Raw genomic sequence first — 114885 nt, forward strand, 5'->3', positions numbered from 1 at the left:
GCCACCGCGTCGGCGGCGGACGGGTTCAGGTCGTTCACCACCACCCGCGCGCCCGCGCTCGCAAGACGCGTGCACAGTGCCGCGCCGATCCCCGAGCCACCGCCCGTGACCACCGCGACCGCGCCGCGCACATCCAGTCCGGCCATGGTCAGTCCAGCTGCGCGCGGAGTTCGCGCTTGAGGATCTTGCCCGCCGCGGAGACGGGGATGGTCGAGACGAACCGGATCTCGCGGAGCCGTTTGTACGCCACCACCTGCCGGTTCACGTCATCCAGCACGTCGGACTCGCGCACCCCCGCCCGCGCGGGCACGACGAAGGCCACCGGCAGCTCGCCCACCGCCGGGTCGGGACGCCCCACCACCGCGCCCGCCGCGACATCCGGGTGCGCGGCCAGCAGCTCCTCCAGCTCCCGCGGATAGACGTTGTACCCCTTGTAGAGCAGCATGTCCTTGAGTCGGTCCACGATGGACAGATAGCCATCCGCGTCGAGGATCCCGATGTCGCCGGTGCGCAGCCAGCCGTCGGTCAGGACATCGGCCGTCGCGTCGGGCCGACCGTGGTAGCCGGTCATCACCTGCGGCCCCCGGATCCACACCTCGCCGCGCTCCCCCGTCGCGACCGGGCCGTCGCCGTCCAAAGACATGATCCGCACCGTCGTGTCGAACAGCGGCAGCCCGACAGCCCCGGGCTTGTGCGTGCCGGACCGGTGGGTCGGCGTCATCGTCGCGCCCATGGTGACCTCGGTGAGCCCGTACCCCTCGGCGATGACCGCCTCGGGGGCCAGCGCGCGCAGCCGTTCGATCATCTCCAGCGGCATCGGCGCCGCGCCCGAGGTGATCAGCCGCACCGACGACAGGTCCGTGCGCACGATGTCCGGACACGCCAGCAGCGCCGCGAACAGCGCGGGCGCGCCGCCCATCGACGTGATGCGCAGCCGTTCGGCGTCGGCGAGGTACGCGGCCGGGTCGAGGCGGTCGTGCAGGACGGTGGTGGTGCCGGTGAGCAGCAGGACGTTGAGCCCGGCGATGGTGCCCATGGCATGGAACCACGGCGTCAGGTTCACCACGACGGCCTCGCCGAGCGGCGTGACCCACTCCTCGGGCGACCCGACCTGGTCGAGGGTGAGCCCGCCGTCGGTGTCGACGTCCGGCAGCGATCCGCTCGCCCAGCAGGCGTACTGCAGCGAGTTCACCACGACGTTGCGGTGCGGCAGGCACACGCCCTTGGAGTCGCCGGTCGTGCCGCCGGTGTAGGCCAGGTGGGCCAGGCCGGTGGCGGGCGGGTCGATCGGGCCGTCGGAGTGCCCGTCGCAGATGCGCGGCACGTCGGCGGCGTGGATGGTGCGCACCGCGTCGGCGTCGGCTATCTGCGCGGCGGCCGCCGCCTCGGGCAACAGCGGGTTGACCGGCACGAACGTCGCTCCGGCCAGCAGCGTGCCGTAATAGGCGACGGGGAACTCCAGGCAGTTCGGCATCCGCAGGGCGACCCGGTCGCCGGGCCGGACCCCGCCCGCGAGCAGGCCGCGGGCGAAGCGGGCGGCGCGGCTGCCCAGCTCGGCGAAGGTGATGGTCTCCCCGGCGCGGATGAACGCGGGCCGGTCACCCCAGCGGTTGGCGGCGCCGAGCGCGATGGCGCCCGCGCCCACCTCCGGGTAGTCCAGCGACCGGGGCAGTCCGGGCGGCCAGTTGCTCGACATCGAGCCTCCCCAATGGACAGTGCGGCGACGGGGGTCGACTCCGATGAAACACCACAGGCGAGTGTTTCACAACCCCCGATCGACCAACCGGCCGATCAGCGTGCCCACCGCGGCCAGGTCGGGGCTGCGGGAGGCCAGCACGTCGGAGTACAGGAACGTCTCGCCGAGCCGGACGATCGCGTAGGCCAGGGTCTTCACGTCCACGACCGGCACGAAGCCGCCCGCGTCGACGTCGCGGTCGAGCAGGTCGACGTACGACTGGATGACCCGGGGCTGCACCCGTCCGGCGGGGTCGGTGAGCACCCGGATGGCGGCGACGGGCTCCTCGTCCAGCAGCATCCGCATGCCCTGGTGCCCGGCGATCGCCTCCCGGTACCAGGCCATGATCCACAGGCAGCGCAGCCCGTCGTCGGGATCGCGCACGGCGTCGCCGTGCATGGCGTGCCAGCGCTTGTCCGCCGCGCGCATCGTCTTGTCCGACAGCAGCCACAGCGCCTCGCCGAGCAGGTCCTCCCGGTTGCCCACGCGCCGGAACAGCGTCGTGCGCGAGATGCCGAGCTCGGCGGCGAGCGCGCTCATGTCCAGCCGCGCGCCCTGGTTCACCAGCCGGGCGGCCATGCGCACGATCTCGGAGGGGTGTGCGTTCACGCCGTGAGCCTATGGCCTGTCACGCAACCGATCCGGTCGAACGCGGTTCTTGACAGCCGATCCGGGCGCACCCATCATTGCCCGGCATACCGGCCAGCCGGTATCGCTCATCTCATATTCTGGGAGCCCGTATGTCGATACTGGAGGCCCGGGGAGTCACGGTGCGGTTCGGCGGCCTCACGGCCCTGTCGGACGTCTCGGTCACCGTCGAACCGGGCACCGTGCACGGGATCATCGGTCCCAACGGCGCGGGCAAGACCACGTTGTTCAACGTCATCTGCGGATTCACCCGCCCCACCGAGGGCTCCCTGCTCGTGCGCGGCGAGCCCCTGCGCAACCACAAGCCGCACCACCTCGCGCGGCTGGGCATCGCGCGCACGTTGCAGGGCCTCGGACTCTTCGAGCACTCGACTGTCCTGGACAACGTCCTCGTCGGCGCCGACCGCCACGCCCGCACAGGTGCCCTCGGCGCCCTGTTCGGCCGGGGCGCCCGCGAGGAGACTGCGCTGCGCGAGCGGGCGGTGGAGGTGCTGACGACGCTCGGCGTGGAGAAATGGGCGAACGCATTGCCCGGCGCGCTGCCGTACGGGCTGCGCAAGCGCGTCGCGCTGGCGAGGGCACTGGTGTCGGAGCCGGACCTGCTGATGCTGGACGAGCCGGCGGCCGGACTGTCCGAATCGGAGCGCACCGAGCTGGTCGACCTGATCGGCGGCCTGCGCGAGTCGATGGCCGTGGTGCTGGTCGAGCACCACATGGACCTGGTGATGACGGTGTGCGACCGGATCACGGTGCTGAACTTCGGCCGCGTCATCGCGTCCGGCCCGCCCGCGGCCGTCCAGGCCGACCCCGACGTAGCCGAGGCCTACCTCGGCGCCGCCCCCTAGGAGCCCCAGTGCTGGACATCGACGACCTGGTCACGACCTACGGCCCGGTGCGGGCCCTGGACGGACTCAGCCTGTGGACCCAGGACGCGAGCATCACCGCCGTCCTCGGCCCCAACGGCGCGGGCAAGACCACCCTGCTCCGCACGATCAGCGGCCTGGCGAAACCGACCTCCGGCCGCGTCCGCTTCGACGACACCGACATCACCGGCTGGTCCCCCGACCGCATCGTCCGCATGGGCCTCGCCCACGTCCCGGAGAACGGCGGCGTGATCACCGAACTGACCGTCGCCGAGAACCTCCGCCTCGGCGGCCTGTGGCGGCGCGACAAGGCCGGGGTCTCGGCGAGCATGACCCAGGTCCTGGAGCTGTTCCCCCCACTGGTGACCCGCCTGAAGTCCCAGGCGAGCACCCTGTCGGGCGGCGAACGCCAGATGCTGGCCATCGGCAGGGCCCTGATGAGCAAACCCCGCATGCTCCTCCTGGACGAGCCGTCACTCGGCCTAGCCCCCGGCGTGACCTTGCAGATCATGCGCGTACTGGAGGAACTGCGCGACTGGGACGAACTCACAGTGCTGTTGGTGGAACAGAACGCCCGAAGCGCTCTGTCCATTGCGGACAGAGGCTATGTCCTGTCACTGGGACGGGTGGTGGCGGTAGAGGAAGCCGAGGGCCTACTAGCCGACGACCGCCTACGCCACGCCTACCTGGGGATGTAGAAGATGACAACACCAACACCAACAGCACGATTCCCTTATGGATCCGTTGAAGCAGCGCAACCACCCACCCGACGCAACACGCCCCACCTGCACTGTCCGATGGGGTGGACCCGCATTCGTGGGGAGCGAAGCGGTGCTACCCTCGCTCGGGCGTGGACGGCTCCGCCGCTCCGCCCTTTGTTCACGCCCGCGCCGCTTCGCTTAGGGGCCCCGCGAATGCGGGTCCACCCCATCGGACCAAAAAAGCAACTCGCGAACCACCCAACCGACCGGCAGCCGCCGACGACAGCCTCGCTCCGACCTGCGGCAGCGCCCCCGCCGTCCGGTGCCGGTCGCGCAGCGCGAGAGCAGCGGACAGCCCATGCGCGACGCGATTTGACACTTGATGTCCGATGGGGTGAATCCGCTTCTGCGGGGCCCCTAAGCGAAGCGGCGCGGCGCGGATTAGGGGCGGAGCGGCGAAGCCGTCCGCGCCGAGAAAGGGTAGCACCGCTTCGCTCCCCACAGAAGCGGATCCACCCCATCGGACAGTCGCGTCAGGCGCGTTGCGTCGGGTGGGTGGTTGCGCTGCGTTCCCCATGGTCAGCGGTTGTGGCTCCTGCGCCTTGTCGCGCTTCCCTCGCCTCCGGTGTTGCCGGAGGTGGGCTGTGGATCTGACTACGCTTCTCCTCAGTGGGCTTGCGCTCGGGGCGATCTACGCCGCTCTCGGGCTGTCCCTCGTCATCATCTTCCGGGCCACCCAGATGGTGAACTTCGCCCAGCCCGCGCTGGCTCTCGTCTGTGCCTACCTCGCCTTCGCCGTCAACCGGGCTACCGGCGGCTACTGGCTCGGGTTCATCGTCGCCATCGTCGCGGGAGGGGTGCTCGGGGCCCTCACCGAGCGGCTGCTTATCCGGCCGCTCAAGGATCGAGGGCCGTTGTCGCCGGTTATCGTGACGCTGGGGTTGTTGCTTGTCCTGCAAGCGGTCGCCGGGATGATCTGGACCGCTGAGCCGCAGTCGTTCCCCTACGCGTTCGACTTCCGGGGGGCCTTCTCGCCCGCCTCGCTCTTCGCCGTGGTCGTTGTGCTGGTGACGGCGGGGGCGATCCTGCTGCTCTTCAAGTTCACCACCATCGGGCTGCGGATGCGGGCCGCCGCCTTCCGGCCGGAGGTTGCCGCCCTTGTCGGGGTGCGGGTGGGGCGGATGCTCACCATCGGGTGGACCTTGGCCGCTGCGGTCGGGGCGCTGGCGGGGTTGTTGGCGGCACCGCCCTTCATCCATCCGACCGTGATGGACACCGTCTTCGTGTACGCGCTCACCGCCGCTGTCATCGGAGGGTTGGACAACGCCATCGGAACCGTCATCGGCGGGTTCCTGCTCGGCATCGTCCTCTCGCTGGTCTCCGGCTACCTCGGCGCCGAGCTGGTCACGTTGGCCGCGCTGGCGATCCTGGTCGTGGTGCTGTCCGTTCGTCCCGACGGCCTGTTCGGCCAGCGCGTCGCCAGGAGGGTCTGATGCTGCGCCACCTGCTCCTCGCGCTGGCCGCGCTCGCGGCGATCGTCGCGCTCACGTTCCTGGTCGACCCGTTCACCAACATCCGCATCGCCACGGTCGGCTACCTGCTGCTGGCCGTCGCGGGCCTGACCGTCCTCACCGGACTCACCGGGCAGATCTCCCTCGGCCACGGCGCGTTCCTGTTCATCGGCGCGTACACCGTCGCCCTGCTGGTCGTCTACGTCCCGTCGCTGCCGTTCTGGGTCGACCTGCTCGCCGCCGCGGCGGCGGCCGGGCTGGCCGGGGTGCTCACCGGCGCGGCCGCGGCCCGGCTGCACGGCCCCTATCTCGCTGGCGCGACGCTCGCCCTGGCCGTCGGGCTGCCCGCCATCACCCAGCGCTTCCCCGACTTCCTCGGCGGCAGCAACGGCCTGGGCTTCACCGTCAACAGCAAACCCGCGGGCATCGACATCCCCAGCACGCAGTGGCAGGCCTGGATCGTCTGGCTGACCGTCCTGGCCGCGCTCGTCCTGCTCGCCAACCTCACCCGGGGACGCGTCGGGCGCAGGCTGCGCGCCGTGCGCGACGACGAGGTGGCCGCGGGCCTCGCGGGCATCCACGTCGGCCGCACGAAGATCACCGCCTTCCTGGTCAGCGCGGTCTGCGGCGGGCTCGCGGGCGGGCTGCAGGCGTTCCTGCTCGGCACCGCGGCCCCCGGCTCGTTCACCCCCGCGCTGTCGCTCGGCCTGCTCGCGGCCATGGTGCTCGGCGGCGTCGGCAGCCTCTGGGGCGCGCTGTGGGGCGCGGTCGCCCTGGTCGCGCTGCAGGCGGGCACCGAGGAACTGGCGCACGCGCTGGAGTTGGGCACCGACGTGGCCAACAACCTCCCCCTAGCGGCCTACGGCGTCGTGCTCATCGCCGTCGTCATGGCCTTCCCGCAAGGGATCCACGGACTGGTGCGGCGGATGCGGCCGGTCAAACCCGAAGGAGCGGCATGAGATCGAAGGCACTTGTCCTGGCCGCCGTGCTCACGCTCAGCGCGTGCGGGGGCGCGGGCGAGACACCGGCGACCGGCGGCGGCGGATCGGGCGACCCCGCGCCCGGCGTCACCGACGACACCGTCCTGATCGGCACCCACCAGCCGCTGACCGGGCCTGCCGCGCCCGGCTACAGCACCATCTCGGCGGGCGCCAAGGCGATGTACAGCCACATCAACGACAACGGCGGCATCCACGGCCGCAAGATCGAGTACCGGGTCGAGGACGACGGCTACAACCCCACCCGCACCGTCGAGGTGGTCAAGAAGCTGGTCCTGCAGGACGAGGTGTTCGCCATCGTCGGCGGCCTCGGCACCCCGACGCACTCCAAGGTCGTCGACTTCCTCAACACCGAGGGCGTGCCCGACCTGCTGGTCGCCTCCGGCGCGCTGATGTGGGACGACCCCGCCAAGAGCCGGATGACCTTCGGCTTCCAGGTCGACTACACCCGCGAGGGCAAGATCCTCGGCGACTACATCGCCAAGACCTTCCCCGATGCCAAGGTCGGCGTGTTCCACCAGAACGACGACGTGGGCCGCGACGGCATGGCGGGCCTGGAGAAGCACGTCACCATCACCTCCGCCCAGGGCTACGACCCGGCCAACACCGACGTGCTCCCGCAGATCACCGCGCTGAAGCAGGCGGGAGCCGACGTCGTGGTGTGCGAGTGCGTGCCCGCGTTCACCGCGCTGGCCATCCTCACCTCGGCCCGCATCGGCTACAAGCCGAAGTTCGTCGTCTCCAGCATCGGCGCCGACCCGCGCACCCTGACCGGGCTGCTGTCGGAGTTCGGCAAGCGCGCGGGCGCGGAGGTCTCCGCCCCGCAGCTGCTGACCGGCCTGATCGGCGCGGGCTACCTGCCCGACGTCAACCTCACCAGCGACCCGTGGACCGCGCTGTTCCGGGAGGTCCACCAGAAGTACATCCCGGACGTCCCGCTGACCAACACCGTCGTCTACGGCATGGCGCAGGCCTACACCTTCGCCCAAGCGCTCAAAGAGGCGGGCCGCGACCTGACCAGGGAGGGCATCATCAAGGTCATGGAGTCCGGTGTGCTCACCGGCCCCGGCCTGACCCCGTTCGCGTTCTCCCCCGAGTCGCACTCCGGCTACACCGGCGCCTACGTGTTCACCATCAACGCCGACGGCAACACGACCGTGGTGCAGGAGCCCGTCGTCACCGACCGCGGCGACGGCCCGATCGAGCCCGCGCCGACCGGGCGCAAGACGCCGAGCGACATCGGCCTCGTCGGCTGACCTTCCCGGCCGGGGCCGCCGGGATAGATTTGACGCGACCGGCGACCCCGGCAGGAAAGGCGGACCGATGCAGGTGGACACCCCCGTCCGGGAACGGGTCATGCGCGCGGCGATCTCGCTGTTCGCCGCGAAGGGCTTCGGCGCGACCTCCATCCGGGAGATCGCCGACGCGGCCGGGGTCACCAAGGGCGGGGTGTACCACTACTTCGAGTCCAAAGACGACCTGCTGTTCGAGGTCTACACCCGGATGCTGCGGATGCAGACCTCCCGCATGCGCACCATGGCCGACGACGACAGCCTGCCGCTGCCGCAGCGCCTGCACGCCATCGTCGCCGACGTCGTGGAGACCAGCATCGCCAACCTGGAGGAGGCGGTCGTGTTCTTCCAGTCGGTGCACCTGCTCGCCGCCGACCGCCAGGACCAGGTGCGCGCCGAGCGCCGCGCCTATCAGGACCGGGTGCGCGACCTGGTCGCCGAGGGACAGGCGACCGGCGTGTTCCGCACGGACGTGCCCGCCGACCTGATCGTCAACTACCACCTCGGCGCGATCCACCGCCTGGGCTCGTGGTACCGGGCGGACGGCCCGCTGACCGCCGAGCAGGTCGGCACCCACTTCGCCGACCTGATGCTGGCCAGCCTGCGGCCCTGACTCAGGCGAACTCGGGAGCGCGCGCCATCTCGCGGTCGGTCCTGGGCTTGCGGTCGCGGACCTTCCACATGGTCACCCCGAGCGCGATCAGCGCCAGCAGCACGTACGAGTCGCCGATGATGTGCTCGTACCACTTCCAGGCGAGCTCGGTGTCGCTGCCGCGCGGCAGGTGCAGGTGCGGGCCGATGAGGAACACCACGAGATAACCCAGCCCCAGCACGACCGACAGGCGCTGGTGCACCGCGTGGAAGGCGAACACCAGCAGCGCCGGGACGATGAACACCCAGTGGTGCGACCACGCCGTCGGCGAGATCAGCAGCGCCAGCGCCGCGTTGACCACCAGCGCGGTCGGCGCGTCGAGCCGGACCATCAGCAGGACCGCCACGAACACCGTCACCCCGACCAGGGCGATCCAGCCGACGGTCTGCGCGGTCTCCGGGATCACCAGCCGCTTCAGCGCGGCCAGGATCGTCTGGTTGGTGCCGTACGGGGTGCCGCTCACACCGTCGGTCGGGCCCGCGCCGGAGAGCCAGTACGCGACCGAGTCCTTCCAGGCGAACAGGAACCCGAGCGCGACGAACACCGCGCCGCTGAGCACCGTCGTCAGCGCCGCCCGGTAGTCGCGGCGCAGCAGGAAGAACAGGATGAACGCGGCCGGGGTCAGCTTCAGCGCGAACGCGATGCCGACCAGCAGACCCCTCGGCCAGCGCGGCCGCCGGGCCAGGCAGTCGACGGCGACCAGCGCCATCAGCCAGAGGTTGATCTGCCCGAAGGTCAGCGTCTCGCGCACCGGCTCCAGGACCAGGGCGACCGGCAGCACCAGCGCGGTGACGCCGACCACCTCCCAGGTGGTCGCCCTCGGCCAGCAGCGGCTGATCACGACGTAGGCCGTGGCCGCGAGCGCCAGCACCGACAGCCCGGTCATCAGCGCCTTCGCCGCGCTGAGCGGCACCAGCGCCAGCGGCGCGATGATCAGCAGCGACGGCGGCGGATACAGGTAGGGCAGGGCCACGCCGACCGAGGTCTTCGGCATCGGGCCGTACGGGTCGGAGCCCGCGCGCCAGGCGTCCACGCCGAACCGGTAGACCTGCAGGTCGATCAGCTCGTGACCGGCCAGGATCCGCCAGAGCACCACGCCGGACACCGCGGCCAGCGCGGCGAGGACGACGAGCCGCACGGTGACCGAGGCGTCCGCCCACCGGTCCCGCGCCGCCCGAGTGCCTGAACGGAACAGTGTCGATACCCCCACCGGGAGACCCATCCTGTCGGGTGGCCTGTAGGCCACGGCCTTGCCCCCACCGCCCCGCGCCGGACCGTCCGTCCCGCCCGCCGCGATCGGGTGAATGCTACCTAGTCCACCGGCACCGATCTGGGCAGGGGCATGACCAGGGAACACACCTGGGACAGCTGCGTCGGGAACTGCGCGGTGACGGCCTTCCACGCCGCCCGCAGCGACACGTCCTCGGCCAGCACGATGAGCGGGCCGCGGCCCCAGTGGGTCGCCACGACCGTGCCCACGCGGTCGGCCTCGCCGGGCGCCGGGGCGCCGCCGGGAAGGAACTCGATGGTCAGCGACGCGTTGGTGCCCGTCACGTCGTCGGCCACACCGACCATCGCCGCGTGGTACGCGCGCTGCGAGTTGCGCACGGTCACGTCCATCGGCAACGCGCACTCCGGGTAGGCCGAGTTGTAGGCGGCGACGGTGGCGAAACGTCGCGGCAGGTCGTCAATGGCCATCAGCTGCTCCCGAGGTGCGTTCGAACACCGCCGAACGATACCGGCAGGCCAGGACGCGGTTGACCGACTCCGTCCACGGTGGTCCGAATGCGCGCGCCGGGTCGGCTCAATGGGTGAGGACCGGCAGCGCGTCCACGCCGTACACGATCGACTTCTGCCGGAACGGCAGGCTGTCGAAGTCGCCAGCCAGGCGCAGCTTCGGAAAGCGGCGGACCAGGGCGGGGTATGCCGCGCGCAGCTCCATGCGGGCCAACTCGGCGCCGATGCAGCGGTGCGCGCCGTGTCCGAAGGCCAGGTGCGAGGTGGGCTTGCGGGTGCGGTCGAAGCCCGGGTCGGACACCAGCGCGGGGTCGCGGTTGGCGGCGTTGAGGCTGACCACGACGACATCGCCCTTGCCGATGGCGGTGTCGGCCACCGTGACGTCCTCCCGGGCGAAGCGCGGGAAGGCGACCTGCACGACGGCCAGGTACCGCAGCAGCTCGTCGACGAACGGCGACACAGCGGCGTCGTCGTCGTGGACCATGGCGAAGGACTCGGGGTCGCGCAGCAGGACGATCGCGCCGAGGGCGAGCATGCTGGCCGTGGTCTCGAAACCGCCGGTCAGGACGCCGTCGGCCAGGCCTGCGAGCTCGTCGTCGGTGAGGTCGTCGCCGTGCTCGCGGATGAGGGAGCCGAGCAGGCCGTCCCCGGGCTCGCGGCGCTGCTTGCGCACGACCTCGGTCAGGTACTCCAGGGACTCCGAGATCGCCCCGAGGGACGCGGTGGCGCCGCTGAACAGGTCGAACCGCGCCACGCTGAGCCGCTGGAAGTCGCCGCGGTCGGCGTAGGGCACGCCCAGCAGCTCGCAGATGGTCAGCGACGGGATGGGCAGCGCGAACTCCGTCACCAGGTCGACGGGGCCGTCGACCTTGGCCATGTTGTCCAGGCACTCGGTGACGATCTCGTCGATGCGCGGGGTGAGCCGCGCCAGCCTGCGCATGGTGAACTCCGGCGTCAGGAGCTTGCGCAGCCGGGTGTGCACGGGCGGGTCGGCGAAGCCGAGGCCGCCGGGGTTGGTCGTCTCCAGGTCGCCGAGGGCGCCCGCGAGGTGCACGAAGTCGTTGCTGAAGGCGCGGGTGTCGGAGAGCACCTGCTTGGCGGCCTCGTACTCGGTGACCAGCCAGAGGTTCACCCCGAACGGCACCGGCAGCTTCGTCACCGGCGCGGCGATCCGCATCGCCTCCGCCTCGGCGACCGGCTCCAGCCCGGTGCGGGCGAGCGGCATCATGGCCGAGTCCGGCAGCAGCCGGGAGAGGTCCAGACCCTTGCCCTTGCGGGTCACGCGCGCCAGATAACGCCGGATCAGCCACGCCTTGAGACGCGTGGCGACCCCGCGAGCCTGCGCGGTCCTCTGAGCGCTGGCCTTGCGCAGTGCCGTGTTCATCGCGACCCCCCGGCCGACCCCCCGCCCGTAGAGCTCGCGCGGGTGCGGGGCGTCCCGACGCGGTGTGGGTTCCAAGATTGCACGGCCAGCCTAGGCGACATCACCCTCGCCGCGCACTGGGGTGGACCCGACTCACAACCCGGGTAACGGACGCGAGTCCAGTTGTCTCTGTGCGTCGCAGAAGGACTCCGGAGAGCAGCGGCCGGGAGGTCCGGGCGGCCACCCGGCGAGAGGTTCGCCGGACGCTGATGGCACCGCCACACCCACGCCTGCCCCGCTGCCCGGCCCGCCACAGCGCCCGGGGTGGCGGGGGCGGGCTTTGAGACAGAGAGGGGCAGGCGGGCGACTCCTAGGGAGGAAATGCGCAGCCTTTCCGCGACGAAGAATGCCTGCCTCCTGCCTCCCGAGCTGCGAGCCTGGCGCCGCTGCCGATGGCACCACTGCTGGCGGCGACGCTGCTGACGGTGGAACTCCGGGCGGCGGCTCCCGGCGGCGGCACTCCTGGCGGCCGGACCTCCGGGCGGCCGAACTCCGGGCGCTGGCACTCCGGGCGGCGGAACTCCTGGCAGCGGCGGTGCTGGCGCTGGCGCTGGCGGCGGAACTCCGGGCGGCGGAACTCCTGGCGGCGGCGCTGCTGGCGGCGGCGCTGCTGGCGGCGCTGGCGGCGGCGCTGGCGGCGGCGCGGCGTTGGTGGCGGTGGCGCTGGTGGCGGCGGCGCTGCTGTTCCGGTTGGCCGGTGCATTCCCTTCTTAAGCGTTCTTGTTCTTCGGGAACCTTCGCCCTCTCCTGCTGGCCGCCCACTCTTTCTCCTGTCTCCAGTTCGCCCATTATCTAGATAAGAAATAGTGAGTAGGATAACATCGGCTCTCCCGTCGTGGCGCGGTGGGGGTGGAGGGGTGATCGGCTAGCGTTTGGGCTTGTGGGTGGGCTGCGGATGATCGATTTGTTCGCCGGGTGCGGCGGGATGACCCGGGGGTTCGTCGAAGCCGGGTTCGAGCCCGTGCTCGCGGTCGAGCACGATCGGGCCGCTGCGGCTACCTACGCGGTCAACTTCGGGGGCGCGCACGTCCTGCCCGTCGATATCGCCCGGCTTGCGGCGGGGGATATCCCGCGGGCCGACGTCATCATCGGGGGGCCGCCGTGCCAGGGGTTCTCCAACCTCGGGTCACGGTCGGTGGATGATCCGCGCAACCAGCTGTGGCGGGAGTACCTGCGGGTCGTGGAGCACGCGCGGCCGAAGGTGTTCGTGATCGAGAACGTCGACCGGTTTCTGAGCGCGCCGGAGTTCGCGCTGTTGCGGGCGCACACCTCCGGCTACGAACTCACCACCGGACACCTGATCGCCGCCGACTTCGGGGTGCCGCAGCGGCGCAAGCGGGCGTTCGTCATCGGATCGCGGATCGGGGCGATACCGCTGCCCTCGCCCACCCACGACCGAGCGGCGTGGCACGGGACCGAGACCGTCCTCAGAGGACTTCCCGAGCAGCCTGCCACCACCCGGCTGCCGGACTCCCGGATCGACTTCGACGGACGTCCCGTGCCGGGGGTCTTCAAGAGCGCCGACCTGCACCTCGGCCGGACGCCGACGCCCCTGTCGCTGGAGCGCTACCGCCACATCCCGCCCGGCGGCGGCCGGTTCGACCTGCCCGACGACCTCCTCCCCCGCTGCTGGCGCGAGAAGCGCACCGGCACCACCGACGTCATGGGCCGCATGCGCTGGGACCACCCGTCGCTGACCATCCGCACCGAGTTCTACAAGCCGGAGAAGGGCCAGTACCTCCATCCCGAGCACCACCGCCCGATCACCCACCAGGAAGCCGCCCGCCTGCAAACCTTCCCCGACGACTTCGGCTGGTGCGGCACCAAGATCGAGATCGCCCGCCAGATCGGCAACGCCGTACCCCCGCTGCTCGCCGCCGCCGTCGCCCACCACCTGCGCGCGCACCTGACCAACACCGCACCACCCACCCCACCCTGCCCCCTCTGCTAGCCGCCCGACCCGACACCGCGCCAGCCTCCCGCCCGCCATCCGCACCCCTGGTGAACCGCCCGGTCGGCCGGTGGAGGAGGCCTGCCTGCCCACCTCCACCGAACGGAAGACGGGCGCGGTGTGGGTTGGGCCGATCCACCAGTGGGTGGGGTTGACCTGGTGCCGGACCGGCCTGCCTTGCGGCTGAGGGCTGACCTGCTACCGGACCGGCCTGCCCGCGCGTGAGCGCTGACCCGCTGCCGGATTGATCTGCCTGCGGCCGGGGCTGACCTGGTGCCTGCCCCGCCCGCCAGTAGGCGTGGTGACGGTCGGTCCGCCAGTGCGGGCGGCCTTCCCGCTGCTACCCCACCGGCCGGTTCACCGGCATGCCGGTTACCGGCTCTCCCCTCGCCATCGACCACGCCGTCGCCAGCGCCGCCGCGGCGGGTGGGTACGCCAGTTCGCCCAGGCCGCCGATGGGGGCGCCCGAGTCGACGGCCAGCACCTCGATGTCCGGGGCCTGGTCGATGCGCGCCCACGCGTAGTCCCGAAACGACGACTCCACCACCGCGCCGTCACGCACCGTGACCTGGGCGCCGAAGACCGTCGACACCGCGTCGAGCACGCAGCCCTCCACCTGGGCGCGCAGGCCGGACGGGTGCAGGGTCGTGCCGACGTCGACCGCGGCGACCACCCGCGTCGGGGTGCCCGTCCGGTCGGCCTCGACGACGATCGCGCACGCCGAGCCGTAGTCCAGGGCGCACGCCGCCGCCCTGACCCGGCCCCGTCGGGGCCGCAGCCGCTCGCCCGCCGCGGCCAGGACCGGCCGGAGCCGGGACTCGCCGAGCAGCCGCAGCCGGAAGTCGACCTGGTCGGCCCGCGCGCGCCGGGCCAGCTCCCCCAGGAAGCACTCCTCCGCGTAGACGAACTGCCCGGCGTACACCGCCCGCCAGAAGCCGGTGCGCAGCGGGGCGGGGAGCAGGGCGATCCGCACGTCGCCGGGGACGGTGTACGGGAACTGGTCGCCGATCAGGCGGACGAGGTCCGGCGGCATGGCCGGGAAGATGCTGAGCGGCCACGTCGCCACGTCGTGCGCGCGCCGGACCGGCAGGCCGCTGCCGTCGACCTCGGCCGAGAGCCGGTGCACCGACATCGGCCGGTACGAGTCGTGGCGCGTGTCGTCATCACGGGTCCACACGACCTGCACGGGCTTGCCGACCGCGCGCGAGCAGACGACGGCCTCCATGACGAAGTCGGTCTCGAAGCGGCGGCCGAACGCCCCGCCCGACAGGGTCGGCTCGACCCGCACGGCGGCGCGGTCCACGCCGAGGAAGGCGGCGACCCGGTCGCGGTGGCCGCCGGGGTCCTGGGTCGGCATCCAGAGCGTCGCGCCGTCCGGGCGCACGTGCGCGGTCGCGTTCATCGGCTCCATCGGCGCGTGCGCGAGCAGCGGCAGGCGGTAGGTCGCGGTGTGGGCAAAAGGCTCAGGGGCGGGGACGGCGGCGGCGAGCTGGTCGAGCCAGGCGCGGCTGTCGGCGTTCGGTGTCCCGCCGGTCCACGTCGCCCGCAGCGCGGCCCGCCCGCGCAGCGCCGCCGCCGTGCTGGTCGCGATGACGGCCACCCCGCCCTGCACGCCGGTCGCCGGGTCCAGCCGCACCACGGCCTCGACGCCGGTCACCGCGCTGTCGTCCACTGTGTCCAGTCGTGCGCCGATCCACGGCGGGCGCAGCACGGCGGCGACGCGGCGGTCGGGCACGCGGACGTCGATGCCGTACCGCGCGCGCCCGGTGACGATGTCCCGCGCGTCGATCCGCCCGCCCCGGCCGCCGAGCACTCGCCAGCGCGGGCGCGGGATCAGGGTGACCTCGATCGTGGCGGGATCGATAGCGGCGGCGTCGTCGACCAGGTCGGCGTAGCGCAGGCGGCCGTGACGACGGTGGTGCACGGCACCGTCACGGGCGTGGCAGGTCTCCACCGGCACACCCCAGCGGCGCGCGGCCGCGGCCACGAGCAGGCAGCGCGCGGTGGCCGCGGCGGTGCGCACGGGCACGGTCATCTGCTGCACCGACCGCGATCCGCCGATCGACTGCGGCCCGTACCGCTGCGTGTCCCCGGGGGCCTGGACGAACCGCAGGTCGGCGACGTCGACGGCCAGTTCCTCCGCGGCCAGCATCGCCGCGACGGTGCGGACGCCCTGGCCGGTCTCCGGGCGCGGGAGCGTCAGCGTGATGCCGCCCGCGGAATCCAGGCGCAGCAGGACGTTCGGCTCCCACTCCCCCGCCGCGAGCGCGGGCAGCGGCACGCTGACGGCCAGCACGCCGACCCCGGCGCCGACGAGGAACCCGCGCCGCCCGATCACGCGACACCGCCCCTGGCGATCCGCGCGGCACGGCGCACGGCGGCGCGGATGCGCGGATAGGTGCCGCAGCGGCAGACGTTGTCGCGCAACGCCCGGTCGATAGCGGCGTCGTCGGGGTCGGGGTCCTCGGCGAGCAGCGCGACCGCGGCCATGATCTGGCCGGGCTGGCAGTATCCGCACTGGGCGACGTCGAGGTCGACCCACGCGCGCTGCACCGGATGGTCGCCGCCCAGTCCCTCGATGGTGGTGACATCGGAGTCGGCGCACTCCTCCACCGTCCGCACGCACGGCCGCGCGGCCTGACCGTCCACAAGGGACGTACACGCGCCGCACGCGCCGACGCCGCAGCCGTATTTGACGCCGGTGAGCCCGAGATCGTCGCGCAGCGCCCAGAGCAGGGGCGTGTCACCCGGCACGTCGAGCGCGCTGTCCCTGCCGTTGACCCGCAACCGGTACATGGGTAGTCCCCCCGTCGCCGTCCGTGATCCCCATAGTGCCCACGGCGACGGCCGAAAGCTAGCTCTCGTCGAACGCGGATCGTCCGTACCAGGCCAGCGCCGCGCGGAGTTCGGCGAGTTCCCGCTCCCGACGGCGCGGCTGCTTCTCGTGCGCGATGGGGTAGACGCGGTATCCGCCGTGGTGGTCGGGCTTGCCGGGCAGCGCCGACGGGTCCCTGGGCCACACGACCAGCCACGGCCGGTTCTTGTCGCCGACGATGCGCACCCGGGCGACCTTCGGCCACTTCACCGTCGTCACGGTCGCGCCCCGCCGCCACGACAGCCCGGCCGCGCCCACCTCGACCCGCCGCCGCGGTCCCACCGCCTGCCCGGCCCGCCGCACGGCCACCAACGCGAGCAACACCGCGACGGCGAGCACGAGCAACCCGACCCCCGGCCGCCCGTTCCGCCCTGCCTCCGCCCCGGCGGCCGCCAACAACCCGGCCCCGCCGAACCCGACAACCGCGGCGACCACCCGCGGCCCGCGGGCGGTGACGAACACGGCCTGCCCCCGGTCACCCCGCCCCCGCGCCTGCTCGACCAACCGCCCCACGCGATCAGCGACCTTCACCTCCGGCTGCGGGGCGCGGATCTTCGACAGCGCCCACCACCGCTTGAAGACCCCTGGCTCCTGAACCCCGACCGCGCCTGCCGGTTGCCCGGCGAACCCGCCCGATAGGGCCGCACCGTGTCGATCCGCCTGCTGCCCTGCGGAGCCGCCTGATAGGGCCGCACCGTGACGATCCGCCCGCTGCCCTGCGAACCCACCCGATGAGGCCTCGACGGGACGATCCGCCTGCTGCCTGCCGGAAACCACACCCATCGGGCCGCGGGTCGACCGGTCCTCGGTCGTTGCCGGGCGGTCGCCCAGCAGCCCGCCGATCACCTGCCACAGCCGTCCGGCGCCGGAGGCGGCAGCCGCCTGCTTCGGCTGGCCTTCCGGGTGTGCGGCCCGCCCAACTCCTGCGGGTCCGTGGGAAGGATGCGGTGCCTGCCAAGCCTGCGAACCTGTTCCAGCACGATCATCCGGCAACCCCGCCTGTGAGTTCGGCTCCGCACCACCCTGTTGCCGGGAGCCGTCGGCGAAAGCGGCCGCCCACGGCTGTCCCACCTGCGGACTCGGACCCGCGCCAACCTGGTGCCGGAAGGCACCAGCGGGAGCGGCCGCCGATGGCTGTCCCGCCTGCGGAGTCGCCTCCGCTTGCCGGGAATTGTCAGGCACCAAGGGCTGGCCCGCCTTCGCCATCAGCCTGCGCAGCAGGCCCGGGCCCGGCGGGGCCTGCGGCAGGCCGCCCGGTGGGGCGGCGGGCTCGCCGCGTTCCAGCCACCAGCGGGCGCGGGGGCTCAGGTCGTCGTGGGGCAGCGTCCTCGTCGGCGGGTGGGCCGCGATGATCGCGGTTCGGCGTTCCTCGACCAGGGTGCGGACGTTCGCGGGCAGCCACTCCCCCGTCACCCGACCGCGCAGGGCTGTGACGAGGTCGGGGGCCGTCGGGCGGTTGCGGGGCTTGCGGTCCAGGCAGCTGCTGATCAACTCCCGCACGTCATGGGGGACGTCCCGCAGGTCCGGGCGGGTGTGCACGGCCCGGTACAGGAGGGCGGCCGTGTCGCCGTCGCCGAAGGGGTGGCGGCCGGACGCGGCGAAGGCGACCACCGCGCCGAAGGCGAAGACGTCCGACGGCGGGCCGACCTCGCGCCCCTCGATCTGCTCCGGCGACAGGTATCCCGGCGTCCCGACGACCATCCCGGTGTGCGTGAGGCCGGAGCCCTCCAGCGCCTTCGAGATCCCGAAGTCGATCACCCGGGGACCGTCGGCGGCCAGCAGGACGTTGGACGGCTTCAGGTCGCGGTGCACCAGGCCCGCGGCGTGGATGGCGCACAGCGCCTCGGCGAGACCGGCCGCCAGGCCGCGCACCGCGTCCGGGGGCAGGGCGCCGGTCGAGCGGACGGCCTCGTGCAGGTCGAGGCCGGGGATGTACTCGGTGGCCAGCCAGGGCCGCGCGGCGTCGGGGTCGGCGTCGACCACGGCCGCGGTCCAGAAGCCGCCCACGGCCCTGGCCATGGCGATCTCCCTGCGGAAACGCTCGCGGAAGCGCGGGTCGTCGGCCAGTTCCGGGCGCACGACCTTGACCGCGACCAGCCGCCCGCCCGGCGACCGCGCGAGGTGCACCGTGCCCATCGCGCCGCCGCCGAGTCGTCCGACGATCCGGTACGCGCCTACCGCGTCGAGTTCCGCCATCCCCCGCGAGGTTACCGAGCCCGCACCCGCTTGCGCTGCAACCACAGCTCGACGGCCAGCAGCGGCACCACCCAGCCCAACCAGTTGGTGATCCCCGCCACCGAGTACAGCAGCGCGATCTCGCTCCCGCCGAACATCGTGTCCAGGTGCGGCGTGAGGACGATCGAGGCCACCGGGCCCCAGATGCGGTTGGTGATGGTGGACAGGGTGAGCGTGTAGCTGCGGATCATCCAGACCCGGTGCTCGGCGAACGAGCGCCGCCGCGCCTTGACGTACCCGGTGATCGTCGAGCCGAACCAGATGCTCGCCAGCAGCACCAGGCTGACCCGCCCAACCGGACCGAAGGGCGACATCGCGCCGACGATCAGCCCCGCCGTCGCCGACGGCAGCACGCCCGCGAACACGTAGACCCGCCCCAGCACGCGGTGCGCGGCGCGGTACCGCTTGCGGAACCACGGCCACACCTGGCAGAAGCCGGACACCATCGCCACCGCGCCGAACCCGATGTGCGCCAGCAGCGCCGGGTAGTAGATCGAGCTGCCCTCCGGCACCGGCACCCGCGACAGCGCCGGGTCGAGCCCGAGGTACGGCGGGATGGAGTACACGAGGAAGGCGATGACCACCGCGCCCATCGGGATGATCCACGGCCTGCGCCACCACGCCCGCCCCGGTCGCACCGGCGGCTGCGTGCGCGGCTCGGCGACTGCTGTCATATGTCCCCCTCAGTCGATCTCGGCTCTCCCGCAGAACGTTAGGAGGCGGGAGAGCCGAGATCGATCAGGAGGACACCAGGGTCGGGGGTAGGGCCAGCCCTACACCACCGCGCCGTCCGTGCGGTCGCCCGCGCGCGGGCGCTCCTTGACGGGCTGCTTGACCGGCGGCGGGAACCTGCGGTCGAGCATGATCGCCGCCGGGCCCGCGGTGACCACCGTGGACGCCGTGCCCGCGATGAGGCCCAGCAGCAGCGCCAGCGCGAAGTCCGACAGCGACCCGTCGCCGAGGAACAGCAGCGCGCCGAGGACGAACAGCACACCGATACCGGTGTTGACGGTGCGCGGCAGCGTCTGCAGGACCGCGCGGCCCACCACGTCGGCGAACGGCGTCTTGCGGTTCTGCCCGCGCAGCTCGCGCACCCGGTCGAAGACGACGACGGAGTCGTTGACCGAGTAGCCGATCACGGTCAGCAGCGCGGCCAGGAACACCCCGTCGAACGGCTTGCCCAGCCAGGCGAACGCGCCCACGACGATCAGCACGTCCTGGGCGAGGGCGATCACGGTGGCCAGGCCGAGCCGCCAGTTGAACCGGATGGCCAGGTAGATCAGCTGGGCGAGCACCGCGAGGCCGAGGGCGATGAGCGCCTTCGTGCGCAGCTCGTCGCCCAGGCTCGGGCCGATCTGCTCGTCGCGCAGCTGCTCCGCCCCGCCCGCCGCCTCGGCGACGGCGGCCTTGACGCGGTCGGCCTCGGCCTGGTCGATCGGCTCGGTGCGCACCGACACGGTGTTGTCGCCGGACTCCTGCACCACCGCGCGCGTGAACCCGGCCTCGGCGACCTCGGCGCGCACGCGGTCGACGTCGACCGGCCCGGGCGTCGTGTACTCCAGGACCCGGCCGCCGGTGAACTCCAGCCCGAGGGTGGGTCCGACGGCGACCAGGCCGACCAGCGCGATCAGCATCGCCGCGCCCGCGCCGAGGAGCCAGCGGGCGGGCTTGCGGAGGAAACCGGCGTCGCGCTGGTCGACCCACTCGCGGACGCGGCCGCGGTGGGCGAGGCCGGTCAGCTTCCCCATGCGCTCGCGCAGGCCGAGCATGAACAGCACGCGGGCCAGGATCAGCGTGGAGAACAGGGCCGCGAGGACACCGATGGTGAGCGTGACGCCGAAGCCGCGGACGGGACCGGACGCCAGGCCGAACAGCAGCGCGGCGGCCAGCAGCGTGGTGACGTTGGAGTCGATGATCGCCGACCACGCGCCGGAGTAGCCGCGATCGATGGCGCGTTGCGGTATGGCCCCGCGTTCCTCGCGCGCTCTCTCGAAGACCAGCACCGTCGCGTCGACCGCCATGCCGATGGCCAGCACGAAACCGGCGAGGCCGGGCAGGGTGAGCGTGGCGCCGATGGCGATCAGCGCGCCGTAGGCGACGGCGGCGTAGCCGATCAGGGCGATGACCGCGAGCAGTCCGGCGAACCGGTAGACGAAGATCAGGAACAGCGCGGTCAGCGCCAGGCCGATGACGGCGGCGCGGGCGCTGGCGTCGATGGCCTCTGCGCCGAGGGTGGGGCCGACGGTCCGCTGCTCGATGATCTCCACCGGCACCGGCAGCGCGCCGCCGTTGATCAGCAGCGACAGGTCCTTGGCCTCGGCGGCGCTGAACTGGCCGGTGATGCGCGTGTTGTTGCCGATCATGCCGATCTCGCACTGCACGCTCGGGTCGACCTGCGGCGAGGAGATGACGTCGCCGTCGAGGACGATCGCGACGCGCCTGCCGGGGTCGCCCGGCGGCGAGCACGCGGCCTTGCCGGTGAGTTCCTCCCACTGGCGCGCCGCCGTCGCCGAGAAGTCGATGTTGACCTGGTAGCCGACGCCCTGCGGGTCGGGGCTGGACGACGCGCTCTCCACGCCCTCGCCGGTGAACGCGGCGGGGGCGAGCGGGATCTGGTTGCCGTCCTCGTCCGGCGTCGGCGTGCCGTCGGGGGTGATCGAGTGGAACGTGAGCTGGGCGGTGCGGCCGATGACCTCGACGGCCTCGCGGGGGTCCTGCAGGCCGGGCAGCTCGATGATGATCCGGTTCTCGCCGGACCGGGCGATCAGCGGCTCGGCGACGCCGAGCGCGTCGACGCGGCGGCGCAGCACCTCCAGCGCGCGGTCGGTCGCCGCGGCGTCGGCGACGGTGGTCGGGGAGTCCTTGGTCTCCAGGGTGATCTGCGTGCCGCCGCGCAGGTCGAGGCCGAGCCGAGGGGCGGTGGTGATGAGCAGGTACACGGAGGCGGCGAGGACGACGAGGGACACCAGCGCCCGCCCGACCAGTCCGCGCCGCGCAGGGTTGCGCGCCACTTCTTTCCTCTCCAGAGGGGGAATCGCCCGCGCACGGCGGGCTTTCGTCGGTTATGGAGTGGAAAGCGGCGGCGGCCCGCGCTGGTCGGGCGGATCGGCGGGGACGGACACGCCGTCCTCCGCGCGGGTGTCGGGGACGGCGACCACGATGACGTCGGCCCGCCGCGGCGGCCCGGAGTCGACCACCGCGGACGGCGGGTCGACCGGGTCGAGCTGCGGCGGCGAGGCGACCGGGTGCCGCACGGGCACGACCCGCGAGGGCGCGACGGCGTCGACGTCGTGGGCCTCGGCGAGGATCGTCCCGGCCGCGCGGCCAGCGCCCGCGCCGACGACGATGGCGAACGCGCCGAACAGCGGCAGCAGCCCGGCGAGCAGGCCCGCCGTCCACCGCCGCGGCCACGCCGCCGCCCATGTCATGGGCGTCACTCTACCGACGCGTCCAGCCGCCACTCCCCCGCACCGGAACCGCCCGGCGGGCACCGTCCTGGCCAGCCGCTTCCGCCGAGCCTTGGCACCATCCGGGCAGCGGCCCGCGGTGGTGAGGGCGGCGCACGGCTCGGCGATGCCAGCCCCAGGGCGCACTCGAAGGCTCCTCGGGATCGCTAGGCGGGTTCGGTTCTGGCCAGGCGGTTCTGGGTCGGGAGGCGGGGGCGTCCGGCCAGCTCGACGCGGTCGCGGCCCGCCCACTTCGCCGCGCGGAGGGCCTGGTCGGCGACGTCCTGCAGGTCGGCGAGGGTGACGCCGTGGTCGGGGGCCACCGCGACGCCGATGGAGATCGTGCACGGGGGTAGCCCGCCGCGGCCCAGGCGGACGGAGCGGCCGCCCGCCGGGGTGCTGATCTCGGTGTCCAGCTCGCGCACGGCGACCCGGATGCGTTCGGCGATGTCGACCGCCTCCCGGGCGGTCGTGCCGGGCAGCACCACGGCCAGTTCCTCCCCGCCCCACCGCGAGACGATGTCGCCGCGGCGGACGCAGGCGCGCAGCCGTTCGGCGACCGCGCGCAGCACCTGGTCGCCGCCGAAGTGGCCCAGCCGGGTGTTCCAGTCCTTGAAGTGGTCGATGTCGAGCATCAGCACCGACGTCGGGTGCCCGCCCGAGCGGTCGACCTCCAGCGCGGTGCCCGCCACCAGCTCGAACCCGCGCCGGTTCGGCAGCGTGGTCAGCGAGTCGGTCAGCGCGTCGACGGTCAGCTGTTCCCGCTCGGCCTCGAGCGCGGCGATCTTCCCGACGTTCAGCGTCTCGCGCACGGCCACCGCCAGCACGCCCACCAGGCACGCCGGGGCGACCACGGCGATCACCGCGGCGGCCGCAGCCAGCAGCAGGGTGTGCACGATCAGCCAGTTGTCGCCCGGGGTGCCGAGCAGGGTCACCAGCCGCCAGTCGCGGAACCGCACGCCCCGGTACACCGCGATCGGCACCGCCTGGGCCATGAAGTACACCGCGATCGCCAGCACCAGGACCAGCGCCGTGCGGATGCCGGTGGCGTCGTCCACCCCGAACAGGTGCCGCACGAGCCCGACCCCGTGCACCGACAGCAGGACCGTCGCCGACGAGGCGATCCACAGCGCGGGCGGGCGGCGGGCGATGCGGTAGCGCACCGCGCGCACCACCACGACCAGCGGGACCACCAGGGTCACCGGCAGCACCAGCGCCGCGCCGCAGAACCAGATGCTCGACTGGTCGACGAACTCGACCGCGCCGCGCTGCAGCCGCCTGCCCCTGCGCCGCTCCTCCGCCAGACGGGTCAACGCGACGTGGACCAGGGCGCAGCCGGTGAAGAGTGCGAACAGCGCCCAGTCGCGCCTGGATGGCCCAGGGGAGAACAACAATCCGGCAACGGTCGCCGCCGCCCCCGCCACGTCGATGGCCAGGATGGCCAGCACGCCGGGCAGGCCGAACGACCAGAGCGCCCAGGTGCGCGGGGACGCCGCCGATTTCGCCGAAGTGATCATCCGTGTCACGCTGGCCGTGGTCGAATCGGGGCCGCGTCCGGCGGGGCGCCCTCGGCGGGAAGGGAGGAACTGCCATGTGCGGCGACCGCGACTTGTGATCCGGTCGGTCATACCGACACCCCCAGGCGTCCGGCCCGGTCGGGCGGGCGCCGATGCCAGGCCGCCGCGCCCACGAGCGCGGCGGCCGTTCCCGCCACGCCGACCGCCCCGATCGCGCCGGCCGGGGTGAGCACGTCGGCCAGCACGCCGCCGACGACGACTCCGAGGCCCTGACCGGCGCGCAGCCCGGTGCGCACCCAGCCCACCGTGCGCCCGGCGGCCTCGTCGGGCACCAGTTCCAGCACCGCGGCGCGCACGGCCGGGATGTGCGCCGCGCCGACGCCGGACAGCACGAGCAGCACGGCCGCGGTCCACGGGCCGGGGTTCACGAGGAACCCCGCGAGCGGGAGCACGCTCAGCACCACGAGCGGTCCGATCAGCGCGCGGCGGGTGGCGTCGTCGCGGCGGTCGAGCACCAGCGAGGCCAGCAGGAAGCCGACGACGTCGGCGGCCAGCAGCGGGCCGACCACCCAGTCCGGGGCGCCCATCGCGACCACCAGCGGCACCATCACCGCGTCGGGCAGGATCGCCAGCGTGCCGACGAGGACCAGGGCGTTGAGCACCCGCAGCCGCCGGTCGTCCCAGAGCAGGCGCAGCCCCGTCCCGCGCACGCGGTCGGGCCCGCGCGCGGGCGCGGGGAGCGCGGGCACGTACGCCAGGACGAGCACCGCCACCAGGGCGAACGACCCGGCGTTGATCAGGAACGCGGCGTTGACGCCGACCAGGCCGACCACGACCGCCGCCAGGCCGAGCCCGGCGAGCTGGCCTGCCTCGCGCACCATCGACATGCGCGCCTGCCCGCGCCCGTGGACCTCGGCGGGCAGCACCGCGCGCACCGTCACCGCCTGCGCGGCCCGGAACGGCGCGCCCGCGGCGGCGATGCCCGCGATCGCGGCGACGATCAGCGCGACCGGCGCGGACGGGATGGCCAGCACGGCCGAGAGCAGGGCCTGGACCAGCGCGGCGACGGCCATCACCCGGCGGCGCGGGTAGCGGTCGGCCAGCGGGACCAGCAGCGGGCCCGCGACCAGGTCGGGCAGCAGGGTGGCGGCGTACGTCAGCGCGGCGGCGGCCGCCGACCCGGTGGCGTCGAAGACCAGCACGGCCACCGCGACGCGGGCGAGCTGGTCGCCGAGGGTGGACACCCCCTCGCCGACGGCCAGCGCCCGGAAGACCGCGCCCGACGTCTGCCCCACCTCCCCCACGAGATGCCCCCAGTCGACCGCCATGACGCTACCGATTAACTGATATGGCGGCTATCTTCCCGGCTGAGGCTATGACAGTTTTGCGGCACGGTCCGGTCGTCGGTGGGGTTCCACCCGATCAGATCAAGACCGACACCGAGGGTGAGCGAGAGAGTGAACCGAGCGTGACTGAGACCGGCGGCGGCCCGACGCTGGCGGCGAAGCTGAACACCCTGTTCGCCTCGATCAGGCCGGACGCGGAACGGCAGTACACGAACAAGGAGGTCGCCTGCGCCGTCGGCTGCACCCCGGTGATGATCGGCTACCTCAGATCGGGCCAGCGCGACAACCCCAGCATCAACCTGCTGCGCAGCCTGGAGGCCTTCTTCGGGGTGCCGCACGGCTACCTCTACCTCGACGACCCGGGGCTGACGCGCCGCGTCGACGACCAGTTGGCCATGCTTGACCGCATGATGGCGACCGGTGTGATGCGGATAGCGCAGCGCGCGTCGATGGTGTCGGCCGAGGGGCTGGCCGCGGTGACCAAGATGCTCGACGCGGTCATCGAGCTCGAGCGCGCCCGCGGGGAGCGCGATGGCTGAGCGTCCGGTCTCGCTGCGCCGCGCGCGGCGCCGGGTCTCCGACGCCGTCGACTCCGTGATCGCGGGCATCCCGGCCGAGCCGGGGGCGCCGTTCGACATCGCCGACTTCTGCGCCCGGCTGGCCGAGCTGCGCGGGCGTCCGATCGAGCTGCTGGCCATGGGCCCGCTGCTGGGCGGGCGTCCGGTCCCGATGACCGGCCTGCTGGTCGCCCTGCCGAACGCCGACTACCTGTTCTACGACGACAGCACGTCCCCGTCGTTCCGCGAGAACGCGATCATGCACGAGCTGGGCCACCTCGTGCTGGGCCACAGCGCGGGCGGCTCCCCGCTCGACGACGACGTCGACCTGATGGCCACCCTGCTGCCCGACCTCGACCCGGGAATGGTGCGCCGCATGCTCTCGACCGCGCTGGGCAGGCGCGGCTACACCGACCGCCAGGAGGTGGAGGCGGAGATGTTCGCGTCACTGCTGTGGCGCCGCCGCGGCGTCGACGGCCACACCCTCATCCGCCCGACGGTCCGCCTGGCCCCCGAGGACGAACGCGTGGTCGACCGGCTGGCCCAGGTCCTCGGCGCCACCGACCCGGAGGACCGATGACCCCCACCGCACCGCCTCTCCCCGCGGCGCACGGTCGCAGGCACCCGGACGCGGCCAGGGAGGCGGCATCCCGCGCTGTCGCGGCCGGAGAGGTGGGCCGATGAGCGCGCTGTCGAACGCGCCCCGCGGCCGTGGCCGGGGAGCCGGGCCGATGAGCGGCGTCCCGCGTCATCGAAGGCGCGCCGCGGCCGTGGTCGGGGAGGTGGGCCGATGAGCACGATCGCCATGGTCCTGCTGGTCATCGGGGTCGGGGTGGCCGTCGGGGTCAGGGCCGAGCGGTCCGGGCCGTTGCGGACCGATCCGGTCCTGGCCGAGCGGACGCCGCCGTCGCCGTTGGGGGTCGACGGGTTCGCGCCCGTGCGTGAGCGGACGGGCGACGAGCCCGGCGACCGGCTCAGCCAGGCGTTCCGGGTGAGCGAGGGCAGATGAGCGCGGCGACGCTGTTGGTCATCGCCGTGGTCGTGGGGATGGCCGCGACCCTGGTCAAGTTCCGGCACTTCCTGCGCGACTCCGGCAACCCCGCCATGCGCGCGCTCACCCTCGGCTGCCTGGCGCTGGCCATCGCGGTCTCGCTGCAGTTGCCGGTGGTGTACCCGGTGGTGAACGCCGCGGCCGGGTTCAACGCCGCCTGGCCGGTGCAGCACGTCCTCGTGGTGATCGCCGCGCACCTGGTCGTCGTGTTCTTCCTGCACTCGACCGAGGACGACGTGCGGGGCAAGGCGGTGGCGCTGGGCGCGATCGCGGTCGCCGCGTCGGTCGTCATGTGCGTGCTGTTCGCCCTCGAACCCGGTGCGCGCGACTTCGTGCACGGGCCGGGCGGGCTCAACGACTCCGGCGGGCAGGCGACGGCGGCGGGCGCGTGGGCGTTCATCACCTTCAGCGTGTACCTCGGCACCGCGATCGTGGTCATCTCCCGGCTGTCGGCGCGCTGGGCGCGCAAGACGCGGCACATCCGCTGGCTCAGCGTCGGGCTCGCGCTGGTGTCGGTGGGGGCGGTCTTCGGCTTCGGGTACTGCCTGCACAAGTTCATCTACCAGCTGGCCCAGGTCAGCGGGCACCCGCCGGGCTGGACGGTGTCGTCGGTCGAGGGCTGGCTGATGCCCGCGGCGACCGGGCTGTCCGCGCTGGGCATCGTGCTCGCCGCGTCCGGGGCGCACCTCGGCAGGCGCCCACGGGGGCCGCTCCGGCTGTGGTGGGAGCACTACCGGGCCCGCCGCGCGCTGTACCCGCTGTGGCACCGCTTCCGCACGGCGATGCCGGAGATCGGGCTGATCCCGCCGAGCCGGGTCATGCCGGACTGGCTGCTGCTGGACAACGCCGCCTTCCGGCTGCACCGCGCCGTCGTCGAGACCTGGGACGGCGCCCGCCACATCCGCTCGCTCGTCCCCCCGGACGACCCCTACGCCGTGCGCGCCCGCGAGCTGGGCGAGCAGGCCGGTCTGCGCGGCGACGACCTCGCCGCCGTCATCACCGCGGCCACCGTCGAGGTCGGCCTGCGCAGGCGGGCCGACCAGCCGGGCGCCGAGCTCGTCGGGGCGGGCCCCGGCTTCGGCGGCGGCGACCTCGCCGACGAGGTCGATTGGTGGCGCCGCGTCGCCCGCGCCCACCGCGACAGCCCGATCCCGACCGCCGTCCTGTCCGAGTACCTGAGGACCGTCCATGCGTGAGCGCCACGTCGCCGAGATCAGCCGCCTCGACCCCGAGGTCGACTACCTGCGGATCTACCAGCTCACGTCGCTGTACGAGTTCCCGTTCGACGTGTTCCTCGCGCTGCAGATGAGCTTCTACCGCACGTACGCGATCCCGTCGATCAGCGCGACGCTGGCCAAGAGCGGCGAGATCACCGCGCGGCCGATCAAGCGCGGCGAGGACACCGGCCTGATGGTGTTCGAGATCGTCGCGCACGGCTTCGAGCACGAGCGCTCGCAGAAGGTGCTGCGCGCCATGAACGCCATGCACAGGAAGTGGGACATCAGCCAGGACGAGTTCCGCTACGTGCTGGGCGTGTTCCTGGTCCCGCCGATGCGCTGGCTGGAGACCTACGGCTACCGCAAGCCGCACCCGCACGAGTACACCGCGGCCCACCGCTTCTACACCGAGCTCGGCACCCGCATGGGCATCACCGGCATCCCGGCGAGCTACGCGGAGTTCGCCGAGTGGTTCGACGCCTACGAGCGCGAGCACCTGGCGCCGACCGTGGACGGCCAGGCCCTGCTGGCGGCCTCGCACCGGCTGTTCGTCAACCGCTTCCCGAAGTGGCTGGGCTTCCTCGGCGTCACGCTGGGCAACTCGCTGCTCGACGACGTCGTCCGCGACGCCCTGGGCGTGACCGGGCCGCCCGCGCCGGTCCGCGCGGCGATCCGCGGCGCGTTCCGGCTGCGCGGTCGGCTGCTGCGCCGCTCCGACGCGCGCCCGGAGTCGGCGTTCACCCCCGGCGGCGTCACCCCCGGCTACCCGGACGGCTACACGCTGGACCGCCTCGGCCCTCCCGCGAAGTGACCGCCGCGAAGTGACGCGCCGTAGAGTGGTTGCGTGAGCAACCTCGACCTGCGTCCCCCGGTCACGGTGTGCGGCGGACGCGGCGACGTCCTAGCCGACCCGGTGTTCGACGTGCTGCCCGCCCGCGAGGTCCTGCTCGGCGGCACGCCCGTGCGGCGGCTGCTGCCCACCCTCGGCAGGCGCATGGTCGGCGCGTGGTGCTTCCTGGACCACTACGGCCCCGACGAGATCGCCGACGCGCCCGGGATGCAGGTGCCGCCGCACCCGCACATCGGCCTGCAGACGGTGAGCTGGCTGCTGGAGGGCGAGGTGTTCCACCGCGACAGCCTGGGCAGCGCCCAGCTCCTGCGGCCCGGCACCCTCGGCCTGATGACGGCGGGCTCGGCGATCGCCCACTCCGAGCAGTCCCCGCCCGTGCACCCGACGATGCTGCACGGCACCCAGCTGTGGGTCGCGCTCCCCGAGGAGGCGCGCCACCGCCAGGCGTCCTGGGAGTTCCATCCCGAACTGCCGGTGCTGACCGCGCCCGGGGTCAGCGCCCGCGTCCTGCTGGGCGACCTCGACGGCGCCCGCTCCCCCGGCACTGTCCACTCGCCGCTGATCGGCGCGGACCTGACCGTCACCGGGTCCGCCCGCCTGCCGCTGGAGCGCGACTTCGAGTACGCGGTGGCCGCGGTCGACGGGCCGCTGGAGGTCGACGGGCGCGAGATCGGCCCGGGCGCGCTGGTCTACCTGGGCTGCGGTCGCACCGAACTGCGCCTGTCGGGCACGGCCCGCGCGCTGCTCCTCGGCGGCGAGCCGTTCGCGGAGAAGATCGTCATGTGGTGGAACTTCGTGGCGCGCACGGGCGAGGAGGTCACGGCCGCAGCGCAGGCGTGGCGGCGCGGCGACTTCGGCCCCGTCCCCGGCTACGAGGGCGACCCGCTGCCCGCGCCGCCGCTGCCCGCGACCCCACTCCTGCCCCGGGGCCGGGAGCGCTAGCGTTCAGCCGATCGTGTCATGGTGTTCCGGTCGCGGGTCCGCTGGACTGGAGGGTCCCCACCCCAACCGAAGAACGGCGGGACCCGATGACCAGCACCGAAGCGCTGGAAGCGCTGAAGTTCCAGGGAGACCCGCAGGCCGACGCGGTGATCGCCGACCTGGTGGCGAGCGGCCGGTCCCGAGCCGTGAACGCCGTGCTCGCCCACTTCCGCGGCAACGACCAGCCCATCCCGGAGGAGCTGCCGGAGTCGGTGCGCGCGTTCCTCATCGCCACCGACAACCCGCCGGCGTGGGCCGACCCTCGGCGGCTGGCCCGGGCGTACGAGTTCTTCGTCGATGACGGAGTGCACGTCGCCTCCGTGCTGACGTTCGGGGCGATGGTGAACTGCTACGCCCAGCCACGGGCGGCACGCGCGCTGACGCTGACCCACGGGCTCAACCAGCCGCACCGAAGGCTGTCGGAGACCTCCCAGTTCGTCCTGTCGATGATGGGCCGCGACGCGTTCGGCACGGGCGGCGGGTTCGTGCCCGCGGTCCAGAAGACCCGCCTGATCCACGCCGCGGTCCGCCACCTGCTGACCACGTCGGGCCGGTGGGACGTCGCCGCCGACGGGGTCCCGGTCTGCCAGCAGGACATGCTCGGCGCGCTGCTGATCTTCTCCGTGCAGGTGATCGAGGGGATGCGCCGCATCGGCATCTCGGTGACGGAGGAGGAGGCCGAGGACTACTACTACGTGTGGCGCGTGGCGGGCGAGATGCTCGGTATCCCCGCCTCCGCCGTCCCCGAGTCGCTCGCGGAGGCGCGCGACCTCAGCGCCACCCTGGTCGAGGCCGCGTACGGCCCGTCGACGGAGGGCGCCGCCCTGACTCGCGACCTGCTGGCGCTGTACGAGCGCCTGTTCCCCGGCAAGGTGTTCGACGGCATCATCGCCGCGATGGTCCGCCAGGTGGTCAACCCGGAGGTCGCCGACTGGATGCGCGTGCCGCGTTCCCGCGCCTGGGGCCGCGTCGTCCGCACCGGCACCCGCCTGGTCCGCCTGGCGGAGGGCGCCGAGGACAGCAGCGAACTGGCCGAGGCCGTCCTCGACCGAGCAGGCGCCCTCCTCCTGGGCGGCAGCGTCCGCACCCTCACCACCGGCCAGTCCACCACCCTCACCATCCCCACCGACCTCCGCGAACGCTGGGCGGCAGCGGGCAAATGCCCAGCGCACTCCCCCGAGCCCACCCTCACCTGACACAACCACCGAGGTCGACCCAACACCCACCACCGACCACAACCACCGCCCCTGCCGCAGACCCCGCACTCCCCAGGCGCGACCACCCTCGATTCAGCGAGCACGTGGCAGACGCCGCGATCACCTGGGCAGGACCACCACCGACCCAGCCGAGCAGCAGGCAGACACCGCACCCACCAGAGCAAGACCACCACCGACCCAGCCGAACACCCGACAGACACCCCACCCACCAGAGCAGAACCACCACCGACCCAGCCGAACACCCGACAGACACCCCACCCACCAGAGCAAGACCACCACCGACCCAGCCGAGCAGCAGGCAGGCGCCGACTACCTGACCGCCCTCGGCCTGCCGGGCTCACCCGGCGCACAGCCCCGCCACACTCGCCCCGCCACACTCGCCCCGCGGCGCTCGCCCAGCGCGCTCACGGTCCGCTGCCTTACCTCCGGCCGGTCATCGCCTCCCTGGTCGTCTCGCGGGCGAGGCCGAGGGCCAGGGCGGCGAAGACCATGTCGTGGGCGGGTTTGCGGAGGTGCCAGTAGAGGCGGCCGGGGAGGCCGTCCGGGGCGAACGCCACGGTCTGTTCGAGTTCGCTCTCCGCCGATGTGCGGCCGGGCAGGGCGGACAGGCGCAGCCATGCCTTGCCCGGCATCCGCACGTCCGACACCAGGGTCAGTTCGTGTTCGGTGCGGCCCGCCACCGTCCACGAGTCGACGGTGTCGCCGACCGTCAGGGTCGTGGGGCGGCCGCGGTGCAGGCCGACGCCGCCGATGAGGTGGTCGATCGCGCCGCGCAGGGCGAAGGCGCCGGGGATGCCCGGCCAGCCGCGTTTCCCGCCGACCTCGGCGATCCGCTCGGCCAGCGCCGCGCGCGGGGCGGCCACGCGCTCGCGGCGGACCTGCCGGATCACGCCTGGCGTCCCCTCGTCGGGCATCGCGGGCGGGTCGCCCACGCCCAGCGCCTCCCGCAGCGCGCGGTCCAGCGACGTCCCGCCGCCCGGTGGCGGGTCCAGGACCTCCGACGGCACCAGGTCGTGTTTCAACGACTCCACCAGCGCGCGCACCAGCGGCACGGGCAGGTCGGTGACGGCCGCCGCCGTCGCGGCCACCGGGATGCCCGCCACCGGGACCGGCACCCGCCGCGGCAGGCCCGCGATCCGGGCGCAGCGCTGCACGAGCTCCAGGTAGGTCACCGTCTCCGGCCCCGCGATGTCGGCCGCCATCGTCACCGGACCGGACGACGCCGCCCGCACCAGGTGGTACAGCACATCGCGCACCGCGATGGGGCGGCTGCGGTTGTCCATCCACGACGGCCGCAGCACGATCGGGGCCGACCGCGCGGCCCTGGCCAGGAGCTCGAAGCTCGTCGAGCCAGCCCCGACCACCATCGCCGCGCGCAGCACCAGCGCGGGCACCGGACCGGCGAGGAACACCTCGCCCACCTCGGTGCGCGATGCCAGGTGCTCCGACATGGGCTGGTCCACAGGGGACGGACCTCCCAGGTAGACGATCTGGCGCACCCCGGCGCGCGCGGCCGCCGCCGCGACCCCGCGGGCGATGTCGGCGTCCACGGCCGCGTAGTCCGCGCGGTCCATCGAGTGCACCAGGTGGTACACGACGTCCACATCGGACATCGCCCGGTCGAGCGCCGCCCCGTCGGCCACGTCGCCGCGCACGGCGTCGGGGCCGGGGGGCTGCGAGCGCGACATCGTCCGGACGGCGTGGCCCGCGGCGCGCAGCGCGGGCGTCAGCAGGGTGCCGACGTAGCCGCGCGCCCCGAGCACCAAGCAGCGACTCATGCCCCCACTCTAGGCGGCCAGCTGACGCGCCAGCCCGTCGTAGCCGATGTCGTGCAGGCGCTTGCCGGACAGCGCGTAGTACGCGGCGTCGGCGGCGATGCCGTGCCCCTCCACCATCCGGTTCATGAAGTTGAACAGCGCGCACACCATCACCGCGTCGTGCAGGGCCTTCTCGTCCCAGCCCGCGGCGAACACCTCGGCGGCGTCCTCGGCGGTGACCCGCGACGGCGTGGCGGTGAGCTTGCCGACGTAGCGCAGGACCGGCTTGAGCCGCTCGTCGACGGGCGCGCTGTCGAGGTCGGCCAGCGCGGCGGCCAGCAGCCCCTCCGGGACGCCGAACCGCTGCGCGGTCTCGGTGTGCACGCCGTGGCAGTAGGCGCAGGCGTTCACCCCGGAGACGTACGCCGCGATCAGCTCGCGCTCGCCCAGGCTGAACGGCGACGGGCCGCGCATCACGGTCTCGTGGTAGGCCAGCAGCGGCAGCGAGGTCTCCGGGTAGCGCTTGAAGACGTCGACCAGGCGCGCGTCATCGGGCAGCGACGGAAGGTGGGGCACGTCGGGCATCCTCTCCACGAATTCAGGCGAGCGCGTCCACGTCGGCGCGGCGCAGCCAGCATGCGGTCAGGTAGACGCGGGTGGCCAGGCCGATCGGGCCCAGCGCGGGCGTGTCGAGTGCCCGGTACGCGCGGTTCCACGACTGGCGCACCGACGCCGACGCCGCCGGCTCGGGATAGGCAGCGGCGATCGACGGCCGGATGGCGCGCCAGTAGCCCGCGCCCGCCCGCACCAGGCCGTCGGCGTCCAGGCCGGGGCGGCCGTGGCGCATCCGGTCGACGGTCACCGCGACCCGGCCGGGGTCGTCGGCCAGCGAGGTCATGCCCAGGCCCGCGAGCAGCCGGTCGGCGTCGAGGCCGAGCAGGATGATCCCCACCTCGGTGTCGACCGGGTCGTCCACCGCGGGCATCGCGAAGCGCAGGTCGGTCTGCTCGGCCACGCGGGTCTCGGTCACGGTGCTCCCACCTTCGCGCGCAGCCCGGCCGCCACCGCGCCCGCGACGCGGGCGGTGGCGACGCGGTGTCCGTCGATGTTGCGGGCCGCCGGGCCCAGTGCCATGGCCGTCGCCGCGCCGACGGCGAGGACGCGCGGCGCGTGCGTGTAGGACAGGGTGCGCGGGTCGAGGTCCGGCCAGCCGTCCACGGCGTTGACCACCGCGTCGGGCAGCAGGCCCGCGCCGATCGACGGCCTGGTGCCCAGGCACAGCGCGACGTGCCCGCCCGCGACGACCCGGCCGTCGGCCAGCCGCACCCGCCCGTCGGCGACGGACTCGACCTCGACGCCGCGGTGCACGGTCAGCCTGCCGTCGGCTTCGGCCGCCTCCAGCAGCGGCCGGAACTCGAACATCACCGAAGCGCGCCGGTGCCGGGACATCAGGTCGAGCCGCCGCTCCCAGGGCGTGTCCTGGAACCGGGCGCGGCCCTCTGGCCGGAAAAACGCGGCGTTGACGTCGGCGCACTGGTACCGCTCCTGGTTCGCGCGCATCACCCAGTGCGCCTCGCGGCCCGCCGCCAGCGCGTCGGCGAGCAGGTGCGCCGCGCTCAGGCCCGCGCCGACGACGACCAGCGGGCCGTCGTCGGGCACGGGCTCGTCCCAGTACCCCGCGTGCCAGCCGTCGGGAGCCGTGCCGCGCTCCTCGCCCAGGCACAGCACGACGTAGCGCGCCCGCACGTCCCCGGTGTCGGTGCGCAGGACGACGTCCTCCGCGCGCGGGACGACCGACCGCACGGTGGCGCGCCACGTGCGCTCCCCCACGGCATGCGCGTCGGCGACGTGCCCGCAGAAGGCCTCGAAGACGTCCAGCGGCACGACCGAGCGGTGCCCGGCCTGCGCCATGCGCACCTCGCGGCGCTCGACCGGGGTCAGCAGGCCCCAGTGCAGGCGGGCGAAGTCGAGCAGCTCGCAGTCGCGGTAGCCCTCGACGCCGGGGTGGTGCTCGTACGGCGAGCGCAGCACCCGCTGGCCCAGCCGGTCGACGCGGTCGAGGAACCGCCCGCACGTGCGCTCGCCAGCGTCGAGCAGCGCCACGTCCTCGATCCCGAGGTGCCACAGCGCCGAGGCCACCGCCAGGCCCGCGGGACCGGCGCCGACGACGGCGACGGCCACCCGCTCCGGCGGGGTGTCGGCGCGGTGGGCGGGCAGCGGGGTCAGGCCGGGCCACGGCCGCCGCCGCGGCGAGTCCAGCAGCTCCGGCGATGGCATGAAGACAGACGGCACCGATCCCCCAGACGCCAGGTGGTGGAACGGCGGCGGGAGACGCGCTCCCGCCGCCGCCGAAATCAGCCGATGACGGTGACCGGGACGATCATCTCGACCATCGGCCGCTGGGCGATGCCGTCGGCCACGACGCGCTCGAGGTTCGCCGCGACCTGCTCGGGGGTCTCGTCGTCGCCCGCGACGTAGCGGGCGTGGGCGTAGGCGGGCTTGCGGCTCGTGGCCTCGATGTCGAAGGCCATCAGCACGGCCTCGCCGGGGCGGACCTCGCCGTCGAAGAAGGTGAGCCTGCTCAGGTCCGGGGTGAGGAAGGTCCTGGTGAACTGCCGGGAGAGGATCAGCGTCTCCTGGCTGTCGACGAAGTGGGTGTTCTCGTCGGTGGTGACCTGCATGGCCAGCCAGGTCTGGTCGGTCAGGTTGGTCTCGGACTTGATGACCTGCCAGCGGCCGGGCTCGGGCAGGTTGATCGACATCGACACGTCGTGGCCGCTGACGTCGACGGCGCCGGAGATCATCAGGACCCGGCGGCGCACGTCGGCGACGGCGGCCATCTGGATGTCACGGGCCCGGACCCGGCTGGACATGTCCAGCCCGGGAACGTCCAAAGACGACACTGGGAACCTCCTCGGGGAACACCTGGCGAGACCCTCGTCGCCAGGCTGGCACAGGGATCGGGCAAAGCTCAACGAAGCGGGGCGGAGTTTGGGCTGATCGGCCCTGGCCCCGCAGCCGAAGGGTCGATCAGGCAGCGTCCGCGTCGCTGAACGGCCCGTCGGCGGGCGAGCCGATGTAGAGCACGCCGAAGGTCCCCGGCCGGGGGAAGGACACCTTGACGACCAGGTCCTCGCGCACCAGCACGAAGAACTCGCCGACCTTCTGCACGTCGTCGAGCACCTTGTAGGTGCGGAACACCGAGCCGTCCGCCACGGCGAACAGCATCTTGTACAGGGCGTTCTTGTCCGCCTGGCCCGCGGTGGCCGCCCACTCCTCGAGCTGGGCCATGCCGAGCGAAAGCCGCAGCCGTCTACGTTCCCGGGTCACGGTCGTGCGCCTCCAGCCTGCCGATCACGTCCCCCACATCGAGGTCCGCCTCGGATTGTGACGGAGCGGCGACGGCCTCGGCATATCCCGGCGTGCGCATCATGCGGGCGGTGAGCACCAGGCTCTCCAGGTAGTGGCGCACGACGGTGGTGTCACCGGTGCGCTGCTGGTTGGCCAGGGCGAGCGCGAGCCTGCGCATCGCGACCCTGCGGCCCTTCGGGGGCAGCGCGGACAGCGCGACGGTGATCACGTCGGCCATCCTGGCGTCGGCCTTGCTGCGGGTTGACCCTGCGCGGGCCGCCATCGCCGTCATCTCGCACTCCCCTCGCCGCGGGCTGGGCGAGTTCCAGTGTGCGACCGACGACGACCGGTCGGCCAGTGCGAGGAGCACCGGCCGACCGGGAAGCTGTCACGCCGAAACCGTTATCCCGTCACGTTTCGCCGAACGGTGCTCTGTGGAGGGACATCGGGCACGTCGCGAGTGGACGGGTCGCCGTAGTGCTGCTTGGTCTTGTTCTCGGTGTCCAGCCGGTCGCGCATCCGCGTCAGCACCTTGATCGTGATGGCGTGCGCCACGGCGATCAGGATCAACACGATACCCAGGCGCAGCGCGATCGCCTGCACCCCGTCGCCCTCGCCGATGTCGGTCGCGGTGATCAGCAGGAGCACGCCGAGGACGGCGATGCTGAACAGGGTGGTCACGAGCCGGGCCATCGACTTCGCCGACGCGGGGTCGGCGTAGGAACGGACCAGGTAGCGCAGGCCGCTGCGGTAGATGATGGCGGCGTCGACCGCGACCAGTACGACGCCGAGCACGAGAATGGCCAGATAGGTGCCGTCATCCACGAGCGGTCTCCCTCCTAGAGCGGCGATCACTGGCCGTGAGGTACCCGGTTCGCCCCGGCGCGAAACGGGTACTGCCCCGGCATGACCAGCGACCGCAGCCAGGCCGAGAGCCTGGACGAGGAATCCCTTGACCTCGACCCCCTGGAGGCGGGCGTCGAACCACCCGAGCGGTGGGCCGAGGCGACCAAGCACGGCACCACCCCGAACGAGGCCCGCGAGGGCGAGAGCCTGGACAGCAAACTGGCCGAGGAGGAGCCGGACATCCCGGTGCCCGACCCCGAGGCCCCCGCCGAGGACGCCGACCGCCTGGAGGGCGGGCCCGAAGAGGCCCCGCCCGTCGACCGCCTGCACCGGCCGCCGACCGAGGCGGCGGGCCGCGGCCAGTCGGCCGACGAGGCGGGCGGGTCCGTGGCGAAGTCCCTGCGTGAGGATCACCCCGAGTGACTAAAGGGAACCGCCGACCGGACGGGCTGGGGGATGACTGTCCGGTCGGCGGTCCAGGTCGCCGGCGCACCGGCTGCGACGTGCGTCCGAGCGGACGGGGGACGTGTCCGCCTGGGAAACGTCGACCGGCCCTGCTGCAGGCGGCGACACCTCTTCAACGCGCGGCCGCCACTAAACGTTCCTCACGGAGCGTGACCCTGCTCACCGACCTGCCGGTCGGCCGCCACGACGGTAGCTTCGGGGGATGATCGGACTGCCCGATTCCACGACCGCCTGCCTTTTCGACCTCGACGGGGTGCTGACCAGCACCGCGACACTGCACGAGGCCGCGTGGCGCAAGACTTTCGACAGCTTCCTCGCCGGGTGGCCCGAGGGCGACCGCGAGCCGTTCACCCACGTCGACTACCTCGCCTCCGTCGACGGCCGCCCGCGCGCCGACGGCGTGCGCACCTTCCTCGCCACCCGGGGCATCACCCTGCCGGAGGGCACGCCCGACGACTCCCCCGAGCTGCCCACCGTGCATGGGGTCGGCAACCGCAAGAACGAACTGCTGTTGGCCACCATCGAGGAGCAGGGCGTGGAGCCGTACGCCGGGTCCGTCGCCTACCTCAAGGCCGCCCGGAACGCGGGCCTGGCCATCGGGGTGGTGACGTCCTCGGCCAACGGCGAGGCCGTGCTCGCCTCCGCGCACCTGGCCGAGTACGTGCAGGCCCGCGTCGACGGCGTCGTCATCGCCAGGGACGGGCTGGCGGGCAAGCCCGCGCCGGACTCCTTCCTCACGGGCGCCCGGGCCCTCGGCGCGTCCCCGGAGCGCACTGCCGTGTTCGAGGACGCCATCTCCGGCGTCGAGGCGGGCAAGGCGGGCGGCTTCGGCTACGTGGTGGGCGTCAACCGCGCGGGCACCGCCGACCACGCCGACGCGCTGCGCGCCCGCGGCGCGGACATCGTCGTCGACGACCTGGCCGACCTGTTGGGGGCGCCGTGATCCCGGGGTTCGAGTGCGCGTCGTGGGAGCTGCGCTGGCGGGGGCTCGCGGTGGACAACCTGCACCGGACAGAGTCGACCTTCGCGTTGAGCAACGGGCACATCGGGCTGCGCGGCTCGCTCGACGAGGGCGAGCCCGTCGGCCTGCCGGGCACCTACCTCAACGGCTTCTACGAGGCCCACGACCTGCCCTACGCCGAGGCGGGCTACGGCTACCCGGAGGCGGGCCAGACGATCGTCAACGTCACCGACGGCAAGATCATCCGGCTGCTGGTCGACGACGAGCCGCTGGACATGCGCTACGGCAAGGCGCACTCCCACCAGCGCACCCTCGACTTCCGCACCGGCGTGCTCACCCGCGAGACGGAGTGGGAGTCCCCGACCGGGGCGCTCGTGCGGCTGCGCTCCCAGCGGCTGGTGTCGTTCACCCAGCGCGCGGTGGCCGCGATCCGCTACGAGGTCGAGCCGGTCGACCGGCCGCTGCAGCTGGTCGTGCAGTCCGACCTGCTGGCCAACGAGCCCATCGTGTCCGAGAGCCGCGACCCCCGGGTGGCCGCCGCGCTGCGCGACCCGCTGGTGGCGGAGTTCCAGCACGGCGAGGGCGAGCGCGCGGTCCTGGTGCACCGCACCCGCAAGTCCGAGCTGCGCATGGCCGCGGGCATGGACCACGAGATCATCTCGCCGGACAACCTGCGCTCGGGGCTCACCGTGGAGACGGACCTGGCCCGGCTCACCGCCGCGGTCGACGTCGGGCTCGGCGAGCGGCTGTGCGTGACGAAGTACCTCGGCTACGGGTGGTCCGGGCAGCGCTCCGCGCCCGCGCTGCGCGCGCAGGTGGAGGCGGCGCTGGCGGGCGCGCGGCAGACCGGCTGGGCCGGGCTGCTGGCCGAGCAGCGCCGGTTCCTCGACGACTTCTGGGACGTCGCCGACGTCGAGATCGACGGCGACCCCGAGCTGCAGCAGGCGCTGCGGTTCGCGCTGTTCCACATCGTGCAGGCGGGCGTGCGCGGGGAGAACCGGGCCATCCCCGGCAAGGGGCTGACCGGGCCCGGCTACGACGGGCACGCGTTCTGGGACACCGAGACGTTCGTGCTGCCGGTGCTGACCTACACCGTGCCCGCCGCCGCCCGCGACGCCCTGCGCTGGCGGCACAGCACGCTGCCGAAGGCCCGCGAGCGCGCCCACGTGCTGGGCAAGAAGGGCGCGGCGTTCCCGTGGCGGTCCATCAACGGCGCGGAGTGCTCGGCGTACTGGCCCGCGGGCACGGCGGCGTTCCACGTCTCCGCCGACATCGCCGACGCGGTCTCCCGCTACGTCGCCGCCACCCAGGACGGGGACTTCGACCGCAACGAGGGCACCGAGCTGCTGGTGGAGACCGCGCGGCTGTGGATGTCGCTGGGCCACTACGACCCGCACGACGGGTTCCGCATCGATGGCGTCACCGGGCCGGACGAGTACACCGCGGTGGTGGACAACAACATCTACACCAACGTCATGGCCCAGAAGAACCTGACCGAGGCGGTGGCCGCGTGCGAGCGCAACCCGGACTCGGCCGAACGGCTCGGGGTCGACGCCGACGAGCTGGCGGCGTGGCGGCACGCGGCCGACGAGATGTGCGTCCCGTTCGACAACCTGCTCGGCGTGCACCCGCAGTCGGAGGGGTTCACCTCGCACGAGCCGTGGGACTTCGCGGGCACTCCCGAGGACAACTACCCGCTGATGCTCAACTACCCGTACTTCGACCTGTACCGCAAGCAGGTCGTCAAGCAGGCCGACCTCGTGCTGGCCCTGCACCTGCGCGGCGACCTGTTCACGCTGGAGCAGAAGGCGGCGGACTTCGCCTACTACGAGGCGCGCACCATCCGCGACTCCTCGCTCTCGGCAGCGACCCAGGCCGTGGTGGCCGCCGAGTGCGGGCACCTGGACCTCGCCTTCGACTACCTGGCCGAGACGGCGCTGATCGATCTGCAGGACCTGCACGAGAACGTGCGCAACGGGCTGCACATGGCGTCGCTGGCCGGGGCGTGGCTGGCGCTCGTCGCCGGGTTCGGCGGCATGCGCGACCACCACGGCGAGCTCACCTTCGCGCCCCGGCTGCCGAGCGCGCTGTCGCGGGCGTCGTTCCGGATGTGCTGGCGGGGCAGCCGGATCTGCGTGGAGATCGAGCGGGACACCGCGTCCTACCGGCTGGTGAGCGGCGACCCGGTGCGGTCGGCCCACCACGGCGAGCCGGTGGAGATCGGCCCGGAACCGGTGTCGATGGCGATCCCGCCGGTCCCGGAGTTCCCCACCCCGTCACCGCCGCCCGGGCGGGAGCCGCGCCGGAAATGACGACGCGACCGCCCCTTGTGGGGACGGCCGCGTGCCGGTCGTCTCAGGGACGTCGGGGACTCAGGGACGGCGGGACAGCAGCGCCAGCGCCTGGGTGAGGGCGGTGTGCGCGGCGTCGGTCCGCTCGGCCCGCAGGTGCCTGCGGGCGAGGCCGACGGCCTCGGCGGCGGGCAGCACGACGCAGGTGTCGCCGATGGCGGCGGTGCGGGCGAGTGCGCCCAGCAGGTCGTCGGCCACCAGGTCATGGCTGGGCGACGGCGAGTCCAGGGCGACCAGGGCGGCCTCGACGGCCCGGCGGAGGTCCAGGCCGGGCGAAGGCGATCCGAGCGCGGGTGGTGCGTCCAACTGACGGGTCATGGCGGCTCCTGGAGGGTCGGCCCGCGCCGATGCGGGTCGGTCATAGGGAGCATGGATCGCGAGCGGCGGTGACGCCGGTCACGCCACCCGGGTGGGTGACCGGCCCGATGGTCCTGAGTGGACGATCTCAGAGGATGGGGAGGTCGGCGCGCGCCGCCTCCAGGGACGCGACCGCGAGCACCGGCTTGCCCGCGCGCAGCGCCGCGATGCCCCGGCGCACGTCGGCCACGGCGCCGGTGAGCAGGCAGGTCTCGCCCAGGGCCGCGGTCCACGCCAGCCCGGCGGTCAGCTCGGCGACCGCCACGTCCGCGGTCGGATCGGCCAGCACCCGGTCGATCGAGGCCGCCAGCCGCAGGCCGGGCCGCGGCCGCACCACATTGGGCCGCGGCGGCGGGGTGAAACGGGCACGCGGGACGGCGGCGGCCTCCGTCGAACCCGGGTGCGCGGTCAGCGTGCGGTCTGTTGTGGACATAAGGGTCATGAGGAGCGGCCTCGATTCGTCTGGGGGGTGGCGGCGGGGCCCACCGAATACCCTACTGCGATTGTGCGGAAACTCACCGGGCGAGTTGGGGACGGCTCCGTTAAATAATCGATTCACCGCACAGGTGTTCGACACAGGAGTTACACTGGAGGCATGTCCTTGCCACTGCAACAGTCGCTGCTCGACGGGCCCGGTGATCCGGAACTGGCTCCACTGACCGGAATCCGCCGCGCCCCGCTGTCGGCGACGGCATGGATCGACCTGCTCCCCGGCTGGCTTTCCGGCGCGGACGAGGTCTTCGCCCACCTTTCCGAATCGGTTCCGTGGCGCGCGGAGAGGCGTAGAATGTACGACGGCGTCGTCGCCGTTCCCCGGCTGCTCTCGTACTACCGGGAGGGCGCCCCACTCCCCCACCCGATCCTCACCGAGGCCCGGGCCGCCCTGACCGCCCACTACGGCGTCGAGTTCACCACCGCGGGCCTCTGCTACTACCGAGACGGCCGCGACAGCGTCGCCTGGCACGGCGACCGCATCGGCCGGGGCGCCACCGAGGACACCCACGTCGCCATCCTCTCGGTCGGCGCCCCACGGTCCCTCCACCTCCGTCCCCGAGGCGGCGGCGAGACCCTCCGCCACCCCCTCGGCCACGGCGACCTCCTGGTGATGGGCGGGGACTGCCAACGCACCTGGGACCACGCCATCCCGAAGACAGCCAAGCCGGTCGGCCCCCGCATCAGCATCCAATTCCGCCCCAGCGGAGTCCGCTGAGGCGGGAGGGCTCGGCCAGCGGCGCGACGAAGAAGGCCGACACGACGGCGGCACGGGCAGCGCCGGCGAGCCATCGCAGCCCCGGTGACGGCGCACCATCGACCTGCCACCGGATGGGCAGCGCGGTCGGGCGGTTGACGGTCCGGCCGACCCAGGCCTAGCGGGCTGCGGTGATGACGCATGACCGCAGGCGGCATGGAGGCTTGGTGGCCGCAGGTGGGTGCGGCGATGGCGTGGGCAGAGGTCGGCTAGGCACCCAGCTGGTGCTTTGGCCGGTCTAGCTGCACCGAGGGGTCTGGCGTGCGGGACGCGGTCATCGGCTGTGGGATGGACGGCTCCGGCCTGCCCTTCCCCGGCGGGCGTCACCTCCTCTCCTCGATGCTGCTTTGCACTCGCACGGGATAGCTGTGCTGCCCCCGCCGACCCACACTGCGGCGCTCTTCCCCTACGCGCATTATCTTGATAGTTGTATTCCCATACCGTCCTCCACGCTCCCCATTGCCCACCCAGCACCTCGGCCGCTATCTTGAAACTGGATAGGGACTTGCGAGCTCAGGAGAGGCATGGACGCCGGTGACGTGGGCAGGCTCTTGTTCGGCAGGCCGAGCAGGCTGCGGCTGGCGTTGTGGATCTATCAGCACGCCGGGCCGCGGTTCTTCCAGTCCGAGCCGCCCAAGACCGTGATCGCGCAGTCGGCCACCGGGGTCGAGTTGGGGCGGTTGGTGGATCTGGGCATGCTCACCGAGTACCGCGAGCCCGCTAACCGGCGGGTGTACTACGAGCGGACGCGGAGCCCCTTGTGGTCGATCATCGCGGCGGCCGCGAAGGTGGTCGACCCGGTCGACAAGTGACCGTCGTGGGCCGAAGTGACCGTCACGGACCGTCCGGGGCGTCGGGGCCCGCTGGGCCGCCGCCTCGGTGGACGCCGCCGGGCGGCTTCATCTCGGCGACGTCCACGACCGACTCCGCCGTGGCGGTGTCGCCCTCCAGCACCGCCACGATCATCGCCTTGTCCCCCACCTCCGCTGACTGCACGATCGTGTCGCCCGTGATGACATACGTGCGGGTGAAGCCGTCCTCACTGCGGGCTGTCACCGCGTCGTCCGTGATTTCCAGGATTTCACCGGTTTGAGTGAGCTGGGTGTAGTACTCCCCGTCATCGTTCTTCATCACCGTCTCGCCATGAAGGGCGGCAACGTCGCCCATCGGGCCTGCCATGCGGATCATCGGGCCGCCGCCGCGGCCGTCGTGTTCGCCCGCGGCCGTGCTGGCGGCCCAGACGGCGGCGCCACCGGCGGCCGCGATGCCGACGGCGACCGCGGCGGCGACGGCGGTCTTGCGCCAGTTCCAGCGGCGCGGCTCCTCGGGGGCCGCGCCCCAGGTGGGTTCCACGGGCTGCGGGTCAGCGGGGGTCTCGGTCAACGCGTCCTCCTCAGACGGAACTGTCGACACCCACCGTCGCCGCGGACCCTGTGCGCCGCCTGTGCAAGCGGTGGGCGGACTCTGTGCGCACAGGTGTTCCACAGGATCGCCCCCGACCATGGACGCCATGAGACGCCCCGAGCTGCGCAGGCCCGACGGGGCGCCCGTGCGGGTGCTCGTCGTCGACGACGAGCCGACGCTGGCCGAACTCGTCACGATCGCGCTGCGGTACGAGGGCTGGGAGGTGCGCAGCGCCGGTGACGGCGGCAGCGCCGTGCGGGCCGCCCGCGAGTTCCGGCCGGACGTGGTCGTCCTGGACGTGATGCTGCCCGACCTCGACGGCACGGAGGTGCTGCGCCGCGTGCGCGCCGAGGCCGCCGAGATGCCGGTGCTGTTCCTCACCGCCAAGGACGCCGTAGAGGACCGCATCACCGGCCTGGCCGCGGGCGGCGACGACTACGTGACCAAGCCGTTCAGCGTCGAGGAGCTGGTCCTGCGGCTGCGCGCCCTGCTGCGCCGCTCCGGCATCGCCGAGGCGGGCGGGCGCAGGCTGCTGGCCGTCGGCGACCTCACCCTGGACGAGGACACCCGCGAGGTCCGCCGCGGCGACGTCGAGATCACGCTCACCGCGACCGAGTTCGAGCTGCTGCGCTACCTCATGCGCAACCCGCGCCGCGTGCTGAGCAAGGCGCAGATCCTCGACCGGGTGTGGCACTACGACTTCGGCGGCCAGGCCAACATCGTCGAGCTCTACATCTCCTACCTGCGCAAGAAGATCGACGCGGGCCGGTCGCCCATGATCCACACGATGCGCGGGGCCGGGTATGTCCTCAAGCCCGCGGGTTAGCTCGCTGCGCGCCCGGCTCATCGCCGAGCAGACGGTCCTGCTGGCGATGGTGTGCCTGGTCATCGGCGTGACGGTCATGGTCGCCCTGCAGGCGTTCCTGCTCAACCGCCTCGACGACGACCTCATGGCGGCCAGCGCCCGCGCCGTGGCGCAGCCCGGCCCGCCCCGGCCCGCGCCGCCCGGCCAGGAGACCGGCACGATCGACGCGGTCATCGTCGACGGCGACCGGCTGCTCGCCCAGGTCCAGACGCCCTCCGGCGAGCGCCGCGCGCTCACCGACCTCGCGCCGCTGCACACGCTGCCCGCCGACGGCGTGATCCGCGAGCGCGACCTCGGCGGCCTGGGCACCTACCGGGTGGTGGCAGTGCGGATCGATCCCCGCACGGTGGTCGTCACCGGCCTGCCGCTGACCGACGTGCACGACACCCTGTGGACGGTCGGGCTCGTGCTCGGCGGCGTGTCGCTCATCGGCCTGACGGTCGCGGGCGTGGCGGGCGCGCTGCTCGTCCGCCGCGCCCTCACCCCGCTCGACCGGATGGCCGCGACCGCCCGGCGCGTCGCCGAGCTGCCGCTGCACGAGGGCGAGGTGGCCCTGCCCGACCGCGTCCCGGCCGGGGACACCGACCCGCGCACCGAGGTCGGCCAGGTCGGCGCGGCCCTCAACCGCATGCTCGACCACGTCGGCGACGCCCTCGCTGCCCGGCACGAGAGCGAGACGCGGGTGCGCCAGTTCGTCGCCGACGCCAGCCACGAGCTGCGCACGCCGCTCGCGGCCATCCGCGGCTACACCGAGCTGGCCCGCCGCGACGACGGCCTCCCCGGCGACGTCGCGCACGCGCTGGCCCGCGTCGACTCCGAGTCCGGGCGGATGACCGCGCTGGTGGAGGACCTGCTGCTGCTGGCCAGGCTGGACTCCGGCCGTCCGCTGCTGCGCGAGCCCGTCGACCTGTCCGCGCTGGTGGTCACCGCGGTCGGCGACGCCCAGGTCTCCGGTCCTGACCACCGCTGGCGCCTCGACCTGCCCGCCGAGCCGGTCACCGCGACCGGCGACGCCGCGCGCCTGCACCAGGTCGTGGCCAACCTGCTGGTGAACGGCAGCACCCACACCCCGCCGGGCACCACCGTCACGACCGCGCTGTCCACTCGCGGCGGGACCGTCACGCTCACGGTCACCGACGACGGCCCCGGCATCCCCGCCGACCTGCTGCCGACCGTCTTCGAGCGGTTCGCGCGCGGCGACACGTCGCGGTCCCGCGCGGCGGGCAGCACCGGCCTGGGGCTGGCGATCGTGGCCGCGGTCGTCGCCGCGCACGGCGGCGGCGTGAGCGTGGAGAGCAGGCCGGGGCGGACGCGGTTCGCCATCCGGCTCCACAGGTAGCGCACAGCCAGCGCACAAGATCGACCCAGCGCCCGGCCCGACGGTGGCCGTATGACGCTGGTCGCCGCACGCACGAGGCCGCACTGGCCCCTCATCGGACTCCTCGCGGCGACGGCCGCGCTGTACCTGGTCGGCCTGGACGAGTCGGGCTGGGCGAACGCCTACTACTCGGCCGCCGCCCAGGCGGGCGCCGAGAGCTGGTGGGCGCTGTTCTTCGGCGCGACGGACGCCGCGGGCGGGATCACGGTGGACAAGACGCCCGCCGCCGTCTGGGTCATGGGCCTGTCGGTGCGGCTGTTCGGGCTGAGCGGCTGGAGCGTCCTGCTGCCGCAGGCGCTGGCCGGGGTCGCGTCGGTCTGGCTGCTGTACGCGACCGTCCGGCGCTGGTCCGGCCCCGCAGCGGGGCTCATCGCGGGCGCCGCGCTGGCCGTCACCCCGGTGGCGGCGCTGATGTTCCGGTTCAACAACCCGGACGCGCTGCTCGTCCTGCTGCTCATCGCCGCCGCCTACGCCACGGTCCGGGCGGTTGAGGGCGGGAGCGCGCGGTGGCTCGCGCTGGCGGGTGTCGCCGTGGGCCTCGGGTTCCTCACGAAGATGCTGCAGGCGTTCCTGGTCCTGCCCGGTCTCGGCCTCGCCTACCTGGTCGCCGCGCCGGTGCGCCTGCGGCGGCGCGTCCGGGACCTGGCGATCGCCCTCGGCGCGGTGGTCGCGGCGGGCGGCTGGTGGGTCGCGGTGGTGGAGCTGATCCCCTCGGGCAGCAGGCCCCACATCGGCGGGTCGCAGACCGACAGCGTCCTCGAACTCACCCTCGGCTACAACGGGATCGGGCGGCTCAACGGCGACGAGGTCGGCAGTGTCGGCGGCGGCGCTGGCTGGGGCAGCCCGGGCTGGGCGCGGCTGCTGGGCTGGGAGATGGGCCAGGACATCGCGTGGCTGCTGCCCGCCGCGCTCATCGCCCTCGGCGCGGGCCTGTGGTTCACCCGCTCCGCGCCGCGCACGGACCGCACGCGGGCGGCGCTGCTGATCTGGGGCGGCTGGCTCGTCGTCACCGGCCTGGTCTTCACCTACATGCAGGGCATCGTCCATAGTTACTACGCGGTCGCGCTCGCGCCCGCCATCGGCGCGCTGATCGGGATCGCGGCGACGGCGGCGTGGCGCGGCCGCAACGCCCCGCTGCTCGCCACCGGCGTGGTCGTCTGCGCGGTCCAGGCGTGGGTCCTGCTCGACGGCGAGTGGCTGCCGTGGCTGCGTCCCGCCGTCGCGGTCCTGGCGGCGGCGGCCGTCGTGCTGATCGCCGTCGGGGCCAGGACGACCGCGGCCGCGGGACTCGCGCTCACCGCCGCGTTCCTCGCCCCTGCGCTGTATTCCGTCGCCACGGCCGCGGTGCCGCACCAGGGCGCGATCCCCACCGTGGGGCCGCGCTCGGGCGGGATGATGGTCGGCGGCGGGCTCCTGAGCGCGCCGACGCCGGAGCCCGAGCTGGCCGCGGTGCTGGCCGCCGACGCCGACCGCTACACCTGGGCAGCCGCCGCGCTCGGCTCCAACAACGCCGCCGGGTACCAGCTGGCCGCGGGAGCACCCGTGCTCGCCCTGGGCGGGTTCAACGGCACCGATCCCGCACCGACCCTCGCCGAGTTCCAGGACCTGGTGCGGCGCAAGGAGATCCACTACTACATCGAGAGCACCATGATGCGCGGCGACACCGGCAGCGACGAGGCGCACCGCATCGCCGAGTGGGTGGAGGCCACCTTCACCCCCACCATCATCGGCGGGGTCGCCGTCTACGACCTCACGGCCCGATGAGCCGCACAGGATCCGCACAGGCCGGGCACACCGGAGGCCCAGCCGAGCGCCCGATCGTCGGGGACATGACCGCCACGATGCCCGCGCGCCCGCCCGTCCGCACGACCGGCCCCGCCCCGGTGCTCGACGTCGTCGTCCCCGTGCACAACGAGGAAGCGGACCTGGAACGGTGCGTCCGCGGGCTGCACGACCACCTGCGCGACCACTTCCCCTACACCTTCCGCGTCACCATCGCCGACAACGCCAGCACCGACGGCACCGCCGCCATCGCGCGGGCACTGGCCGACGAACTCCCCGGCGTCACCGCCGTCCGCCTCGACGAGAAGGGCCGGGGGCGCGCGCTGCACACCGCCTGGCTGGCCTCGGACGCGGCGGTGCTGGCCTACATGGACGTCGACCTGTCCACCGACCTCGCCGCGCTCTCCCCGCTCGTCGCGCCGCTGATCTCCGGGCACTCCGACATCGCCATCGGCAGCAGGCTCGCGCGCGGCGCGCGGGTGGTGCGGGGTCCCAAGCGGGAGCTCATCTCCCGGGCGTACAACCTGATCCTGCGCGGCACGCTCGCCGCGCGGTTCAGCGACGCGCAGTGCGGGTTCAAGGCGATCCGCGCCGACGTGGCCGCCGCGCTGCTGCCGCACGTCGCCGACCCGGGCTGGTTCTTCGACACCGAGTTGCTGGTGCTCGCCCAGCGCTCCGGGCTGCGCATCCACGAGGTGCCGGTGGACTGGATCGATGACCCGGACAGCCGGGTCGACATCCTGGCCACCGCGCTGGCCGACCTGCGCGGCATCGCCCGGCTCGGCCGCGGCCTGCTCACCGGCAGGCTCCCGGTCGCCCGCCTGCGGGCCCAGTGGGCGCGCGGCGCGATCGGCGGCGACCCGCCCGGCGTGCCGAGGGGACTGCTCCGGCAGGTCGTCCGGTTCGCCACGGTCGGAACGCTCAGCACCCTGGCCTACCTCCTGCTGTACGTGCTGCTGCGCGGCGGGCTCGGGGCGCAGGCTGCCAACCTCGTGGCGCTGCTGATCACGGCGGTGGGCAACACCGCGGCCAACCGGCGGCTCACCTTCGGCGTGCGCGGTGCGGAAGGCGCGCTGCGCCACCAGTTCCACGGCCTGATCGTCTTCGCCATCGGCCTCGGCCTGACCAGCGGCTCCCTGGCCGTCCTGCACGCCTTCGGCGAGCCGGGCCGGGCCGCGGAGCTGACCGTGCTCGTGGCCGCGAACCTCGTCGCCACCCTGCTGCGCTTCCTGCTGTTGCGCGGTTGGGTCTTCCGCCAGTCCACTGTGGAGGACAAATGACCCGCGCGCCGATCATCGCGCTGCTCGCCGCGACCGCGCTGCTCTACCTCTGGGACCTCGGCGCGAACGGCTGGGGCAACGAGTTCTACGCCGCCGCCGTCCAGGCGGGCACCCAGGACTGGACCGCGCTGTTCTTCGGCTCGCTGGACCCGGGCAACACCGTCACCGTCGACAAGCCGCCCGCCGCGCTCTGGCTGATGGCGCTGTCCGGCCGCGTCTTCGGGTTCTCGCCGTGGAGCATGCTCGTCCCGCAGGCGCTCGCGGGCGTGGCTTCGGTGTGGCTGCTCTACGCCGCCGTGCGGCGCTGGTCAGGCCAGACCGCAGGCCTGCTGGCGGGCGCCGCGCTGGCCGCGACCCCGGTGGCCGCGCTGATGTTCCGCTTCAACAACCCCGACGCGCTGCTCACGCTGCTGCTCGTCGCCGCGGGCTACTGCACCGTGCGCGCCACGGAGAAGGGCAGCGGGCGGTGGCTCGCGCTCGCGGGCGTCGCCGTCGGCTTCGGGTTCCTGACGAAGATGCTGCAGGCCATGGTGGTGCTGCCCGCGCTCGCCCTGGTCTACCTGATCGCGGCGCCGATCGGCCTGGGCAGGCGCGTCCTGCACGTGGCGGGGGCGGGCGCTGCGGTGGCGGTCGCCGCGGGCTGGTACATCGCCGTGGCCGACCTGTGGCCCGCGGACTCGCGCCCGTACATCGGCGGGTCCACCGACGACTCCGTCCTCGACCTGGCCCTGGGGTACAACGGGCTGGGCCGGGTGTTCGGCGGCGGCGGCAACCCGAGCGGGTCGGGGCCGGGCACGGCGTTCGGCGGCGAGACCGGCTGGGGCCGCATGCTCGGTCTCGCCTTCGGCTCCGAGGTGGCCTGGCTGCTCCCGGCCGCGCTCATCGGGCTGGTCGCGGGCCTGTGGTTCACCCGCTGGGCGCCGCGCACCGACCGTACCCGGGCCGCGCTGCTGCTCTGGGGCGGCTGGACGCTGGTCACCGCCGCGGTGTTCAGCTTCATGCAGGGCATCACCCACCCCTATTACGCCGTCGCGCTCGCGCCCGGCATCGCGGGCGTGGCGGGCGTGGCCGGGTGGGAGCTGTGGCGGGGCCGAGACCACACCGGGGCGCGGATCACCCTCGCCGGCATCGTCGTGGTGACCGCCGGGTGGTCGTTCGTGCTGCTCCTGCGCGATCCCGACTGGCAGCCGTGGCTGCGGTGGGCGGTCGGCGCGGTCGGGCTGGCGGCGGGCACCGCGATCGCGGTGGGCGCGCACCGCACGTGGCGGGTCGGGGCGCTGGCGATCGTCGCCTGCCTCGGCGCCACCACGGCCTACACGGTGGCCACAGCCGTCACCCCGCACGGCGGCTCCATCCCGATGTCCGGTCCCGCCCGCGCCTCGGACGCGATGCCCATGCGGCCGGACGCCGACCCCGAACTGGTCGCCGCGCTGCGCGCCACCGACACGCGGTGGGCGGCGGCGACGACCGGCGCAGGCCAGGCGGGCGCGCTGCAGTTGGCCAGCGGCAGGCCGGTCATCGGCATCGGCGGGTTCTCCGGGGCCGACCCGGCGCCCACCCTGGCCGAGTTCCAGCGCCACGTCGCCGACGGCGCGATCCGCTACTACGTCGGCGAGGGCGGCGGCCGGTCGTTCGCGGGTCCGGGCGGCGGCGCCATCGCCGACTGGGTGGCGGCCACCTTCACCCCGGCCACAATCGGCGACCACACCGTGTACGACCTGGCCCGGCCCCGGTCCGGGTGAGGTCTTTCGACCCGATCCGCACCCGGTCCCGACGCGTAGGCTTCCGGCCACTCTGTTGACAGCACCACGCCGGAGGGGCACGCCGTGGCCGCATCCACACCCGTCCGGACGGGCGCGCGGCCGTGACCCACGCCGACCCCCCTCGCCTGCAGGGCGACGCCGACCTGCGCAACCGTCCCGACTTCGCCGAACTGCTGCGCGCGCTGTGCCGCCAGGCCGTCGGCGACGTCCACCTGGACCTGTCCGAGATGGACTTCGTCGACGTCTGGGGCGCGGTCGCCCTGGTCGAGGCCGCGGGCGCGCTGTCGGGCGGGGACCTGGTCCTGCACAACCCGCCAGCCGCTCTGCGGCGGCTGCTCGACCTGCTCGGCGCGCATCCCGGGCTGCGGCTAGAGCCCTAGCGCCGCGCGCACCTCCGCGTCGGTGACCTCGCCGAAGTCGGCGTACCACTGCCCGACGGCGGAGAAGCGGCGCGGCGTGTGGGCGCAGACGAAGGCGTCGGCCCCGAGCCGGGCGGCGGTGTCGCGGGGCGCGACCGGCGCGGCGACCACGACCCCGGACGCGCCCCGATCGCGGACGACCAGCACGGCGGCGGCCATCGTCGCCCCGGTGGCGATGCCGTCGTCGACCAGGATCACGACCCGGTCGGCGAGGTCGGGCGGCTCGGCGTCGCCGCGCAGGTCGGTCGCCCTGCGCGCCACGGCGGCGCGCTCGCGCTCGGCCGTGGCCGCCACGTCGGCCCAGGTGATGCCGAGGTCGGCGAGGACGCCATCCAGCCGGACCGTGACGCCCCGCTCCCCCACCGCGCCCACGGCCAGCTCGGCGTGCCCGGGCGCGCCCACCTTGCGCACGACGACGACGTCGAGGTCGGCGTGCAGGGCGGCGGCCACCTCGGCCGCCACGGGCACCCCGCCGCGGGGCAGCCCCAGCACGATCGGCCCGCACCGGCGCAGCGGGGCCAGCGACCGGGCCAGGACCCGGCCCGCCTCCGCCCGGTCGGCGAACCGCACCGCCCCAGTCTGCACCACCTCGGCCGCACGGGCTTTACCCCGGAGGTAATGGCCCGTCCGCATCCGGCTCCGTACCGTCGGAAGGCATGACAACAGCACAGGTTCCGGTGGGCACCCTGCTGCGGCAGTGGCGGGAGCACCGCAGGCTCAGCCAGGCCGATCTGTCGTTGCAGGCGGACATCTCCACCCGGCACCTCAGCTTCGTGGAGACCGGGCGGGCGCTGCCCAGCCGGGACATGGTGCTGCTCCTGGCCGAGAGCCTGGACCTGCCCCTGCGCGACCGCAACCGGATGCTGCTGGCGGCGGGCTTCGCCCCGCTGTTCACCCAGTCCTCTCTGGACGCGCCGAGGATGGACGCGGTCGGGCGGGCCATCCGGCGCGCCCTGCACGACCACAACCCGTACCCGGCGACGGTGGTGGACGGCTCATGGCGGATGGTCGACGCCAACGCCGCCCTGCACACCCTGTTGACGGGCATCGCGCCCCGGCTGCTCACGCCGCCGGTCAACATCCTGCGCGCCAGCCTGCACCCCGACGGGCTGGCGCCGCGCATCGTCAACCTCGCGCAGTGGCGCGAGCACGTGCTGTGCAGGCTGCGCCGCAAGATCGCGTTCACCGCGGACGAGTCGCTGGGCGAGCTGTACGACGAGCTGTGCTCCTATCCCGGCGACCTGCCGCGTCCGTCCCCGACGGCCGGGGAGGACGTGGTGGTGCCCCTGCGGCTGCGCGGCGACGACGGCGAACTGGCCTTCGTCGGCACGATCACCACGTTCGGCGGGGCGGTGGACGTCACCGTGTCGGAGCTGTCCATCGAGGCGCTGTACCCGGCGGACGAGCACACGGCCTCGGTGATGCGCTCACGCGCCTAGCCAGTCCGCGATGAGGAACGCCTCGATGGAGTCCGGCCTGCTCCTCATGGCGCGGACCTCGGCGCGGGTGAACCAGCGCGCCTCGGCGATCTCCTCGCCGTCCACCTCGATGTGGTCGCTGGCGGCGCGGGCGCGGAAGCCGACCATGAGGCCCGCCGGGAACGGCCACGCCTGGGAGGCGAGGTAGCCGACGTCGGCGACGGCCACCCCGGTCTCCTCGGCGACCTCCCGGCGCACGGCGTCCTCCAGGCTCTCCCCGATCTCGACGAACCCGGCGACGGCGGCGAACCCGGCGCCGCCGCGGTGGCGGGCGAGCAGGCAGCGGTCGCCGTGCTCGACCAGCGCGATCACCGCGGGCTCGATGCGCGGGTAGAGCTCGCGGGCGCACCCGGCGCAGACGCGCAGGTGCCCGCCGCGGCGCGGCTCGGCCTCCTGCCCGCAGGCGCCGCAGAAGCGGTGGGTGCGGTGCCAGTGCAGCAGGCCTCTGGCGTAGGCGAGCCGAGTGGAGTCCTCAGTGGACAAGCGGAGGTAGAGCGCCCGGATGTCGGTGGTCTCCTCCGGTTCGTCGGCGACGTCGACGGCGAACAGGGGCGCGTGGTCCACGCCGAGGAACACGGCGTCCGGGGTCACCGGCACGGTCAAGGGGAGCCCGTCGGCGACGGCGCAGCGGTCGCGCCAGAAGACCAGCGCGCGGGCGGCCGGGTCCTCGCGCGCCGCGGCCAGCCAGCCGTCATCCGCGCGCCGATTGCCCGCGCGGTCCAGGGCGAGACCCGTGTAGGGCACTGCGTGAGCGTCATTGATCACCCGCCCACCCTACGTCCGGCGGATGCCCCGGACCGCCAGCGCGACCGGCCCGTCCTGTGCCGTCGCCCACGTCCGACGGCAACGGGTTGCCCCCTGCGAAATGGGTTCGACGGTCTCGCGGCGGCCTGACACAGTGGCCCACCATGACCGTCGACCTGGTGACCGTCGCGGCCGTGCGGCGCATGCAGCGGCTGGCGCAGCGGATCACCGCCGCCCGGCCGGAACTGGTGAACAGCGACGCGTCGTTCGGCGAGCTGGCCTGGAACTGGGGCAGGGGGCACGCGGCCGACGGCGCGACGTGGCCGTGCCAGCTGTGGTCCCACGGCGGGGATCTGGTCGCCTGGGCTTGGGCGCACCTTCCGCGCCGGGTGCGGCTGAGCGACGGGTCCGTGAAGGACGTGACCGCCGCGTACCTGGCCTACCAGGTCCATCCCGAGCACGCCGAGCTGGTCGACGAGGTGATCGGCTGGTACGACGCCACGGCGGCGGGCATCGAGCGCACGGTGCTGCCCAGCGCCGCCGACGCGTTCGCCCTGGAGCGGTGGGCCGCGCACGGTTTCACGGCGGACCCGGCCGCGCTCGGCGACGCGGGCCGCTGGACCCAGCTCACCGAGCGGGACCTCGCCGACCTCGACCAGCCGGTGCTGCCCGCCGGGTTCCGGTTCCGCACGGCCGACGATGCCGGTCCGGAGGCCGCGGTCCAGGCCCACATCGACGCCTGGTCCCCCTCCTCCTACACCGCCGAGAGCTACGCGGGCGTCCGGCAGGCCCCGGGGTACCGCGGCGACCTGCACGTCCTGGTGGAGGCGCCGGACGGGACGATGGCGGCCTCGACGATCCTGTGGCTCGACGAGGCGAACCGGTCCGCCCAGTTCGAGCCGGTCGGGACGCATCCGGGGTATCGGCGGCTGGGGCTGGGCCGGGCGATGATCCTGCACGGGATGCGGCTGGCCAGGGCGGCGGGCGCCACCCACGCGACCGTCGTCTGCCTGGGCGCGCCCGCGCACGTCGCGGCGCGCGGCCTGTACTACGGCGTCGGGTTCCGGGAGTTGTCACGGGACGCGCCGCTCATCAAGGCGGGCTGAACGGCCTCGGACCGAACAGTGGACACCGATCGAACCGGCGAGTAGCTTGCTAAGCGCTTGCTTAGGTCGTCGATCGGAGGAGAGCCGTGTCCGAGTCCCGCACCGCCATCGTCACCGGGGCCGCCCGGGGGATCGGGGCCGCCGTGGCCCGCAGGCTGGCCGAGGACGGGATGGCCGTGGCCGTCGTCGACCTCGACGAGGCCGCCTGCGCGGGGACCGTCGAGGCGATCACCGCCGACGGCGGTACCGCGCTGGCCGTCGGGGCCGATGTCGGGGACACCGAGCAGGTGCGGGCCGCCGTCGCCCGGGTCGCCGAGGAGCTGGGCGCGCCCACCGTCCTGGTCAACAACGCGGGCGTGCTGCGGGACAACCTGCTGTTCAAGATGTCCGACGACGACTGGGACACCGTGATGACCGTGCACCTGCGCGGCTCGTTCCTCATGGCGCGGGAGGTGCAGAAGCACCAGGTCGAGCAGAAGTACGGCCGCGTCGTGAACCTCTCCAGCACCTCCGCGCTCGGCAACCGCGGCCAGGCCAACTACGCCACCGCGAAGGCGGGCCTGCAGGGCCTCACCAAGACGCTGGCGATCGAGCTGGGCAAGTTCGGCGTCACCGCCAACGCCATCGCCCCCGGGTTCATCGCCACCGAGATGACCGCCGCGACCGCGGCGCGGGTCGGCGTGTCGTTCGAGGACTTCAAGGCCGCGGCCGCCGCGGCGATCCCGGTCGGGCGGGTCGGCACGCCCGAGGACATCGCCGCGCTGGCGTCCTTCCTCTGCGGCCCGGAGTCCGGCTTCGTCTCCGGCCAGGTCATCTACGTCGCGGGCGGGCCGAGGAACTGATGCGGACATTCCACGGTCTCGACGACCTCAAGGCCGCCGTCGGCGAGCACCTCGGCCACGGCGAGTGGCTGGAGATCACCCAGGAGCGGGTCCGGGAGTTCGCCGACGCCACCGGCGACCACCAGTGGATCCACCTCGACGTCGAGCGCGCGGCCAGGGGCCCGTTCGGCGGCACGATCGCCCACGGCTACCTGACCCTCTCCCTGGTCCCGCTGCTCGGCCGCGGCATCTACCGCTTCGAGGGCTTCCAGGCGGGCGTCAACTACGGCCTCAACAAGGTCCGCTTCCCCACCGCGGTCAAGGTGGGCGCGCGGGTGCGGATGGGCTCGGAACTGCTGGAAGTGACCGAGGCGAAGTTCGGCGTGCAGGCGGTCTTCCGCCAGACGATCGAGATCCAGGGCGAGGCGAAGCCCGGCTGCGTCGCCGACGCCGTCGTCCTGCTGGTGCCGTGAAGGAGGCGACGATGACCGAGGAGGACCTGCTCCGGCGGGTGGCCGCGCTGCTGGCCGAGCACGACACCGGCGACCGGACGGCGTTCCTGCGCGCGCGGTTCGACGCCGGGCTGGCGTGGGTGCACTTCCCCGAGGGCCTCGGCGGCCTCGGCGCGCCGATCGCGCTGCAGCCCGTCGTGGAGCGCGCGCTGGCCGCCGCGGGCGCGCCGGACAACAACCCGCGCCGCATCGGGATCGGGCTCGGCATGGCCGCGCCGACGATCCTGCGGCACGGCACCGACGCGCAGCGGGCCCGCTTCCTGCGTCCACTGTGGACCGGCGAGGAGGTGTGGTGCCAGCTGTTCTCCGAGCCCGGCGCGGGCTCCGACCTCGCGGGCCTGGCCACCCGCGCCCGCCGCGACGGCGACGACTGGGTGGTCACCGGGCAGAAGGTGTGGACATCGTCCGCGCACACCGCGCGGTGGGCCATCCTCATCGCCCGCACCGACCCGGACGTGCCCAAGCACGCGGGCATGACGTACTTCATCTGCGACATGACCGCTCCGGGCGTCGACGTGCGGCCGCTGCGCCAGATCACCGGCGAGGCCGAGTTCAACGAGGTCTTCCTCACCGACGTGCGCATCCCCGACGCGCACCGCCTCGGGGACGTCGGCGACGGCTGGCGGGTCGCGCAGACCACGCTGATGAACGAGCGGGTCGCCATCGGCGGGCGGCCCATGCCGCGCGAGGGCGGCATGGCGGGCGTCGTGGCCGAGACCTGGCGCCAGAACCCCGAGCTGCGCACGCCCGAGCTGCACGACCGGCTGGTGCGGCTGTGGGTGGAGAGCGAGGCGCTGCGCCTGGCCGGGCAGCGGCTGCGCGAGAGCCTGGCCGCCGGGCACCCGGGCCCGGAGGGCTCGGCGATGAAGCTGGCCTTCGCCCGGCTGTCGCAGCGGCTGTCGGGCCTGGAGGTCGAGTTCCTGGCCGCCGACGGGCTGCGCTACGGCGACTGGACGATGCGCCGCCCCGACGTCGTCGACTTCACCGGCAACGACGCCGGGTACCGGTACCTGCGGGCCAAGGGCAACTCCATCGAGGGCGGCACCTCGGAGATCCTGCGCGGCATCATCGCCGAGCGGATACTCGGACTGCCCGCCGAGGCCAGGGTGGACAAGGACGTGCCGTGGAAGGACCTGCCGCGATGAGCCAGTCCCTGGTGGACACCGATGTCGAGACCCAGCTGCGCACTGCCGTCGCCGAGGTGCTGGAGGACAACCCGACCAAGGTCGACGACCTCGACGGCGCGACGGTGTGGTCGGCGCTGCGGGCGATGGGCGCGACCACGCTCCCCGTGCCCGAGGAGCTGGGCGGGCAGGGCGCGGGCTGGCGGGAAGTCGCCGTCGTCGCCGAGGAGCTGGGCCGGGCCGTCGCCCCGGTGCCGTTCCTGGGCTCGGTGCTGGCCACCGCCGCGCTGCTGCGCGCCACGGACGACCCGCACGCGGCCGAGGCCCTGCGCGGGGACGCGACCCTGGTGGTGCCGCTGTCGGCGTGGCCGGGCGGCCCGCTGCCGCACATCACCGTCGACGGCGACCGGCTGACCGGCACGGTCCGCAGCGTCGCCGACGTGCGAGGAACGCTCGTCGTCCCCGCCGACGGCGCGCTGTGGCTGACCGAGCAGGCGGACATCACGCCCGTGACGTCGCTCGACCGGACCCGGCCGGTCGCGGATGTGGAGTTCTCCGGCGCGAAGGCCGTCCGGGTCGCTGCCGACGGCGCGGTCGAGCACGCCCTGCGCGTCGGCGCCGCGATCCTGGCCGCCGAGCAGGTCGGCATCGCCGAGTGGTGCCTGGACACGACGGTCGCCTACCTCAAGCAGCGCTACCAGTTCGGCAGGCCGGTGGGGTCCTACCAGGCGCTCAAGCACCGGCTCGCGGACCTGTGGCAGGAGATCGTCCTGGCCAGGGCGGCGGCCAAGGCCGCCGCGGACGCGCTGGACACCGGCGAGGACGCCGCCCTGCTCGCCTACGCGGCCCAGTCGCTGTGCGCGGAGGTCGCGGTGCACGCGGCCGAGGAGTGCGTCCAGCTGCACGGCGGCATCGGCATGACCTGGGAGCACCCCGCGCACCTGTACCTCAAGCGCGCCAAGGCCGACGAGATCGCGCTGGGCACCCCCGGCCGCCTCCGGGTCCTCCTGGCCCCGCTCGCGGACCTGCCCGCATGACCGACCTCTGGCCGGACGTCCGCCCGGACGCGGCGCGGCGGCTCATGGCCGCCGCCGTCGCCGCGTTCGGCGAGCGCGGCTACCACGCCACCACCACCCGCGACATCGCCACCGCGGCCGGGATGAGCCCCGCCGCGCTCTACGTGCACTTTCCGTCCAAGGCGGCGGTGCTGTCGGCCATCAGCCGCAGCGGCCACGAGAAGGCGCTGGCCATGGTCACCGCCGCGGCGGCGGGCCCGGGCGACGCCGCAGCGCGGATGCGGGTCCTGGTGACGGAGTTCGTCGCCTGGCACGCCCGCAGGCACCGGGTGGCCCGGATCGTCCAGTACGAACTGACTGCGCTCCCCGAACCGGATTACGAGGCGGTCGTCGCACTCCGACGGCAAACGGACGCCGTGGTGCGCTCGCTGATCGAGGACGGGGTCTCGTCGGGGGTGTTCCGGGTGTCCGACATCCGCTCGGCAGCGCGCGCCGTGCTGTCGCTGGGCATCGACGTGGCGCGGTGGTACACCGCCGAGTCCAAGCCGGACCCGGAGACCCTCGGCGCGGACTACGCTGGCCTGGTGCTGGCCATGCTCGGCGCGGCCGGAGCGTAGGCCCATCGCCAGCGGGGGGCGGGCGGGCCCGCCCCCCACCCGGCTACGGCGCGCAGGTCAGCTTGGCTGACGCCCAGTCGCCGTGGTCGCTGCCGATGCCGTCGCCGCCGTCGGTGACCTGCAGGTCCAGGGTGCGGACGCCGGTGACGTCCACCTCGACCGGCAGGGCGGCCGACGTGCCGCGCAGGACCGGGGACACGTACCGCTCCGTGCCGTCGCCGACGACCTTGAACACCACCGAGCCGCGATCGGCCATCTCGTCGTCCACGCCGACGACGGCGGTGAAGCGGGAGCAGCGGCCGTCGAGGTTGACCAGCACCGACGACGGCGCGTGGACGCCGAGGCCCTTGGCGTGGACCACGCCGTCGACGGTCAGCGGGTTGCCGTCGCCGCCCGCGCTCTCGTTGTTGCTGCGGTCGCGTTCGACCGGGCCCCAGCCGTTGGTGGCGGTCATCCACTCCAGGTCGCTGACCCAGGCGTCGCCCTGGGGCGCGGGCGGACGCGGGCGGTCGTGGACCGTGGCGGCGAAGAAGCCGATCGTCGAGTTGGCGGGAAGCCGGACCGCGACCGGGGTCTTGCCGGGGCGCAGCTCGACCGTGGCGTAGAAGACGCGGTAGTCGACGTCGGTGTTGGCCAGCCCGGTCGGGGTGTGCCTGCCCTTGACCGACACCGCGAGCTTCGCCCCGCCCGTCCCGGCGTCCTGGAACGACCAGTTGGGGACCTGGAGGGCGTGGCTGGACTCGGTGCCGTCCTGGTAGCGGACGACGACCGTGCCCGTGGCGTTGGTGCTCGCGCCGGAGGCCAGGAACGCCAGGTGCGTGCCCGTGCCGGACACCCGGATCGGCGCGGTGACGCCGCGCACCGTGTTCGGCGTGCCCGGAGCACCGGTGGGCCAGGTGAAGGTCGCGCCGTTGGCGGTGACGGTGGCGCCCGGCGTGTAGCCCTTCTCGGCCAGCAGTTCGGCCGGGAAGCTGTTGCCGTCGCCGTCGAAGCCGCCGCGCGACACCGTCGCCTTGTCGGTCACGCCGACGACGTTCGCGGCCGCCGACATCGACCCGTACGGCAGCAGCGCGTTCGTCGCCGTGCTCACGGTGCGCTGGTGGCGTGCCCTGCCCACATAGCTCGCGTCGAGGTGCAGGGTCACGTCACCGGGCTTCACGGACCCGCCCGGCGTGATCGTGAACCGCGCGCTCACCCGCTGCCCGGGCTTGACCTCCGCGAACCGCGGGTTCCCGGTCGACGTCCAGCCCTCGGGCAGGCGCGGGGTCAGGCGCACGTCCCGCAGGACCGCGTCGCCCTCGTTGGTGAACGACGCCTCGACCTCGGTCGCCTCGCCCGGCGCGTTCCACAGCCCCGGGCCGGTCAGGCCCACGGCCGCGAACCCGTCGGCGACGTGCGGTCCGCCGCCGACGGAGCTGGCCCCGACCAGGGTCACCGTCGCGGTGCCGTCCGTGGGGACGGCGGCGGTCTTGACGCGCACCACTCCCCCGTCGTGGAACCAGCCCGTGTCCGCCGCGTCGTAGGCGGCCTTGGTCTGATGCCGGGTGAGCTTGCCGCCCATGACGACATGGCGCGGCGCGGTTCCGGTGTGGACGGTCAGCTCGTACGGGCGGGAGGCCGCCTTGCCCGCGAACGCGCCGACGCTCGCTCCGATGCGCACGGTCACGTCCCCGCGGTCGGCGACCGGCGCGGTGACGTCGAACCGCTGCGTCGCCGACGCGCCCTCGCGGTGCGCCCGGGTCACGCGGTCGTCCTCGTACAGGGTGAACGACGACTCGCCGTGCGGGTAGACGTCAAGGGTGAGCCGGTCGCCGGGCGCCTGCTGGGCGTGGCCGGTGATGCCCGCCTTCCACATCGGCACGACGGCGCCCGCCTTGACGAACAGCGGCAGCCGCTCCAGCGGCGCGTGGTAGCCGTCCAGCGTGGTCGGACCCCGGTGGACCCGGCCGCTCCAGTAGTCGACCCACAGGCCCTCGGGCAGGTAGATGCCGTTCTTGACCTCGCCGGCGTCCCACATCGGCGCGACCAGGAACTCCCGGCCCGCGAGGAACTGGTGCTTGGTGGTGTCGTCCCAGGTCTTGGGGTCATCGGGGTACTCGAGGATCAGCGAGCGGTTGATCGGCGCGCCGGTGCGGTGCGCCTCGGCCGCGTAGGAGTACAGGTACGGCAGCAGCCGCTCGCGCAGCTGCAGGTACTCGCGGTTGATCGCGGTGTAGGGCTCGCCGTAGGCCCACGGCTGCTTGAACTTCGGCGTCGACCAGCCGCTCATCGTCATCAGCGCCGGGGTGAAGGCCTTCCACTGCAGGTCGCGCACGTAGCTGACCGCCGACCCGCCGAAGATGCCGTCGATGTCGCCCGCGGCGTAGGCGATGCCGGAGTTGCCGGAGCCGTGGATCGCCGGGATCTGCCAGGGGATGTTGGCCAGCGTGCCGCTGTGGTCGCCGGTCCACTGCACCGCGCAGCGCTGCGCGCCCGCCCAGCCCTCGACCATCCAGGAGTAGCCGCGCGCGTCGCTGTGCTGCTCGATGCCGCCGTGCGCGGTGTCGCACGCGCTGAGCGCGTGCCGGTAGCCGGCACCGACCCAGGCGACGTCGAGCTTGCGCACCCGCACGCCCGCCTGGCCGACCTCCTCGGGCTGGCGGTCCAGGCTGGACTCGGTCCACAGGCCCATCTGGATGCCGCGCTCGCGCAGGCCGTCGCCGGTCTCGACCAGGGCGTCGATGTCGCGGACGCCCACGTAGCCCTCGACGCCGCCCGGGTTCTCGACGAAGGCGTCCCGGTCCTTGGAGTAGCCGCAGCCGTAGTCGTCGTTGACGAGCATCCAGCCCGCGGGCATCCGCTCGTCCTTGAACCGCTGCGCGATGGCGACGGCGTCGGTGGTGATCTCCTTGTCCGGGTGGTACTTCCAGTCGTTGGCCGGGTCGGGGTCGACGCCCGCGCGGTAGTGGCCGCGGTTGTAGCAGTCGGAGTCGCCGTACTCCATGCCGTAGATGGGCGGGAGGAACGGGCGCCCGGTCAGCTCGGTGTAGCGGTCCAGGGAGGTCTTGAGGTCGCCGACGAAGAAGTAGGCGTCGAACCGGCGCTCGTCGTGCGTGGTCCGCACGGGCTCGGTGAAGGCGTAGCGGCCGGGGGCGAAGGTGTTGCGCAGGACGCCGTAGCCCGCGGTGCTCATGTAGTACGGGGACGCGTTCGGGTTGCCGCCGTCGTCCCAGTCGAAGTCCCGGGTGATGCGGATGGTCTGCCCTCGGTGGGAGAACCGCCCGTTCTGCATCCCGCCGCCGACGAACTGCTCGGTCGCGCCCCTGGTGAGGGTCTGCGTGGCCGACTTGTCCGTCCAGGACAGCGGCGCGGTCTCGGCCCAGATCCGCCGCCCGCCCTGGTGCAGCGCGAACCTCAGCGGGTCCTTGTACGCGCGCACCTCGGCCTTGCCGGTGCGCAGCGAGTAGTAGTCGCCCTTGTCCTCGGTCGTGACCTCCGGCGTCGGGTAGTCCCGCTTGACCACGATGGTCGACGCGGGCGCGTCCGGGTCCTCGGGCGCGGTGCTCGCCGGGTCGCTGAACTCGCCGTCGGGGGCCAGCCACAACCGGAACACGTCGTCCTTGAGGAACACGACCCGCACGGCCGCGTCCCCCGCCCTCAGCGTGACCGTCCCACCGTCCACGGCGAACCCGGTCACCGCCCCGAGCCGATCATCACCTTCCGCACTCGCGGGCGTCCCGACCAGCGGAACAGCGAGCGCAAGGGCGGCCAAACCAGCCACCCACCGCGTTCTCTGACTAAAGATGCTCACAGCGGCCCCTCATTGAGCATTTGTGGACATAGTGCGCCCTTCTTAGCGCATGAGAGTGGCCGCTGTCACTACCCCGGACAACACTGAGCCGGGACCACCGTCACGGCGGTCCCGGCTCAGCGGGTGGATCGGGTCAGACCACGGGCTCCCCGTACATCACGCCCAGGGGGTCGGAGATGAGTTCGATGCGGGCGCCGTCCGGGTCCTTGAAGTAGATGGACGTGCCGCTCTCCTCGACGTACTCCACGCCTGCCGCGTCCAGTCGGGACTTGGCGGCGGTCCACTCCTCGGGGGTGGTCGAGATCGCGATGTGGTGCAGGCCGCCCAGGACCTCGGCGTACGGGCCCAGGTCGAGGCCGGGGAGGTCGAAGAACGCCAGCGCGTTGCCGTTGCCGACGTCGAAGAAGAAGTGGGTCGAGCCCGGATAGTCGCGGTTCTCCACCACCTCGGTCAGCGGGAACCCGAGCACGCCCTGGTAGAAGTCCACGGTTCGGCGGACGTCGCCGGAGATCAGGGCGGTGTGGTGGATTCCCCGGGCGGTGGTGCGCGCCGCGCCGCGGAGCAGTTCGGCGCGCACGGTGTCGCGGGTCTGGGCGTACTCGGCGATCTGCGCCTCGGTCAGTGCCATGGCGGCCTCCTTCGCGACCGCCACGCTACGCCGAGATAGTTGACGCGTCAACTCACACCGTGTGCACCTCGACGCCCTCGGCGGTGAAGGCGGCCAGTGCCTCCGGGGACGCCCCGGCGTCGGTGATGAGCAGGTGCATTGCCGCCGTCGGGCAGATCTGGGCGAAGGCGTGCATGCCGATCTTGGAGCTGTCCGCGATCACCGCGACCCGCCGGGCCCGCTCGGCCATCAGCCGGTTGATGCTCGCCTCGCCCTCGTTGTGCGCGTAGGCCCCGTCGGCCGGGTCCACGGCGTCCACCCCGAGGAACACCAGGTCGAGGGTGATCTCGTCGAGGATGCGGGTCGCCAGCGGGCCGATCAGCTCGAAGGACTGCGGCCGGGCGACGCCGCCGGTCACGACGATCTTGACGTGCGGGCGCACCGCGAGCTCGTTGGCGATGTTGAGCGCGTTGGTGACCACGGTCAGCGCGGGCTCCTCCGACGCGCTCAGGTCCGGCCGGATGGCCAGCGCCCTGGCGATCTCGGTGGTCGTCGTCCCGCCGTTGAGCCCCACCACGGACCCGCGCGCGACCAGCGCGGCGGCCGCCTTGCCGATGCGCTCCTTCTCCGAGGCGTGCCGGGCCGTCTTGTAGCGCAGCGGCAGGTCGTAGGCGACGTTGTTGGCCACCGCGCCGCCGCGGGTGCGGGTGAGCAGCTGCTGCTCGGCCAGGTGGTCGAGGTCCCGGCGGATTGTGGCGGCCGACACACTCAGCTCCTCGGCCAGGTCGTCGACGTCGACCTTGCCCCGCTGCCCCAGGATGTCGAGCAGCGTGCTCAGACGCTCGTACCGGTCCACCGGCCACCTCCGTGTTCCGCGCATGACTGCCGCGCGATCATGCGCGTTGCTGCAAAGTATCGTCCAAGGGCCCCAAGGACAAACGCCCGGAACGCTTGGCAAGCCGTGTTTGATCGCGCAAGATTCTGCACGCGCGCGAGCGCTCGCGCGCACGGGCTGGGAGAGGACGGTCATGACGCACGTGGTGGCGGTGGACGTGGGCGGCACGTCGGTCAAGGCGGCCCTGGTCGGGCGCGACCTGGCCCCGGTGGCGACCCTCCGCGAACCGACCAGGCGCGTCGCGGGCGCGGTCGACATCGACCACATCGCCTCGATGATCACCCGCCTTGCCGACGGCGCGGCCGTGGCGGGCGTCGGGGTCGCGGTGCCCGGGGTCGTCGACGACACCACCGGGCACGTGGTCACTGCCGTCAACCTCGGCTGGCACAATCTGCCCCTGCAGACCGCGCTGTCCTCCCTCACCGGGATGCCGCTGAAGGTCCGCCACGACGTGCGGACCGGCGGGCTGGCGGAGTTCACCGTGGGCGCGGCCGCTGGCGTGGCCAACGCGGTGTTCCTGCCCATCGGGACGGGCATCGCCGCCGCCTTCCAGGTGGACGGGCGCCCGCTCGTGGCGGGCGGGTACGCGGGCGAGATCGGGCACCTGGTGGTGGACCCGGGCGGCGCGCCGTGCAACTGCGGGGCCCTGGGCTGCCTGGAGACGCTGGCCGCCGCGCCCGCGGTGTCGCGGCGCTACGCCGAGCGGACCGGCCGGACGGCCACCGCCGCCGAGGTCGCCGCCCGGCTGGAAGAGGGCGACGCCGACGCGGCCGCGGTCTGGGCGGACGCGGTCGCGGCCCTGGGCGCCGCGCTGGCGGCCGCGGTGGCGATGGTCGGACCCGAGGTGATCGTCCTCGGCGGCGGCCTGGCCGAGGCGGGCGACGCGCTGGTCGGCCCGGTCCGCGACGACCTGCACGCGCGCCTGACGTTCCAGCGCAAGCCCGCCGTGGTCCGGGCGGCGCTGGGCCAGGACGCCGGGCGCGCGGGGGCCGCGCTGCTGGGCTGGGAGGCCGCGGACGGGGCATAGGCCGTCACCCACCTGGTCCACGCGCGGTGTCAGCCGGTCCCGGGCTCCGTACCGTGGAAGGTGACCTTTGACGGTCTACTGAGGGGATCGGACATGAAGCGCATCCTGGCCAAGATCGGTGTGACCGCGGCCGTGGTCGCGGGGACGACCGTCGTGCTCGCCTCGCCCGCCTCCGCGGCGCAGTCGTGCACGTCGCTGTCGGGCCCGGCGGGCGGCAGCCTGCCGCTGTGCAAGACGTGGAACTGGGACGGCAACGACTACGACGGCAAGTGGTGGACCAACGGGCCCTCCTCGCTCCCGTCGAAGAGCTACCTGCAGCGGTACGAGGACGGCAACGTCTACAACTCGTCGTACTCCGGCAGCTACAACGACCGGAGCAAGGTGCACTTCCGCATCTGCGACAGCCTCGCCAACCGCTGCACCGGCTGGTGGTGACCTGACGGGCGCGCGGGCCCAGGCCCGCGCGCCCACCGGTCAGTCGGCGATCAGCGGCAGCAGCCGCTGGTTCCACACCCCGTCGTGGGCGCGGGCGGTGTCCAGGCGCTCGTCGTCGACGATCCCGTAGGTCGTCGTGCGCTGGCGTGACGGCCTGCCCGCGGCGGTGGCCAGCGACTCCAGGTCGGCGATCGTCTTGTAGCTGCCGTTGTCGCTGCCCGCCATGCGGCTGATGGTCTCCTCCATCAGCGTGCCGCCCAGGTCGTTGACGCCGCCGCGCAGGACCTCCACCACGCCGTCGTCGCCGAGTTTCACCCAGCTGGTCTGGATGTTGGCGATGTGGCCGTGCAGCAGGATGCGGGACAGCGCGTGCACCGCGCGGTTCTCCCTGCGGGTCGGGCCCGGCCGGGCGATGCCCGCGAGGTACAGCGGGGCGTTGGTGTGCACGAAGGGCAGCAGGACGAACTCGGTGAAGCCGCCGGTCCGCGACTGGATGTCGGCGATCAGCTTGAGGTGGGCCACCCAGTGCGACGGGTTGTCCACGTGCCCGTACATCATCGTCGAGGTCGTGGGGATCCCCAGCGCGTGCGCGGTGGTGACCACCTCGATCCACGTCGCCGCGGGCAGCTTGCCCTTCGTCAGCACCCAGCGGACCTCGTCGTCGAGGATCTCCGCCGCCGTGCCCGGAAGCGAGTCCACACCGGACTCGCGCGCCCGGACCAGCCAGTCCGAGATGGACAGATCGGTGCGCGCGGCCCCGTTCACCACCTCCATCGGCGAGAAGGCGTGGATGTGCAGGCCGGGGGCCCGCTTGCGGACCTCGGCGGCGATGTCGAAGTACGCCGTCCCGGGCAGGTCGGGGTGGATGCCGCCCTGCATGCACACCTCGGTCGCGCCGACCGACCACGCCTGCTCGGCCCGCTGCCCGACCTGCTCCAGCGACAGCGTGTACGCGTCGGCGTCCGTGCGCCGCTGGGCGAACGCGCAGAACCGGCAGCCGGTGTAGCAGACGTTGGTGAAGTTGATGTTGCGGGTGACCACGTAGGTCACCTCCTCGCCCACCGCCTCGCGGCGCAGGTCGTCGGCCAGGGCGGCCAGGGCCTCCAGCTCCGCGCCCTCGGCGGCCGACAGCAGCGTCAGCGCGTCCGCGTCGGACAGTCGCGACAGGTCGCGCTCGGCGTGGCGCAGCGCCGTGGTGAACTCCGGCCGGACCACGCCCGCGATGCCGGACGACCCGGCCGAGGCGTCCACGGACGAACGCAGTTCGGCCCAGTCGCCGTACACCGAATCGAAGTCGTCGCGGCGGTCGCCGGTGCGGCCGTCGGTGTCGATCTCGGTGTGCAGCTCGGTGCGCCCGGAGCCGTCCATGGCGACCTCCGGCTCCTGCCACGCGCGGCCGACCGGGCGCGCCCCCTCGATCGCGAGGCCGGACGCGTCGGCCAGGGCCGCGACGTGGCCCGCGACGCGGGGGTCCAGCCACGGCTCGCGGATGTACTCCGGGTACACCGTCAGCCGCTCGGCGAGCCGGAAGCCCGCCGCCGCGGTCTGCGCCGCCAGTTCGTCGATCTGCGGCCAGGGGCGCTCGGGGTTGACGTGGTCGGGCGTCAGCGGGGACACACCGCCCCAGTCGTCGATGCCCGCACGCAGCAGCAGGCCGTACTCGCCGCCGATGAGGTTCGGCGGGGCCTGGATGCGCGCCTTCGGGCCCAGCACCACCCGGGCGACGGCGACGGTGGCGGCCAGCTCGGCGGCCTCGGCGTCGGGCATCCCGCGCATCGCCGTGTCCGGCTTGGCGCGGAAGTTCTGGATGATGACCTCCTGCACGCCGCCGTACTTGCGGGCGACGGACCGGATGGCGAACAGCGACTCCACGCGCTCGGCGAGCGTCTCGCCGATCCCGATCAGGATCCCGGTGGTGAACGGGACCGAGCTGCGGCCCGCGTCCTCCAGCACGCGCAGCCGGACGGCGGGCTCCTTGTCGGGCGAGCCGTAGTGCGGCCCGCCCGGCTCCGACCACAGCCGGGTGGCGGTGGTCTCCAGCATCATCCCCATGGACGGGGCGACCGGCTTGAGCCGCTGGAAGTCGGTCCAGGTCAGCACGCCGGGGTTGAGGTGCGGCAACAGGCCGGTCTCCTCCAGCACCCGGATGGCCATGGCGCGCACATAGGACAGCGTGTCGGGGTAGCCCGCGGCGTCCAGCCACTCGCGCGCCGCGCCCCACCGCTCCTCGGGCCGGTCACCGAGGGTGAAGAGGGCTTCCTTGCAGCCCAGCTCCGCGCCCTTCCTGGCGATGTCGAGCACCTCGTCGGGGCTCAGGAACGGCGCGGGCAGCCGGTGCGGGACCGTCGCGAAGGTGCAGTAGTGGCACCGGTCGCGGCAGAGCCGGGTCAGCGGGATGAACACCTTGCGCGAATAGGTGATGACGCCCGCGCGGTCCACCGCGGCCAGGCCAGCGTCACGGACCCGGCTCGCGGTGGTGAAGAGGTCCTCCAGGTGCTCGCCGCGGGCGTGCAGCAGCACCTCGGCCTCCACCTGGTCGAGCGCGACCCCGTCCCGGGCTCGGCGCAGCGCGCGGCGGATGGCGGACTCGGACGGGGTCACGGCACCTCCCGGGAAGCGGACTCATCCTCAACCTATAGCGTCCGCTCCCCGGAATGGGTGACCCGAGGGTCAGGGCAGCACGTCCGCGAGTGCTTTGCGCGCGCGGCGCGGCGCGGCGGCCACCGCGCCGCCGACGGCGCCGCCGGTGTCGTGCGCCCACTCGCCGAGGTCGTGCATGTGGTTCTGCACCGTCCGACCCGCGCGGCGGGCCCGCCAGCCCAGCGACGGCCTGCCCTCGGTGTCGGCGACGGCCAGCATCAGCCCGCCGAGCAGCCCCGCGTTCTTCAGGAAGTGCTGCAGCTGCTGGTTGCGCTGGCCGGGGTCCTTCTCCGCCCAGAACTGGTGGGCGGCCAGCGTCGTGGGCAGCAGGCTGCCGGACAGCAGCAGGGCCGCCAGCCTCGGCATCCGGTTGGTGGCCAGCATGATCCCCGCCACCACCTTGACCGCGCCGTCGATCTTCACCAGCGTCACCGGGTCGGTGGCCAGCTGCTGGGGCACCCGGTCGCCCGCCTTCGCCGCGGCCTGGTCGAGCAGGGGCTTGGCCGCCTCCGCGTGCGCCTCGGGCGCGCGCAGCGCCTGCACCCCGCCCCAGACGAAGATGCCCGCCAGCATGGGTCGCGCGATCCTGCGCAGGATCATTGCCTCTGTCCTTCCCTAGTCCACTCGATCCTTGGTCCGCTCGACGAGTTCCCTGACGTACTCGACCGTCCCACAGCCCGCGTCGACGCGCCGCTCGCGCTCGGCGGCGAACTGCTCGCCCAGCTCGGCGCGGCGCTCGTCGGAGACGGTCTCGCGGGCGTCGTTGAGGATCGTGCGCTCTTCCTCGTCGAGGTGGTGGTTGATGGCGGTGACGAGCTCCTCGAGCTTGCCCTCCCACTCATCGGACTCGGTGTCCTCGACCTCCATGAGCGCGAGCAGCGCCATGTTGCCCTCGGTGTGCTCCTCGGCGCCGTGGTCGATCTCGTCGTCGTCGACCTGCTTGTAGCGGCGCAGCGCCGGGTAGACCTTGGCCTCCTCGGCCTCGGCGTGCGCGACCAGCAGGTAGGCCAGCTCGTCGAGCGCCTTGGCCCGGTCCGCGCCGCGGTCGCGCAGGGTGCGGAACAGCTCCTCCATGCGCCGGTGGTCGGCAAGGATCAGTTCCACGACGTCAGTGGTCATCGTCGGTTCTCCCAGGGTTAGCCGGTCCTGTGCGGGGCATACCCCCGGCGGGCGCTACCCAATCCCTGCTCACCGACGGTGATCGCCGATCAACCCGATCGGCCGCTGTCCACATCGGGCGGACCGCCGCACAATGCGCGGGAACCGACCAGCCCCAGGGGGAGTGCCCGTGACCCGCTCCGCGGCCGACTTCGACCACCTCGACCCGGCCGTGGCCGCCAGGGCGCACGACGTGCTGCGCGAGCTGCGCGCCGAGTGCCCGGTCGCGCGCAGCACCCGCTACGGCGGCTTCCACGTCGTGACGCGGCATGAGGACATCGCCACGGTGGGCCGCGACCACGCCCGCTTCTCCGCCCGTGCGGAGTCCATCGGCGCGGCGACGCTGCTGCCCGGCCTGGAGACCGCGGTGGCGCCGCTGTTCGAGCAGGACCCGCCCGAGCACACCGAGGTCCGGCGCAGGCTGGCGCCGTACTTCAGCCGGGCCGCGGTCGCCCGGCTGGCCCCGGCGATCCGGGAGACCGCCCGGTCGGAGCTGGCCGGGCTGGCCCCGCGCGGCGGCGGCGACCTCGTCGTCGAGGTGGCGCGCCGGATCCCGCCGATGGTCATCGCCGGGGTGCTCGGCGTCGCGCCGCCGCGCCGCGCGCTGCTGCGCGACCTGCTGATCGGCGCGGTGACCGAGGGCCGCGTGGTGGAGTACCTGGACTTCCTGACCGAGGAGGTGCGGCTGCGCCGGGCCGCCCCGGGCGACGACCCGCTCAGCGCGGTGGTGGCCGACCGGTCGGTCGCCGAGCCGGACGCGGTCAAGTACCTCCTGCTGATGGTCGCCGCGGGCGCGCTGACCACGATCGACGCGACGAGCAGCCTGCTGTGGCTGCTCAGCCGCGACCCGTCCCTGGCCGACCACCCGCGCGAGGCCCTGGTCGACGAGGTGGTCCGGCTGGAGGCGCCGGTCGCCACGACCGCCCGCACGGTGCGCTGCCCGACGACGCTCAACGGCGTCGAGCTGGCCGAGGGCGACCGGCTGCTGGTCGCCTGGGGCTCGGGCAGCCGCGACACCGAGGTCTACCCCGACGCCGACGCGGTCCGCCCGGACCGCGCGCAGGGCGCGGGCCTGGCGTGGGGCGCGGGCGCGCACCGCTGCCTCGGCCAGCACCTCGCCCGGCTGGAGCTGGGCGTCATCCTCGACGAGGTGCTGGCCGCGATCCCCGGCTACCGCCTCCCGGACGGCTTCGAGCCGGAGTGGACCTACGGCGTGCTGCGCGGGATCAGGGCGCTCCCGGCGACCTGGTCCTACTCCGACCCGGCCTCGATGTCGCCCTCCACCTCCAGGTAGAGGGTGCGCAGCGCGGCGAGGGTGTCGGCGTCGGGCTCGGCCCACAGGCCGCGGTCGGCCGCCTCCAGCAGGCGCTCGGCGATGCCGTGCAGGGCCCACGGGTTGGACTCGGCGAAGAACTTGCGGTTGACCTCGTCGAGCGCGTAGGTCTGCGCCAGCGTGTCGTACATCCAGTCGGGGACGACGTTGGTGGTGGCGTCGTAGCCGAAGAGGTAGTCCACGGTGGCGGCCAGCTCGAACGCGCCCTTGTAGCCGTGCCTGCGCATGGCCTCGATCCAGCGCGGGTTGGCCACCCGCGAGCGGAAGACCCGGTTGGTCTCCTCCACCAGCGACCGCGTGCGCACCGACTCCGGGCGGGTGCTGTCGCCGATGTAGGCGGCGGGCGCCTTGCCGGTGAGCGCGCGGACGGTGGCGATCATGCCGCCGTGGTACTGGAAGTAGTCGTCGGAGTCGATGATGTCGTGCTCGCGGGTGTCGACGTTCTTGGCCGCGACCGCGATGCGCCGGTAGGCGGATTCCATGTCCTCCCGGGCCGGGCAGCCGTCGAGGCCGCGGCCGTAGGCAAAGCCGCCCCAGACGGCGTAGACCTCGGCGAGGTCGCGGTCGTCGCGCCAGTTGTGGCTGTCGATCAGCGGCAGCAGGCCCGCGCCGTACGCGCCGGGCTTGGAGCCGAAGATGCGGGTGGTCGCCCGCCGCTCGTCGACGCCGTCGGCCAGGACGTGCGCCCTGACGTAGTTGTCCTCATCGGACTCCTCCAGCGCGGCGACCATGCGGACGGCGTCGTCGAGCAGGTACACCACGTGCGGGAACGCGTCGCGGAAGAACCCGGAGATGCGGACGGTGACGTCGATGCGCGGGCGGCCCAGCTCCTCGAGCGGCACGACCTCCAGCCCGCTCACCCGCCGCGACGCCGGGTCCCACACCGGGCGCACGCCCAGCAGTGCCAGCACCTCGGCGATGTCGTCGCCCGCGGTGCGCATGGCCGACGTCCCCCACACCGACAGGCCCACCGACCGGGGCCACTCGCCGGTGTCGGCGCGGTAGCGCTCCAGCAGCGAGTCGGCCATCGCCGAGCCGGTCTCCCACGCCAGCCTGCTGGGGACCGCCTTCGGGTCGACGGAGTAGAAGTTGCGGCCGGTCGGGAGCACGTTGATCAGGCCGCGCAGGGGCGATCCGCTCGGCCCGGCGGGGACGTAGCCGCCGTCCAGGGCGTGCAGGACGTTGCCGATCTCGTCGGTCGTGCGGTCCAGCCGGGGCACGACCTCGGCCGCGCCGAAGGCCAGCACGCGGGCCACGTCGGGGTTGGGGGCGATCTCCTCGGCGGCCTCGACCGCCCAGCCGCGGTCGTCCATCGCCCGCACCAGGGCCCTGGCCTGCTCGTCGATGGCGTCGGTCGTCGTGCGGTCCGCGCCGTCGACCAGGCCGAGCGCCTCGCGCAGGCCGGGCAGCGCGGCGACCTGGCCAGCCCACATCTGCCGCGCGGACAGCATCGCGGTCACCAGGTTGACCCGCCCCTCCCCCGACGGCGGCACGCCCAGCACGTGCAGGCCGTCGCGGATCTGCACGTCCTTGATCTCGCACAGCCAGCCGTCGACGTGCAGGAGGAAGTCGTCGAACTCCGCGTCGTGCGGGCGGTCGGCGAGTCCGAGGTCGTGGTCGAGCTTGGCGGCCTGGATCAGCGTCCAGATCTGGGCGCGGATGGCGGGCAGCTTGGCCGGGTCCATCGCCGAGATCGACGAGTACTCGTCCAGCAGCTGTTCGAGGCGGGCGATGTCGCCGTAGGACTCCGCGCGCGCCATCGGCGGCACCAGGTGGTCGACCAGGGTGGCGTGGGCGCGCCGCTTGGCCTGGGTGCCCTCGCCGGGGTCGTTGACCAGGAACGGGTAGATCAGCGGCAGGTCCCCGATGGCCGCGTCCGGGCCGCAGGCGGCGGACATGCCCAGGTTCTTGCCGGGCAGCCACTCCAGGTTGCCGTGCTTGCCCAGGTGGATGACCGCGTGCGCGCCGAAGTCGTCGGCGATCCAGCGGTAGGCGGCCAGGTAGTGGTGGCTCGGCGGCAGGTCCGGGTCGTGGTAGATCGCCACCGGGTTCTCGCCGAAGCCGCGCGGGGGCTGCACGATCACCACGACGTTGCCCGCGCGCAGCGCGGCTAGCACGATGGCGTCCCCGTCGACGAACAGCTCGCCCGGAGCGTCGCCCCAGTGCTCGGTCATGCTGTCGCGCAGCTCGTCGGGCAGGGTGTCGAAGTACGCGCGGTAGCTCGCCGTGGGGATGCGGACGGGGTTGCCGGACAGCTGCTCGGCGGTCAGCCAGTCCGGGTCGAGTCCGCCCGCGGCGATCAGCGCGTGGATGAGCGCGTCGCCGTCCTGCTCGGCGACGCCCGGCAGGTCGCCGATGTCATATCCGGCCTCGCCCAAGGCCTTGAGCAGGCGCACCGCGCTGGCGGGCGAGTCGAGGCCGACGGCGTTGCCGAGCCGGGAGTGCTTGGTCGGGTACGCCGACAGCACGATGGCGATCTTCTTCTCGGCGTTGGGCACGTGCTTGAGCCGGGCGTGCGCGACGGCGATCCCGGCGACGCGGCGGGCGCGCTCGGGGTCGGCGACGTAGACGGAGAGCCCGTCGGCGTCCTGCTCCTTGAAGGAGAACGGGACGGTGATGATGCGGCCGTCGAACTCCGGGACGGCGACCTGCGTCGCGGTGTCCAGAGGGGACAGACCGTCGTCGCTGTCCGCCCAGGTGGCGCGGTCGCTGGTCAGGCACAGCGCCTGCAGGATCGGGATGTCGAGGGCGGCGAGCGCGCCCACGTCCCACGCGTCGTCGTCCCCGCCTGCCGAGGCGTCGGCCGGGCGGGTGCCGCCCGCGGCCAGGACGGTCACCACCAGGGCGTCGACGGTGCCGAGGAGGTCGAGCAGGTCGGCGGGCGCGGTCCGCAGGGACGCGCAGAAGACCGGGACGGGCTGCCCGCCGCGCTCCTCGACGGCGTCGCACAGGGCCTCGACGAACGCGGTGTTCCCCGCGATGTGGTGGGCGCGGTAGTAGAGGACGCCCACCCGGGGGCCGTCGGCGGCCGGGCGCTCCAGGCGTCCCCACACGGGCAGCTCGACCGGCGGCGCGAAGCCCGTGCCGGTGAGCAGGAGCGTGTCGGACAGGAAGTGGTACAGCTCACGCAGGTTGTCCCTGCCGCCGTGGGCGAGGTACTTGTGCGCCTCGGCGACCACGCCGCCGGGCACGGTCGAGCACTGCATCAGCTCGGCGTCGGGGGCCTGCTCGCCGCCGAGCACCACGACGGGCCGGGGTCCGGCGAGCAGGGCGTCCAGCCCCTCCTCCCAGGCCCGGCGCCCGCCGAGCAGCCGGACGACGACGATGTCGACGCCGTCGAGCAGGGCGGGCAGGTCGGCGGCGGCGACGCGGGCGGGGTTGCCCAGCCGGTAGTCCGCGCCGGATGCGCGCGCGGAGAGCAGATCGGTGTCCGAGGTGGACAGCAGCAGGATCATGGCGCCCTTCCTGGGGTCCTCGCCCCGGGTCGTGAGGGACGCGACGGCGGAGTGTCCTGGCTCCCGGATCGTCGTTCCCCCTGGCCTTCCCTCTCGGTGGCCGCTAGCAGGGTTCGCTCCCCGGTGACAGTGGCGGGACCGCGCCGGACTCGCACCGGCTTCCTCCGTTGCCGTCGCCTCGTCGGGCTCACCTTATATTCGGGGCGTGTCCCACCAGAACCGCCGCTCGGGCGCCGACGCCTGCCCCGGCGCGCTCGATGTGCACCAGGCAGCCGACGGGGGTCTGGCCAGGGTGCGGCTGCCGGGCGGCCGGATCACGTCCGCGCAGCTCAGCGTGCTCGCCGCGGCCGCGCGGGAGCTGGGCTCCGGCGGGCTGGAGCTGACCTCGCGGGCCAACGTCCAGATCCGCGGGCTGGGACCGCGGGGTCCGGCGGAGTTGGGGGCGCGGCTGGCGGCGGCCGGGCTGCTGCCGTCGATCTCCCACGAGAAAGTGCGCAACATCATGTCCTCGCCGCCGGGCGACCACGGCGCGGCCGCGCTGGACGCCGCGCTGTGCGCCGATCCGGCGCTGGCAGCGCTCCCGGGGCGGTTCCTCTTCGCGCTGGACTCCGGCGCGGGCGACGTGGCCTGGCTCGGCGCGGACGTCGCCGCGCTGCCGGTCGGCGCGCGGTTCGCGATCCTGCTGGGCGGGGAGGACCACGGCGTCCGCGTCTGCGACCCTGTCGAGGCCATGCTGGCCGCGGCGCGCGCGTTCCTGGAGATCCGCGACGGGCAGTGGCGGATGGCCGAGCTGGGACCGGATGTGGCGAAGATCGCCGACCGGCTCGGGACCTCGCCCGAGCGCGTTCCGCGCGGACGGCCGCCGACGGGTGGGCCGCTGGGTCGGATCGGCGACGCCGTCGGCGCGGCCGTTCCGCTCGGGCGGCTGGACGACCGGCAGCTCGCGGTGTTGATCAAGGCGGAGCACGTGGTGATCACGCCGTGGCGCGGGGTCGTGGTCCCGCGTGGTTCGGTGGCGGAGCTGACCGCGGTGGGCCTGGTGGTCGACCCGGCGGCGGCGGGCATCGGGGTGACGGCGTGCACGGGCGCGCCCGGGTGCGCGAAGTCGCTGGCCGACGTGCGGGCGGACGCCTTGCGGATCACCCGTTCGGGGCGTCCGGTGCACTTCGCGGGCTGCGCGCGCCGCTGCGGGCGGCCCGCGGGCGACGTGGTGGACGTGGTGGCGGTCGACGGCGGGTACGAGGTCGACGGCCGATGGGTTTCCGGTGGTGCGGTGGCCGGTGCGGCCGCCGAGGCGAGGCAGGAGCAGAGGTGACCGACTACATCAGGGACGGCGCGGAGATCTACCGCCGCTCGTTCGCCACGATCCGCGCGGAGGCCGACCTGGCCGGGCTGCCGGAGGACGTGGCCCGCGTCGTGGTCCGCATGATCCACGCGTGCGGCATGGTGGACCTGGTGCGCGACGTCGCGTACTCGCCGGGGGTCGTCGCCGCGGCCCGCGCCGCCCTCGACGCGGGCGCCCCGATCCTGTGCGACGCGCAGATGGTCGCCTCCGGCGTCACCAGGGCGCGGCTGCACGCCGACAACGAGGTCGTGTGCACGCTGTCCGACCCGGCCGTCCCCGGCTTGGCGGCGGAGCTGCGCACGACCAGGAGCGCGGCGGCGATGGAGTTGTGGCGGCCACGCCTGGCGGGTGCGGTCGTGGCCGTCGGGAACGCCCCGACGGCGCTGTTCCGGCTGCTGGAGATGGTGGCGGCGGGGGCGGGAACGCCTGCCGCCGTCCTGGGCGTCCCCGTCGGGTTCATCGGGGCGGCGGAGTCGAAGGAGGCGCTGATGGAGTCCGGCCTGCCACACCTGGTGGTCCGAGGACGGCGCGGCGGCAGCGCCATGGCCGCCGCGGCCGTCAACGCGATCGCGAGCGACGCCGAATGACCGGCACCCTCTACGGCGTCGGCCTGGGCCCCGGCGACCCGGAACTGGTGACGGTCAAGGCCGCACGCCTGATCTCCGCGGCCCAGGTCATCGCCTACCACAGCGCCCGCCACGGCCGCTCCATCGCGCGCGGGGTGGCCGAGCCGTACCTGCGCGAGGGGCAGATCGAGGAGCAGCTGGTCTACCCGCTGACCGTCGAGACCACCGACCACCCCGGCGGCTACGCGGGCGCGATGGCCGACTTCTACACCGAGAGCGCCGCCCGCCTGGCGTCCCATTTGGACGCAGGCCGGGACGTGGTGGTCCTCGCCGAGGGCGACCCCATGTTCTACGGGTCGTACATGCACATGCACAAGCGCCTGTGCGACCGCTACCCGACCGTGGTGGTCCCAGGCGTGACGTCGGTGAGCGCGGCGTCCGCGGTATTGCGCCGCCCGTTGGTGGAGGGCGAGGAAGTCCTCACCATCCTCCCCGGCACCCTCCCCGCCGAATCCCTGACATCCCACCTGGCGACCACGGACTCCGCAGCGGTCCTCAAACTGGGCCGCACCTTCCCCAAGGTCCGCGCCGCCTTCGAGGCAGCAGGCAAACTGGACCGCGCCCTCTACGTCGAACGCGCCACCTGGGACACCGGCCGCGTCCTCTCCCTGTCCGAAGTGGACCCCGCCACCGTCCCCTACTTCTCCCTTGCGGTACTCCCCAGCCCCATCAATTCCACACCCCCCACACCCCACATGGAAAGTCCCCGCCCCAACCGGGGGCAGTCCGCCCTTTCTTTCCACGATACGCCTGCGGGAACTTGTCAAGAGGGTGAATCCTCGGGCCTGTGGATAACTTCGGGCGAGGGCAACGGACGCGCCGCAGGCGAGACGGCCACGAACGGCGACACGGGAATGCAGGCCGCACAGGGCGAGGCGGCGGCAGCCGGGCAGAGCGGGACGGCCGCGCCGTTCGAGCGCGGTGAACCGGCCGGGCAAGGCGGAGCGGCAACAACGGTCGAGCAAGACGGGACGATCACGCACGTCGGGCACGGCGAATCGGCGGCAGAGCGAAGCGGGACGGCAGCGCGCACCTGGCAAAGCGGAGCCGCAACAGCCGAGCCACGCGGGACCACAGCGCCCATCGGGGAAAGGGAAGCACCGACCCCCACCGGACAAACCAAGACAGGGGCCGAGCAAAGCGAAGCCGCGCCCCACAAGGCCGGACAGGGCAACGAAGCCTCCCAACCGGCCGCCTCCCCGGCCCCGCACCACCCCCGAGGTGAGGTAGTCGTCGTCGGCCTCGGTCCCGCTGGTCGCCCCTGGCTTACCCCGGAAGCGCAAGAAGCGCTGGGGACCGCGGACGACCTCGTCGGCTACACCACCTACCTCAACCGCGTCCCCCACAACCCCCGCCAGCGCCGTCACCTCTCCGACAACCAGGTCGAGGCCGAGCGGGCCGCGTTCGCGCTTGATCTGGCCAAGCGGGGGCGCAGGGTGGCCGTGGTCTCCTCCGGGGATCCCGGTGTCTTCGCGATGGCGACCGCCGTCCTGGAGGTCGCCGACGACCCCCTGTGGCGGGAGGTGCCCGTGCGGGTGCTGCCCGGGGTCACCGCCGCCCATGCGGTGGCCGCGAAGGCGGGGGCGCCGCTCGGGCACGACTACTGCACGATCTCGCTGTCCGACCGCCTCAAGCCGTGGGAGGTGATCGTGCGGAGGTTGACCGCGGCGGCGCAGGCGGACTTCGCCATCGCGATCTACAACCCCGCGTCCAAGGCGCGGCGGTGGCAGCTCGGGCAGGCGCGGGATCTGCTGCTGGAGCACCGGTCCCCGGACACGCCGGTCGTGATCGGGCGGGACGTGGGGGGACCCGAGGAGAGCCTGCGGATCACCCGGTTGGCGGACCTCGACCCGGCGACCGTCGACATGCGGTGTCTGCTGCTCGTCGGGAGTTCGCGCACCCGCACCATCCGGCGACCCGACGGGACGCTCGCCGTCTTCACTCCGCGCACATATGGCGGAAGTTAAACGTTACGGCTGTCCTAAATACTCGTGAACAAAGATCCTACTGACACGGTCGCCCCCGGAAAGCGGCCACCCTGCCTGCGGCGACGGAGATCAAGACCGGGTAGGTTCACAGGGCATGGCGGGTATTGAGGAGTCCAAGGCGGGAGTCGCCGCGGCCACCGAGAAAGTGCAGGCGGGCATCCAGGCGCTCACCCAGGCGGCGATGCAGTGGGACGAGGCGCGCACCCTCCTGGCGAACGCCTCCCAGGGCACCTCGCGCCCGGAGGCCCCGCAGGCGCTCGGCATGCTCGCCCAGGCCCTGCAGGGCCTGACGGACATCCAGGGCAGCGCGCAGGCGTCGATCACCGCGATGGAGACCTGGAACGCGCAGATCTGACCACTTAGGACCGCACCGTCCACTGTGGCGCGCGTTCGCCCTGATGGAGCAGCCCTCTCGCCCGATCGTGACCTCGGCGCTATCTTGCGATGGACGAGGAGGTGGGCGTGAGCATCAGGGAGTACGCGGCCACGCTGGGCCAGGTCATGACCACCCTGGCCGCGGCCGCGGCCAGCGCCGACACCGCCCTGCGCGAGCTGACCTCCGCGCGGGCCATCCTGACCAGGATCTCCCCCGACGGCTGGTGCCCTGCCGAGCTCGACCTGGCGATCGCCGAGCTGACCAGGGTGGTCGCGCTGGCCGCCGCGGCCAGGGAGACCATCGCCGACTACGTGACGAGGCTGTAGATGGGCAAGGCCGAGCGCAGGCGGCGGGCGAACGCCGCGCTGGCCACCCTGCGCACCGTGCTCGGCCGCGCGCTGGGCGCGGCCGCCGCTGCCCGGACGGCCGCCGAGGCCGACCGGGCGCGCGCCGAGTTCGAGCACTCGGTGCACTCGATGGGGTTCGGCGCGGCCGCGCGGTCGAAGGACATCAGGGCCAGGGTCGACGCCGACCCGGTGCTGCGCGAGGTGTGGCAGCGGCTGGAGGCCGAGCGCGACCGCAGCTACACCGAGTGGAACACCGCCGTCCTCCCGCAGGTGCGCGCCCTGGTCGCCGACGCGGCCCCCGGCGCGGCGGGCGCGGAGGGCCACGACTGGCTGCGCGTCCCCGGCACGGGCGGGGAGCCGCCCCGGCTGTGGCGGGTGGGCCGGGCTGCGGTCGAGCACGCCGCCGACGAGTTCCCGCTGGCCGTCCCGCTGCTGGGGCACGGCCACCTGCGGATCAACTCGACGCACGGCGCCAGGGCCGCCGTGGACGCGATCGTCGAGACGCTGCTGGCCCGGATGCTGGCCACCCTCGCCCCCGGCCAGCTGCGCATCCACATCTGGGACATCGGCCACCTCACCGGCCCGCTGCCCAACCTGCACCCGCTCAGCGCCGAGCGGCTGCTGACCGTGCACGACCCCACGCTGCTCGGCGACCTGCTGGCGACCCTCGCCGGGCACATCCGGCGCGCCCACGACAGCGCGCTGCGCGACGGCCGCCGCACCGCGCACGGGCCGGGCGACCCGTGGCGGGTAACGGTGCTGTTCGGCAACGGTGAGCGGCTGCCCGACGAGCTGACCCACGAGCTGAGCCGGGTCGCCCGCACCGGCCCGGACGCGGGCGTGCACCTGGTGCTGGTCGACGTGCCGGTGTCGGTGAACAGTCCACTGGAGACCATCACGTTCACCGGCCCGGACGTGGCCACCTCCAGCATGACCGGGCGCGGCGTCGTGGTCCGGCCGGACCCGCCGCTGCCCGCCGCCGAGGTCGCCGCGCTGGCGAGCGGGGTGCACGAGCGGGTGCGCGCGTTCCGCGGCGGTCCGCGCTCCTTCGCCGACCTGCTGGCCCCCGCGCCCCGGCACTTCGCGCGCGATGAGCTGCGCACCCCGATCGGGTTCGCCGAGGGGGAGCCGGTGGAGGTCGTGCTGGGCGACGCCACCCCGCACGCGCTGATCGCAGGCCCGAGCGGGTCGGGCAAGACGAACTTCCTCTACGCCCTCATCGGCGGCCTGGCGTCGCGGTACTCGCCGATGGAGCTGGAGCTGTACCTGCTGGACTTCAAGGAGGGCGTGTCCTTCGCCGGGCTGACCCCCGGCAGCAAGGACCCGAGCTTCCTGCCGCAGGCCCGGCTGGTCGGGGTGAACGTCAACACCGACCGCGAGTTCGGGCTGGCGCTGCTGCGGTTCCTCACCGCCGAGCTGGCCCGCCGCGCCGAGGCGGCCAAGCGGCACGAGGTGACCAAGCTGGCCGAGCTGCGCGAGGCCGACCCGGACGGGCACTGGCCGAGGATCGTCGCGGTGATCGACGAGTTCCAGGCGCTGTTCAGCGGCCGCGACCGGATCACCCAGCAGGCGGCCGCGCTGCTGGAGGACGTGGCGCGGCGGGGCCGCTCGCAGGGCATCCACCTGGTGCTGGCCAGCCAGGACATCGCCGGGATCGAGGCGTTCTGGGGCAAGCCCGCGGTGTTCGAGCAGTGCACGCTGCGCATCGCGATGCCCAAGGCGAAGCGGGTGCTGGCCGAGCAGAACCTGGCCGCGATGTCGCTGCCGCGCTGGCACGTCGTGGTCAACCACGACTCCGGTGTCGGGCACGGCAACGAGGTCGCGCACGTGCCCGACGCGTCGAGCCGAGGCACGTTCGATCTGCTGCAGCGGGACCTGCACGCGGCCCTGCCGACGGCGCCGCCCCGGCTGTTCGACGGCGCGCACCAGCCGGACCTGGTCCACGCCGCCGACTTCGCCACGCCGTCCGGGCCGCTGCTCGGCCAGATCATCGACGTCAACGACCGGGCGGCGATCCTGCGGCTGGAGGCCGCGCCGGGGCGCAACCTGGCGGTCCTGGGCACCGCGGTCGCCGACGCGTTCGCAGTGCTGGAGAGCGCGGCGCTGTCGCTGGCCAGGATGCACGTCCCGGGCGACTGCGACTTCAGCGTCTGGTGCCCGGTGCCCGCGCTGGCCCGGCGCGCCGAGGGGCTGGCCGAGCGGCTGCGGACGATGGGCCACGACGTGGACCTGCGCCTCGACGACAGCATCGCACGGCTGACCCCGGCGACCGCGGAGCGGCCGCGCTATGTGATCTTCCCGTGCGTGGACGGCGCGCACCGCTGGCTGGAGGCCAAGGAGCCGCCGAGCATGACCAGCGGCCTCGACCGGCTGCGCGCGCTGCTGCGCGACGGTCCCGCGCACCGCGTGCACGTGCTGGGCTGGTGGCGCGGCGTCGCCCGGTTGAAGGACACGATGGGGTTCGGCGGGTTCGACGACATCGGGGCGTGGGTGGCGCTGGACGTGCAGGGCAGCGAGCTGACGACGCTGGCGGCGGGCCAGGTGGTCGACTGGTCGCCGCGCCCGCAGCGGGCGATCTTCTTCGACCGCACCACGCACACCCACCCGGACGTGCTGATCCCGTTCGACACCTCGTCGGCGCTGGACATCCCGAAGGTGGTGGACACGGCGTGAACGACCCTGTGGCCGAGTACAAGCGCCTGTTGGACACCGCGCACCAGGCCGCGGACACCCACCGCAAGCACGAGCAGCGCCGCGCCCTGGAGCTGACCGAGCACATCCGCGACGCGAGCAAGGCCATCACCACCGCGTCGGCGCGCGAGGCGGACGTGACCAGGGAGATCACCGGCTGGTGGTCGAACGTGACCAGGAACCTGACCTCGCTGGTGTGGCTCGACCTGACCCCGCCAGCGCCGGACCCGGGCGCCGATCCCCGCAGGCTGAACGCGCACCTGGCCGAGGTCGAGCCCGCGACCTCGGCGTTCCGCGTCGCCCTGCGCCGCGCCCTGTGGCCGCGCAAGCTCCCCTGATCTTTGGCACGATCGGCGGTATGCAGACGCGACAGCTGGGCGACGTCCGGGTCGGCGCGATCGGGCTCGGCGGCATGCCCATGTCCATCGCGGGCAGGCCGGACCGCGACCGCGCGATCGCCACGATCCGCGCCGCGGTCGACGCGGGCGTGACCCTCATCGACACCGCGGACGCCTACTCGCTGGACGAGACCGACTTCGGCCACAACGAGGAGCTGATCGCCGAGGCGACCAGGGGCGCGGACGTGCTGATCGCCACCAAGGGCGGCCACACCCGCACCCCGGGCGGCGGCTGGGGCCTCGACGGCCGCCCCGAGTACCTGCGCCGGGCGTGCGACGCGTCGCTGCGCAGGCTGGGGGTCGAGCGGATCGACCTGTACCAGTTCCACCGGCCGGACCCGGCGGTCCCGGTGGCCGAGTCGGTCGGCGCCCTGGCTGAGCTGCTCGACGAGGGCAAGATCCGCATGGCCGGCGTGTCGAACTTCGACCCGGACGAGATCAGGATGGCCCACAAGATCCTGGGCGGACGGCTGGCGGCGGTGCAGAACCAGTACTCCCCCACGTTCCAGTCGAGCGCGCCCGAGCTGGAGCTGTGCGACGAACTGGGCGTCGCGTTCCTGCCGTGGAGCCCGCTGGGCGGCATCAGCTCGGCGGGCGCCCTCGGCGGCGCCTTCGCCGCGGTGGGCGCTGAGCTGGGCGTGAGCCCGCAGCGGGTGTGCCTGGCGTGGATGCTGGCCAAGTCCCCGGTGGTGATCCCCATCCCCGGCGCCTCCCGCCCGGAGAGCATCACCGACTCGGCGGCCGCGGCCACCGTCGAGCTGACCCCGGCCCACATCGCCACCCTGAACGCCGCTGTGGCCTGACCCCGCCACGGCAACCTTTTCCCACCCCCGGAGGTCTCGGGGGTATGGCAGCGCAGCGCGGACGACGGACCTGGGCCGACACGACCACCAGACTGAGCGTCCGCAGACTCGGATACGCACTGGTGGTCACCGCCGCAGGCGAACTGACCCCGGCCGACGAGTCCGCCTGGGCCGACCTGGTCACCGCCGTCTGCCTGGCGTCGACCAGGGCGGGCATGGTGGTCATCGACCTGACCGGAGTAGCCACAGTCACCGAGAAGTGCCTAACAGTCCTGACAGAAGCCAACGACCACTGCACAACCCACCACCGCGACCTCCGAGTCCTAGTCCGCAACGCGGATGAGGAACGCCTACGCAAGGCAGCCCTACACCACCTGGTCACAGCAGCCGGAATGCTCCACCGCGCCGTATCAGGCCCCCGCAGCGGCTGACACAACAACACCACCACCCAAAGCAGGGCTTGCCTGCCATCCCGTCGACCTGGCGAAGCCTTACCACAGCCAGGGTGGGGGTGCGGCCCTCAACGAAACCGCAGCTTGCCAGGCCAGGGCCCCCAGGGCCCTGGCCAGCGACAACGCAAGCTCCGCGCCCCCACCCTGGGTGTGGTAACCCTCCGGGAGGTCGACGGGATGGCAGGCAAGCCCGGCCCCCATCCCGGAGATCTGCCCGTCCGGCGAGGACGCTCTTAATCCCTAAAACAGAGCAGCACTGCGGAAAGCACCCCGCGGGCAGGACCAAGCGCCGCACGGCACCGGTAGGCAGTGAGAACCGAGCACGTCTAGCGGGGCCGGGTGCGTGAGGTTCACCCGGCCCCGCCCTCCAACGTCGCGTCCGTCGGGTGCTCGCCCACCCGGCGTACGCGCAGGTGGCGGCCGCCCCTGTCATCGGTCCGCCACTCGGCGGGCCGTGACGGGCGCGCCGGTGCCGTGGGCGGGCGCCATGCCAGCGGCACCGGCGGCGCACGGCGCCACCGGAACCCGGGCGACGGCCGCCTCCTGAGCCACTCCTGCTCGCAACCGCGGCGCAGACCTGCGCGTCTGCCGGCGTCCAGCCGCGTCACCGATCGGGTCGGTTCGTAGATTCCCGCACGGCGGGTGGAGCGCGCTCATCCCAGTTGGCCATAGCCACGCGGTATGGCCCCGTCCGGCGCACGATCATTGACGTACATTGGTTTAGACCAATACGCTCCCCCCAACCCTGCAACGTTGGAGGTGCAGCGTGGCCAGAAAGAGCCTCCCCCTGGCGTTTCTGCTCGCAGTGCTAACCGGAATAGGCGTGATCCTGCCCGCGACGTCCCACGCGGCCGACCACGCGGCGTGCCGCCCGGACGGGCTCGCGCGGACGGGGACGCTGAACGTCCCATATTGCCTGGCCTATGACACCGAGGGCCGCGAGAGCATGGGCGCGGACCACCCGCGCCGCGTGATCGGGTACTTCACCAGCTGGCGCACCGGCAAGAACGGCCAGCCCGCGTACCTGCCCAAGGACATCCCCTGGACCAAGGTCACCCACATCAACTACGCCTTCGGGCACATCGACTCGGCGGGCAAGCTGAGCGTCGGGCCCGACGGGCCCAACAACCCCGCCACCGGCATGGAGTGGCCCGGCGTCCCCGGCGCGGAGATGGACCCGTCGCTGCCGTACAAGGGCCACTTCAACCAGCTGACCAAGTACAAGAAGCAGCACCCGCAGGTCAAGACGCTGATCTCGGTCGGCGGCTGGGCCGAGACCGGCGGCCACTTCGCCGCCGACGGCTCCCGCGTCGCCGACGGCGGTTTCTACACCCTCACCGACTCCACCGCGAAGATCTCCGCCTTCGCCGACTCCGCGGTCGAGTTCATCCGCAAGTACGGCTTCAACGGCGTCGACATCGACTACGAGTACGCCACGTCGATGAACAACTCCGGCAACCCGGACGACTTCTCCTTCTCCAACCCGCGCCGCGCCCGCCTGATGGCCGGGTACGTGACGCTGATGAAGACGCTGCGCGAGAAGCTCGACGCCGCCAGCGTCGCGGACAACAAGTACTACATGCTGACCGTAGCCGCGCCATCGTCCGGCTACATGCTGCGCGGCATGGAGAACTACCAGGTCACCCAGTACCTGGACTACGTCAACGTCATGTCGTACGACCTGCACGGCGCCTGGAACCACTTCGTCGGCCCCAACGCCGCGCTGTACGACGACGGCCGCGACGCCGAGCTGGTGCACTGGAACTACTACAACACCAGCCAGTACGGCGGTCTCGGCTACCTGAACACCGACTGGGCGTACCACTACTTCCGCGGCCACATGCCCGCGGGCCGCATCAACATCGGCGTCCCGTACTACACCCGCGGCTGGCGTGGCGTCACCGGCGGCACGAACGGCCTCTGGGGCCGCGCGGCGCTGCCCGACCAGACCAAGTGCCCGCCGGGCACCGGCGGCACCGTCGGCTCGACCGTGCCGTGCGGCAACGGCGCCGTGGGCATCGACAACCTCTGGCACGACCTCGACAAGCTCGGCGGCGAGGTGCCCGCGGGCAGCAACCCGATGTGGCACGCCAAGAACCTGCAGGACGGCCGCACCCCGAGCTACCTCGACGAGTACGGCCTCGACCCGGCGACCAACCCCGAGGACCGCGTCACCGGCACCTACACCCGCCACTACGACTCGACGCTCGTCGCGCCGTGGCTGTGGAACAACGACAAGAAGGTGTTCCTGTCCACCGAGGACGAGACCTCGATCGCGGCCAAGGCGCGGTACGTGGCGGACCAGGGCATCGGCGGCATCATGATGTGGGAGCTCGCGGGCGACTACGACTTCGACGCCACCCGCGGCGAGTACTTCATGGGCGACACCCTCACCACGCTGATGTACGACACGTTCCGCGACGCCGCGCCGTACGGCAACAAGAAGGCCAAGCGGACCATGCCGACCGAGGCGCTGGACGTGAAGCTGGAGCTGCACGGCTTCCCCGTGGGCGACTCGAACTACCCGATCAGCCCGAAGCTGCGCGTCACCAACAACTCCAGCAGCCCGCTGCCGGGCGGCACGGAGATCCAGTTCGACTACGGCACGTCGGCGCCGCCGACCATGGGCCAGCAGTCCGGCTGGAGCCTGTCGGTGGTGTCCAGCGAGCACACCGGGCCGAACGTGGGAGGCATCCGCGGCGACCTGCACCGCATGTCGCTGAAGACCCCGTCCTGGCAGACGCTGGCGCCGGGGGCGAGCGCCGAGGTGCAGTTGGTCTACTACCTGCCGATCACGCAGCTGGCCAACATCACGGTGACCTTCGGCGGCAAGTCCTACGCGGTGACGCAGGACCACGCCCGGGGCTCCACCGACACCCCGCCGACCACGACGACGACCACCGGCACGACCGACCCGACGACGACCACGACGACGACCCCGCCCGCCTGCTCGGCCCCGGCCTGGGAGGCGACGAAGGTCTACACGGGCGGCAACACGGTCTCCTACCAAGGCAAGCTCTACCGCGCCAAGTGGTGGACCCAGGGCGACCGCCCGGACCTCTCCGGCCAATGGGGAGTGTGGCAGGACATGGGCCCCTGCTGACCCACTGACCGCGGTGCGGCGGACGGACGCCCATCCCGCCCGCCGCACCGCACACCACGACCCGGCCGTCCCCGCTGTTCCAGGGGGACGGCCGGCGCCTGTGGATAACTCGCGGCACGGTCCCACCGTTTTGGACAGGATGGAGCCATGACGACATCCACCACACGGGACACCGTGACCGAACTCCTCCGCCGCATCGGCGAAGGCGACCCGACCCGCGTCGCGGAGCTGTACGCCGACGACATCGACTGGCGGCTCAACTGGCCCGCCGACGAACACGGCCGCGCGGAGACGCCCTGGATCCGCCCCCGGTCGACCAGGGCGGACGCGGCCGACCACTACCGCGAGTTGGTCGAACACCACGTCCCCGAGCAGGTCGACACCCAGGTCGAACGCGTCATCGTCGACGGCGGCGACGCCGTCGTCCTCGGCGAGATCCGACAGACCGCCCGCCCCACCGGCCGCGCCTACCGCGCCCGCTTCGCGTTACACCTCACGGTGGAGGACGGACTGATCACCCGCCACCACGTCTACGAGGACAGCCTGGCGGTGGCGCGGGCTTTCACCCCGGCAGGCTAGCCCCCGGCGGCGAACCAGCCGACCCAGGCAGACGACGCGGCACGCGGAGCCAGCCTGGCGGCGGGAGCTGGCCGGGCAACGAGGCGGCCCGCCGAGCCGACCTGGCGGTGGCGCGGGCTTTCGCTCCGGCGGACTAGCCCCCTGGGCGGCGAGTCAGCCGGTCCAGGCAGACGATGCGGCGCGCGGAGCCGACCTGGCGGCCGGAGCTGGCCAGGCAAACGATGCGGCCCCGAGCCGACCTGCCGGTGGCAAGGGCTTTCACCCCCGCCTGGCTAGCCCCCGGCGGCAAACCAGCCGACCCAGGCAGGCGACGCCGCGCGCGAAGCCGACTCGGCGACGGGAGGCTGGCCGGACAGACGTTGCGGCGCGCGAAGCCGACCTGGCGGCCGGAGCTGGCCAGGCAAACGATGCGGCCCCGAGCCGACCTGCCGGTGGCGCAAGCTTTCACCCCGGCTGGCTAGCCCCTGCGGCGAACCAGCCGACCCAGGCAGGCGACGCGGCGCGCGAAGCCGACCTGGCGGCGGGAGCTGGCCGGGCGGTCGATCGTCAACATCGGCCGTCGTGCTGCTGGCGGCTCCCCCGCACCCTCGCCGCCCCGCCTACGGCTAGGGCGGCGGTCGCGGCGGGCAGCGGGGTGGCCCGGGCAGGCTGCCTACTCGAGGCCAGCCATGCCTCGTCGCCCACGACGCTGCGCGCCCCGGTCGGCCGCGACGTCTGCAGCGCCGGAACCATCGCGCCGTGACCGGGGATTCGGCCACGGTTGGTCCGCGGCGAGGGTTGGTGGCGGCTAGTGGCCGGTGGCGCCGTCGATGCGCTCGCGGAGCAGGTCGGCGTGGCCGTTGTGGCGGGCGTATTCGGCGAGCATGTGCACCAGGACTCGGCGGAGGGAGACGGGTTTCTCGTAGCGCCAGGAGCGGCCGACGTCCTCGAGGTCGGCGGCGGCGACGATCTCGCGGGAGCGGGCGCACTCGGCCTCCCACACCGCCATCGCCTCGAACGGGTCGTCGTCGAGGCGGTCGAAGTCCATGTCGGGGTCGTCGTCGGCGTAGTAGAGGTGGTCGACGTCCTCGCCCGCGAACTGCATGCGGAACCACCAGCGTTCGGTGCCCGCCAGGTGGCGGATCAGGCCGTGGAGGGAGAGCGACGACGGTTCCACCGAACGGGTGGACAGCTGCTCGGCGGTCAGGCCCGCGCACTTCAGTCGGAAGGTCTCCCGGTGCCAGTCCAGGAAGGACGTGAGCATCGTGCGCTCGTCCCCGACGAGCGGGCGCTCGGTGCGCTCGCCCTCCAGGTCCGGAGAGAAGAACTGCGGTGTGTCGGCCATGCGGTTCATCCTGCCGCATCCCACCGACACGTAATGTCTATCGACATGCGCAGGCGGGACGCGGAGGCGACCAAGGCGGCACTGCTGAAGGCCGCCGCCGAACTGTTCACCGAGCGCGGCTTCGACCGCACCTCCGTGCGCGAGGTCGCGGCCGTGGTCGGCGTCGACCAGGCGCTGGTCTTCCGCTACTTCGGCACCAAGGAGGACCTGCTCGCCGCGGTCCTCACCGCGCCGGGGCGGGCGTTGAGCACCGACGCCGACGACCTGCTCGACACCGTCATCCGCGCGGTCTTCGCCAACAGCGACACGACGGCCAACCTGCTGCTGCTCGCCCTCACCGGCCCGCAGCGCGGCAAGGTCGCCGACGCGCTGGAGACCCAGGTCGCCCAGCCCTACCGGCTGGCGCTGGCAGGCCAGGACGCCGACGAGGACGCCCTGCTGCGCGCCGACCTCGTGCTCGCCTGGCTTCTCGGCATCGCGCTGGTGCAGCAGATCTGCCCGGACGGCCCGGTGGGGTCGGCCGACCGGGAGCGGGCGCGGGAACTGGTCGGCAGGGCGGCGCGCAACCTCCTGGGTGACGCTGCGCGTACGGCCGTTGACGCTCAGCGGGGCCCTCAGTAGCGTTCAGTCAGCGAGTGCTGACAATGAGGGGGCGTCATGACCGAACCGCAGGCCTATCCCTTCAACCGGGACGAGGGCCTCGACCTCGACCCCGCCTACCGCAAGCTCCGCGAGACCCCCGGCATGATCCGCGTCCGGCTCCCCTACGGCGAGCCCGCCTGGCTGGCCACCCGCTACGAGGACGTCCGACTGGTCCTCGGCGACCGCCGCTTCAGCCGCGCCATGGCCGCCACCAAGGACGAGCCGCGCCCGCACGAGGCGCAGCGGCCCAGCGGCATCCTCGGCATGGACCCGCCCGACCACACCCGGCTGCGCAAGCTGGTCGCGACGGCGTTCACCGTGCGCCGGGTCGAGGCGCTGCGCCCGCGCGTCCGGGAGATCACCAAGGACCTGCTGGACGCCATGGTCGAGACCGGCCCGCCGGTCGACCTCGTCGACGCGTTCGCCCTGCCGCTGCCCGTGCAGGTCATCTGCGAGATGCTCGGCGTGCCCGTCGAGGACCGCGACCGGTTCCGGGTGTGGAGCGACGCGGCGCTGTCGACCAGCTCGCTCACCGCCGAGGAGTTCGTCGACAACTACGTGCAGATGGCCGAGTACATGGCGGGCCTGGTCGCCGAGCGCACGGCCGAGCCCAGGGACGACCTGATGAGCGCCCTCATCGCCGCGCGCGAGGAGGACGTCGAGCGGCTCAGCGCCGACGAGCTGGTGCAGCTGTGCAACGGCATCCTCATCGCGGGCCACGAGACGACCGCGACCCAGATCCCGAACTTCGTGCACGTCCTGCTGGCCAACGACCGCTGGACCGAGCTCGGCGAGCACCCCGACCGCATCCCCGGCGCGGTCGAGGAGCTGTTGCGCTACATCCCGCTCGGCGTCGGCGGCGCGTTCCCCCGGTACGCCACCGAGGACATCGAGGTCGGCGGCCAGCTGGTCCGCGCGGGCGAGCCGGTCCTGGTCGCCGTGGGCTCGGCCAACCGCGACGAGGCCCGCTTCACCGACCCGGAGACGCTGCACTTCGACCGGCCGCAGAACTCGCACATGGGCTTCGGCCACGGCGCCCACCACTGCCTCGGCGCGCCGCTGGCCCGGCTGGAGCTGCAGGAGGCGCTGCGCGAGCTGACCGCGCGGCTGCCCGGGCTGCAGTTGGCCGACGAGCCGGAGTGGAAGACGGCCATGCTCGTCCGCGGGCCCCGCAAGATGCCCGTGACCTGGTAAAACGACTCGCCCCCTCGCCGGTGCGGGAGTAGTCTCGCACTCGGTGCGGGGGTGCCAGATCGGATCTAGCGGCCCGTCTCGCGCCTTCCTGGTGAGCAAGGACGACAGGGAGGACCGAGGTGACGACTGCGATCGAGACTTCGGGTCTGGTGAAGGTGTTCGGGGAGAAACGAGCACTCGACGGACTGGACCTGACGGTGCCCGCGGGCACTGTGTACGGGGTGCTTGGCCCCAATGGCGCGGGCAAGACGACCGCGGTGAAGGTGCTGGCCACGCTGCTGCGGCCGGACGCGGGCGAGGCCAGGGTCTTCGGCCGTGACGTCATCCGCGACGCCGACGCCGTGCGCGGGCGGGTCAGCCTGACCGGCCAGTACGCCTCGGTCGACGAGGACCTGACCGGCGCGGAGAACCTGGTGCTGCTGGGCAGGCTGCTCGGCCACCGCAAGCAGCAGGCGCGGGAGCGCGGGGCCGCGCTGCTGGCCGCGTTCGGCCTGACCGAGGCGGGCGAGCGCCAGGTCAAGACCTACTCCGGGGGCATGCGCAGGCGGCTCGATATTGCCGCGAGCATCCTCAACACCCCGGACCTGCTGTTCCTCGACGAGCCGACGACGGGCCTCGACCCGCGCAGCCGCAACCAGGTGTGGGACATCGTGCGGGCGATCGTCAACCAGGGCACGACCGTGCTGCTGACGACGCAGTACCTCGACGAGGCCGACCAGCTGGCGTCCCGGATCGCGGTCATCGACCACGGCCGGGTCATCGCCGAGGGCACGAAGGGCGAGCTGAAGGCGTCGGTGGGCGCGGGCGCGGTGCACCTGCGGCTGCGCGACGCCGCCCAGCGGCCGGAGGCGCAGCGGGTGCTGTCCCGGGTGCTGGCCGCGCCGGTCACCCTGGAGGCCGACCCGGTCGCGCTGTCGGCGCGGCTGTCCGCCGAGGTGTCCGAGGAGGGCGCTGCCGACCGCGCGGGGGCGCTGCTCGGCGAACTGGCCCGCGCGGGCGTGCACGTCGACACGTTCTCCCTCGGCCAGCCCACCCTCGACGAGGTCTTCCTCGCCCTTACCGACCGCCCGGCCAACCAGGAGGTCCCGGCATGACGGCCTCCGGCCACCGGGCGCCGAGACGCGACCCGGCCACCCGCGGAAAGTCCCAGCCCACTTTGTCCACCATGGTTAATCCCGGGGAGGCGGATCAGTCATGACCACCACCGAGGCTCCCGAGGTCGTCGCCGCGCCGCGGACCGAGGACCTGGCAGCACTGCTGATCACCGACGCCGAGCGGCCGCCGCGGCCGTCGGCGTGGGCGGCGTCGTCCGCGTTCGGCTGGCGGGCGGTGCGCAAGATCAAGCACGTGCCCGAGCAGCTGTTCGACGTGACCGCCTTCCCGATCATCATGACGCTGATGTTCACCTACCTGTTCGGCGGCGCGCTGGCCGGATCGGTGACGGAGTACCTGCAGTTCCTGCTGCCGGGCATCCTGGTGATGAGCGTCGTGATGATCACGATGTACACCGGGGTCGCGGTGAACACCGACATCGCGAAGGGCGTGTTCGACCGCTTCCGCACGCTCCCGATCTGGCGCCCGGCGCCGATGGTCGGCTACCTGCTCGGCGACCTGCTGCGGTACGTGATCGCCTCGGTGGTCATCATCGCGGTCGGCCTGATCCTGGGCTTCCGACCGGGCGGCGGCGTCCTGGGGGTCGCCGCCGGGGTCGGGCTGCTGATCGTGTTCTCGTTCGCGTTCTCGTGGGTGTGGACGATGTTCGGGCTGATCATGCGCACGGAGAAGGCGGTGATGGGGATCAGCATGCTGGTTCTGTTCCCGCTGACGTTCCTGTCCAATGTGTTCGTCTCGCCGACGACGATGCCGGGATGGCTGGAGGCGGCGGTCGAGGTCAACCCGGTGACGAAACTCGTGGCCGCCGTCCGCTCGATGATGGCGGGCGACTGGGACATGGGCGCGATCACCTGGGTCCTCATCGCCTCCGCCGTACTCACCGTGGTGTTCGGCTGGCTGACGATGCGCAAGTACAACCGCCTCTGACCACCCCCGCGCCCGGCGGTCCCACCCGGACCCCGGGCGCGGCCCCGCATGACGAGATCATCCGGATGATCAGATCATCCAGATGACGCGATCATCCAGCCACCGCTCCCGGATGTTCACATCATCCGAACGGCCGCCGGATGGTCCAACCCCTGAACAGCCAGCCCGATCAGCAGCACCAGCCGGGTCAGGATCAGATCATTCCGGATGACGTGACCATCCGAACGAGACGGCCATCCACATGGCGCGATCATTCAGATGATGTCGCCATCCGCGATCGGCCGACCGTCCACATGATGCGACCATCCGGATGGTGACATCATCCCAATGGTCACGCCATCCGCAGAGGCACGTCATCCAGATGGTCAAGTCATCTGGATAGTCAGATCATCCCGATGGTCAGATCATCTGGGTGGTTTCGTCATCGCGATGACGAAACCATCGGGATGGTCGCATCATCTGAACCTTTGGTCAGATGATCTCGTCATGTGATCGGATCATCTGAGTTGCCAGGGGAGGCGGCCGTCGTAGCGGCAGGTGGTGCCTGTGGTCACGGCGGCCCGGAGGTGGGCGGCGAGGGGTGGGTGGCGCTCGTCCAGTTTGCGGAGGGTGTCGCGGATTCGGGCGGTCACCGCCTTGCGGGCGCGTTCGGCCTCGTCGCCCAGGCGGCGGGTGCGGCCGGAGAGGCCTGCGGCCAGGCGCAGGTGGTCCAGGAGGGCGGCGCGCTCGCGGTCCAGGGCTGCGGCGCGGGCGTCGTCGCCCAGGGCGGTGTGGTGGTCGATCTCGGCGTCCAGGCGGTCGAGCCTGCGGCGGTACTCGGCCTTGGCGCGCTCGTCGAGCATGTCGTCGGCGCCCACCGTCCGGACAGCGGCGGTGGCCTGCGGGTCGAGCAGGTGGGCGGCGGGGATGTCGGTGCCGGGGTTGGCGAGCAACGCGTGCAGGTCGCGCAGGCCCTTCGTGTCGGGCATGTGGACGTGGGTGCCGCCGAAGGCCAGCGACCACACCGGACCCTCGCGGCGGAACTGGGGGACGTCCGGTTCGGCGGCGCTGTGCTGGGTCATGCCCAGCCGCTCGGCGTCGGCGGCAATCTGGGCGGACAGCGCGGTGGTGTCCTCACCGCGGCCCGCGTAGGCCTTGACCAGCCACGCACGGGCGTCGACGGCCCAGGGCCGGGCGTCCATCGCCTCGGCGGAGTCGGCGGCGGCGGTCAGGTGGGCGATGGCGTCGTCCCACCGGCGTTCGGCCAGGTCGAGGACGCCGAGCCAGAGGTCGACCGGGCCGGAGACGTCGAACCCGTAGAGCGCGACCAGCCACGATCCGGAGTGGTCGGCCAACTCCTTGCGGGCGAGTTTGATCAGCTCGGTGTCGCGGGCCAGCGCGGCGGTCTGGGCGAGTGCGCGCAGCCAGAGCGGGCGCAGGTGGCCGCCGAAGAGGGTGTCGGCGCGGGGGACGGTGGCGCGGACGTACCGCAGGGCGGCCTCGGTGCGGCCCTGCTCGGCGGCGGTGATGGCGGCGAGCAGGTCGGGATGCTCGAACCCGGCCATCGGCTCGCCCAGCACCGCGCCCGCCTCGCCGTGGCGGCCCTGGCGCAGCAGCCAGACCCAGCGCATGTAGGCGATCATGTTGTGGCAGTCGGGCAGGTCGTCCTCGGTGAACCCGTCGAGCAGCTCACCCGCCCTGGCGAAGCGGCCCGCCAGGGTGTCGATGATGGTGTGGTCGATGCGGCTGGAGAGCTGGTTCCTCGGCGAGTGGTCGGTGAGCGCGGCGGTGTCGCGGAACTGGTCGAGGTAGGCGGGGTCGCCGAGTTCGAGCAGCGCGACCCAGCGCATGGACGCCGCGAACCACTCCATGTCCCGGTCCCCCGCTGCGCGGGCCAGGTCGGTGAGCTCGCCGGTCAGCCGGACCCGCTCGGCCGCCGAGCCCAGCCCGAGCACCATGTCGTGCTGCGCCCACAGCCCGACCGACAGCGACTCCTCGTCCGCGCCGCTGCGGGCGATCGCGGTGGCCTGGAAGACGAGTTCGCGGAACACCGTCTCCAGTGGACTGGTCGTGTCCGTCTCCTCGCGGCCGTAGATGCGGCGGTGGGCCTCCCGGACGACCTCGTCAGTCAGCCGGGACTCCCGCGGCGGCCCGTGCCGGTGCAGGGTGACCGCGACCCGGGCCAGCGGCCGGGCGCTGTCGAGGCCGCGGGCGATCTCGGCGGCCTCGCGCAGGTGCGCCCAGGCGCGCTCCACCTCGTTGCCGTGGATGTAGGACTCGCCGAGCTGCACCAGCAGCGCGACGCGGCGCTCGGGTGCAGCCAGCGGGATCGCCCGGCGCAGGTGCGCGGCGGACTCCTCCGTGGACAGCCTGCTCATGGCGTCCCTGGCCGCGGCGGCCAGCAGGTCGACGGCGCGCTCGGCCGGGTAGTCGGGGACGCCACCGTGCGCGTGGCGGGCCCGGTCGGCGGGGAAGACGGTCGCGGCGAGCACCGGGTCGTCGTCGAGGGCGCGGGCGACGGCGGCGTGCGCGGCGCGGCGGTCCTGGTCGTCCTCCAGCGTCTCGCGGACGAGGTCGTGCACGAAGCCGTACCGGCCGGGGCCGACCGGGGCGATCAGGCGGGCGGCGATGGCCCGGTTGAGCCTGCGTTCGACGTCGGCGCGCCCGGTGGCGGCGGCGAGCAGGGCGGCGTCGAACTCGCGGCCGAGCACGGCGGCCCAGGCGAGCAGGCGGTGGGTGTCGTCGGACAGCGCCTCCAGTCGGCGGCGGACGGCGTCACGCACCCCCGGCGGCACGGCCCCGGTCTGGGTGCCATGCCAGAGGCGGGCGGTCTGCTCGACGAAGAACGGGTTGCCGCCGGTGCGCCGGTGCACTTCGGCGACGAGCTCGGGGGCGGGCCGGTCGACGCCGGTGAGCGTGATGAGGTCGCCGACCTCGTCGACGGTGAGCCCGGTGAGGGTGAGCGTGGTCGCCTTGGACACGAGCGAGAGCAGCAGCGGCTCCAGCGGGTGGCCGGTGCCCTCGATGTCGACGTCGCGGTAGGTGCCGACCAGCAGCAGCCGCTCGAACCAGGCGTGCTGCGCGGCGAAGGCGAGGAGCCGGACGGACGCGGCGTCGGCCCAGTGCAGGTCGTCCAGCACGACCATGACCGGCCGCGACTGCGACACGGCGACGAGCGCGCTGGTCACGGCGTCGAACAGCGGGAACTCGCCGCTGGTCTCCCCCGGGCGCTCCCCCAACAGCACCGGGAGGGCATCGCCCGCGGCCTCCTCGGCGCGCGCCCACTCGTCCTCGGTGGCCGCTCGGCGCAGGGCGCGGACGACCTGCACCCAGGGCCAGAGGCCGGGGACGCTGTCGGAGTCCCAGCAGGACCCGGACAGCACGAGCGTGCCCTGTCTGCGCGCCTCGTCGGCGGCGGTGGTGACCAGCGTGGTCTTGCCGATGCCCGCCTCACCGGTGACGAGCACCAACCCGCCATGGCTGTCGCGGACACGGTCCACCTCGCCACGGAGTACACCTGCCGGGTGGTCGCGCCCGATAAACGCGGAGTTCACCCCGCCGAGGGTAGAGCGATCGACCGACAAGACGCACATGAGTGCTCCGTCAACCCTAGGTTGCCATGAACTCGAGTCGGCAAGGCAACGGACTGACCGCCCCTGGTGGTCTGTCTGTTCGCACGCGCCTGGGACCGTCTGGTGGACAGTCGCTAGAGGCTTCGTGGTGTTTGAACACATTCCATCGACTGGCCGGGCACCAACGTAGCCGTTCGGGGAAGAACACTCTTGACCATGCCAATTTTCACCAGGTCACGACATCCGCTGCTTCCACGATTGCCATCCCGTAAAGGCCGTACCTCTCGAGGTCATCGTAATACCCAGGAAAACCTCCCCGCCTAGTACAAAACTTTACCGTCGCCCCATCCTCTGGAATCCCAGACTCGACTTCGACGGAAATCACTGCCACCAAAAGTTCAGCTGCCAGCATTCCCTCAGCGGAGCGAAGGACTTCTACCGCAAACCTCCGAGCCCGCGCAGCCATTTGCGTCAACAGAAGCTCTTCAGGGCCATCGAGGCCGTCAGGCGGAATCCAGACATCGTTCACCTCAAGTTCATGGCTGGCCACATTCTGAGGCGACCAATCATCCCGCCATCCAGACCCGTACATTTCCCGCAGCAACAACGCGTCGGCAGGACCCGTGGTCCAGCCACCTTCAACAAGGTAGACAAGACTCGCCGGAACGGTCGCACCCACATACGCACCCTCGTCCCATATTCGTTCCATTCGAGAGTTTAGAATCATGACGTCGGCAACCCTAGATATCTAAAGGCCTTATCGATCACGTTTGATGGGGTTTCTTGGCGAGTTTCGGCGACAACATGATACCACTCTCAGCTCCAGACCTTATCCACTGGATTGTGGCGACACTTCATCGGGCCTGCCCCGCGGCCCATAAGCTGGAGATGAATACCCGCACCAGGACCGCCCAGAGATTGGCTTCCAGTATCAATTCGGAACGAATTATCCTTCGCCGTATAAACCGACTTGCTGTTAATTGCCGCCAGACGACGCCTCCGCTCCTGAGGAGATGGGTGCTACCCGGATCCGACACACGTGCCTCATCTAGAGTGCCCTCAGGTGGAGTAGCTGGTCACGCATCACCTCACCTCCGCCCACCGGTGTGCGCAAGGCGTGCTCATGGATGAAGAACTGCAGACGGGGACGATCCAACTTCCCGAACAGCCCTTGTCGCTTCAGTCGAGCACGGACACGTGGCTCGACCCGGTCGGCGACCGTGCTCGCGGAAGAGGGCACGTATATAGGGCTCGGTCTGCGCGAGTCCAGGGATCAGGTGGGGTTGGTAGGAGTCGATCTGGGTCGCCGTGGTCTCCAGGAGGATCAGCGCGCGTAGTTCGTCCGGCATGGATTCGCCGTTGGCTTGGACCCAGTAGCCGTCCCAGGGCGGGAGCCTAGGTGCATGAGGCGCTTCAGCTCTGAGCCGGGCTTCGCGCAGTTCCGCGCCCAGCACCCGCGACCACGACGTGCGCTCGGGAAGATTCACAGGCATGGACGCGAACCTAGAGCCGACGGTCCCTTTCCTCCACCACCGCGCCTTTCTACACCCCAAAGGATGCATCGGCTTTCCGGCTCGGGAAGGCAATTCGCCGTTCGCGGCACGGCAAACCTAGACAACAGCGTCGTCTGCTATGTCAGCAACCTCGTACCTGAGGCCAAACTACACAGTGTCGGTCTTACGCCCTCCGCAACCCCGACAGTCAGGTGCGGCATTTCGCTTCTCACTCGTCGGCTGGCCCGAGTCTCCTTGCCCACCCGGCAGCGAACAGACCGTGACAGTGCTGTGCTGGGCCTTCAAGGAGAAGGCCCAGCACAGCGGGGTTCCACCGGAGTGGAAGGCGGTCCGCCCGGGTAGGTCCCTGTCGCCGGGCGGGCCGCCGGTCTTTAGGGGCGCCAGGTGTCGTTCAGGGCTATTCGGCCCGTGGACGGCACGGTGGCTACCCGGTTGGGGCCGGATTCCCAGGTGGCGGAGCCGTTCGAGGTCTTGCGGAGGTACTTGTACTCGAAGCGGGTTCCGGCGGGGAGGGTCACGGAGGCGCGCCAGATCGGGTACGTCGTGGAGGACAGGGGGATCGCCGCGCTTGGGGACCAGTTGCCCAGGGAGGGGTGGTTGCCCACTACGAAAATGTTCTGGCCCCACGTCGTGGTGGCATTGACGGCGAAGTCCGCGCCGGAGGTGGACGCCGCGCTCGTTGCGTGCAAGGCGATCGCGTCACCTGCGCCCACCGTGGCGGTGAAGCGGCCGTCCGCGCCTACCGTATACATGTGGCCTGAGCAGGCCGAAGGCTCGGCGTGCTGGACATCGCAGTATGTGCCCGCGGGAAGAGACGTCTGGAACGTGCGGTTCAGTGACGACGGCTCGCGGTTGATGACCACGTACCCCTTCGCCCCCCGGCCGAACGCGATGGCGTTGTTGCCGTTGCTCCACCAGTTGGTGACGCCCGTGCCCGACACCGCGTTGCGGAAGCCGACCATGTTGGCGATCTGGCGCCAGGCGTGCTGGCACGTCCAGCCGTCCTGGTAGCACGACCGCACGTCACCGCCGAGCGGCGGGCCGTCGTCGTGGCCGCTGAACTCGTATCCGGAGTAGACGTTGGGCGAGCCGTACGGCCAGGCCAGCATGAACACGTTGGCCAGCGTGTACGTCGACCCGTAGGTGCGGTTCAGCGTCGAGCCGTTGCGCTCGGTGTCCCAGTTGTCCACAAAGGAGCGTGCCTGCGCCGACGGCACGAAACCCCACGCCTCGCCGAACTGGCTCAGGTCCGCCAGCCGCCCTCCGGCGAAGACCGACTTGAGGCCGGTGGCGTAGCGGAACTCGTCGACGTCGCCGTTGTTCAGGTACTCCTCCGGCTGCACGGCCTCGCCCGCGCCGTGAATGACTTCCTGGACCCAGTAGCCCGGGTTCGCCTGACGGGACTTGATGGCGGCGAGATCGCCCGCGGACATGTGCTTGGCCGCATCGATGCGGAAGCCGTCCACGCCCAGCGAGCGCAGGTCCGCCAGGTACTCGGCGATCTCCGAGCGCACGTACTCGCTGCCGGTGTCGAGGTCCGACAGGTGGACCAGCTCGCAGTTCTGGACGTTGTCGCGGTTGCGGTAGTCGGTGATCGGCTGGCGGCAGGAGTGGAAGTCCCAGTCCTGGTAGTGGCCGGGGTAGTTGTACTTGCTGTACGACGTGCCGCCCGTGCCCACGCCCGACCCGGCGGACATGTGGTTGACGACGGCGTCGGCGATGACCTTCACACCGGCGTCGTGGCAGGTCGCGACCATGTTCGCGAACGCGGCGCGGTCGCCGAGGCGGCCCGCGATCCGGTAGCTGACGGGCTGGTAGACGGTCCACCATTGCGGGCCCTGGATGTGCTCGGAGGCGGGCGAGACCTCGACGAACCCGTAGCCCTCGGGGCCGAGGACGTCGGTGCAGGCCCGGGCGACGTCGTCGAAGCGCCACTGGAACAGCGTGGCGGTGACGTCCTTGGTCCCGGGCGGGGTGGCGGTGACGGCGGGGGCGGCGAGCACTGGCAGGGTGACGGCAGCGAGCAGGGCGGGCAGCGCGCGGGCGGCCCAGCGGTGGGATGACGAGACCACGGTGTCTCCTCAAGTGCTTTCGCAAGTTTGCCGTAAGTAGTTGCAAGCGGTGCGGTGAGGATGCTCGTGGTGAGCAAGCCTCGTCAAGCGGCCGAACGGCCTAGCCGGATCGGGGAACGCCGCGCCACGCGTGCAAGATGTTTCCGCAAGAAGGCACCGGCTTGCTACCGTCGCGCCGGGACCGACTACCGGAAGGACGCCGATGGACCAGCGCTGGTGGCGCAACGCCGTCATCTACCAGGTGTACGTGCGCAGCTTCGCCGACTCCGACGGCGACGGCGTGGGCGACCTGCCGGGCATCCGCTCGCGGCTGCCCTACCTGGCCGGGCTGGGCGTGGACGCCCTGTGGATCACCCCGTGCTACCCCTCCCCCATGAACGACGGCGGCTACGACGTCGCCGACTACCGCGACATCGACCCGCTGTTCGGCACGCTGGACGACGCGCGCGCCCTGCTCGACGACGCGCACCGGCTCGGGCTGAAGGTCATCCTCGACATCGTCCCCAACCACACCTCCAGCGCGCACCGCTGGTTCCCCGAGGCGCTGGCCGCCGCGCCGGGCACGCCGGAGCGCAACCGCTACATCTTCCGGCCGGGCCGGGGCGCCCACGGCGAGCTGCCGCCCAACGACTGGGAGTCCATCTTCGGCGGGGCGGCCTGGACCCGGGCGGCGGACGGCGAGTGGTACCTGCACATCTTCGACTCCAGCCAGCCCGACCTGAACTGGGAGAACGAGGAGGTCCGCGAGGAGTTCCGGGAGATCCTGCGGTTCTGGCTCGACCTCGGCGTCGACGGGTTCCGGGTCGACGTCGCGCACGGCATGGTCAAGGCCGACGGGCTGCCCGACGTGGGCGTCACCGGGCAGCGCGCGCTGCTGGACACCCGGCCGCTGCCGTACTTCGACCAGGACGGCGTGCACGAGATCTACCGCGAGTGGCGCAAGATCCTCGACTCCTACTCCCCCGCGCGCATCGCCGTGGCCGAGGCGTGGACCTCCAGCGCCGAGCGCACCGCCCGCTACCTGCGGCCGGACGAGCTGCACCAGGCGTTCAACTTCCACTACCTGCAGGCGGGGTGGGACGCCGCCGAGCTGCGCGCGGTCATCGACGACACCCTGGCCGCGGTGGCCCCGGTGGACGCGCCCGCGACCTGGGTGCTGTCCAACCACGACGTGCACCGGCACGTGACCCGCTACGGCGGCGGCGAGGTCGGCCTGCGGCGGGCCCGCGCGGCGATCCTGCTCATGCTGGCGCTGCCCGGCTCGGTCTACCTCTACCAGGGCGAGGAGCTGGGCCTGCCCGAGGTGCTCGACCTGCCGGACGAGGTGCTGCAGGACCCCATGTGGGAGCGGTCGGGGCACACCGACCGGGGCCGCGACGGCTGCCGGGTGCCGCTACCCTGGTCGGTTGAGGGGACCGCGCTCGGCTTCGGTCCGGACGGGTCGCGGCCGTGGCTGCCGCAGCCCGCCGACTGGGCGGCGCTGTCGGTGGCGGCACAGGAGGGCGATCCGCGGTCGATGCTGGAGCTGTACCGCAGCGCGCTGCGCGCGCGACCGGCGGGCGACTTCACCTGGGTCGACGCCGGTCCGGACCTGCTCGTGTTCGACCGGGACGCGGTGCGCTGCACGGTCAACCTCGGCGCGCCCGCCCGGGTGCGCGCGAGCGAGGTCCTGGTGGCGTCCGGACCGTGCGAAGTGGAGGGTGACCACATGCTGATCCCGACGGACACCGCCGTGTGGCAGGTGCTCTGATGGCCGGGGGCCCGGCGCGCCTGGCCGACATCGCCGCGCAGGCGGGGGTCAGCGAGGCCACGGTGAGCCGGGTCCTCAACGGCAAGTCGGGGGTGTCGACCACCACCCGGCAGGCTGTCCTCGCCGCGCTCGACCTGCTCGGCTACGAGCGCCCGGCCCGCTTACAGGCCCGCAGCGCCGGGCTGATCGGGCTGATCACCCCGGAGCTGAGCAACCCGATCTTTCCCGCGTTCGCGCAGGTCATGGTGCAGGGCCTGACCCGGGAGGGCTACACCCCGGTGCTGTGCACGCAGAACCCGGGCGGGGCGACCGAGGACGAGCTGACCGAGACGCTGGTCGACCGGGGGGTCAGCGGGATCATCTACGTCTCGGGCCTGCACGCGGACTCCACCGCCGACATGGACCGGTACGTGAAGCTGGCCGGCCGCGGCGTGCCGTTCGTGATGGTCAACGGCTACACCGAGCGGGTGTCCGCGCCGTTCGTCTCCACCGACGACCGCGCCGCGATGCGGCTGGCGGTGAACCACCTGGCGGAGCTGGGGCACGAGCGCATCGGCCTCGCGGTCGGGCCGCGCCGGTTCGTGCCGGTGCTGCGCAAGATCGAGAGCTTCGTGACCCACATGCGCTCGACGCTGTCGGTGTCCGCCGACGACGCCGAGGACCTGGTGCAGCACTCGCTGTTCACCGTGGAGGGCGGCCAGGCCGCGGCGAACGCGTTGATGGACAAGGGCTGCACGGCCATCGTCTGCGGCAGCGACCTGATGGCCTTCGGCGCGATCCGCGCGGTCCGGCAGCGCGGGCTGTCGGTGCCGAGGGACATCTCGGTGGTGGGCTTCGACGACTCCCCGCTGATCGTCTTCGCCGATCCGCCGCTGACGACGCTGCGCCAGCCGGTCGAGGCGATGGGCCAGGCGGCGGTGCGCGCGCTGCTGGAGGAGATCACCGGCAACCCGACGCCGCACGCGGAGTACGTCTTCCTGCCGGAACTGGTGGTCCGCGGATCGACGGGCGCGGCGCCCAGGGCCTGAGTCACCCACAGGTGGGGCGCGGGCATGCGGCCCTCGTGGGCGTGGCATCCAGCGGCGCGCGGAGAGTCCGCCGCTGGAAGGGAGTGTCATATCCGGTCGTATTGGCAAGGTCGCCAGCATCTCGGCGTTGGTGATGGCCGCCGCCGTCCCGATGGCGGGTTCCGCGGAGGCCGACCAGGAGGCGTGCGTGGCTTTTCTCGCCCCGCACGGACACGTCGGCGACGTGTTCGAGCAGGGGTGCGCCGAAGGCGAGACCGGGGACCTGGAAGGGTGCTGGATCACGCTGTTCGAGGCCGGGGTGGAGGAAGCGGTGGCCGTGGAGGCCTGTGTCCTGGCCGCGGCGGGCGGCCCTAGTTCAGCCTGATCGTCGGCAGCGGTTCCAGCCGGGGGCGGTCGGAGTCGCCTCGGGCGCGTTCGAGGTCCACGGCCACGTGGTCGCCGTCGATGCGCAGCGTGGCGATGGTGTTGCCGAAGTCCGGCCCGTGCAGTTTGGTCCACTCGACCGGGAGCGGCTCGATCTCCGGTGAGCGCAGCATCAGCCAGCGGAACACGCGGGCCAGCGGACGCCACCACGCCATGACGAACAGCGGGCGCAGGAAGCGTTCGGCGGCGTTGTGCATCGGCGAGCAGGTCAGCTGGAAGACGCGGGCGGCGGTCGGCTGGTCGAAGTGGGCCTCGGCGACGTAGACGTGGTGCACGTCGCCGGAGAGCACGCACACCGTCATGCCCGAGTCCGCGGCCCGGTTGATGAGCCGCGCGAGGCGGTCCGACGAGCGGCGGAACGCGGGCCAGTGCTCCAGGTCGGCCTTGCGGCGCACCCACTCGGCCACGCGCCCGCGCAGACCGGGACGGCGGCAGGCGACCTCGTTCATCGATTGCAGGTGGCTGATCACCGGGGGCATGAGCCACGGCAGCGACGAGCCGATCAGCAGGTGCCGGTGGTCGCCTTCGGCGTTGGCCTCGATCCAGTCGAACTCGGCGTCGCTGAGCATCCCGCGCGGCTCCTGCAGGACGCGGCCGCAGCGGGTGTCGACGGCGAGGAAGCGCGCGGGGCCGAAGTCGCGGCGGTAGCTCCAGCGGGTGTTCTTCCTGCCCTCGATCTCCTCCACCGCCGAGTCGGCGAAGGCGCGCAGGATGGGGGCGGTGTCGCCGTCGGCGGTGACGACCGCGCGGTAGGTGTCGTCGGCGGCGAGTTCGTCCGGCGACAGGTTCCCGATGTGCTGGTAGATCCAGTACGCCATCAGGCCGCCGCGCTCGCGCTCGGCCCACCACGACGTGCGGGCCGCGTCGGCGCGCCAGGACGCCGAGGTGTTCCAGTCGTCGTGCATGTCGTGGTCGTCGAAGATCATGGACGTGGGCACGGTGGACAGCAGCCACCGCACGGCCGGGCTGCTCCACGCCTCGCGGTAGAGGTGCGCGTACTCCTGGAAGTCGGCCACCTGTCGGCCCGGCGGCTCGCCGATGTCGCGCCGCTGGGCGATCCACTCGGCCATGGCGTCGCTGGTCTCGTCGGCGTAGACCTGGTCGCCCAGCAGGAGCAGAGCGTCTGGCCATTCGCCTGCCTCGGCCAGGCGCAGGGCGTAGGCGGCGAGGGCGTCCGGCCCCCACTCGCGCCCGTCGGGTTTGCGGCAGGAGCCGAAGACCAGGCGCAGGGTGTCGCCGGTCAGCGGGGTGATGCGGCTCGGCGGGAACGGCGAGTCCGGCTCCGGCCACACGACGTCGCCATCGATGCGCACGTCGTACTCGGTCGGGCCGTCGACGCCCTCGATGACGACCAGGGCGTAGTGGCGGCCATCGACCTCGAACGTGTCCGCCTTGGCTCCCGCCACCTCGACGGCGCAGGGCGCGTCGGTCTCCACCCACACGGTGGCGCACGACGCGTCGACATAACGCAGTAACGGTCCTAACAGCAGTTCAGCCACGTGCGGGAGATACCACCGCTGCGGCGCGGTGACGCGTGCGTGTGGCCAGCAGGAATGCCAACCCCGCCACACTCAGTCCGAGACCGATCGCGTACGCGCTGCGATAGCCGAGGTGCTGCGCCAGGCCGAGCAGACCGCCCGCCAGCATCGAGCTGACCTTGGCCGTGTTGGTGAAGAGGGTGGTCGCCGCGCCCGGGCGATCCGGGGCCAGGTCCTGGAAGTACGAGATGCCCACGCCCATGACCGCGGAGATGACCACGGCGTTGAGCACCTGCGCCACCGCGACCTGCCAGACCTCGGTGGTCAGCGTGACGACGGCGTAGTAGCCGATGGCGGTGACCGCGCCGATGACGACCAGCTTGCGGTGGTCGGAGCGGATGGCCAGCCAGCCGAACCAGATCATCAGCGGGATCTCGATGGCCGCGCAGAGGCTGAGGATGAGCCCGGCGTCCCCGGTCGAGCCGCCGAGGTTCTCGGTGACGTAGAGCGGCATGGCCAGCACGCCGAGTGCGGTCGCGGCCTGCATCAGTCCGAACGCGACGGCGGCGAGGGCGATGTGACCTCGCGGTGACGTGCTGTCGTGGGACCGGGGCGCGGGCGCGCGGCCGAGCGAGGGCAGCCAGACCGCGGCGGCCAGCGCCGCGACGACGTAGATCCCCGCGCTGACGGCGAACAGCAGCGTGAACCCGGACTCGGCGATGAGGAACGCCGCCAGCGGGGTGCCCGCGACCCACGCGACGGACAGCAGGGTGCGGATCCCGCTGATGGCCAGCGGGGCTTTCGGGCTGTCGCCGAGCGATTCCCGCGCGTAGGCGAACATCTGCGGCATCTGCGACGACGCCACCGCGGAGAGGGTGATCGAGACGGCGAGGAGGACCCAGTAGGACCGGCTGACGGCGAAGACGCCGTAGCCGAGGGCGCCGGTCGCCCCGCCGATGACGAGGAGCTGCCTGCGGACCGAGCGGGTGTCGGAGAAGCGGCCGATGAGCGTGCTGGCGACGACGGCGGCGACCTGGCTGGTGACGAGGAAGGCGCCGACGGCCACCGGGCCCGCGTGCAGCTCGGTGACGAGGAAGAGGGAGAGGAACGGGCCGACGAGGGCGTAGGCGACGCCGGTGAGGAGGCTGACGGAGCCGAGGGGGACCAAGCGAGCGCGCTCGGGAGCGGGGACCACCCGCCCATCGTCGTCTGATTTGATTCAGCGGCCAAACGGATTTGGTGTGGGTGTGCTCACGGGCTCAGCAGCCGGGTCGTCCGCGCGTGCGCGGCGTCGTCGGCGCCGATGTGGTCCAGACCAAGCCGGGCCGCGCCCACGATCGGCGGCACGTCGAGCACGACCAGGGTGGCCCTCGGGTGCGTGGCGGCGTACCGGGCGCGGATCGCGGCGGTCAGCGCGCGGTGGCCCGCGGCGAGGATTCCCCCGCCCAGCACCACCTCCGCCTCCACCAGGCCGAGCCGGTCGAGGATCACCGAGCCGAGGGCGTGAATCTCCTCGGTCAGCCGCTCGACGATCGCCGCGGCCACGGCGTCGTACTCCGCGGTGGCGAGCAGGACCGGGACGAGGCCGTGCAGCTCCAGCCGGGGAATCCGTCCACAGTGGATCGCGATGGCGACGTCGGTGGCGCGGTCGCGGCCGAAGTGCGCCGCGGCGGCCGCGGCCAGGTCGGTGCCGGGGCCGCGCCCGTCCTCGGCGCGCACCGCGTGCCAGAGCACCTCCTCGCCCAGGTGCTCGCCGCCGCCCCAGTCGCCGGTGAGGCGGCCCAGCGACGGGAACCGCGCGGTCCGGCCGTCCGGGGCGATGCCCGCGGCGTTGACGCCCGCCCCGCACACCACGGCCACGCCCCACGGGCGGCTCGCGCCCGCGCGCAGCACGGCGAAGGTGTCGTTGACGACCTTGACCGTCGCGCCGACGCCGCGGCGGAGCAGTTCCGAGGTCAGGGTCAGCTCGTCGGCGGCGAGGTCGGCGCCCGCGAGGCAGGCTGCGGTGTGCGTGCCCGGCGGCAGCGGGACGCCCAGGTCGGCGACGGCGCGGGCGAGTGTGTCGACCGCCGCGCGCGGGCCGATCGAGTGCGGGGTGAAGCCCGGGCCCCGGCCGCGGGCCAGCACGGTGCCGTCGGCGGACACCAGGGCGATGTCGGTCTTGCTGTTGCCGCCGTCGACCGCGAGGACGGCCCGCTGCGCCGACGGCTCGCCCGCGAGCGCGCTCACGCCCACCTCAGGTGCTCGCGGTTGGCCGCCACCAGGCGCGCCGCCAGGTCCTCGGCGACGGAGGCCTGCCCGATCAGCGGGTGGGCGAGCAGCGCGTCGGCCACCCGGTCGATCCCGCCGTGGACGGCGGCCCGGCACGCCAGGGACTCGTACGCCGCCACGTGCGAGATCAGCCCGGAGTACAGCGGCGGCACCGAGCGGACCGGCCAGCTCTGCGCCCCGGAGGGGCTGATCGTGGCGGGCACCTCGACCACGGCGTGGTCGGGCAGGAACGGGAGCGCGCCGTTGTTGCGCATGTTGACCACGTGCACGGCGGGCGCGTCGCCCAGCAGCGACGCGAGCAGGGCGACGGCGGCCTCGGAGTAGAACGCTCCCCCGCGCCTGCCCAGCAGCTCCGGCTTCGTGTCCACGGACGGGTCGGCGTACAGGCGCAGCAGCTCGGACTCGATCTCGGCGACCGCGCTCGCCCGCGACTCCCCCGCCACCTGCTCCTTCACGACCGCGTCGTGCTCGTAGTAGTAGCGCAGGTAGTACGACGGGACGACGCCCAGCCGCCGCAGCAGCGACACCGGGAGGCCGACCTGGGCGGCGATCTCCTCGCCGTGCTTGTCCAGCAGCGCGGGCAGCACGTCCTCCCCGCCGACGTACACCGCGCGCTCCCAGGTCAGGTGGTTCAGACCGACGTGGTCGAGCGCCACCCGCTCGGGCGCGACGCCCAGCAGCTTCGCGAAGCGGCGCTGGAAGCCGATCGCCACGTTGCACAGGCCGAGCGCCCGGTGGCCCGCGTCGAGCAGCGCGCGGGTCACGATGCCGACGGGGTTGGTGAAGTCGACGATCCACGCCGACGGCGCGACCGCCGCGACGCGCGCGGCCAGCTCCAGCACGACGGGGACGGTGCGCAGCGCCATCGCCAGCCCGCCCGCGCCGACGGTCTCCTGGCCGACGCAGCCGCACTCCAGCGGCAGCGTCTCGTCCACGTGCCTGGCGGCCTGCCCGCCCACGCGGAGCTGGAACAGCACGGCCGACGCGTCGGCAGCGGCATCGTCGATCGTGTCCGGAGTGGACACCACGGCCGGGTGGCCCGCCCTGCGCAGGATGCGCGCGGACATCCCGGCGACCAGGGCCAGCCGCTCCTTGTCGGGGTCGAGCAGGGCCAGCTCGGTCACCGGGAGGTCGTCGCGCAGGCGGGCCAGGCCGTCGACCAGCTCCGGCGTGTAGGTCGACGCGCCTCCGACGACGGCGAGTTTCACTTCAGTGCTCCCGTGGTGAGTCCGGCTTGGATCTGGCGCTGGAAGACGAGGTAGACCGCCAGCGCGGGCAGGATGGTCAGGCTCAGCGCGGCGAACAGGGCGGGCCAGTCCGCCTGGTACCCAGCGCTGGTGGAGATGTTCGCGATGCCCTGGGTGAGCACCCACTTGTCCTCGACGGCCCCGGACAGCAGCACGATCGGCAGCAGGTACTGGTTCCACTGCCCGATGACGTTGAAGATCGTGATGCTGACCAGGCCCGGTTTGGCCATCGGCAGCATGACGCTGAAGAAGATGCGGGTGTGCGACGCGCCGTCGAGCAGTGCGGACTCGGCGATCTGGTCGGGCAGCGTGCGGAAGAACGCGGCCAGGAAGAACACCGTGAACGGCAGCGAGTACGCGATGTAGACCAGCACGAGGCCGGTGTGGGTGTCGAGCAGACCGAGGTTGCGCACGACGAAGAACAGCGGGACCAAGGCGAGGAACACCGGGAACACCAGGCCGGAGACGAACAGGTAGTAGAGGAACCGGTTCCCGCGGAAGGAGTAGCGGGCCAGCACGTAGGCGGCCATCGAGCCGAGCAGCATCGTGCCCGCGGTGGCCGCGGTGACGACCACGACGCTGTTGATCAGGTACCGGCCGACGTGCGCGGTCTCCCACGCCCGGCCCCACGAGTCGAACGACGGGGTGGCGGGCAGGCCGAGCGGGTCGGTGAAGATCTCGGTGTTGGTCTTGAACGAGGCCAGGAACGTCCAGACGATCGGCAGGATGACCGTGACCGCCCAGACGGCGAGCGCGACGTGGGAGAGCCCGTTGAGGGCGCGTTGGGACGCCTTCATGCCAGATCGATCCGTTCCCGCCTGGTGACGCGCAGGGCGAGCAGGGCGAAGGTCAGCGTGAGGAAGAACAGGGCGACGCCCATCGCCGCGGCGTAGCCGAACTTGGAGAAGCTGAACGCGGTGCGCCAGATCTCCAGGGGCAGCACCGTGGTCGCGCCGTCCGGGCCGCCCCGGTTCACCGAGAGCACGGCGACCAGGGCGAACCCGTCGAACGCCGCGATGCCCAGGTACACCCACGCGGCCTGCAGGCTGTCCCACAGCAGCGGCAGGGTCACGCTGAAGAACATGCGCCCCCGCCCGGCGCCGTCCAGCGCGGCGGCCTCGTGGATCTCCTTGGGGATCGCCGCCATGCCCGCGGAGAACAGCACGACGTAGAACCCGACGGCCTGCCACACCAGCACGGCGATGATCGACCACAGCGCGAGGTCGGGATCGGTGAGCCAGCCGACGTTGTCCAGCCCGACCGCGTTGAGCAGCCCGTTGAGGATGCCGCCGGAGTCGGGCCGGTACACCGCCTGGAACAGCACGCCGACCGCGGCCACGGCCAGCACCTGCGGGAAGAAGAACACCGCCTGGTAGAACCGCGATCCCCACACGCCCCGGGTGCCCGACCGGGCGCCAGCGTTGATGAGGAAGGCGAAGAACAGCGCGATGCCCAGCGTGGCCAGCGGCAGCACGACCAGCAGGATCGCGTGGTGGGACACCGCTTTCCAGAAGGTCGCGTCGCCCAGCAGGCGCTCGAAGTTGCCGAGGCCGATGAACTCCGGCGACCCCGACACGCCGCGCCAGTCGGTCAGCGCGAGGTAGAACGCCTGCAGGTACGGGCCGATGACGAAGACCAGGTACACCAGCACCGGCAGGGCCAGGAACCCGGCGACGAACTTGCCGCTGCCACGCCGCATCGCTCAGCCGTTCCGCTGCTGCTTCGGGATGGACGAGTCGGCCTTCACCGCGTCGGCCTTGGCCTGCATCTCCGCGCAGAACTGGTCGGCGGTGATGCGGCCGAACATCAGCGCGTTGGTCTTGGCGCGCAGCTCGGTCTCCAGCTCCTTGTACCAGTTCTCGAAGGCGTTGTAGGTGACGATGTTGTCGCCCGCGGCGCTCTGGGCGGCGGCGACGCTCTTGTTGCCGGGCGAGAGCGGCAGGCCGTCCGCCGCGCCCTTGACGATGGTGATGCTGCCGGTCCGCTCGGTGAAGCCGCGCGCGCCCTCGTGGGAGAGCATGATCCGCAGGTACTCCAGGCCGCCCGCGGAGTTCTTCGCCTGCGACGGCACGATGTAGCCCTCGCCCGCGGCGGTGCGGATCGCGGCGTAGGGCATGGCGTCGCCGCCGGTGACGCTCGGCAGCGGGCACATCGCGTACTCGAAGCTGTCGGGGGTCTGGTCCTTCTGCTCGTTCTCCAGCCAGGAGCCGCAGGGGAAGAAGCCGATGCGGCCCTGGTTCTGCGCGGTCTGCACCTCGGTGTGGGTCAGGCCCTCGTAGGACTTGTCGAGGTACTTCGCGCCGATCTCGGCCCACGCCGCGGCCGACTGCTTCACCGGGTCGGCGGTCCACGCGCCGTCGACGAGGTTGTCGATGTCGACCAGGACCTTGTTGCCGCCGATCTTGGCCGCGGAGACCAGGATCGACCAGTACTGGTAGTAGGCGGCGTTCTTGCCGGGGTAGGCGAACGGGTGCAGGCCCTTGGCCTTGATCTTGGCGCAGAGCGCGTCGAAGTCGGCCCAGGTCTGGGCGGGCTGCCAGCCGTTGGCCTCGAACAGCTTGGCGTCGTACCACAGGCCGTACGCGGTGTAGACGTACATGAGGGCGTGCGGCTTGCCGCCGACGAGACCGGCCTCGATCGAGCCGTTGACGACGCGGTCGCGCACCTTGACCTTGGGGTCGTCGATGGCGGGGGCGTCGAACAGCGGGGTGAGGTCGAGCAGCTGGTTCGCGTCGACCAGCGCGCCGAGGTCCATCAGGTCGGTGCCGGAGTTGGCGATCACGTCCGGGACGTCGCCGCCTGCGAAGCGCGGCTGCAGGGTCTGGGCGATCTGCTGGGTGGCGACGTGCTCGACCTTGGCGCCCGGGAACCGCTGGGCGTACATCGGCTCGTGGACCTCGGTGGCGTAGGCGTCGCCGAGGCCGCCCTTGAAGATGACCACCTCCAGCGCGGCGTCCTCGGCCACGCCGAAGGGGTTCTCCGGCCCGGCGTCGCCGGTCGGGCCGGTGGGGGTCTCGGCTTCGTTCCCGCCGAACGCGCACGCGGGGACGGCGGTGAGGACGGCGAGGCCGCCTAAGCCGTGCAGCATCCGACGGCGGTTGAAGGTCATGGCGGATCTCCTTGGGGTGTGCGGGGTCAGCCGACCCGGGTCAGCAGGGTGTCCCGGGTCTTGGCCCGGGCGAGGACGGCCGCGCCCGCGAGCACCGGGTCGTCGCGGACCGCGGTGCGGCGGACGGGCGGCTGCGGCAGCGTCAGGGTGTGCAGCGCGCGCTCGACCCGGGCGCGCAGCCGCTCGCCGCCCGCGAGCACGACGTGGCCGCTGAGCACGACCACGCCCGGGTCGACGACGGCGACGACCGCGGCGATGCCCAGCGCGACCCGGTGGGCGATCTCGTCGAGCGTGCTGTCGTCGGCCGTCGCCATCGCGGCGGCGGGGTTGCGGGTGTGCAGGAGCCTGCCGAGCGCGGCCCCGCCCGCGATGGACTGCAGGCCGTGCACCGAGGTGCGCCCGGTGTCCCGCGCGGTGGGGGCGCCGGGGACGGGGAGGTAGCCGATCTCGCCAGCGCCGCCGCCCGCGCCCCGGTGCAGGCGGCCGTCCAGGACCAGGGCGGTGCCGATGCCCTCGGCGCCCCAGTAGAGGGCGAAGTCGGTCTCCCCGGTCGCCGAGCGCTCGGCCTCGGCGGCGAGGTTGACGTCGTTCTCCACGGCGATGTCGGTCCGCAGCCCGTCGGCGAGCCAGTCGAGCAGGTGCGGCCGGTGCCAGCCGGGGAGGTGCGCGGCGAAGGCGAGCCTGCCGGTGCGGGGGTCGACCGCGCCGGGGACGCCGATGACGATGTGGTCGAGGGACTCCGGCGGCGCGCCCGCGTTCGTGATGGCGGTGCGGAGGCGCTCGAGGACGTCCCCGCCCGAACGGCCGGGCGTGGGCAGCCGGTGCTCGCCGACCGTCTCGCCGGTCACCGCGACAATGCGGGCGGCTATGCGCTTGGGGGTGACGTCGACCGCGGCCGCCTTGTGGGGGCCGACGCGGTAGACCTCGGCCGTCCGCCCGGGGAGCCCGGTGCGGGGGCCGTCGGCGGTGATGATGCCGCTCAGGCGGGTGAGCACTTGCGACACCGTGGGTTTGGAGAGCCCGCTCGCGGCGGCGATCTCCGGACGGGTGAGCGGGCCTCGGTCGATCAGCAGCGACAACACTGCCTGGTCGTTGAGCGTGCGGAGGGTGCCAGGGACCGCCATGGCGCACCTCCGTGGGGGGTAGGAAACTTTCCTAACTATCGGGGTGGCCTAGACCACTCACAAGCGAACGTCCGGCCGCAGTGGTTGGCCCGATCGGCGGCATAGGTCTAGACCATGGATGCTGGCGTTATGGACGGCGGACGGAGGCCGTTCGCTTGGGAGAGAGGGCGAGGACGGAGGGAATGGACGCGCGGCGGCGGCTCCCCGGGCGGCGCTCGCACGGCGACGGCTCCTCCGGTGGAGGCTGCCCCGTGGGAGTTCCTTCCCCAGGGGCCTGGCCACGTGGCCCTGGTTCGACGCGGCCTGGCTCGATGCCGCCTGCCTCGACGCCGCCCGGCTCCACGCCGCCTGTCTCCACGCCGCCCAGCTCTACGCCGCCTGCCTCGACGCCGCCCGGCTCGACACGGCTTGGCTCGACGCGGCTTGGCTCGACGCCGCCTGCCTCGACGCGGCCCGGCTCGATGCCGCCTGTTCCGTGGGACCGCTTCCTGAGTTCTGTTCCCCGGTCCTGTTTCCTGAGCTGTTCCCAGTCTCGGTCAGAGTCTGCGGTAGAAGTAGACGGTCGGGCGGAGGGTGCCGGTGGGGTCGGCGGCGTAGTCGGGGATGCGGCCGGACTCGGTCCAGCCCGCTGAGCGGTAGAGGGGTTCGGCGGGGCTGTCCTCTTCGGTGTCGAGGATGAGGAGGCGCAGGCCCTCCGCGCGAGCTGCGTCCTCCGCCGTCTGCAGCAGCTTCCTGCCCAGGCCCTGGCCTCGGGCGGAGGTGTGGACCATGAGCTTGGCCAATTCGGCCCGGTGGGTTCCGTTGGGCATCCGCGACGGGCGGAGTTGGACCGTGCCGACCACGCGGCCCTCGTGCCTGGCCGCCCACAGCAGGACGCTGCCGTCGGACACGCCCGGGCGCAGGTCCAGCCACCACGCCTTGGCCTCGGCCTCGGCCAGGGGCGCCAGGAAACCGACGGACGAGCCGGTGTCGGTCACGTCGCGGAGGAGGGCGGCGAGGTCGTCGGCCGCCGAGGTGAGGCCGTCGGCGTCGAGTCGTTCGATCACGCTGCCATCCAAGCAGCGCAGGGCCGGTCAGCGGGCGAAAGCGTAACCCATGCCACGGACCGTCGTGATGTGTTCCGCGCCGAGTTTGCGGCGCAGCGCGCGCACGTACACGTCCACGATGTTCGATCCCGGGTCGAAGTCGTAGCCCCAGACGTGGGAGAGGATCTGCTCGCGGGAGAGGACCTGGCCGGGGTGGCGCAGGAACAGTTCCAGCAGGACGAACTCGCGCGCCGTCAGCTCCACCGTCCTGGCCCCCACCTGGGCGCGCCGGGTGCGCAGGTCGAGCGACAGGTCGCCGCCGCGCAGGACGGTGACCTCCGGGGCGCGGTCGGCGCGCAGGCGCAGGCGGACGCGGGCCAGCAGCTCCTCGAAGCGGAACGGCTTCGTCATGTAGTCGTCCGCGCCGCCCTCCAGGCCCGCGACGGTGTCGTGCACCGAGTCGCGGGCCGTCAGGATGATGACCGGGGTGGTCACCTTCGCCTCCCGGACGGCGCGCAGGACGCTGAAGCCGTCGCGGCCGGGCAGGCCGATGTCGAGGACCATGAGGTCGAAGCCGCCGGTCAGCAGGAAGTCCACGGCCGTCGGACCGTCGCCGACGACGGTCGTGGCGAAGCCGTTGGCGGTCAGGCCCTTCTTGACGAACGCGGCGATGCGCTCCTCGTCCTCGGCCACTAGGATGCGGTTCAGCGGTTCCCTCCTCGGTCGGCGGGCAGGTCGATGCCGAAGGACGCGCCCTGGCCGGGCACGGACACCAGCCGGACCCCGCCGCCGTGCGCCTCGGCGATCGCGCGGACGATGGCCAGGCCGAGCCCGGCGCCGGAGCGGTGCGCCGAGGCCCCGCCGGTGGCGCCCCGGCTGAACCGGTCGAAGATCTTCGACTGGTCCCCCGGCGGCACGCCCGGCCCGCGGTCGGTGACCCAGAACGCCACCCTGCCGTCCAGCATGGACGAGCCGATCAGCACGTCGTCGCCGTCGCCGGTGTGCTGGACGGCGTTCTGCGCCAGCTGCACCATCGCCTGCGTGACCCGCTGCGGGTCGACGTGCGCCACGCCCTCGCCGATGGCCTCCACCAGCCACCTGCGGTCGGCGATGGCCCGGACCTTGGCGTAGATGTCGCTGGTCAGCTCCGCCACCTCGACCGGCTCCACCCGCACGAAGTCGGGCCGCTCCGCCTTGGCCAGCACCAGCAGGTCGGCCACGATGCGGTTCATCCGGTCCAGCTCGTCGGTGCACAGCCGCACGACGGCGGCGCGGTCGGCCGGGTCGTCGCCCATCAGCTCCAGGTGTCCGCGCACGATCGTGATCGGGGTGCGCAGCTCGTGGCTGGCGTCGTCGACGAACTGCCGCTGCGCGGCGAACGCCTGCTCCAGCCGGTCCAGCATCGCGTTGAACTGCTCGGCCAGCGCGGCGATGTCGTCGTTGCCGTTGACCGGGATGCGCTGGGTCAGGTCGTGCTCGCCGATCTCGGCGGCGGCCTGGCGCACGAGCCGCACCGGGGCCAGGATCTGGCCTGCCACCACCCAGGCCGCGACCCCGGCGAACAGCAGGCCGAGCACGCTGACCAGCACCAGCGTCTGGATCGTCTCGCTGACCTCGGCCCGGTCCCGGTCGACGAGGTACCCGACGACGAACGCGCCGCTGTCCCCCGGGTTCGCCGAGTGCACGACCGGGGCCTTCACCCAGCGCATCTCCCCGGCGTCGGTGGGCGCCGACCCGCTGGTGTCGGCCGAGCCCAGGATCGGCATGAGCACGTCGGGCCGGTCGGCGAGCGGGAACGGCTCGGCCCGGTTCTGCCGCAGCGCCTCGCCGGTCTCGACCGGGCCGATCCAGCCGACGAGCACCTCGTCGTCGTCGGGGAACTGACGCTGCAGATGGTTGTAGAGCAGTTCGTAGACGTCGCGGAACGGCTGCTGGGTCGCCCGGTCGACGCCGCTCTCGGCGACCTCCTGCAGCTCCTGGACCTCCTGTTGCAGCGCGGCGCTGACCTGGGCGTCCACCCGCTGCATGAGCAGGTTGCGGGTCACCACCGTCACGGTCAGCGAGACCACCGCCATCAGCAGCAGCATCCAGGCCATGATCCGCGCGCGGGCGGGCACCACTCGCCTGCGCCGGGCGACCGGGAGCGGACCGGACAGCGGCGAGCGGTCGGGGTCCGTCGACGGCGCGGCGGCTCCCCGCGGCGGCCCGACCGCGGGGCTGCCGTCAGTCGCCGTCATGGTCAGTCGCCGTCGTCGCGATCGTCGTCGGCATAGTCGGATTCGTCGCCGTCTTCGGATTCGTCGCTGTCGTCAGATTCGTCGTCGCCATCATCGTCACCACCGTCCACGGGGGGCGCGGGCGAGACCACGCGGGGCCGCGTCGTGCCGATCGCCGAACTCGGCGGCGTCGACGTCGTGCGCGGGCCGGTGACCTCGCCGATCCGGACTTCGGTGGGGACCTGCGGCACGGGATCGTCGGCGAGGGCGTAGCTGGCGGCCGCGGCGCACAGCGGCAGCGCGACGACCGCGAGCAGCACGGCCGTGCGGGGGCTGGGCGACGCCATGCCAGTCATCCTCTCCTCGATCCCGGGGTCCTG

Annotated in this window: 104 protein-coding genes, 1 pseudogene and 1 riboswitch (1 of these 106 cut by a window edge); of the genes and pseudogenes, 54 read left to right on the top strand and 51 right to left on the bottom strand. The window is 72.8% G+C overall.

Features of this window, described 5'->3' with window-relative positions; genetic code table 11:
* The 3 genes from IEY98_RS13200 to IEY98_RS13210 form a co-directional block, all read right to left on the bottom strand.
* On the bottom strand, positions 1–146 hold the beginning of the coding sequence (locus tag IEY98_RS13200) for an SDR family oxidoreductase (RefSeq protein WP_189210715.1). Its footprint begins 598 nt before the window's first position; the window shows 146 of its 744 coding nt (coding positions 1–146); the start codon lies at positions 144–146; its stop codon lies off the left edge, out of view.
* 2 nt (positions 147–148) lie between these two features.
* Complete coding sequence (locus IEY98_RS13205) at positions 149–1696, bottom strand: class I adenylate-forming enzyme family protein (RefSeq protein ID WP_189210716.1); 1548 nt, start codon at positions 1694–1696, stop codon at positions 149–151.
* Between the two features lie 66 nt (positions 1697–1762).
* Positions 1763–2344 carry a TetR/AcrR family transcriptional regulator gene (locus IEY98_RS13210; RefSeq protein ID WP_229786878.1) on the bottom strand — a complete coding sequence of 194 codons (582 nt, stop codon included), beginning with the start codon at positions 2342–2344 and terminating at the stop codon, positions 1763–1765.
* A 131-nt stretch (positions 2345–2475) separates the two neighbouring features.
* Between IEY98_RS13210 and IEY98_RS13215 the strand changes: the two genes are divergently transcribed.
* From IEY98_RS13215 to IEY98_RS13240, 6 genes are all read left to right on the top strand, one after another.
* Complete coding sequence (locus IEY98_RS13215; protein ID WP_189210717.1) at positions 2476–3228, top strand: ABC transporter ATP-binding protein; 753 nt, start codon at positions 2476–2478, stop codon at positions 3226–3228.
* A gap of 8 nt (positions 3229–3236) precedes the next feature.
* A complete protein-coding gene (locus tag IEY98_RS13220) occupies positions 3237–3944 on the top strand; it encodes an ABC transporter ATP-binding protein (RefSeq protein WP_189210718.1) in 708 nt (235 codons plus the stop codon).
* A 647-nt stretch (positions 3945–4591) separates the two neighbouring features.
* Positions 4592–5440, top strand: coding sequence for a branched-chain amino acid ABC transporter permease (locus IEY98_RS13225; protein WP_229786879.1), 849 nt, complete (start codon positions 4592–4594; stop codon positions 5438–5440).
* Positions 5440–6417, top strand: coding sequence for a branched-chain amino acid ABC transporter permease (locus tag IEY98_RS13230; protein WP_189210720.1), 978 nt, complete (start codon positions 5440–5442; stop codon positions 6415–6417). The genes IEY98_RS13225 and IEY98_RS13230 overlap by 1 nt, the downstream gene beginning before the upstream one ends.
* On the top strand, positions 6414–7712 hold the full coding sequence (locus tag IEY98_RS13235) for an ABC transporter substrate-binding protein (protein WP_189210721.1): 1299 nt from the start codon (positions 6414–6416) through the stop codon (positions 7710–7712). Before IEY98_RS13230 ends, IEY98_RS13235 begins: the two co-directional genes overlap by 4 nt.
* A gap of 67 nt (positions 7713–7779) precedes the next feature.
* Positions 7780–8361 carry a TetR/AcrR family transcriptional regulator gene (locus tag IEY98_RS13240; RefSeq protein ID WP_189210722.1) on the top strand — a complete coding sequence of 194 codons (582 nt, stop codon included), beginning with the start codon at positions 7780–7782 and terminating at the stop codon, positions 8359–8361.
* 1 nt (position 8362) lies between these two features.
* On the opposite strand, the gene IEY98_RS13245 is transcribed toward IEY98_RS13240, so the two are convergent.
* The 3 genes from IEY98_RS13245 to IEY98_RS13255 all read right to left on the bottom strand — a co-directional run bounded on the left by IEY98_RS13245 (position 8363) and on the right by IEY98_RS13255 (position 11521).
* Positions 8363–9610 (bottom strand): glycosyltransferase family 87 protein, encoded by a 1248-nt coding sequence (locus IEY98_RS13245; RefSeq protein ID WP_189210723.1) that lies wholly within the window; start codon positions 9608–9610, stop codon positions 8363–8365.
* A gap of 101 nt (positions 9611–9711) precedes the next feature.
* Entirely contained in the window at positions 9712–10098 is a 387-nt protein-coding gene (locus IEY98_RS13250) for a hypothetical protein (protein WP_189210724.1), read from the bottom strand.
* A 106-nt stretch (positions 10099–10204) separates the two neighbouring features.
* The gene (locus tag IEY98_RS13255; protein ID WP_189210725.1) at positions 10205–11521 is read right to left on the bottom strand and encodes a cytochrome P450; all 1317 of its coding nucleotides are present in this window, start codon (positions 11519–11521) and stop codon (positions 10205–10207) included.
* Positions 11522–12095: 574 nt separating this feature from the next.
* On the opposite strand from IEY98_RS13255, the gene IEY98_RS13260 reads away from it, so the two are divergent.
* Both IEY98_RS13260 and IEY98_RS13265 read left to right on the top strand, forming a co-directional pair.
* Complete coding sequence (locus IEY98_RS13260; RefSeq protein ID WP_189210726.1) at positions 12096–12356, top strand: hypothetical protein; 261 nt, start codon at positions 12096–12098, stop codon at positions 12354–12356.
* Positions 12357–12455: 99 nt separating this feature from the next.
* Positions 12456–13511 (top strand): DNA cytosine methyltransferase, encoded by a 1056-nt coding sequence (locus IEY98_RS13265; RefSeq protein WP_189210727.1) that lies wholly within the window; start codon positions 12456–12458, stop codon positions 13509–13511.
* Between the two features lie 340 nt (positions 13512–13851).
* Here IEY98_RS13265 and IEY98_RS13270 read toward each other — a convergent pair whose 3' ends face one another.
* From IEY98_RS13270 to IEY98_RS13305, 8 genes are all read right to left on the bottom strand, one after another.
* Complete coding sequence (locus IEY98_RS13270) at positions 13852–15849, bottom strand: molybdopterin cofactor-binding domain-containing protein (RefSeq protein ID WP_189210728.1); 1998 nt, start codon at positions 15847–15849, stop codon at positions 13852–13854.
* A complete protein-coding gene (locus IEY98_RS13275) occupies positions 15846–16307 on the bottom strand; it encodes a (2Fe-2S)-binding protein (protein WP_189210729.1) in 462 nt (153 codons plus the stop codon). The genes IEY98_RS13270 and IEY98_RS13275 overlap by 4 nt, the downstream gene beginning before the upstream one ends.
* A gap of 58 nt (positions 16308–16365) precedes the next feature.
* Complete coding sequence (locus tag IEY98_RS32560; protein ID WP_229786880.1) at positions 16366–18582, bottom strand: serine/threonine-protein kinase; 2217 nt, start codon at positions 18580–18582, stop codon at positions 16366–16368.
* 11 nt (positions 18583–18593) lie between these two features.
* Positions 18594–19295 (bottom strand): DUF2306 domain-containing protein, encoded by a 702-nt coding sequence (locus tag IEY98_RS13285; protein ID WP_189210730.1) that lies wholly within the window; start codon positions 19293–19295, stop codon positions 18594–18596.
* Between the two features lie 99 nt (positions 19296–19394).
* Positions 19395–21632 (bottom strand): protein translocase subunit SecD, encoded by a 2238-nt coding sequence (gene secD, locus IEY98_RS13290; RefSeq protein ID WP_189210731.1) that lies wholly within the window; start codon positions 21630–21632, stop codon positions 19395–19397.
* Positions 21633–21683: 51 nt separating this feature from the next.
* Positions 21684–22049: a hypothetical protein gene (locus tag IEY98_RS13295; protein ID WP_189210732.1), complete on the bottom strand. Its 366-nt coding sequence runs from the start codon at positions 22047–22049 to the stop codon at positions 21684–21686.
* Positions 22050–22234: 185 nt separating this feature from the next.
* Positions 22235–23584, bottom strand: coding sequence for a GGDEF domain-containing protein (locus IEY98_RS13300; RefSeq protein WP_189210733.1), 1350 nt, complete (start codon positions 23582–23584; stop codon positions 22235–22237).
* Between the two features lie 107 nt (positions 23585–23691).
* Entirely contained in the window at positions 23692–24912 is a 1221-nt protein-coding gene (locus IEY98_RS13305; RefSeq protein WP_189210734.1) for an MFS transporter, read from the bottom strand.
* Positions 24913–25052: 140 nt separating this feature from the next.
* On the opposite strand from IEY98_RS13305, the gene IEY98_RS13310 reads away from it, so the two are divergent.
* From IEY98_RS13310 to IEY98_RS13340, 7 genes are all read left to right on the top strand, one after another.
* Positions 25053–25469: a helix-turn-helix domain-containing protein gene (locus tag IEY98_RS13310; RefSeq protein ID WP_189210735.1), complete on the top strand. Its 417-nt coding sequence runs from the start codon at positions 25053–25055 to the stop codon at positions 25467–25469.
* Positions 25462–26067: an ImmA/IrrE family metallo-endopeptidase gene (locus IEY98_RS13315; RefSeq protein WP_189210736.1), complete on the top strand. Its 606-nt coding sequence runs from the start codon at positions 25462–25464 to the stop codon at positions 26065–26067. The genes IEY98_RS13310 and IEY98_RS13315 overlap by 8 nt, the downstream gene beginning before the upstream one ends.
* Before the next feature lie 210 nt (positions 26068–26277).
* Positions 26278–26496, top strand: a complete 219-nt coding sequence (locus IEY98_RS13320; protein ID WP_189210737.1) for a hypothetical protein — start codon at positions 26278–26280, stop codon at positions 26494–26496.
* Complete coding sequence (locus IEY98_RS13325) at positions 26493–27734, top strand: MAB_1171c family putative transporter (RefSeq protein WP_189210738.1); 1242 nt, start codon at positions 26493–26495, stop codon at positions 27732–27734. The genes IEY98_RS13320 and IEY98_RS13325 overlap by 4 nt, the downstream gene beginning before the upstream one ends.
* The gene (locus tag IEY98_RS13330) at positions 27727–28566 is read left to right on the top strand and encodes an oxygenase MpaB family protein (protein ID WP_189210739.1); all 840 of its coding nucleotides are present in this window, start codon (positions 27727–27729) and stop codon (positions 28564–28566) included. The genes IEY98_RS13325 and IEY98_RS13330 overlap by 8 nt, the downstream gene beginning before the upstream one ends.
* 33 nt (positions 28567–28599) lie before the next feature.
* Positions 28600–29547: a pirin family protein gene (locus IEY98_RS13335; RefSeq protein WP_189210740.1), complete on the top strand. Its 948-nt coding sequence runs from the start codon at positions 28600–28602 to the stop codon at positions 29545–29547.
* An 86-nt stretch (positions 29548–29633) separates the two neighbouring features.
* Positions 29634–30782, top strand: a complete 1149-nt coding sequence (locus IEY98_RS13340) for an oxygenase MpaB family protein (protein WP_189210741.1) — start codon at positions 29634–29636, stop codon at positions 30780–30782.
* 440 nt (positions 30783–31222) lie between these two features.
* On the opposite strand, the gene IEY98_RS13345 is transcribed toward IEY98_RS13340, so the two are convergent.
* From IEY98_RS13345 to IEY98_RS13380, 8 genes are all read right to left on the bottom strand, one after another.
* On the bottom strand, positions 31223–32581 hold the full coding sequence (locus tag IEY98_RS13345) for a DUF2867 domain-containing protein (protein ID WP_189210742.1): 1359 nt from the start codon (positions 32579–32581) through the stop codon (positions 31223–31225).
* Positions 32582–32590: 9 nt separating this feature from the next.
* Entirely contained in the window at positions 32591–33145 is a 555-nt protein-coding gene (locus IEY98_RS13350) for a carboxymuconolactone decarboxylase family protein (RefSeq protein ID WP_229786881.1), read from the bottom strand.
* A gap of 13 nt (positions 33146–33158) precedes the next feature.
* A complete protein-coding gene (locus IEY98_RS13355) occupies positions 33159–33590 on the bottom strand; it encodes a DUF6187 family protein (RefSeq protein WP_229786882.1) in 432 nt (143 codons plus the stop codon).
* The gene (locus IEY98_RS13360) at positions 33587–34837 is read right to left on the bottom strand and encodes an NAD(P)-binding protein (RefSeq protein ID WP_189210743.1); all 1251 of its coding nucleotides are present in this window, start codon (positions 34835–34837) and stop codon (positions 33587–33589) included. Before IEY98_RS13360 ends, IEY98_RS13355 begins: the two co-directional genes overlap by 4 nt.
* A 77-nt stretch (positions 34838–34914) precedes the next feature.
* On the bottom strand, positions 34915–35463 hold the full coding sequence (locus IEY98_RS13365; RefSeq protein WP_229786883.1) for a DUF6423 family protein: 549 nt from the start codon (positions 35461–35463) through the stop codon (positions 34915–34917).
* 127 nt (positions 35464–35590) lie between these two features.
* Positions 35591–35890, bottom strand: coding sequence for a DUF6235 family protein (locus IEY98_RS13370; protein ID WP_189210744.1), 300 nt, complete (start codon positions 35888–35890; stop codon positions 35591–35593).
* Entirely contained in the window at positions 35874–36203 is a 330-nt protein-coding gene (locus tag IEY98_RS13375; RefSeq protein WP_189210745.1) for a hypothetical protein, read from the bottom strand. The genes IEY98_RS13370 and IEY98_RS13375 overlap by 17 nt, the downstream gene beginning before the upstream one ends.
* A gap of 110 nt (positions 36204–36313) precedes the next feature.
* Positions 36314–36736, bottom strand: coding sequence for a hypothetical protein (locus IEY98_RS13380; RefSeq protein WP_189210746.1), 423 nt, complete (start codon positions 36734–36736; stop codon positions 36314–36316).
* Positions 36737–36817: 81 nt separating this feature from the next.
* Between IEY98_RS13380 and IEY98_RS13385 the strand changes: the two genes are divergently transcribed.
* The 3 genes from IEY98_RS13385 (at position 36818) to IEY98_RS13395 (ending at position 40495) form a co-directional block, all read left to right on the top strand.
* Positions 36818–37180, top strand: coding sequence for a hypothetical protein (locus IEY98_RS13385; RefSeq protein WP_189210747.1), 363 nt, complete (start codon positions 36818–36820; stop codon positions 37178–37180).
* Between the two features lie 244 nt (positions 37181–37424).
* Positions 37425–38165 (top strand): HAD family hydrolase, encoded by a 741-nt coding sequence (locus IEY98_RS13390; protein WP_189210748.1) that lies wholly within the window; start codon positions 37425–37427, stop codon positions 38163–38165.
* On the top strand, positions 38162–40495 hold the full coding sequence (locus IEY98_RS13395) for a glycoside hydrolase family 65 protein (protein ID WP_189210749.1): 2334 nt from the start codon (positions 38162–38164) through the stop codon (positions 40493–40495). The genes IEY98_RS13390 and IEY98_RS13395 overlap by 4 nt, the downstream gene beginning before the upstream one ends.
* A 60-nt stretch (positions 40496–40555) precedes the next feature.
* On the opposite strand, the gene IEY98_RS13400 is transcribed toward IEY98_RS13395, so the two are convergent.
* Positions 40556–40852: a hypothetical protein gene (locus IEY98_RS13400; RefSeq protein WP_189210750.1), complete on the bottom strand. Its 297-nt coding sequence runs from the start codon at positions 40850–40852 to the stop codon at positions 40556–40558.
* Positions 40853–40979: 127 nt separating this feature from the next.
* On the bottom strand, positions 40980–41324 hold the full coding sequence (locus tag IEY98_RS13405; protein WP_189210751.1) for a hypothetical protein: 345 nt from the start codon (positions 41322–41324) through the stop codon (positions 40980–40982).
* A gap of 162 nt (positions 41325–41486) precedes the next feature.
* Between IEY98_RS13405 and IEY98_RS13410 the strand changes: the two genes are divergently transcribed.
* Both IEY98_RS13410 and IEY98_RS13415 read left to right on the top strand, forming a co-directional pair.
* Positions 41487–42101 (top strand): alpha-ketoglutarate-dependent dioxygenase AlkB, encoded by a 615-nt coding sequence (locus IEY98_RS13410; protein WP_189210752.1) that lies wholly within the window; start codon positions 41487–41489, stop codon positions 42099–42101.
* A gap of 563 nt (positions 42102–42664) precedes the next feature.
* Entirely contained in the window at positions 42665–42952 is a 288-nt protein-coding gene (locus IEY98_RS13415) for a hypothetical protein (RefSeq protein ID WP_189210753.1), read from the top strand.
* Positions 42953–42974: 22 nt separating this feature from the next.
* Here IEY98_RS13415 and IEY98_RS13420 read toward each other — a convergent pair whose 3' ends face one another.
* The gene (locus IEY98_RS13420; protein ID WP_189210754.1) at positions 42975–43523 is read right to left on the bottom strand and encodes a hypothetical protein; all 549 of its coding nucleotides are present in this window, start codon (positions 43521–43523) and stop codon (positions 42975–42977) included.
* Positions 43524–43650: 127 nt separating this feature from the next.
* Between IEY98_RS13420 and IEY98_RS13425 the strand changes: the two genes are divergently transcribed.
* From IEY98_RS13425 to IEY98_RS13450, 6 genes are all read left to right on the top strand, one after another.
* Positions 43651–44370 carry a response regulator transcription factor gene (locus IEY98_RS13425; RefSeq protein ID WP_373292381.1) on the top strand — a complete coding sequence of 240 codons (720 nt, stop codon included), beginning with the start codon at positions 43651–43653 and terminating at the stop codon, positions 44368–44370.
* A complete protein-coding gene (locus IEY98_RS13430; protein WP_229786884.1) occupies positions 44348–45748 on the top strand; it encodes a sensor histidine kinase in 1401 nt (466 codons plus the stop codon). Before IEY98_RS13425 ends, IEY98_RS13430 begins: the two co-directional genes overlap by 23 nt.
* A gap of 51 nt (positions 45749–45799) precedes the next feature.
* A complete protein-coding gene (locus IEY98_RS13435; protein WP_189210755.1) occupies positions 45800–47551 on the top strand; it encodes an ArnT family glycosyltransferase in 1752 nt (583 codons plus the stop codon).
* Positions 47552–47616: 65 nt separating this feature from the next.
* The gene (locus tag IEY98_RS13440) at positions 47617–48849 is read left to right on the top strand and encodes a bifunctional glycosyltransferase family 2/GtrA family protein (protein ID WP_189210756.1); all 1233 of its coding nucleotides are present in this window, start codon (positions 47617–47619) and stop codon (positions 48847–48849) included.
* Positions 48846–50591 carry a glycosyltransferase family 39 protein gene (locus IEY98_RS13445; RefSeq protein ID WP_189210757.1) on the top strand — a complete coding sequence of 582 codons (1746 nt, stop codon included), beginning with the start codon at positions 48846–48848 and terminating at the stop codon, positions 50589–50591. Before IEY98_RS13440 ends, IEY98_RS13445 begins: the two co-directional genes overlap by 4 nt.
* A gap of 122 nt (positions 50592–50713) precedes the next feature.
* Positions 50714–50992, top strand: a complete 279-nt coding sequence (locus tag IEY98_RS13450) for an STAS domain-containing protein (protein WP_229786885.1) — start codon at positions 50714–50716, stop codon at positions 50990–50992.
* Here IEY98_RS13450 and IEY98_RS13455 read toward each other — a convergent pair.
* A complete protein-coding gene (locus IEY98_RS13455; protein WP_189210758.1) occupies positions 50981–51601 on the bottom strand; it encodes a phosphoribosyltransferase in 621 nt (206 codons plus the stop codon). The two genes, IEY98_RS13450 and IEY98_RS13455, sit on opposite strands and share 12 nt — an antisense overlap.
* 86 nt (positions 51602–51687) lie before the next feature.
* On the opposite strand from IEY98_RS13455, the gene IEY98_RS13460 reads away from it, so the two are divergent.
* Entirely contained in the window at positions 51688–52470 is a 783-nt protein-coding gene (locus tag IEY98_RS13460) for a helix-turn-helix domain-containing protein (protein WP_189210759.1), read from the top strand.
* On the opposite strand, the gene nudC is transcribed toward IEY98_RS13460, so the two are convergent.
* Positions 52459–53253: an NAD(+) diphosphatase gene (nudC, locus tag IEY98_RS13465; protein ID WP_189210760.1), complete on the bottom strand. Its 795-nt coding sequence runs from the start codon at positions 53251–53253 to the stop codon at positions 52459–52461. The two genes, IEY98_RS13460 and nudC, sit on opposite strands and share 12 nt — an antisense overlap.
* 164 nt (positions 53254–53417) lie before the next feature.
* On the opposite strand from nudC, the gene IEY98_RS13470 reads away from it, so the two are divergent.
* From IEY98_RS13470 to IEY98_RS13495, 6 genes are all read left to right on the top strand, one after another.
* Positions 53418–54359, top strand: coding sequence for a GNAT family N-acetyltransferase (locus tag IEY98_RS13470; protein WP_189210761.1), 942 nt, complete (start codon positions 53418–53420; stop codon positions 54357–54359).
* An 86-nt stretch (positions 54360–54445) separates the two neighbouring features.
* Entirely contained in the window at positions 54446–55201 is a 756-nt protein-coding gene (gene fabG, locus IEY98_RS13475; RefSeq protein ID WP_189210762.1) for a 3-oxoacyl-ACP reductase FabG, read from the top strand.
* Positions 55201–55653, top strand: a complete 453-nt coding sequence (locus tag IEY98_RS13480; protein WP_189210763.1) for a MaoC family dehydratase — start codon at positions 55201–55203, stop codon at positions 55651–55653. Before fabG ends, IEY98_RS13480 begins: the two co-directional genes overlap by 1 nt.
* Before the next feature lie 11 nt (positions 55654–55664).
* Entirely contained in the window at positions 55665–56837 is a 1173-nt protein-coding gene (locus tag IEY98_RS13485) for an acyl-CoA dehydrogenase family protein (protein ID WP_189210764.1), read from the top strand.
* Positions 56834–57853, top strand: a complete 1020-nt coding sequence (locus IEY98_RS13490) for an acyl-CoA dehydrogenase family protein (RefSeq protein ID WP_189210765.1) — start codon at positions 56834–56836, stop codon at positions 57851–57853. Before IEY98_RS13485 ends, IEY98_RS13490 begins: the two co-directional genes overlap by 4 nt.
* Complete coding sequence (locus tag IEY98_RS13495) at positions 57850–58449, top strand: TetR/AcrR family transcriptional regulator (protein WP_189210766.1); 600 nt, start codon at positions 57850–57852, stop codon at positions 58447–58449. Before IEY98_RS13490 ends, IEY98_RS13495 begins: the two co-directional genes overlap by 4 nt.
* A 43-nt stretch (positions 58450–58492) precedes the next feature.
* Here IEY98_RS13495 and IEY98_RS13500 read toward each other — a convergent pair whose 3' ends face one another.
* The 3 genes from IEY98_RS13500 to IEY98_RS13510 all read right to left on the bottom strand — a co-directional run bounded on the left by IEY98_RS13500 (position 58493) and on the right by IEY98_RS13510 (position 63702).
* Positions 58493–62125: an NPCBM/NEW2 domain-containing protein gene (locus IEY98_RS13500; protein WP_189210767.1), complete on the bottom strand. Its 3633-nt coding sequence runs from the start codon at positions 62123–62125 to the stop codon at positions 58493–58495.
* Positions 62126–62372: 247 nt separating this feature from the next.
* Positions 62373–62867 (bottom strand): VOC family protein, encoded by a 495-nt coding sequence (locus IEY98_RS13505; RefSeq protein ID WP_189210768.1) that lies wholly within the window; start codon positions 62865–62867, stop codon positions 62373–62375.
* A gap of 52 nt (positions 62868–62919) precedes the next feature.
* Positions 62920–63702 (bottom strand): DeoR/GlpR family DNA-binding transcription regulator, encoded by a 783-nt coding sequence (locus tag IEY98_RS13510; protein ID WP_189210769.1) that lies wholly within the window; start codon positions 63700–63702, stop codon positions 62920–62922.
* Positions 63703–63874: 172 nt separating this feature from the next.
* Between IEY98_RS13510 and IEY98_RS13515 the strand changes: the two genes are divergently transcribed.
* Together IEY98_RS13515 and IEY98_RS13520 are read left to right on the top strand one after the other, a co-directional pair.
* The gene (locus IEY98_RS13515; RefSeq protein WP_189210770.1) at positions 63875–64768 is read left to right on the top strand and encodes an ROK family protein; all 894 of its coding nucleotides are present in this window, start codon (positions 63875–63877) and stop codon (positions 64766–64768) included.
* A 93-nt stretch (positions 64769–64861) separates the two neighbouring features.
* Entirely contained in the window at positions 64862–65203 is a 342-nt protein-coding gene (locus tag IEY98_RS13520) for a hypothetical protein (RefSeq protein WP_189210771.1), read from the top strand.
* Between the two features lie 39 nt (positions 65204–65242).
* On the opposite strand, the gene IEY98_RS13525 is transcribed toward IEY98_RS13520, so the two are convergent.
* From IEY98_RS13525 to IEY98_RS13535, 3 genes are all read right to left on the bottom strand, one after another.
* Positions 65243–67804: a bifunctional FO biosynthesis protein CofGH gene (locus IEY98_RS13525; RefSeq protein WP_189210772.1), complete on the bottom strand. Its 2562-nt coding sequence runs from the start codon at positions 67802–67804 to the stop codon at positions 65243–65245.
* A 69-nt stretch (positions 67805–67873) separates the two neighbouring features.
* The gene (locus tag IEY98_RS13530; RefSeq protein ID WP_189210773.1) at positions 67874–68443 is read right to left on the bottom strand and encodes a DoxX family protein; all 570 of its coding nucleotides are present in this window, start codon (positions 68441–68443) and stop codon (positions 67874–67876) included.
* 15 nt (positions 68444–68458) lie between these two features.
* Positions 68459–68962 (bottom strand): hemerythrin domain-containing protein, encoded by a 504-nt coding sequence (locus tag IEY98_RS13535; RefSeq protein ID WP_189210774.1) that lies wholly within the window; start codon positions 68960–68962, stop codon positions 68459–68461.
* Positions 68963–69131: 169 nt separating this feature from the next.
* Between IEY98_RS13535 and IEY98_RS13540 the strand changes: the two genes are divergently transcribed.
* Positions 69132–70295 (top strand): cytochrome P450, encoded by a 1164-nt coding sequence (locus tag IEY98_RS13540; protein ID WP_189210775.1) that lies wholly within the window; start codon positions 69132–69134, stop codon positions 70293–70295.
* On the opposite strand, the gene cobN is transcribed toward IEY98_RS13540, so the two are convergent.
* Complete coding sequence (gene cobN, locus IEY98_RS13545) at positions 70253–73789, bottom strand: cobaltochelatase subunit CobN (protein ID WP_189210776.1); 3537 nt, start codon at positions 73787–73789, stop codon at positions 70253–70255. The genes IEY98_RS13540 and cobN overlap by 43 nt on opposite strands.
* A 33-nt stretch (positions 73790–73822) precedes the next feature.
* A riboswitch (cobalamin riboswitch) is annotated at positions 73823–73988 on the bottom strand.
* Positions 73989–73994: 6 nt separating this feature from the next.
* On the opposite strand from cobN, the gene IEY98_RS13550 reads away from it, so the two are divergent.
* The 11 genes from IEY98_RS13550 (at position 73995) to IEY98_RS13600 (ending at position 86497) form a co-directional block, all read left to right on the top strand.
* Complete coding sequence (locus IEY98_RS13550) at positions 73995–75104, top strand: ferredoxin-like domain-containing protein (protein ID WP_189210777.1); 1110 nt, start codon at positions 73995–73997, stop codon at positions 75102–75104.
* Positions 75101–75721, top strand: coding sequence for a precorrin-8X methylmutase (locus IEY98_RS13555; RefSeq protein WP_229786886.1), 621 nt, complete (start codon positions 75101–75103; stop codon positions 75719–75721). The genes IEY98_RS13550 and IEY98_RS13555 overlap by 4 nt, the downstream gene beginning before the upstream one ends.
* On the top strand, positions 75718–77727 hold the full coding sequence (locus IEY98_RS13560; protein ID WP_189210779.1) for a precorrin-2 C(20)-methyltransferase: 2010 nt from the start codon (positions 75718–75720) through the stop codon (positions 77725–77727). Before IEY98_RS13555 ends, IEY98_RS13560 begins: the two co-directional genes overlap by 4 nt.
* A 115-nt stretch (positions 77728–77842) precedes the next feature.
* The gene (locus IEY98_RS13565) at positions 77843–78103 is read left to right on the top strand and encodes a hypothetical protein (protein WP_189210780.1); all 261 of its coding nucleotides are present in this window, start codon (positions 77843–77845) and stop codon (positions 78101–78103) included.
* 107 nt (positions 78104–78210) lie between these two features.
* Positions 78211–78450 carry a hypothetical protein gene (locus IEY98_RS13570; protein ID WP_189210781.1) on the top strand — a complete coding sequence of 80 codons (240 nt, stop codon included), beginning with the start codon at positions 78211–78213 and terminating at the stop codon, positions 78448–78450.
* Positions 78451–81144: an FtsK/SpoIIIE domain-containing protein gene (locus tag IEY98_RS13575; protein ID WP_189210782.1), complete on the top strand. Its 2694-nt coding sequence runs from the start codon at positions 78451–78453 to the stop codon at positions 81142–81144. It begins immediately after the preceding gene.
* Positions 81141–81500: a hypothetical protein gene (locus tag IEY98_RS13580; RefSeq protein ID WP_189210783.1), complete on the top strand. Its 360-nt coding sequence runs from the start codon at positions 81141–81143 to the stop codon at positions 81498–81500. Before IEY98_RS13575 ends, IEY98_RS13580 begins: the two co-directional genes overlap by 4 nt.
* Before the next feature lie 20 nt (positions 81501–81520).
* Entirely contained in the window at positions 81521–82363 is an 843-nt protein-coding gene (locus IEY98_RS13585; protein ID WP_189210784.1) for an aldo/keto reductase, read from the top strand.
* A 44-nt stretch (positions 82364–82407) separates the two neighbouring features.
* Positions 82408–82794: a hypothetical protein gene (locus tag IEY98_RS13590; RefSeq protein ID WP_189210785.1), complete on the top strand. Its 387-nt coding sequence runs from the start codon at positions 82408–82410 to the stop codon at positions 82792–82794.
* A gap of 844 nt (positions 82795–83638) precedes the next feature.
* Positions 83639–85918 carry a chitinase C-terminal domain-containing protein gene (locus tag IEY98_RS13595; protein WP_308425885.1) on the top strand — a complete coding sequence of 760 codons (2280 nt, stop codon included), beginning with the start codon at positions 83639–83641 and terminating at the stop codon, positions 85916–85918.
* A 147-nt stretch (positions 85919–86065) separates the two neighbouring features.
* Positions 86066–86497, top strand: coding sequence for a nuclear transport factor 2 family protein (locus IEY98_RS13600; RefSeq protein ID WP_189210786.1), 432 nt, complete (start codon positions 86066–86068; stop codon positions 86495–86497).
* A 787-nt stretch (positions 86498–87284) separates the two neighbouring features.
* Here IEY98_RS13600 and IEY98_RS13605 read toward each other — a convergent pair.
* Positions 87285–87821, bottom strand: coding sequence for a DinB family protein (locus tag IEY98_RS13605; RefSeq protein WP_373292383.1), 537 nt, complete (start codon positions 87819–87821; stop codon positions 87285–87287).
* A gap of 45 nt (positions 87822–87866) precedes the next feature.
* Between IEY98_RS13605 and IEY98_RS13610 the strand changes: the two genes are divergently transcribed.
* From IEY98_RS13610 to IEY98_RS13625, 4 genes are all read left to right on the top strand, one after another.
* Positions 87867–88442 (top strand): TetR/AcrR family transcriptional regulator, encoded by a 576-nt coding sequence (locus IEY98_RS13610; RefSeq protein WP_189210788.1) that lies wholly within the window; start codon positions 87867–87869, stop codon positions 88440–88442.
* Between the two features lie 36 nt (positions 88443–88478).
* Positions 88479–89657, top strand: a complete 1179-nt coding sequence (locus tag IEY98_RS13615) for a cytochrome P450 (RefSeq protein ID WP_189210789.1) — start codon at positions 88479–88481, stop codon at positions 89655–89657.
* Between the two features lie 119 nt (positions 89658–89776).
* Positions 89777–90751 (top strand): ATP-binding cassette domain-containing protein, encoded by a 975-nt coding sequence (locus tag IEY98_RS13620; RefSeq protein ID WP_189210790.1) that lies wholly within the window; start codon positions 89777–89779, stop codon positions 90749–90751.
* Between the two features lie 100 nt (positions 90752–90851).
* On the top strand, positions 90852–91697 hold the full coding sequence (locus tag IEY98_RS13625; protein ID WP_189210791.1) for an ABC transporter permease: 846 nt from the start codon (positions 90852–90854) through the stop codon (positions 91695–91697).
* A 497-nt stretch (positions 91698–92194) separates the two neighbouring features.
* On the opposite strand, the gene IEY98_RS13630 is transcribed toward IEY98_RS13625, so the two are convergent.
* The 4 genes and pseudogenes from IEY98_RS13630 to IEY98_RS13640 all read right to left on the bottom strand — a co-directional run bounded on the left by IEY98_RS13630 (position 92195) and on the right by IEY98_RS13640 (position 98834).
* On the bottom strand, positions 92195–95269 hold the full coding sequence (locus IEY98_RS13630) for an ATP-binding protein (protein WP_189210792.1): 3075 nt from the start codon (positions 95267–95269) through the stop codon (positions 92195–92197).
* A gap of 205 nt (positions 95270–95474) precedes the next feature.
* Positions 95475–95927, bottom strand: coding sequence for a hypothetical protein (locus IEY98_RS13635; RefSeq protein ID WP_189210793.1), 453 nt, complete (start codon positions 95925–95927; stop codon positions 95475–95477).
* Between the two features lie 369 nt (positions 95928–96296).
* A pseudogene (locus tag IEY98_RS33400) lies at positions 96297–96810 on the bottom strand (DUF5753 domain-containing protein).
* A gap of 323 nt (positions 96811–97133) precedes the next feature.
* Positions 97134–98834 carry a carbohydrate-binding module family 20 domain-containing protein gene (locus tag IEY98_RS13640; RefSeq protein ID WP_229786888.1) on the bottom strand — a complete coding sequence of 567 codons (1701 nt, stop codon included), beginning with the start codon at positions 98832–98834 and terminating at the stop codon, positions 97134–97136.
* Between the two features lie 202 nt (positions 98835–99036).
* Between IEY98_RS13640 and IEY98_RS13645 the strand changes: the two genes are divergently transcribed.
* From IEY98_RS13645 to IEY98_RS13655, 3 genes are all read left to right on the top strand, one after another.
* Positions 99037–100584, top strand: a complete 1548-nt coding sequence (locus IEY98_RS13645; protein ID WP_189210794.1) for a glycoside hydrolase family 13 protein — start codon at positions 99037–99039, stop codon at positions 100582–100584.
* The gene (locus IEY98_RS13650) at positions 100584–101612 is read left to right on the top strand and encodes a LacI family DNA-binding transcriptional regulator (RefSeq protein WP_189210795.1); all 1029 of its coding nucleotides are present in this window, start codon (positions 100584–100586) and stop codon (positions 101610–101612) included. The genes IEY98_RS13645 and IEY98_RS13650 overlap by 1 nt, the downstream gene beginning before the upstream one ends.
* Before the next feature lie 187 nt (positions 101613–101799).
* Complete coding sequence (locus IEY98_RS13655) at positions 101800–101976, top strand: hypothetical protein (RefSeq protein WP_189210796.1); 177 nt, start codon at positions 101800–101802, stop codon at positions 101974–101976.
* Here the strand turns inward: IEY98_RS13655 and IEY98_RS13660 are convergent.
* The 12 genes from IEY98_RS13660 to IEY98_RS13715 all read right to left on the bottom strand — a co-directional run bounded on the left by IEY98_RS13660 (position 101963) and on the right by IEY98_RS13715 (position 114852).
* Entirely contained in the window at positions 101963–103534 is a 1572-nt protein-coding gene (locus IEY98_RS13660; protein ID WP_189210797.1) for an alkaline phosphatase D family protein, read from the bottom strand. The two genes, IEY98_RS13655 and IEY98_RS13660, sit on opposite strands and share 14 nt — an antisense overlap.
* Positions 103527–104708, bottom strand: coding sequence for a sugar efflux transporter (locus IEY98_RS13665; protein WP_229786889.1), 1182 nt, complete (start codon positions 104706–104708; stop codon positions 103527–103529). The genes IEY98_RS13660 and IEY98_RS13665 overlap by 8 nt, the downstream gene beginning before the upstream one ends.
* Before the next feature lie 56 nt (positions 104709–104764).
* Positions 104765–105742, bottom strand: coding sequence for an N-acetylglucosamine kinase (locus IEY98_RS13670; protein ID WP_189210798.1), 978 nt, complete (start codon positions 105740–105742; stop codon positions 104765–104767).
* Entirely contained in the window at positions 105739–106992 is a 1254-nt protein-coding gene (locus tag IEY98_RS13675; RefSeq protein ID WP_189210799.1) for a family 4 glycosyl hydrolase, read from the bottom strand. The genes IEY98_RS13670 and IEY98_RS13675 overlap by 4 nt, the downstream gene beginning before the upstream one ends.
* Positions 106989–107828: a carbohydrate ABC transporter permease gene (locus IEY98_RS13680; protein WP_189210800.1), complete on the bottom strand. Its 840-nt coding sequence runs from the start codon at positions 107826–107828 to the stop codon at positions 106989–106991. The genes IEY98_RS13675 and IEY98_RS13680 overlap by 4 nt, the downstream gene beginning before the upstream one ends.
* Positions 107825–108730 (bottom strand): carbohydrate ABC transporter permease, encoded by a 906-nt coding sequence (locus IEY98_RS13685; protein WP_189210801.1) that lies wholly within the window; start codon positions 108728–108730, stop codon positions 107825–107827. The genes IEY98_RS13680 and IEY98_RS13685 overlap by 4 nt, the downstream gene beginning before the upstream one ends.
* A gap of 3 nt (positions 108731–108733) precedes the next feature.
* Entirely contained in the window at positions 108734–110140 is a 1407-nt protein-coding gene (gene ngcE / locus IEY98_RS13690) for an N-acetylglucosamine/diacetylchitobiose ABC transporter substrate-binding protein (RefSeq protein WP_189210802.1), read from the bottom strand.
* A gap of 26 nt (positions 110141–110166) precedes the next feature.
* Entirely contained in the window at positions 110167–111264 is a 1098-nt protein-coding gene (locus IEY98_RS13695; RefSeq protein WP_189210803.1) for an ROK family transcriptional regulator, read from the bottom strand.
* A gap of 536 nt (positions 111265–111800) precedes the next feature.
* Complete coding sequence (locus IEY98_RS13700) at positions 111801–112310, bottom strand: GNAT family N-acetyltransferase (RefSeq protein ID WP_189210804.1); 510 nt, start codon at positions 112308–112310, stop codon at positions 111801–111803.
* Between the two features lie 27 nt (positions 112311–112337).
* The gene (locus tag IEY98_RS13705; RefSeq protein WP_189211782.1) at positions 112338–112997 is read right to left on the bottom strand and encodes a response regulator transcription factor; all 660 of its coding nucleotides are present in this window, start codon (positions 112995–112997) and stop codon (positions 112338–112340) included.
* Positions 112994–114526 (bottom strand): sensor histidine kinase, encoded by a 1533-nt coding sequence (locus tag IEY98_RS13710; RefSeq protein WP_189210805.1) that lies wholly within the window; start codon positions 114524–114526, stop codon positions 112994–112996. The genes IEY98_RS13705 and IEY98_RS13710 overlap by 4 nt, the downstream gene beginning before the upstream one ends.
* A gap of 2 nt (positions 114527–114528) precedes the next feature.
* A complete protein-coding gene (locus IEY98_RS13715) occupies positions 114529–114852 on the bottom strand; it encodes a hypothetical protein (protein ID WP_189210806.1) in 324 nt (107 codons plus the stop codon).
* Positions 114853–114885: the final 33 nt, after the last annotated feature.

This window comes from Actinokineospora fastidiosa, assembly GCF_014648415.1.
Classification (GTDB): Bacteria; Actinomycetota; Actinomycetes; order Mycobacteriales; family Pseudonocardiaceae; genus Actinokineospora; species Actinokineospora fastidiosa.

Bases quoted from the DNA above. Each gene is read 5' to 3' on its own strand.
- IEY98_RS13205 (WP_189210716.1), bottom strand. From the start codon at position 1,696: ATGTCGAGCAACTGGCCGCCCGGACTGCCCCGGTCGCTGGACTACCCG.
- IEY98_RS13215 (WP_189210717.1), top strand. From the start codon at position 2,476: ATGTCGATACTGGAGGCCCGGGGAGTCACGGTGCGGTTCGGCGGCCTC.
- IEY98_RS13230 (WP_189210720.1), top strand. From the start codon at position 5,440: ATGCTGCGCCACCTGCTCCTCGCGCTGGCCGCGCTCGCGGCGATCGTC.
- IEY98_RS13235 (WP_189210721.1), top strand. From the start codon at position 6,414: ATGAGATCGAAGGCACTTGTCCTGGCCGCCGTGCTCACGCTCAGCGCG.
- IEY98_RS13240 (WP_189210722.1), top strand. From the start codon at position 7,780: ATGCAGGTGGACACCCCCGTCCGGGAACGGGTCATGCGCGCGGCGATC.
- IEY98_RS13250 (WP_189210724.1), bottom strand. From the start codon at position 10,098: ATGGCCATTGACGACCTGCCGCGACGTTTCGCCACCGTCGCCGCCTAC.
- IEY98_RS13255 (WP_189210725.1), bottom strand. From the start codon at position 11,521: ATGAACACGGCACTGCGCAAGGCCAGCGCTCAGAGGACCGCGCAGGCT.
- IEY98_RS13265 (WP_189210727.1), top strand. From the start codon at position 12,456: ATGATCGATTTGTTCGCCGGGTGCGGCGGGATGACCCGGGGGTTCGTC.
- IEY98_RS13275 (WP_189210729.1), bottom strand. From the start codon at position 16,307: ATGTACCGGTTGCGGGTCAACGGCAGGGACAGCGCGCTCGACGTGCCG.
- IEY98_RS32560 (WP_229786880.1), bottom strand. From the start codon at position 18,582: ATGGCGGAACTCGACGCGGTAGGCGCGTACCGGATCGTCGGACGACTC.
- IEY98_RS13285 (WP_189210730.1), bottom strand. From the start codon at position 19,295: ATGACAGCAGTCGCCGAGCCGCGCACGCAGCCGCCGGTGCGACCGGGG.
- IEY98_RS13295 (WP_189210732.1), bottom strand. From the start codon at position 22,049: ATGACATGGGCGGCGGCGTGGCCGCGGCGGTGGACGGCGGGCCTGCTC.
- IEY98_RS13300 (WP_189210733.1), bottom strand. From the start codon at position 23,584: ATGATCACTTCGGCGAAATCGGCGGCGTCCCCGCGCACCTGGGCGCTC.
- IEY98_RS13305 (WP_189210734.1), bottom strand. From the start codon at position 24,912: ATGGCGGTCGACTGGGGGCATCTCGTGGGGGAGGTGGGGCAGACGTCG.
- IEY98_RS13315 (WP_189210736.1), top strand. From the start codon at position 25,462: ATGGCTGAGCGTCCGGTCTCGCTGCGCCGCGCGCGGCGCCGGGTCTCC.
- IEY98_RS13320 (WP_189210737.1), top strand. From the start codon at position 26,278: ATGAGCACGATCGCCATGGTCCTGCTGGTCATCGGGGTCGGGGTGGCC.
- IEY98_RS13325 (WP_189210738.1), top strand. From the start codon at position 26,493: ATGAGCGCGGCGACGCTGTTGGTCATCGCCGTGGTCGTGGGGATGGCC.
- IEY98_RS13330 (WP_189210739.1), top strand. From the start codon at position 27,727: ATGCGTGAGCGCCACGTCGCCGAGATCAGCCGCCTCGACCCCGAGGTC.
- IEY98_RS13340 (WP_189210741.1), top strand. From the start codon at position 29,634: ATGACCAGCACCGAAGCGCTGGAAGCGCTGAAGTTCCAGGGAGACCCG.
- IEY98_RS13345 (WP_189210742.1), bottom strand. From the start codon at position 32,581: ATGAGTCGCTGCTTGGTGCTCGGGGCGCGCGGCTACGTCGGCACCCTG.
- IEY98_RS13350 (WP_229786881.1), bottom strand. From the start codon at position 33,145: ATGCCCGACGTGCCCCACCTTCCGTCGCTGCCCGATGACGCGCGCCTG.
- IEY98_RS13360 (WP_189210743.1), bottom strand. From the start codon at position 34,837: ATGCCATCGCCGGAGCTGCTGGACTCGCCGCGGCGGCGGCCGTGGCCC.
- IEY98_RS13375 (WP_189210745.1), bottom strand. From the start codon at position 36,203: ATGACGGCGATGGCGGCCCGCGCAGGGTCAACCCGCAGCAAGGCCGAC.
- IEY98_RS13385 (WP_189210747.1), top strand. From the start codon at position 36,818: ATGACCAGCGACCGCAGCCAGGCCGAGAGCCTGGACGAGGAATCCCTT.
- IEY98_RS13390 (WP_189210748.1), top strand. From the start codon at position 37,425: ATGATCGGACTGCCCGATTCCACGACCGCCTGCCTTTTCGACCTCGAC.
- IEY98_RS13400 (WP_189210750.1), bottom strand. From the start codon at position 40,852: ATGACCCGTCAGTTGGACGCACCACCCGCGCTCGGATCGCCTTCGCCC.
- IEY98_RS13405 (WP_189210751.1), bottom strand. From the start codon at position 41,324: ATGTCCACAACAGACCGCACGCTGACCGCGCACCCGGGTTCGACGGAG.
- IEY98_RS13410 (WP_189210752.1), top strand. From the start codon at position 41,487: ATGTCCTTGCCACTGCAACAGTCGCTGCTCGACGGGCCCGGTGATCCG.
- IEY98_RS13415 (WP_189210753.1), top strand. From the start codon at position 42,665: ATGGACGCCGGTGACGTGGGCAGGCTCTTGTTCGGCAGGCCGAGCAGG.
- IEY98_RS13425 (WP_373292381.1), top strand. From the start codon at position 43,651: ATGAGACGCCCCGAGCTGCGCAGGCCCGACGGGGCGCCCGTGCGGGTG.
- IEY98_RS13430 (WP_229786884.1), top strand. From the start codon at position 44,348: ATGTCCTCAAGCCCGCGGGTTAGCTCGCTGCGCGCCCGGCTCATCGCC.
- IEY98_RS13435 (WP_189210755.1), top strand. From the start codon at position 45,800: ATGACGCTGGTCGCCGCACGCACGAGGCCGCACTGGCCCCTCATCGGA.
- IEY98_RS13440 (WP_189210756.1), top strand. From the start codon at position 47,617: ATGACCGCCACGATGCCCGCGCGCCCGCCCGTCCGCACGACCGGCCCC.
- IEY98_RS13445 (WP_189210757.1), top strand. From the start codon at position 48,846: ATGACCCGCGCGCCGATCATCGCGCTGCTCGCCGCGACCGCGCTGCTC.
- IEY98_RS13460 (WP_189210759.1), top strand. From the start codon at position 51,688: ATGACAACAGCACAGGTTCCGGTGGGCACCCTGCTGCGGCAGTGGCGG.
- IEY98_RS13470 (WP_189210761.1), top strand. From the start codon at position 53,418: ATGACCGTCGACCTGGTGACCGTCGCGGCCGTGCGGCGCATGCAGCGG.
- IEY98_RS13480 (WP_189210763.1), top strand. From the start codon at position 55,201: ATGCGGACATTCCACGGTCTCGACGACCTCAAGGCCGCCGTCGGCGAG.
- IEY98_RS13485 (WP_189210764.1), top strand. From the start codon at position 55,665: ATGACCGAGGAGGACCTGCTCCGGCGGGTGGCCGCGCTGCTGGCCGAG.
- IEY98_RS13490 (WP_189210765.1), top strand. From the start codon at position 56,834: ATGAGCCAGTCCCTGGTGGACACCGATGTCGAGACCCAGCTGCGCACT.
- IEY98_RS13495 (WP_189210766.1), top strand. From the start codon at position 57,850: ATGACCGACCTCTGGCCGGACGTCCGCCCGGACGCGGCGCGGCGGCTC.
- IEY98_RS13505 (WP_189210768.1), bottom strand. From the start codon at position 62,867: ATGGCACTGACCGAGGCGCAGATCGCCGAGTACGCCCAGACCCGCGAC.
- IEY98_RS13515 (WP_189210770.1), top strand. From the start codon at position 63,875: ATGACGCACGTGGTGGCGGTGGACGTGGGCGGCACGTCGGTCAAGGCG.
- IEY98_RS13520 (WP_189210771.1), top strand. From the start codon at position 64,862: ATGAAGCGCATCCTGGCCAAGATCGGTGTGACCGCGGCCGTGGTCGCG.
- IEY98_RS13530 (WP_189210773.1), bottom strand. From the start codon at position 68,443: ATGATCCTGCGCAGGATCGCGCGACCCATGCTGGCGGGCATCTTCGTC.
- IEY98_RS13535 (WP_189210774.1), bottom strand. From the start codon at position 68,962: ATGACCACTGACGTCGTGGAACTGATCCTTGCCGACCACCGGCGCATG.
- cobN (WP_189210776.1), bottom strand. From the start codon at position 73,789: ATGATCCTGCTGCTGTCCACCTCGGACACCGATCTGCTCTCCGCGCGC.
- IEY98_RS13560 (WP_189210779.1), top strand. From the start codon at position 75,718: ATGACCGGCACCCTCTACGGCGTCGGCCTGGGCCCCGGCGACCCGGAA.
- IEY98_RS13565 (WP_189210780.1), top strand. From the start codon at position 77,843: ATGGCGGGTATTGAGGAGTCCAAGGCGGGAGTCGCCGCGGCCACCGAG.
- IEY98_RS13575 (WP_189210782.1), top strand. From the start codon at position 78,451: ATGGGCAAGGCCGAGCGCAGGCGGCGGGCGAACGCCGCGCTGGCCACC.
- IEY98_RS13585 (WP_189210784.1), top strand. From the start codon at position 81,521: ATGCAGACGCGACAGCTGGGCGACGTCCGGGTCGGCGCGATCGGGCTC.
- IEY98_RS13590 (WP_189210785.1), top strand. From the start codon at position 82,408: ATGGCAGCGCAGCGCGGACGACGGACCTGGGCCGACACGACCACCAGA.
- IEY98_RS13600 (WP_189210786.1), top strand. From the start codon at position 86,066: ATGACGACATCCACCACACGGGACACCGTGACCGAACTCCTCCGCCGC.
- IEY98_RS13605 (WP_373292383.1), bottom strand. From the start codon at position 87,821: ATGGCCGACACACCGCAGTTCTTCTCTCCGGACCTGGAGGGCGAGCGC.
- IEY98_RS13610 (WP_189210788.1), top strand. From the start codon at position 87,867: ATGCGCAGGCGGGACGCGGAGGCGACCAAGGCGGCACTGCTGAAGGCC.
- IEY98_RS13615 (WP_189210789.1), top strand. From the start codon at position 88,479: ATGACCGAACCGCAGGCCTATCCCTTCAACCGGGACGAGGGCCTCGAC.
- IEY98_RS13625 (WP_189210791.1), top strand. From the start codon at position 90,852: ATGACCACCACCGAGGCTCCCGAGGTCGTCGCCGCGCCGCGGACCGAG.
- IEY98_RS13630 (WP_189210792.1), bottom strand. From the start codon at position 95,269: ATGTGCGTCTTGTCGGTCGATCGCTCTACCCTCGGCGGGGTGAACTCC.
- IEY98_RS13645 (WP_189210794.1), top strand. From the start codon at position 99,037: ATGGACCAGCGCTGGTGGCGCAACGCCGTCATCTACCAGGTGTACGTG.
- IEY98_RS13650 (WP_189210795.1), top strand. From the start codon at position 100,584: ATGGCCGGGGGCCCGGCGCGCCTGGCCGACATCGCCGCGCAGGCGGGG.
- IEY98_RS13680 (WP_189210800.1), bottom strand. From the start codon at position 107,828: ATGAAGGCGTCCCAACGCGCCCTCAACGGGCTCTCCCACGTCGCGCTC.
- IEY98_RS13685 (WP_189210801.1), bottom strand. From the start codon at position 108,730: ATGCGGCGTGGCAGCGGCAAGTTCGTCGCCGGGTTCCTGGCCCTGCCG.
- ngcE (WP_189210802.1), bottom strand. From the start codon at position 110,140: ATGACCTTCAACCGCCGTCGGATGCTGCACGGCTTAGGCGGCCTCGCC.
- IEY98_RS13695 (WP_189210803.1), bottom strand. From the start codon at position 111,264: ATGGCGGTCCCTGGCACCCTCCGCACGCTCAACGACCAGGCAGTGTTG.
- IEY98_RS13710 (WP_189210805.1), bottom strand. From the start codon at position 114,526: ATGACGGCGACTGACGGCAGCCCCGCGGTCGGGCCGCCGCGGGGAGCC.
- IEY98_RS13715 (WP_189210806.1), bottom strand. From the start codon at position 114,852: ATGGCGTCGCCCAGCCCCCGCACGGCCGTGCTGCTCGCGGTCGTCGCG.